The sequence below is a fragment of the Schaalia odontolytica genome, from assembly GCF_031191545.1.
GTDB lineage: Bacteria > Actinomycetota > Actinomycetes > Actinomycetales > Actinomycetaceae > Pauljensenia > Pauljensenia odontolytica.
In genome coordinates this window covers 173,015-288,357 of the sequence record NZ_CP133472.1, presented here as the reverse complement: position 1 = coordinate 288,357, position 115,343 = coordinate 173,015, and the positions used below count along the sequence as shown (strand labels likewise).

The 115,343-nt window shown below is 64.9% G+C and carries 95 protein-coding genes, 6 tRNA genes and 1 pseudogene (1 of these 102 cut by a window edge); 81 read left to right on the top strand and 21 right to left on the bottom strand.

Annotation, left to right across the window (positions count from 1 at the left end; translation table 11 throughout):
- Positions 1-154 precede the first annotated feature (154 nt).
- The 10 genes and pseudogenes from RDV55_RS01270 to RDV55_RS01225 form a co-directional block, all read left to right on the top strand.
- The gene (locus RDV55_RS01270; protein ID WP_111822902.1) at positions 155-1,642 is read left to right on the top strand and encodes an ABC transporter substrate-binding protein; all 1,488 of its coding nucleotides are present in this window, start codon (positions 155-157) and stop codon (positions 1,640-1,642) included.
- Positions 1,642-2,610: an ABC transporter permease gene (locus tag RDV55_RS01265; RefSeq protein WP_111822903.1), complete on the top strand. Its 969-nt coding sequence runs from the start codon at positions 1,642-1,644 to the stop codon at positions 2,608-2,610. Before RDV55_RS01270 ends, RDV55_RS01265 begins: the two co-directional genes overlap by 1 nt.
- Complete coding sequence (locus RDV55_RS01260; RefSeq protein ID WP_111822904.1) at positions 2,607-3,428, top strand: ABC transporter permease; 822 nt, start codon at positions 2,607-2,609, stop codon at positions 3,426-3,428. Before RDV55_RS01265 ends, RDV55_RS01260 begins: the two co-directional genes overlap by 4 nt.
- Positions 3,425-4,321 carry an ATP-binding cassette domain-containing protein gene (locus tag RDV55_RS01255; RefSeq protein WP_111822905.1) on the top strand — a complete coding sequence of 299 codons (897 nt, stop codon included), beginning with the start codon at positions 3,425-3,427 and terminating at the stop codon, positions 4,319-4,321. Before RDV55_RS01260 ends, RDV55_RS01255 begins: the two co-directional genes overlap by 4 nt.
- Entirely contained in the window at positions 4,314-5,072 is a 759-nt protein-coding gene (locus RDV55_RS01250; RefSeq protein WP_111822906.1) for an ABC transporter ATP-binding protein, read from the top strand. The genes RDV55_RS01255 and RDV55_RS01250 overlap by 8 nt, the downstream gene beginning before the upstream one ends.
- Before the next feature lie 77 nt (positions 5,073-5,149).
- Positions 5,150-5,284 carry a hypothetical protein gene (locus tag RDV55_RS01245; protein ID WP_309187977.1) on the top strand — a complete coding sequence of 45 codons (135 nt, stop codon included), beginning with the start codon at positions 5,150-5,152 and terminating at the stop codon, positions 5,282-5,284.
- A gap of 1 nt (position 5,285) precedes the next feature.
- Entirely contained in the window at positions 5,286-5,993 is a 708-nt protein-coding gene (locus RDV55_RS01240; protein WP_111822907.1) for a Pr6Pr family membrane protein, read from the top strand.
- Positions 5,994-6,137: 144 nt separating this feature from the next.
- Complete coding sequence (locus tag RDV55_RS01235; RefSeq protein WP_111822908.1) at positions 6,138-6,701, top strand: NAD(P)H-dependent oxidoreductase; 564 nt, start codon at positions 6,138-6,140, stop codon at positions 6,699-6,701.
- 58 nt (positions 6,702-6,759) lie between these two features.
- Positions 6,760-7,194 (top strand): bleomycin resistance protein, encoded by a 435-nt coding sequence (locus RDV55_RS01230; protein ID WP_111822909.1) that lies wholly within the window; start codon positions 6,760-6,762, stop codon positions 7,192-7,194.
- Between the two features lie 43 nt (positions 7,195-7,237).
- Positions 7,238-7,608, top strand: a pseudogene (locus RDV55_RS01225) (Pr6Pr family membrane protein); the annotation flags it as partial.
- 568 nt (positions 7,609-8,176) lie between these two features.
- Here RDV55_RS01225 and RDV55_RS01220 read toward each other — a convergent pair.
- Positions 8,177-10,930 (bottom strand): DEAD/DEAH box helicase, encoded by a 2,754-nt coding sequence (locus RDV55_RS01220; RefSeq protein ID WP_111822910.1) that lies wholly within the window; start codon positions 10,928-10,930, stop codon positions 8,177-8,179.
- A 253-nt stretch (positions 10,931-11,183) separates the two neighbouring features.
- Here RDV55_RS01220 and RDV55_RS01215 point away from each other — a divergent pair, with 253 nt between their 5' ends.
- The 4 genes from RDV55_RS01215 (at position 11,184) to RDV55_RS01200 (ending at position 15,949) form a co-directional block, all read left to right on the top strand.
- The gene (locus RDV55_RS01215) at positions 11,184-12,662 is read left to right on the top strand and encodes an alanine/glycine:cation symporter family protein (RefSeq protein ID WP_111822911.1); all 1,479 of its coding nucleotides are present in this window, start codon (positions 11,184-11,186) and stop codon (positions 12,660-12,662) included.
- 176 nt (positions 12,663-12,838) lie between these two features.
- Positions 12,839-13,606: a fumarylacetoacetate hydrolase family protein gene (locus tag RDV55_RS01210; protein WP_111822912.1), complete on the top strand. Its 768-nt coding sequence runs from the start codon at positions 12,839-12,841 to the stop codon at positions 13,604-13,606.
- Positions 13,607-13,709: 103 nt separating this feature from the next.
- Positions 13,710-15,155, top strand: a complete 1,446-nt coding sequence (locus tag RDV55_RS01205) for a purine-cytosine permease family protein (protein ID WP_111823132.1) — start codon at positions 13,710-13,712, stop codon at positions 15,153-15,155.
- A complete protein-coding gene (locus tag RDV55_RS01200; RefSeq protein WP_111822913.1) occupies positions 15,152-15,949 on the top strand; it encodes a purine-nucleoside phosphorylase in 798 nt (265 codons plus the stop codon). The genes RDV55_RS01205 and RDV55_RS01200 overlap by 4 nt, the downstream gene beginning before the upstream one ends.
- Before the next feature lie 82 nt (positions 15,950-16,031).
- Here the strand turns inward: RDV55_RS01200 and RDV55_RS01195 are convergent, their stop codons facing one another.
- Complete coding sequence (locus tag RDV55_RS01195) at positions 16,032-17,204, bottom strand: MalY/PatB family protein (RefSeq protein WP_111822914.1); 1,173 nt, start codon at positions 17,202-17,204, stop codon at positions 16,032-16,034.
- A 144-nt stretch (positions 17,205-17,348) separates the two neighbouring features.
- On the opposite strand from RDV55_RS01195, the gene gltX reads away from it, so the two are divergent.
- From gltX to pulA, 5 genes are all read left to right on the top strand, one after another.
- Positions 17,349-18,854: a glutamate--tRNA ligase gene (gene gltX / locus RDV55_RS01190; protein ID WP_111822915.1), complete on the top strand. Its 1,506-nt coding sequence runs from the start codon at positions 17,349-17,351 to the stop codon at positions 18,852-18,854.
- Positions 18,855-19,050: 196 nt separating this feature from the next.
- A tRNA-Gln gene (locus RDV55_RS01185) sits at positions 19,051-19,122 on the top strand.
- A gap of 27 nt (positions 19,123-19,149) precedes the next feature.
- Positions 19,150-19,222 (top strand) — tRNA-Glu (locus tag RDV55_RS01180).
- Positions 19,223-19,243: 21 nt separating this feature from the next.
- Positions 19,244-19,319: transfer RNA gene (locus RDV55_RS01175), tRNA-Glu, on the top strand.
- 157 nt (positions 19,320-19,476) lie between these two features.
- Positions 19,477-23,559, top strand: a complete 4,083-nt coding sequence (pulA, locus tag RDV55_RS01170; protein WP_111822916.1) for a pullulanase-type alpha-1,6-glucosidase — start codon at positions 19,477-19,479, stop codon at positions 23,557-23,559.
- Positions 23,560-23,637: 78 nt separating this feature from the next.
- Here pulA and RDV55_RS01165 read toward each other — a convergent pair whose 3' ends face one another.
- Positions 23,638-24,375, bottom strand: coding sequence for an IclR family transcriptional regulator (locus tag RDV55_RS01165; protein WP_111822917.1), 738 nt, complete (start codon positions 24,373-24,375; stop codon positions 23,638-23,640).
- 171 nt (positions 24,376-24,546) lie between these two features.
- Here RDV55_RS01165 and leuC point away from each other — a divergent pair, with 171 nt between their 5' ends.
- The 5 genes from leuC to RDV55_RS01140 all read left to right on the top strand — a co-directional run bounded on the left by leuC (position 24,547) and on the right by RDV55_RS01140 (position 29,823).
- Positions 24,547-25,947: a 3-isopropylmalate dehydratase large subunit gene (gene leuC / locus RDV55_RS01160; protein WP_111822918.1), complete on the top strand. Its 1,401-nt coding sequence runs from the start codon at positions 24,547-24,549 to the stop codon at positions 25,945-25,947.
- A gap of 74 nt (positions 25,948-26,021) precedes the next feature.
- A complete protein-coding gene (gene leuD, locus RDV55_RS01155) occupies positions 26,022-26,654 on the top strand; it encodes a 3-isopropylmalate dehydratase small subunit (RefSeq protein WP_111822919.1) in 633 nt (210 codons plus the stop codon).
- 68 nt (positions 26,655-26,722) lie between these two features.
- Positions 26,723-28,048: a UDP-N-acetylglucosamine 1-carboxyvinyltransferase gene (murA, locus tag RDV55_RS01150; protein ID WP_111822920.1), complete on the top strand. Its 1,326-nt coding sequence runs from the start codon at positions 26,723-26,725 to the stop codon at positions 28,046-28,048.
- A gap of 4 nt (positions 28,049-28,052) precedes the next feature.
- The gene (locus tag RDV55_RS01145; protein WP_111823133.1) at positions 28,053-28,997 is read left to right on the top strand and encodes a diacylglycerol/lipid kinase family protein; all 945 of its coding nucleotides are present in this window, start codon (positions 28,053-28,055) and stop codon (positions 28,995-28,997) included.
- A 52-nt stretch (positions 28,998-29,049) separates the two neighbouring features.
- Positions 29,050-29,823: a lysophospholipid acyltransferase family protein gene (locus RDV55_RS01140; RefSeq protein ID WP_111822921.1), complete on the top strand. Its 774-nt coding sequence runs from the start codon at positions 29,050-29,052 to the stop codon at positions 29,821-29,823.
- Here the strand turns inward: RDV55_RS01140 and RDV55_RS01135 are convergent.
- Complete coding sequence (locus RDV55_RS01135) at positions 29,820-30,473, bottom strand: AMIN-like domain-containing (lipo)protein (protein WP_245907621.1); 654 nt, start codon at positions 30,471-30,473, stop codon at positions 29,820-29,822. The genes RDV55_RS01140 and RDV55_RS01135 overlap by 4 nt on opposite strands.
- Positions 30,474-30,535: 62 nt before the next feature.
- Between RDV55_RS01135 and RDV55_RS01130 the strand changes: the two genes are divergently transcribed.
- From RDV55_RS01130 to RDV55_RS01110, 5 genes are all read left to right on the top strand, one after another.
- Positions 30,536-31,555 (top strand): NAD(P)H-dependent glycerol-3-phosphate dehydrogenase, encoded by a 1,020-nt coding sequence (locus RDV55_RS01130; RefSeq protein WP_111822922.1) that lies wholly within the window; start codon positions 30,536-30,538, stop codon positions 31,553-31,555.
- A 50-nt stretch (positions 31,556-31,605) separates the two neighbouring features.
- Positions 31,606-32,742, top strand: a complete 1,137-nt coding sequence (locus RDV55_RS01125) for a D-alanine--D-alanine ligase family protein (RefSeq protein WP_111822923.1) — start codon at positions 31,606-31,608, stop codon at positions 32,740-32,742.
- 50 nt (positions 32,743-32,792) lie between these two features.
- Positions 32,793-33,710, top strand: coding sequence for an ATP-grasp domain-containing protein (locus RDV55_RS01120; protein ID WP_111822924.1), 918 nt, complete (start codon positions 32,793-32,795; stop codon positions 33,708-33,710).
- A 91-nt stretch (positions 33,711-33,801) separates the two neighbouring features.
- Positions 33,802-33,877: transfer RNA gene (locus RDV55_RS01115), tRNA-His, on the top strand.
- A gap of 1,368 nt (positions 33,878-35,245) precedes the next feature.
- The gene (locus RDV55_RS01110; RefSeq protein WP_111822925.1) at positions 35,246-36,304 is read left to right on the top strand and encodes an NAD(P)-dependent alcohol dehydrogenase; all 1,059 of its coding nucleotides are present in this window, start codon (positions 35,246-35,248) and stop codon (positions 36,302-36,304) included.
- A 56-nt stretch (positions 36,305-36,360) separates the two neighbouring features.
- Here RDV55_RS01110 and RDV55_RS01105 read toward each other — a convergent pair.
- Positions 36,361-36,434: transfer RNA gene (locus RDV55_RS01105), tRNA-Gly, on the bottom strand.
- 98 nt (positions 36,435-36,532) lie between these two features.
- Here RDV55_RS01105 and RDV55_RS01100 point away from each other — a divergent pair.
- From RDV55_RS01100 to RDV55_RS01065, 8 genes are all read left to right on the top strand, one after another.
- A tRNA-Pro gene (locus RDV55_RS01100) sits at positions 36,533-36,609 on the top strand.
- A gap of 46 nt (positions 36,610-36,655) precedes the next feature.
- Positions 36,656-36,937 carry an FMN-dependent dehydrogenase gene (locus RDV55_RS01095; RefSeq protein ID WP_111822926.1) on the top strand — a complete coding sequence of 94 codons (282 nt, stop codon included), beginning with the start codon at positions 36,656-36,658 and terminating at the stop codon, positions 36,935-36,937.
- 217 nt (positions 36,938-37,154) lie between these two features.
- A complete protein-coding gene (gene tig / locus RDV55_RS01090; protein WP_111822927.1) occupies positions 37,155-38,474 on the top strand; it encodes a trigger factor in 1,320 nt (439 codons plus the stop codon).
- A 199-nt stretch (positions 38,475-38,673) separates the two neighbouring features.
- Positions 38,674-39,285 (top strand): ATP-dependent Clp protease proteolytic subunit, encoded by a 612-nt coding sequence (locus tag RDV55_RS01085; RefSeq protein WP_034512381.1) that lies wholly within the window; start codon positions 38,674-38,676, stop codon positions 39,283-39,285.
- Complete coding sequence (locus tag RDV55_RS01080) at positions 39,285-39,929, top strand: ATP-dependent Clp protease proteolytic subunit (RefSeq protein ID WP_003794993.1); 645 nt, start codon at positions 39,285-39,287, stop codon at positions 39,927-39,929. Before RDV55_RS01085 ends, RDV55_RS01080 begins: the two co-directional genes overlap by 1 nt.
- 239 nt (positions 39,930-40,168) lie before the next feature.
- Entirely contained in the window at positions 40,169-41,428 is a 1,260-nt protein-coding gene (clpX, locus tag RDV55_RS01075; protein ID WP_111822928.1) for an ATP-dependent Clp protease ATP-binding subunit ClpX, read from the top strand.
- 48 nt (positions 41,429-41,476) lie between these two features.
- A complete protein-coding gene (locus RDV55_RS01070; RefSeq protein ID WP_111822929.1) occupies positions 41,477-41,833 on the top strand; it encodes a chorismate mutase in 357 nt (118 codons plus the stop codon).
- A 222-nt stretch (positions 41,834-42,055) separates the two neighbouring features.
- On the top strand, positions 42,056-43,081 hold the full coding sequence (locus RDV55_RS01065; protein ID WP_111822930.1) for a LacI family DNA-binding transcriptional regulator: 1,026 nt from the start codon (positions 42,056-42,058) through the stop codon (positions 43,079-43,081).
- Positions 43,082-43,138: 57 nt separating this feature from the next.
- Here RDV55_RS01065 and lacZ read toward each other — a convergent pair whose 3' ends face one another.
- On the bottom strand, positions 43,139-46,183 hold the full coding sequence (lacZ, locus tag RDV55_RS01060; protein WP_111822931.1) for a beta-galactosidase, LacZ type: 3,045 nt from the start codon (positions 46,181-46,183) through the stop codon (positions 43,139-43,141).
- Between the two features lie 187 nt (positions 46,184-46,370).
- On the opposite strand from lacZ, the gene RDV55_RS01055 reads away from it, so the two are divergent.
- The 5 genes from RDV55_RS01055 to RDV55_RS01035 all read left to right on the top strand — a co-directional run bounded on the left by RDV55_RS01055 (position 46,371) and on the right by RDV55_RS01035 (position 51,665).
- On the top strand, positions 46,371-47,813 hold the full coding sequence (locus RDV55_RS01055) for a glycoside-pentoside-hexuronide (GPH):cation symporter (protein ID WP_111822932.1): 1,443 nt from the start codon (positions 46,371-46,373) through the stop codon (positions 47,811-47,813).
- Between the two features lie 397 nt (positions 47,814-48,210).
- Positions 48,211-48,687, top strand: coding sequence for a hypothetical protein (locus tag RDV55_RS01050; RefSeq protein WP_111822933.1), 477 nt, complete (start codon positions 48,211-48,213; stop codon positions 48,685-48,687).
- 38 nt (positions 48,688-48,725) lie between these two features.
- Positions 48,726-49,772, top strand: coding sequence for a peptidoglycan-binding protein (locus RDV55_RS01045; RefSeq protein ID WP_111822934.1), 1,047 nt, complete (start codon positions 48,726-48,728; stop codon positions 49,770-49,772).
- A complete protein-coding gene (locus RDV55_RS01040) occupies positions 49,769-50,467 on the top strand; it encodes an ABC transporter ATP-binding protein (protein WP_111822935.1) in 699 nt (232 codons plus the stop codon). The genes RDV55_RS01045 and RDV55_RS01040 overlap by 4 nt, the downstream gene beginning before the upstream one ends.
- Positions 50,457-51,665, top strand: a complete 1,209-nt coding sequence (locus tag RDV55_RS01035) for an ABC transporter permease (RefSeq protein WP_111822936.1) — start codon at positions 50,457-50,459, stop codon at positions 51,663-51,665. Before RDV55_RS01040 ends, RDV55_RS01035 begins: the two co-directional genes overlap by 11 nt.
- Before the next feature lie 102 nt (positions 51,666-51,767).
- Here the strand turns inward: RDV55_RS01035 and RDV55_RS01030 are convergent, their stop codons facing one another.
- The 5 genes from RDV55_RS01030 to valS all read right to left on the bottom strand — a co-directional run bounded on the left by RDV55_RS01030 (position 51,768) and on the right by valS (position 61,107).
- A complete protein-coding gene (locus RDV55_RS01030) occupies positions 51,768-53,651 on the bottom strand; it encodes an AMP-dependent synthetase/ligase (RefSeq protein ID WP_111822937.1) in 1,884 nt (627 codons plus the stop codon).
- Positions 53,652-53,815: 164 nt separating this feature from the next.
- A complete protein-coding gene (locus tag RDV55_RS01025) occupies positions 53,816-54,448 on the bottom strand; it encodes an iron chaperone (protein WP_111822938.1) in 633 nt (210 codons plus the stop codon).
- Positions 54,449-54,559: 111 nt separating this feature from the next.
- The gene (locus RDV55_RS01020) at positions 54,560-57,046 is read right to left on the bottom strand and encodes a tetratricopeptide repeat protein (RefSeq protein WP_218017129.1); all 2,487 of its coding nucleotides are present in this window, start codon (positions 57,044-57,046) and stop codon (positions 54,560-54,562) included.
- On the bottom strand, positions 57,043-58,197 hold the full coding sequence (locus tag RDV55_RS01015) for a hypothetical protein (protein WP_111822940.1): 1,155 nt from the start codon (positions 58,195-58,197) through the stop codon (positions 57,043-57,045). Before RDV55_RS01015 ends, RDV55_RS01020 begins: the two co-directional genes overlap by 4 nt.
- Before the next feature lie 195 nt (positions 58,198-58,392).
- Positions 58,393-61,107: a valine--tRNA ligase gene (gene valS / locus RDV55_RS01010; RefSeq protein WP_111822941.1), complete on the bottom strand. Its 2,715-nt coding sequence runs from the start codon at positions 61,105-61,107 to the stop codon at positions 58,393-58,395.
- Positions 61,108-61,329: 222 nt separating this feature from the next.
- Here valS and RDV55_RS01005 point away from each other — a divergent pair, with 222 nt between their 5' ends.
- From RDV55_RS01005 to RDV55_RS00980, 6 genes are all read left to right on the top strand, one after another.
- Positions 61,330-62,685: a M20/M25/M40 family metallo-hydrolase gene (locus RDV55_RS01005; RefSeq protein ID WP_111822942.1), complete on the top strand. Its 1,356-nt coding sequence runs from the start codon at positions 61,330-61,332 to the stop codon at positions 62,683-62,685.
- A gap of 117 nt (positions 62,686-62,802) precedes the next feature.
- Positions 62,803-64,392: an ABC transporter substrate-binding protein gene (locus RDV55_RS01000; RefSeq protein ID WP_111822943.1), complete on the top strand. Its 1,590-nt coding sequence runs from the start codon at positions 62,803-62,805 to the stop codon at positions 64,390-64,392.
- On the top strand, positions 64,393-65,343 hold the full coding sequence (locus tag RDV55_RS00995; protein ID WP_111822944.1) for an ABC transporter permease: 951 nt from the start codon (positions 64,393-64,395) through the stop codon (positions 65,341-65,343). It begins immediately after the preceding gene.
- Positions 65,343-66,200, top strand: coding sequence for an ABC transporter permease (locus tag RDV55_RS00990; RefSeq protein WP_111822945.1), 858 nt, complete (start codon positions 65,343-65,345; stop codon positions 66,198-66,200). The genes RDV55_RS00995 and RDV55_RS00990 overlap by 1 nt, the downstream gene beginning before the upstream one ends.
- Positions 66,197-67,753, top strand: a complete 1,557-nt coding sequence (locus tag RDV55_RS00985; RefSeq protein WP_111822946.1) for an ABC transporter ATP-binding protein — start codon at positions 66,197-66,199, stop codon at positions 67,751-67,753. Before RDV55_RS00990 ends, RDV55_RS00985 begins: the two co-directional genes overlap by 4 nt.
- The gene (locus RDV55_RS00980) at positions 67,750-68,850 is read left to right on the top strand and encodes a peptidase C39 family protein (RefSeq protein WP_111822947.1); all 1,101 of its coding nucleotides are present in this window, start codon (positions 67,750-67,752) and stop codon (positions 68,848-68,850) included. The genes RDV55_RS00985 and RDV55_RS00980 overlap by 4 nt, the downstream gene beginning before the upstream one ends.
- A 90-nt stretch (positions 68,851-68,940) precedes the next feature.
- On the opposite strand, the gene RDV55_RS00975 is transcribed toward RDV55_RS00980, so the two are convergent.
- The 3 genes from RDV55_RS00975 to RDV55_RS00965 form a co-directional block, all read right to left on the bottom strand.
- Entirely contained in the window at positions 68,941-70,305 is a 1,365-nt protein-coding gene (locus tag RDV55_RS00975) for a Na+/H+ antiporter family protein (RefSeq protein WP_111822948.1), read from the bottom strand.
- A 70-nt stretch (positions 70,306-70,375) separates the two neighbouring features.
- Positions 70,376-71,182: a pyrroline-5-carboxylate reductase gene (proC, locus tag RDV55_RS00970; protein ID WP_111822949.1), complete on the bottom strand. Its 807-nt coding sequence runs from the start codon at positions 71,180-71,182 to the stop codon at positions 70,376-70,378.
- Between the two features lie 150 nt (positions 71,183-71,332).
- A complete protein-coding gene (locus RDV55_RS00965) occupies positions 71,333-73,285 on the bottom strand; it encodes a helicase HerA-like domain-containing protein (RefSeq protein WP_111822950.1) in 1,953 nt (650 codons plus the stop codon).
- Positions 73,286-73,491: 206 nt separating this feature from the next.
- Here RDV55_RS00965 and RDV55_RS00960 point away from each other — a divergent pair, with 206 nt between their 5' ends.
- From RDV55_RS00960 to RDV55_RS00940, 5 genes are all read left to right on the top strand, one after another.
- Entirely contained in the window at positions 73,492-74,220 is a 729-nt protein-coding gene (locus RDV55_RS00960) for a ComEA family DNA-binding protein (protein ID WP_245907622.1), read from the top strand.
- Between the two features lie 29 nt (positions 74,221-74,249).
- The gene (locus tag RDV55_RS00955) at positions 74,250-75,773 is read left to right on the top strand and encodes a ComEC/Rec2 family competence protein (RefSeq protein WP_111822952.1); all 1,524 of its coding nucleotides are present in this window, start codon (positions 74,250-74,252) and stop codon (positions 75,771-75,773) included.
- 161 nt (positions 75,774-75,934) lie between these two features.
- Positions 75,935-76,912 carry a DNA polymerase III subunit delta gene (gene holA / locus RDV55_RS00950; RefSeq protein WP_111822953.1) on the top strand — a complete coding sequence of 326 codons (978 nt, stop codon included), beginning with the start codon at positions 75,935-75,937 and terminating at the stop codon, positions 76,910-76,912.
- 54 nt (positions 76,913-76,966) lie between these two features.
- The gene (locus RDV55_RS00945) at positions 76,967-78,715 is read left to right on the top strand and encodes an ABC transporter ATP-binding protein (RefSeq protein ID WP_111822954.1); all 1,749 of its coding nucleotides are present in this window, start codon (positions 76,967-76,969) and stop codon (positions 78,713-78,715) included.
- 1 nt (position 78,716) lies between these two features.
- A complete protein-coding gene (locus RDV55_RS00940; protein ID WP_111822955.1) occupies positions 78,717-80,648 on the top strand; it encodes an ABC transporter ATP-binding protein in 1,932 nt (643 codons plus the stop codon).
- Here RDV55_RS00940 and RDV55_RS00935 read toward each other — a convergent pair.
- From RDV55_RS00935 to RDV55_RS00925, 3 genes are all read right to left on the bottom strand, one after another.
- Entirely contained in the window at positions 80,621-80,944 is a 324-nt protein-coding gene (locus RDV55_RS00935) for an IS3 family transposase (RefSeq protein WP_245907623.1), read from the bottom strand. The genes RDV55_RS00940 and RDV55_RS00935 overlap by 28 nt on opposite strands.
- Before the next feature lie 1,073 nt (positions 80,945-82,017).
- Positions 82,018-82,284 (bottom strand): 30S ribosomal protein S20, encoded by a 267-nt coding sequence (gene rpsT / locus RDV55_RS00930; protein ID WP_111822956.1) that lies wholly within the window; start codon positions 82,282-82,284, stop codon positions 82,018-82,020.
- Between the two features lie 212 nt (positions 82,285-82,496).
- A complete protein-coding gene (locus RDV55_RS00925) occupies positions 82,497-83,138 on the bottom strand; it encodes a type II toxin-antitoxin system PemK/MazF family toxin (RefSeq protein ID WP_111822957.1) in 642 nt (213 codons plus the stop codon).
- Between the two features lie 163 nt (positions 83,139-83,301).
- On the opposite strand from RDV55_RS00925, the gene RDV55_RS00920 reads away from it, so the two are divergent.
- From RDV55_RS00920 to RDV55_RS00875, 10 genes are all read left to right on the top strand, one after another.
- Positions 83,302-84,309, top strand: a complete 1,008-nt coding sequence (locus RDV55_RS00920; RefSeq protein ID WP_111823135.1) for a tetratricopeptide repeat-containing protein — start codon at positions 83,302-83,304, stop codon at positions 84,307-84,309.
- A gap of 96 nt (positions 84,310-84,405) precedes the next feature.
- Complete coding sequence (gene lepA / locus RDV55_RS00915) at positions 84,406-86,262, top strand: translation elongation factor 4 (protein WP_111823136.1); 1,857 nt, start codon at positions 84,406-84,408, stop codon at positions 86,260-86,262.
- Positions 86,263-86,273: 11 nt separating this feature from the next.
- Entirely contained in the window at positions 86,274-87,101 is an 828-nt protein-coding gene (gene trmB, locus RDV55_RS00910; protein WP_174703791.1) for a tRNA (guanosine(46)-N7)-methyltransferase TrmB, read from the top strand.
- Between the two features lie 24 nt (positions 87,102-87,125).
- Positions 87,126-88,418, top strand: coding sequence for a radical SAM family heme chaperone HemW (gene hemW / locus RDV55_RS00905; protein ID WP_111822959.1), 1,293 nt, complete (start codon positions 87,126-87,128; stop codon positions 88,416-88,418).
- 299 nt (positions 88,419-88,717) lie between these two features.
- A complete protein-coding gene (locus RDV55_RS00900) occupies positions 88,718-89,407 on the top strand; it encodes a SatD family protein (RefSeq protein ID WP_111822960.1) in 690 nt (229 codons plus the stop codon).
- Positions 89,400-90,230 carry a hypothetical protein gene (locus tag RDV55_RS00895; RefSeq protein ID WP_111822961.1) on the top strand — a complete coding sequence of 277 codons (831 nt, stop codon included), beginning with the start codon at positions 89,400-89,402 and terminating at the stop codon, positions 90,228-90,230. Before RDV55_RS00900 ends, RDV55_RS00895 begins: the two co-directional genes overlap by 8 nt.
- A gap of 133 nt (positions 90,231-90,363) precedes the next feature.
- Positions 90,364-91,158 (top strand): DUF3097 family protein, encoded by a 795-nt coding sequence (locus tag RDV55_RS00890; RefSeq protein ID WP_245907635.1) that lies wholly within the window; start codon positions 90,364-90,366, stop codon positions 91,156-91,158.
- 131 nt (positions 91,159-91,289) lie between these two features.
- Positions 91,290-92,333 (top strand): heat-inducible transcriptional repressor HrcA, encoded by a 1,044-nt coding sequence (gene hrcA / locus RDV55_RS00885; protein ID WP_111822963.1) that lies wholly within the window; start codon positions 91,290-91,292, stop codon positions 92,331-92,333.
- A 62-nt stretch (positions 92,334-92,395) separates the two neighbouring features.
- The gene (gene dnaJ / locus RDV55_RS00880) at positions 92,396-93,514 is read left to right on the top strand and encodes a molecular chaperone DnaJ (RefSeq protein ID WP_111822964.1); all 1,119 of its coding nucleotides are present in this window, start codon (positions 92,396-92,398) and stop codon (positions 93,512-93,514) included.
- 6 nt (positions 93,515-93,520) lie between these two features.
- Positions 93,521-94,306, top strand: coding sequence for a 16S rRNA (uracil(1498)-N(3))-methyltransferase (locus RDV55_RS00875; RefSeq protein WP_111822965.1), 786 nt, complete (start codon positions 93,521-93,523; stop codon positions 94,304-94,306).
- Between the two features lie 6 nt (positions 94,307-94,312).
- Here RDV55_RS00875 and RDV55_RS00870 read toward each other — a convergent pair whose 3' ends face one another.
- On the bottom strand, positions 94,313-95,212 hold the full coding sequence (locus RDV55_RS00870) for an aldose-1-epimerase (protein ID WP_111822966.1): 900 nt from the start codon (positions 95,210-95,212) through the stop codon (positions 94,313-94,315).
- A gap of 125 nt (positions 95,213-95,337) precedes the next feature.
- Between RDV55_RS00870 and RDV55_RS00865 the strand changes: the two genes are divergently transcribed.
- The 5 genes from RDV55_RS00865 (at position 95,338) to RDV55_RS00845 (ending at position 100,079) form a co-directional block, all read left to right on the top strand.
- On the top strand, positions 95,338-96,669 hold the full coding sequence (locus tag RDV55_RS00865) for a C1 family peptidase (protein ID WP_111822967.1): 1,332 nt from the start codon (positions 95,338-95,340) through the stop codon (positions 96,667-96,669).
- Between the two features lie 133 nt (positions 96,670-96,802).
- Positions 96,803-97,819, top strand: coding sequence for an adenosine deaminase (add, locus tag RDV55_RS00860; protein WP_111822968.1), 1,017 nt, complete (start codon positions 96,803-96,805; stop codon positions 97,817-97,819).
- Positions 97,820-97,993: 174 nt separating this feature from the next.
- Positions 97,994-98,776, top strand: coding sequence for a gamma-glutamyl-gamma-aminobutyrate hydrolase family protein (locus tag RDV55_RS00855; protein ID WP_111822969.1), 783 nt, complete (start codon positions 97,994-97,996; stop codon positions 98,774-98,776).
- On the top strand, positions 98,773-99,444 hold the full coding sequence (locus tag RDV55_RS00850) for a sugar O-acetyltransferase (protein ID WP_111822970.1): 672 nt from the start codon (positions 98,773-98,775) through the stop codon (positions 99,442-99,444). Before RDV55_RS00855 ends, RDV55_RS00850 begins: the two co-directional genes overlap by 4 nt.
- On the top strand, positions 99,441-100,079 hold the full coding sequence (locus RDV55_RS00845) for a peptide deformylase (protein WP_111822971.1): 639 nt from the start codon (positions 99,441-99,443) through the stop codon (positions 100,077-100,079). Before RDV55_RS00850 ends, RDV55_RS00845 begins: the two co-directional genes overlap by 4 nt.
- A 32-nt stretch (positions 100,080-100,111) precedes the next feature.
- Here the strand turns inward: RDV55_RS00845 and pflA are convergent, their stop codons facing one another.
- The 3 genes from pflA to pflB form a co-directional block, all read right to left on the bottom strand.
- Complete coding sequence (gene pflA / locus RDV55_RS00840; protein ID WP_111822972.1) at positions 100,112-100,990, bottom strand: pyruvate formate-lyase-activating protein; 879 nt, start codon at positions 100,988-100,990, stop codon at positions 100,112-100,114.
- 137 nt (positions 100,991-101,127) lie between these two features.
- Positions 101,128-101,379, bottom strand: coding sequence for an autonomous glycyl radical cofactor GrcA2 (gene grcA2 / locus RDV55_RS00835; RefSeq protein ID WP_003792950.1), 252 nt, complete (start codon positions 101,377-101,379; stop codon positions 101,128-101,130).
- Positions 101,380-101,502: 123 nt separating this feature from the next.
- On the bottom strand, positions 101,503-103,608 hold the full coding sequence (pflB, locus tag RDV55_RS00830) for a formate C-acetyltransferase (RefSeq protein ID WP_111822973.1): 2,106 nt from the start codon (positions 103,606-103,608) through the stop codon (positions 101,503-101,505).
- A 274-nt stretch (positions 103,609-103,882) separates the two neighbouring features.
- Between pflB and RDV55_RS00825 the strand changes: the two genes are divergently transcribed.
- From RDV55_RS00825 to RDV55_RS00765, 13 genes are all read left to right on the top strand, one after another.
- Positions 103,883-105,190, top strand: coding sequence for a homoserine dehydrogenase (locus tag RDV55_RS00825; RefSeq protein WP_111822975.1), 1,308 nt, complete (start codon positions 103,883-103,885; stop codon positions 105,188-105,190).
- Position 105,191: 1 nt separating this feature from the next.
- Entirely contained in the window at positions 105,192-106,142 is a 951-nt protein-coding gene (thrB, locus tag RDV55_RS00820; protein WP_174703781.1) for a homoserine kinase, read from the top strand.
- A gap of 217 nt (positions 106,143-106,359) precedes the next feature.
- Complete coding sequence (gene rho / locus RDV55_RS00815; protein WP_373462896.1) at positions 106,360-108,063, top strand: transcription termination factor Rho; 1,704 nt, start codon at positions 106,360-106,362, stop codon at positions 108,061-108,063.
- 458 nt (positions 108,064-108,521) lie between these two features.
- Entirely contained in the window at positions 108,522-108,743 is a 222-nt protein-coding gene (rpmE, locus tag RDV55_RS00810; RefSeq protein WP_007589405.1) for a 50S ribosomal protein L31, read from the top strand.
- Between the two features lie 94 nt (positions 108,744-108,837).
- Positions 108,838-109,932: a peptide chain release factor 1 gene (prfA, locus tag RDV55_RS00805; protein ID WP_111822978.1), complete on the top strand. Its 1,095-nt coding sequence runs from the start codon at positions 108,838-108,840 to the stop codon at positions 109,930-109,932.
- Positions 109,929-110,840, top strand: a complete 912-nt coding sequence (locus RDV55_RS00800; protein ID WP_111822979.1) for a N5-glutamine methyltransferase family protein — start codon at positions 109,929-109,931, stop codon at positions 110,838-110,840. Before prfA ends, RDV55_RS00800 begins: the two co-directional genes overlap by 4 nt.
- Complete coding sequence (locus RDV55_RS00795; RefSeq protein ID WP_111822980.1) at positions 110,837-111,511, top strand: L-threonylcarbamoyladenylate synthase; 675 nt, start codon at positions 110,837-110,839, stop codon at positions 111,509-111,511. The genes RDV55_RS00800 and RDV55_RS00795 overlap by 4 nt, the downstream gene beginning before the upstream one ends.
- Entirely contained in the window at positions 111,508-112,614 is a 1,107-nt protein-coding gene (locus RDV55_RS00790) for an MraY family glycosyltransferase (RefSeq protein WP_111822981.1), read from the top strand. The genes RDV55_RS00795 and RDV55_RS00790 overlap by 4 nt, the downstream gene beginning before the upstream one ends.
- Positions 112,611-112,904, top strand: coding sequence for a hypothetical protein (locus RDV55_RS00785; RefSeq protein ID WP_111822982.1), 294 nt, complete (start codon positions 112,611-112,613; stop codon positions 112,902-112,904). Before RDV55_RS00790 ends, RDV55_RS00785 begins: the two co-directional genes overlap by 4 nt.
- A gap of 83 nt (positions 112,905-112,987) precedes the next feature.
- Entirely contained in the window at positions 112,988-113,878 is an 891-nt protein-coding gene (gene atpB / locus RDV55_RS00780; RefSeq protein WP_174703782.1) for a F0F1 ATP synthase subunit A, read from the top strand.
- A gap of 40 nt (positions 113,879-113,918) precedes the next feature.
- Positions 113,919-114,128: an ATP synthase F0 subunit C gene (gene atpE, locus RDV55_RS00775; protein ID WP_111822983.1), complete on the top strand. Its 210-nt coding sequence runs from the start codon at positions 113,919-113,921 to the stop codon at positions 114,126-114,128.
- 5 nt (positions 114,129-114,133) lie between these two features.
- The gene (gene atpF, locus RDV55_RS00770; RefSeq protein WP_111822984.1) at positions 114,134-114,694 is read left to right on the top strand and encodes a F0F1 ATP synthase subunit B; all 561 of its coding nucleotides are present in this window, start codon (positions 114,134-114,136) and stop codon (positions 114,692-114,694) included.
- Positions 114,691-115,343: the 5' portion of a F0F1 ATP synthase subunit delta gene (locus RDV55_RS00765; RefSeq protein WP_111822985.1), read on the top strand. It continues 166 nt past the right edge of the window; only the first 653 of its 819 coding nucleotides appear in the window; the start codon lies at positions 114,691-114,693; the stop codon falls past the right edge of the window. Before atpF ends, RDV55_RS00765 begins: the two co-directional genes overlap by 4 nt.

Here is a 115,343-nt window from a genome sequence, read left to right as displayed (position 1 = left end):
GTGTGCGCGGAGCCACCAGGTGGGCGAGGAATGCGGGGGTGAGCTGTCACGTTGTTTTAGTCGGTGGAAATCCGTAGGTGCCAAAATACTCCCTGCGGTAGATTCACTCGGTATCCACGGACCGCCGGCCCGTCCCGACACGAAAGTGCCCCGCATGACTGCTCACAAGCCCCTCGCCCTCACCGCCGCGACTATCGCCGCCGCCATGGCGCTCGCGGCCTGCTCGGGCGGTGCCGCCTCCAAGTCGGCTTCCGATACGATCGAGATCGGCTCGCTCTACGAACCCGTCAACCTCTCCAACATCGCGGGCGGCGGCCAGGGCGTCACCGAGGCACTGAACGGCAACGTCTACGAGGGCCTCTTCTACCTGGCTGACGACGGCACGATTCAGCCCCAGCTGGCCACCTCCTACGAGGTGAGCGAGGACGGCCTGACCTACACCTTCCACCTGCGTGAGGGCGTGACCTTCTCCGACGGCACAGCCTTCGATTCGGCCGACGCCGTGCACTCGATCAACCGCGTCCTGGCCGAGGATTCGCAGTCTGCGCGAAAGTCACAGCTCGCCGTCATCAACTCGGTCGAGGCCACCGATCCCCAGATGCTGACCGTGACGCTCTCGCAGCGTTCGATTTCGTTGCCCTACAACCTGTCCTACCTATGGATGGTTCCCGAGGGCTTCGATTCCCAGACTGAGACCGACGGCACCGGCCCCTACACGCTGGACGCGTGGACGAAGGGCTCGACTCTCGCCCTCAAGGCCCGAGAGGGGTACTGGGGCGATGCCCCCAAGAACGACGCGGTCACGTTCCACTACTACACGGACGCCACCGCGATGACGAACGCCTTGAGCGCGGGCGACATCGACATCATCACCTCCCTGCAGTCCCCGGACGCGCTGGCCACCTTCCAGGGCAACTCCGACTTCGTGGTCTCCGAGGGCACCTCCACGACGAAGGAACTGCTCGCGTTCAACGACGCGCAGGCCCCCTTCAACGATGCGCGCGTGCGACAGGCTGTCTACTCGGCCATCGACCGCGAGAAGCTGCTCGAGTCCATCTGGGGTGACGCGGGTCAGCTGATCGGATCGATGGTTCCCCCGTCGGACCCGTGGTACGAGGACCTGACCTCCGTCAACCCCTACGATCCCGAGCGCTCCAAGTCGCTGCTGGCCGAGGCGGGGGCGCAGGGACTCAGCTTCACGCTCGACACGCCGTCCTACGACCCTCACCCCACGGTCGCAGAGTTCATCAAGTCCGAGCTGGCTAAGGTGGGAGTGACCGTCACGATCAACACGATCACCGCTGACGAGTGGTACTCGAAGGTCTACAAGGAGCACGACTTCCAAGCGACCCTCCAGGAGCACGTCAATACGCGTGATGTCGTGTGGTACGGCAACCCGAAGTTCTACTGGGGCTACAGCAACGAGGCAGTGACCACCCTGATTGACGAGGCCGAGCAGGCCTCCACCGAGGATGAGCAGACCGAGAAACTGCGTGCCGCCAACGAGCAGATCGCGGCGGACGCGGCGAGCGCGTGGCTCTACCTCTACCCGCAGATCGTCGTCGCGCGTTCCAACGTGTCGGGCTACGGTGTGAACGGCCTGAATTCGCAGTTCTTCGTTTCGGGCATCTCCAAGAACTGATGACTCGTTACCTGCTGCGGCGCACGGGGCTGCTGATCCTCACCGGATCGGCAGCCCTCGTGGCGATTTTCGTTCTCCTGCGCCTGTTGCCGGGTGATCCGGCGAATGCGCTTTTGTCGGGCACGGCCACTCCCGAGCAGATCGAGGCGGCCCGCCGCCAGGTGGGTTCGGACCTGCCGTGGTGGAGCCAGTTCGGCGAGTGGGCCTCGGCGCTGATCCGTGGCGACCTGGGGACCTCGTTCACGTCGGGTTTGAGCGTGAATGATCAGATCGCCTCGCGCATGGCGGTGACGCTGCCGCTGACTCTGGCGGCGTTCGGAATCTCCTTGATCGTGGCGATTGTGCTGGGGTATGTGGCTGCACGTGCGCGCCGCTCCTGGGCGGGAACCGTGATCTCTGCTCTCGCGCAGCTGGGTATCGCCGTGCCCGTGTTCTGGATCGGGATGCTCCTGGTCCTCGCCTTCGCGGTGAATCTGCACTGGCTGCCCGCCTCGGGTTTCCCGGCGCGCGGGTGGACGAATGCCGCGCAAGCGGTGCGCGCGCTCGTGCTGCCGACGCTGACGATCGTCTTGGTGTCCACGGCCTCGTTGACGCGTTACACGCGTAGCGCCGCGCTGGACGTTCTTGACGCCCCCTTCCTGCAGTTTGCGCGCTCCCTGGGTGAGTCGCGCAGCGAGGCGATGGTGCGCCACGGCCTGCGCGTCGCCTCGATCCCGGTCATCTCCATCGCCGGCATCGAGCTGGCTACCACGTTCATCGGCGCGGTTGTTGTTGAGCAGGTGTTTGCCCTTCCGGGCCTTGGCTCGATGCTCACGACAGCGATCGCGCAGCACGACTACCCATCGATTCAGGGGGTTCTCCTCGTGTCGACGGCCCTCGTCCTCGTCATCGGGTTCGCCGCGGATGTCCTGCAGCGCGTCATTGACCCCCGCCTACGGTCCACCCTCAGCGCGGGAGGCCGCCCGTGAACGCCCGTCGCATCCCGCTGTCCCTGATCGTTGGCGTGATCCTCGTGGGCGCGCTCGTGCTCATCGCCCTCGTATCGCTTGCGTGGCTCCCGTACCCGATCGAGGACACGAGCGGTGGACGCCTTGAGGGCTTCTCGGCCGCGCACCTCCTTGGCACGGACCGCCTGGGCCACGACCTGGCGTCGCGCATGATGGTGGGCGCGCGTATTGCGCTCATCGTCGGCGTCGGAGCCGTCGCGGTCGCGGCCATCATCGGCGTGAGCGTTGGCCTGGCGATCACGCTGTCCCGCCCGTGGGTGGACGACGTGGCCTCGGCCCTCCTCGACGTGCTCATCGCCTTCCCGACCCTGCTCCTCGCGATGCTCATCGTCGCGGGCTTCGGCGCCTCCCTGGCCACGGTCACCATTGCAATCGGCGTGGCCGCCTCGGCCGTCGTCGCACGCCTGACGCGCATCCTCGCGCGGCGCGTCCTCGCCGAGCAGTACGTGCTGGCCGCGCGCACCTCCGGAGTCTCCACGTGGGGGATCCTCACCCGCCACGTCCTGCCCAACATCTGGCCGACCCTGGCCACAAACCTGGCCGTCACTATGGGCGGTGCAGTCCTCGCCGAGGCCGGCCTTTCCTACCTGGGTCTAGGTGCGCCCCCGCCGAACGCCTCCTGGGGCCGCCTCCTCCAGGATGCGCAGGCCACCTTTACGACGCAGCCCCTCGGTGCCATCGCCCCGGGCCTTGCGATCGTCGCCGTCGTCCTGGGAGCCAACCTCGCGGCCGATGGCCTGCGTTCCCTCATCGACCCCACCCAGGGAGGTGCCAAGTGAGCCTGTCCATCACCGACCTGAATGTGTGGATCGGGGACACACACATCCTGCGCGGCATCACCCTGGAGGTGCCCGACGGGCAGCACGTCGGCATCATCGGGTCCTCCGGCTCGGGTAAGTCCATGCTGTCTCTGGCGATCATGGGACTGCTGCCCGAGGGCACCCGCGTGGAGGGTTCGATCCGCTGGGACGGCCGCGAGCTTGTGGGTGCCGCCGAACGGGACCTGTGCTCGCTGAGAGGGACGCAGATCTCGATGATGTTCCAGGACCCCGCGACCTCCCTCGACCCGCTTATGCGGCTTGGCAAGCAGATCGCCCTGCCGCTGCGTCGCCACCGCGGCCTGCGAGGTGACGCCCTGCGCGAGGCCATCGACCGTGCGCTCGCCGAAGTCGCCCTGCCCGACCCCGCGCGCATCGCCCGGTCCTTCCCGTACGAGGTCTCTGGCGGCCAGCGCCAGCGCGTCGCCCTGGCCATGACGCTCGCAGCCTCACCCTCCCTGCTCATCGCTGACGAGCCCACGACCGCGCTCGACGTCACCGTCCAGCGCACCGTCCTCGACCTGCTCGACGAGGTCACCCGCGAGCGAGGCGTGAGCCTCCTGTTCATCAGCCACGATCTGCCCGTCGTGACGCGCATGGCTGACCGCGTCATCGTCGTGGACGCAGGCCGCATCACCGACGACGTGCCCGTCGAGGTCATCCGCACAGCGCCGGATACGCTCTCCGACTCGGCGCGCTCCATCGCGTCCGCCGCGCGAGCACTCGACTCCGTCTTCGAGCGCATCGGTGCCGTCCGCCCCGACTCCCAGCCCGGCCGCGCGCCCGGCGAGGCGGGAGAGCGCGAGGGGGAGCCGGCCTCGTTGACCGACAATGAAGGGAACGCCCATGAGTGAGTCGATCCTGAGCGCCCGCGGCGTCTCCTTCCGATACCCGGGCAGTGACGCTGGCCTGGACGACGTCAGCGTTGAGGTTCGCGCGGGTGAGTCGCTCGCCCTCGTCGGTGAGTCGGGCAGCGGCAAGACGACCCTCGCCCGCGTGCTTCTCGGGCTTCTTGCGCCGCGCGTAGGCGAGGTGCTGCTGGACGGCGAGACTGTCCGCTCCTCCTCGAAGTCCTCGATGCGCACGCTGCGCCGTAGCGTCCAGACCGTCTTCCAGGACCCGTTCTCATCCCTGGACCCGCGCATGAAAATCGGCGCGTCCATTGCCGAACCCCTGCACGCCCTGGGCGTCTCTCGGGGCGAAGAGGCTCGCGCTCGCGTGCGCGATGTCCTCACCGACGTCGGCATCGACCCGGCGCGCGCGGGGGAGTACCCCGGCTCGTTCTCGGGCGGCCAGCGCCAGCGCATCGCGATTGCCCGCGCACTCGCGCCCGCGCCGCGGGTCCTCATCGCCGACGAGCCGGTCTCTGCGCTCGACATGTCGACGCGCGCCTCTGTCATGGACCTGCTGGGGGCGATCACGCGGGTGCGGGGTATGGCCCTCGTGCTTGTGTCCCACGACCTGGCGACCGTCGCCTCCACGTGCGACCGTATCGCTGTCATGCAGGAGGGGTGCATCGTCGAGGCCGGGGACACTCGGCGGATCATGTCCGCCCCGCGCGAGCCCTACACGCGCGCACTGATTGAGGCCGTGCCGCGTTTGTAGAGTCAAACGCACGGGTCTTACAGTGGATAAGGAGAACACAGCTCAAGTGAGCACGGACGAATGGGGAGACTGTAATCGTGTCTGCAGATCTGCGGTGCAACGAAGAGACTGAGGCAGCCATGCGTGAGGCTCGCGAGATTGCTGCAGGGCGCATTTCCGCTGCGCGCTATGGCTCTGCGACAGAGGCGTTGAGGGAGAACGATGACAACTGACATGACTGAACTGAGCCGCCGCGGGCGCGCCGCCTACTGGGTGGTCGCCGCCCTGGCCTGGGCGGGCGTTGTCGCCACCCTCATCATTACGGCCTTTGACGGCTACGCGCCGCCAACCTACGTCGAGGAAGGCCTTTTTGCGGGAGCTGCCCACGGCTGGGCGGGAGCGCCAGAGCGTCTTATCAATTGCCTGTCCTACTTCACCGAGCTGTCCAACATGATGGTCGCCATCATCTCGACGGTCCTTGCGCGCCGAAGCCGCGTCGGGAAATGGGGGAGGGCCACGCACCTGTGTTCCCTCATGATGATCACCGTGACTGCGATCGTCTACGCCGTGCTCATTGGCCCCTACGAGGTCCTCACCGGCTTCGCGCTCGTCACGAACCCTCTGCAGCACATCGTCGTCCCGGTCGCCTTCGTGGCCACGGCCGTGCTCGCGGGCCCGCGAGGCGGCATCGCGTGGGGCACGCTGGGCCGCGCCCTACTGATCCCGCTCGCGTGGGTGGCATACACGCTGGCGCGCGGGGCCTTCACCCAACAGTACCCCTACGGCTTCGTCAACGTGTGGCGGCTCGGCTACGCGCAGGTCGCGATCAATATCGTCGCGATTCTGATCGGGGCCCTGCTCTTCATGGCCGTCTTTGCCGGTATTGACTGGATAATCCGACAAACTGGTCAAACTGGTGCAACACGCTCCAAAGGCGCGTAAAGCAACGCCAGAATTCTCCTGTAAAGAATGGTTCTGTGATAGTACGAGCGTCTCGAAGGATAGTCGAAAGTAATGATGGATCTCCCATGTGTCCAGGCATAAAGTGTATAATTAGACCGGGTGTCTAATAGTGAAGGAGCCATCATGAAGATTCTCGTTATTCAAGGAAGCCCCGACGCAGCTAGTTACTCCCAGGAGCTGGCGTCCGCGTACGCCGAGGAGGCAACCAGAGCCGGTCACGAGGTGCGTACCATCGACCTCGCTACGGAGGACTTTGATCCGAACCTGCGCTATGGGTATCGCCAGCACATGGAGGACGAAAGCGCCCCGCAGCGCTACCAGGAGCTGATCGCGTGGGCAGACCACCTGGTCTTCAGCTTCCCGATCTGGTGGTCGGCCGAACCTGCGATCCTCAAGGGATTCATCGATCGTACTTTCACCCCGCGTTTTGCGTACCGATTTGCCGACGGCAAGAGTGAACCGAAGCTGACAGGCAAGACGGCGGCGCTGATCCTCACCTGCCGCGCGCCCGCGTTCTTCTACCGGTTGTACGGAGGGCCGATCACACGCTGGAAGCGCATGGTTCTGGGCTTCGTGGGAATCCGCCTGACGGACACGTTCATTCTCGGCAAGATCGACTACCCGCAGGACACCCCGGAATACCGGGCCGAGTTTGTCGAGTCGATACGACGCTACGCCCGTCGTTGACCTACCGCGCGCCGCCCGCCGGGGCACGACCCCGCCCGGTGGCAGCTAGAGTGAGGTTATGATCAGCGAACCGGGGCTTGTCCCAGAACTTGCCGTGACCGACTACGACCTCTCCAAACGTTTCTGGTGTGATCTCGTCGGCTTCTCCCTCCGCTACGAGCGGCCCGAAGAGGGATTCGGATACCTCGTGTTGGGGAGTGCACACCTGATGCTTGACCAGATTGACCAGGGCAGGACGTGGGCGACTGGCCCCCTCGAGGCGCCGCTCGGTCGCGGGATTAACCTCGAGATTCAGGTCGCAGATCTAGACGCCGCGTGGCGGCGTGTCTCAGCGGCGCGTTGGCCGATCTTCGTCGAACCCGAAGAGAAATGGTATCGAGCGGGCGACGTCGAGATCGGTGTGCGGCAGTTCCTCATCCAGGACCCCGACGGCTACCTCGTGCGCCTCCAGCAGGAGATCGGCGAGCGGCGAGCGCCCGCCGCGAGGGCGTGACGGCCTCGGCCGGGACGCGGGAGCAACCGCTACAGTGGGGCGCGTGACCAGCACTATCTCCCCATCCCTTTCCCGGCGTGGCCGAGCCTCCTACGCGGCGGTCGCCGCCCTCGCCTGGGCGGGCGTCGCCTCGACGATCATCATCAGCACCCTCGGCGGGTACGCGCCGCCCACCTGTGCGCGCTCATGATGATCACCGTGACCGCGGTCGTCCACGCGGTTCTCATCGCCCCCACGAAGACACTGTCGGGCTTCGCGCTGGTCACTAACCCCCTCCAGCACATTGTCGTGCCGATCACTTTCGTCGGAGTCGTCGCGCTCGCGGGGCCGCGCGGCGGCATCACGTCGGGGACACTGGGCCGCGCACTGCTGATCCCGGCCGCGTGGGTTGCCTACACGCTCGTGCGCGGTGCTCTGGTCGATCATCCTTAAAGGTTTCCTCGACCGCGCTGTCACCCCGCGCTTCGGCTGCCGATTCGCCGACTCCAAGAGCCAAGCATTCTTGAAGGGTAAAATCGCTCGTCGCATGTGAGGCTGCAGGAGTGGCGGCATGTTGTGGCTGCGGGTGCCCGATACGTTGCAATGCACCTGTTGGGTCGCGGTGCACCCGTTAGGTCGCAATGCACCCGATCGGAAGGGGTGTATTGCATACCGATCGGGTGCACCGCCAACAAGAACAACCGCGCGAGAGCGCGCGACAGTACCAGCGTGTCGACCCGGTGCGTCGAGGCGCTCGCGTTTGGAGTGCGAGAGCGTCCTCAAGGAGGTGGGTCGCGCGATGCGCCCTACCTCCGCAGGGCGCGTCATGGCCGCGGGGCGAGGCGAGGTGCCGCGCGCCAGCGTTCACCCACCACATGTTCGCGTGCAGGCCGCTAGTGGCCTAGCCACGCCCGCATCCAAGACGTCGCCGGGCACCTCCCGGGCCTTGGGTGGCAGACCTACGACAGATGTGCGCGCGACCCCGGAGATTGTGGCCGCAGCCCTACCGAGGCCCGACCGTGACCGTGGCCAGGCAGACGCGGTCTGCCTCATCCGAGGCCGCCACGTCCACGAGGGCGACGATGCGCCAGTCCATGTCCTCCTCCGGGTCGAACAGGGTCTGCGTGGCCAGCCAGAACGTGCCGGCCGTAGCCTGATCGACCGCCTCCGCGATCGCCTCGATGCGCGCAGCCTGGGCGCGCTCGAAATCGGAAGAAACCGCGGCGGGGACCAGCTCGAGCACGTCCTCGCGGGTCGGGGCCTCGTTCAGGCAGCACAGCGACAGGGCGCGGGCTCGCTGATCGATGCCGATCCACTCGTGCTCCGCCCAGTAGCGCTCGAGCACCGCGTCCCACTCGTCCTCGCCCCACGGGGCGACCACCGGGGTGCGCGAGGCCTCGTCCAGGCGTGCCAAGGCCTCGACGTTGTCGCGGCTCATCGCCTCCACGCGCGCGAACAGCGCACCCCGGATCGCCGTGCGGAACGCGTGACGGTTTGCGCTGAAGGGAACGGTCCCGTCCTCCCGCGCGCCAAACGCGAGCTCCGCGCCCTCGGTACCGCCGGTATCGGCGGCGGGGGAGATCGCCTGCCCCGTGGACATGGCCTCCCACTCGTCCAGCAGCGAGGAGTCCACGGCGCGGATGAGCGCCGACAGCCACGTGATGATCTCGCGCAGCTCCTCCGTCATCAGCTCGTCGGGCACGATCTGGCGTAGCGCACGATACGCGTCCGTCAGGTAGCGCAACACGATGCCCTCGGAGCGTCCCACGTCGTAGCGGCCCACGATCCCCGTGAAGGTCAGTGCGTTCTCGATCATCTCGCGCACGACCGACTTCGGGGAAATCTCCTGATCCTCAATCCACGGGTTCGCGTGCAGGTACACCGCAAACGCGTCGCCCAGCAGGGACGCCAGTGGGCGTGGCCAGGTGACCTCCTCCAGGGCGGCCATGCGCTCGTCGTACTCCATGCCCTGCGCCTTCATCGCGGCCACGGCCTCGGCGCGCGCCGCCTTCTCCTGCGCGAACAGGAGCGGGCGCGGATCCTCCAGGACCGACTCGATGACCGAGACGACATCCAGGGCGAAGGTCGGGGACTCGGGGTCTAAGAACTCGAGCGCAGCCAGCGCGAAGGGCGAAAGCGGCTGATTGAGCGCAAAATCATCCGGCAGATCGGTCGCCGCGCGCAGGCGAGGCTCCCCCGAGGCGAAGGCCTCGCTCGACGACACGTGTTCGACCACGCCCGCCTGCTTCATCGACGTGTAGATCTCTCCCAGGCGGCGCAGGTGCGGGTTGCGATCCTGGGCAGGGTCGTCGTTGTTGCGGGCCAGCCACACCAGGTGCTCACCCGGATCGCGCCCCGCCGAGGGCGCGCCCGCCAGCACGTTGAGGACCATCGCGTGCGTCATCTCGAAACGGCTCGTGAGCTGCTCGGGAGCCGCGTCGACGAGGCGCTCGAAGGTCGAGCGCGTCCACGAAATCTCGCCCTCGCCCGGGCCCTTGCGCTTCTTCGCGGACTTCTTTGCCGCGCGCTTGGCCTCGCGGGCGTCGCGAGCCGCCTCCTGCGCGGCGCTCAGGCGTGCTCGCTCACGGGCAGCCTCGACCTCGTGTTCGGGGGCCAGGACCCGCACGAAACCGACCGTATCAAAACCGGCGCGGCCCGCGCGGCCCGCGATCTGGTGGAACTCGCGCGCGCTCACGTGACGCATGCGCCGCCCGTCATACTTCACCAAGGAGGTCATGAGCACGGTGCGGATCGGCACGTTGATGCCCACGCCCAGGGTGTCCGTGCCGCACACGATTGGCAGCAGGCCGGCCTGCGTGAGGCGCTCGACGAGGCGTCGGTAGCGTGGAAGCATGCCCGCGTGGTGCACGCCGATGCCCTGGGCGAGCAGGGACTTGAGGGTCTGACCGAAGCCCTTCGTGAAGGACACGCCCGCCAGCTGCGCGGCGATCGCCTTCTTCTGCTCGGGTGCAATGAGGGAGGAACGGTCGAAAGACTGCGCGGTGGACACCGCGTCGCGCTGGGAGAAGTGCACGATGTAGACGGGCCAGCGGCCCTCGCCCAGCAGCCGCTCAACCGTGTCGGGTAGGCGGTCCACGACATACTCAAACTCGAGGGGAACGGGGCGGGCCGCGTCGTCGATGAGGGACACGTCGCGGCCGGTGCGTTCCTTCCACGCGCGCTCGAAACGCGTCGTGTCGCCCAGGGTCGCGCTCATGGCGACCACCTGCGGGGTGCGCAGCTCCAGGAGCGGCACCTGCCACGCCCAGCCGCGCTGACGATCCCCGTAGAAGTGGAACTCGTCCATGACGATCATGTCGGCGTCCAGGCTGGGCCCCTCCCGCAGCGACTGATTCGCGAGGATTTCCGCCGTGCAACAGATGATCGGTGCGTTGGCGTTGAGGGACACATCGCCCGTCACCATGCCCACGTTGTCCGCGCCGAACAGGCCGACCAGGTCGAAGAACTTTTCCGACACGAGGGCCTTGAGCGGCGCCGTGTAGTAGGAGCGGCCACCATGGGCCATCGACGTGAAGTGCGCGGCCAGCGCGATCATCGACTTGCCCGAGCCCGTGGGAGTCGCCGCGATGATGTGGTTACCCGCGAGGATCTCGATGAGAGCCTCATCCTGGTGCGGGTAGAGCGGACGGCCGGTGCCCCGCGCCCAGGAGGTGAATGTCTCGTACAGGGCGTCGTCGTCCTCCAGACGGCCCTCGTCCTCCAGGTCGTCCAGGATCTCGTTCAAAGTCGCGCTCATGCCCCCCATTGTCCCAGACGGTGCCCCCGTCTGCGTATCTACCTCACCGTCGCATTGGCGGGATCAACGACGAGGCCGGGGCTACCTCGCGCGTTTGTGCGCGGGGCGGCGCGTGGCGAGATGACACGCGCCCTGGCCTCGGCCATGTGGCAAGATGATCGGGTCCCATACAACGTGCGGGTGTGGCCCGCTGAGCGCGCGAGGCCCCGTGACCCATCCGGAGGCCTCGCCCATAGACTCCCGGGAGGTTCTCGTGGAACAGATAGCCATGATCGAGAAGGAGATCGCCGACTGGATCACGATGCACCTGACGATCGTCATCCTGATCGGCGTGGGCCTCATCCTGACAGTCATCTCCCGCGGCGTGCAGCTGCGCCTTTTCCCTGAGATGGTGCGAACGGTCCTCGGGTCGCGCAAGGGTGCCAACGGTGGCATTTCCTCCTTCCAGGCGTTCGCGATTTCGCTAGCCGCCCGCGTGGGTATCGGCAACGTATTCGGCGTGGCTGCGGCCCTCATGTTCGGTGGCCCCGGAGCGATCTTCTGGATGTGGATCGTTGCCCTGGTCGGTATGGCAACCGCTTTCTTCGAGGCCACGCTCGCGCAAATCTTCAAGGTCAAGCACTCCGACGGTTCCTACCGCGGCGGCCCGGCCTACTACATCAAGCGCGGAATGAAGAACCGCGTGCTGGCAAACGTCTTCGCCGTCATCACCGTGGTCACCTGCGGCATCGTCATCACCTCCGTGCAGTCCAACGCCATCGCCGGAACCCTGACGAGTGCCTTTGGTGAGGCCGCGAAGCAGCCCCTTCCGGGTGCCGGCGGTTTCTCGGCCGCGCAACTCACGGTCGCCGGCCTCATCTTCGTCTTCTCCGCGATGGTGATCTTCGGCGGCATCCGCACCGTCGCCCGCGTCACCGAGTGGATGGCCCCGATCATGGCGACGATCTACGTCATCATGGTCGCGATCATCTGCCTCATGAACATCGGCCAGTTCGGCACCGTGCTCGGCCAGATCTTCACCTCCGCGTTCTCCGCGGACGCCACCGTGGGCGGCCTGGGCGGCGGCATCATCGCGGCGATGATCAACGGCACCAAGCGCGGCCTTTTCTCCAACGAGGCCGGCCAGGGTACCGCTCCCAACGCCGCCGCGACCGCAACCGTGTCCCACCCGGTACGCCAGGGCCTCATCCAGTCCCTGGGTGTCTTCATCGACACGATCGTCGTGTGTACGGCGACCGCGTTCGTCATCCTCATCGCGGGAGCCGAGGTGTGGGGCGGCGCGGACATCAACCCCTCGAACTTGACCACTCTGGCCGTGGCCAGCGAGCTAGGCGCGTGGACGATCGTCCCGATGGCGATCCTCATCTTCGTCCTGGCCTACTCCTCGGTCATCGCGGCCTACGTCTACTCCGACACCAACATGTCCTTCGTGTTCGGTGACGCCCCCTGGGCGACGTGGACGGTGCGCGTCGTGTGCGTGCTCTCGGCGACGGTCGGCGCGCTGCTGAGCCTGGATGTCGTGTGGAACGCCGTCGATATCGCGATGGCGGTCATGACGATCACGAACCTGGTGGCCCTGGTCTTCCTGGCCCGCTGGGTGCTCGGCACCCTGCGCGACTACGAGGCCCAGCGTCGTGACGGCGTCGCCGAACCCGTCTTCGTGGGTGAGAAGAATCCGCTGCTGCCCGGCGACGTTCCCGGTGGCGTGTGGAAGCGCGCAAAGAAGAAGTAACACCTGCTAACGACCTCGCTGCGTGCGCCGGGCACGATGAGTGCCTCGCGCACCCGGCGCGCGTCGGGGCCAGGCACGCACGCGCGCCTGGCCCCTCCCTTCCTCCCGCTCGCCCCGGCCTCGTTGCTTCCGGCGCTGCTCCCGCCCTGTCCGCGCTGGCGGGTTAGGCTAATGCCATGAGAATCGCACGCTTTTCCGATGGAACGAATCCGGTGTACGGTGCCCTTGAGGAGGGGTCGACGAGGATCGTGGGGCTCAAGGGTGACCCGCTGTTTTCGCCCGTGGAGCCCTCCGGCCAGATCTACGAGCTGGACGAGGTGCGCCTGCTCTCCCCGGTGATTCCGCGCTCGAAGGTCGTGGGCATCGGCGATAACTACTCGGACGCCCCGATTCCTGCGGACGAGCGCCTGGAGCCGCCGATCTTCATCAAAGCCAACACCTCAGTCGTGGGGCCCGATGACCCGATCGCGATCCCCGCGTGGTCGAACAAGGTGGCCTTCGAGGGAGAGCTAGCGATCGTCATCAAGTCCCTGGCCAAGGACGTGAGCGTCGAAGATGCGCCGCAGATGATTCTTGGCTACACGATCGCCAACGATGCGACCGCCCGCGATGCGATGACGGGCGGCCCCTGGTCGCGCGGCAAGTCCTTTGACTCGGCGTGCCCGCTGGGCCCGTGGATTACGGTCGATCCTTCTCTTGACGTCACCAACCTGGCGATCCGCTCCTACCTGAACGGCGAGATCGCTCAGGATAGCTCGACCGCGCACATGATCTGGAATCCCTTCGAGCTGGTTTCCTACGTGTCTCAGCAGATGACGCTGCTGCCCGGCGACGTGATTGCCACGGGTGCGCCCGCTGGTGCGCAGATCGTTCACGCTGGTGATCGCGTGGAGATCGAGATCGAGGGGATCGGACGCCTAACGAATCCTGTCGTGCGAGCCTAATTATGTGACCTGTGTGATAAGATTACGTCGTTCTGACAATATCTCCGTCGCATAGGAGCACACCGTGAGCGAACCCCAGTCATCGGGCGCGCTGGCCGTCGAAATGGCCGGTCTGGACGTCATTCCCGAATCCGATCGCAAGGGAAAACCCTCTGACTTGTTCATGCCGTGGTTCGCGGCGAACATCTCGGTTCTGGGTATCTCCTGGGGTTCGTGGGTCCTTGGATTCGGCCTCTCCCTCGCGCAGGCGGTCGTCGTGTCCGTCGTCGGCGTGGCCCTGTCCTTCCTGGTCTGCGGCCTCATCGCGCTCGCCGGTAAGCGCGGCTCCGCCCCGACGCTGGTCCTGTCTCGCGCGGCCTTCGGCTTCAACGGCAACCGTATCTCGGCGGCGATCTCGTGGATCCTCACGGTGGGCTGGGAGACCTTCCTGGCGATCATCGCCGTCCAGGCCACGGCCACCGTCATGGGTGCGCTCGGCTTCACGAACCACGTCGTCGCGCAGGTCATTGCGCTGATCCTCGTCGTCGTCCTGGCGGCGGGATCGGGCATCCTCGGTTTCGAGGCGATCATGAAGGTCCAGACGTGGATCACGTGGGCCACCGCAGCTCTGACAATTGTTTACCTGGTGCTCGTCGCTCCTACGATCGACTTCGCGGTCCTCTCCTCGCGTCCCTCGGCCCCCCTGACCGCTGTCCTCGGCGCGGGCTGCATGCTCCTCGTGGGCTTCGGCTTCGGTTGGATTAACGCGGCCGCCGACTACTCGCGATACCTGCCGCGCGCCGCTTCGACGCGGGGCGTGGTCGGGTGGACGACAGTGGGTGCGGCGCTGCCCACGGTTATCCTCGTCTTCTTCGGCATCCTCCTGGTCGGGTCGGCCGACGAGTCCCTCTCCGAGGCGATCGGGGCCGACCCAATCGGCGCGCTCACCACGCTGCTGCCCACCTGGTTCCTCGTGCCCTTCGCCGTCGTCGCGATTCTGGGGCTCATCGGTGGCATCGTCATGGACATCTATTCCTCGGGCCTGTCGCTGCTGGCCACCGGCGTGCCAGTCTCGCGCCCGGTCGCCACCGCCATTGATGGCACGATCATGACGGTCGGAACGATCGTCGTCGTGTTCTTCGCGGATTCCTTCCTCACCCCATTCACCGCGTTCCTGACGACCCTGGGGGTCGTCATTGCAGCGTGGGGCGGCGTCATGCTGGCGGACATCGCGCTGCGCCGAAAGGACTACGACGAACCCTCGCTCTTCACCCCCTCTGGTCGCTACGGCTCGGTCAACTGGGGCGCCGTCGCCTCCCTGATCGTCGGCTCACTGGTGGGCTGGGGCCTCGTCGTTAACGCCAGTGCCTCCTGGCTGTCCTGGCAGGGCTACCTCCTCGGACCCCTGGGTGGTCGCGAGGGCGACTGGGCGGGTGCAAACATCGGCATCCTCCTGGCGATGGTGGTCGGTTTCATCGGCTACTGGGCAACTAGCGCGGGCCGCGTGCGTGCGCAGGAGAAGCTGCCTTCGCGCACCTACGCCGAGGGCGTGGAAGGCGGCCTGCAGTGAGTGTCGATCCGCGTTTTACGGGCGCTCTCTTAGACGACGAGGCCGTGGCGGGCGCCAGGGTCCTCACCGAGCTTGTGGGGCGCCCGGACGCGCTCGTCGTGCTCGGCTCGGGCCTGGCCGACGCCCTCGACGAGGCCTGGGGCGCGCCCGCGGCCACCGTGCCCCTGGGAGCTATCCCCGGCGTCCTTGCTCCGGTGGCGGATGGGCACGGAGGCGAGTTGCGTTCCTACGAGCGAGATGGGGGAGCGGTCCTCGTGGCCACGGGCCGCACCCACCTGTATGAGGGGTTGGGCCCTCGTCCGGTCACCGCCGTGGCCCGCGCCGCCGTGGCCGCGGGGATTAGTCGTGCGGTTCTTACGAACGCGAACGGCTGTCTAAAGCCCTGGAACCTGGGTGATGTCATGGCGATCACCGACCATGTGAACCTCAGCGGCGCTTCGCCCTTCGACGGTCCGCTGTTCCTGGACGTGTCGGCTCTCTGGGATCCTGAGATGACGGAGGCTCTGCGCGGAGTCTGCCAGCGCGAAGGCGTCTACGCGATGGTGCGCGGCCCCGAGTATCAGACGAGGGCCGAGACCCGGATACTGGCCGGCCTGGGGGTGGACTGCGTGGGCATGTCGACCGTCATGGAGGCCATCTGCCTGCACGCGCTGGGCGTGCGCGTCGCTGGAATGTCGGTCGTCTCCGACCTATCCTTCGCCGACGCCCCGACGGACCCGACCGCCGTCGTCGAGGCGGCGTCCGCAGCCCGTACAACCGTCGTCGCGGGCATCGAGGCGGCCCTGGGCGCCTGAGCGCATCATCACGAGGATCGACGAGGCCGTGGCCGAGAGATGGGTACCCGCCCATCGGCCTCGTGCCCTCTGACAGGAGCGATCAGAGCAGGCCGAGCACCCGCTCCACGATCCGCGAGGCCACGTCCGGGGCGCACGCCAGGTTGATGCGCGCCCACGACGCGTAGTGTGCGCCCAGGGTGATGCCCTCGTTGGCGGCAATGTGCGCGCGTTCACGCAGCGTCGCGGCGGGGGAGAGAGGCCCCAGGTCGACGCCCTCGAAACCCCACCAGGTGAGGTACGTACCTTCGGGACGCGCGAAGTCGATCGGAGTGGGCGCGAGAGCGCGCTCGACGAGGTCGACGTTCGCACGAATCAGCTCCTTCACCTCGCGCTGCCACGCGTCGCCGCGCTCGTAGGCGGCGATCGCGCCCACCGTTCCGATCACGTTGGCGTCGTGGCGAACGTCCGCAGCAAACACGTCCCAGCGTTCGCGCAGTGCCTCGTCGGGCAGGATCACCTGCGCGGAGGGCAGACCGGCGATGTTCCAACCCTTCGACGCGGCGGTCGCTGTGACGGTGTGCGCGGCAAAGGAAGGTCCCAGGGCAGCGTAGGAGATGAAAGGCACCTGCTCGTCAAGCACCAGGGAGGAGTGGATTTCGTCGGAGAATACGAGGGCGTCGTAGCCGCAGACCACGTCGTGCAGGGCGCGCAGCTCGTCCTCGCGTAGGACTCGGCCGAGGGGGTTCCACGGGTTGCACAGGATGACGAGGCCGGCCCCGGCCTCGAGCCCGGCGCGGATGCCCTCCAGGTCGAGAGCCCAGCCGTGCCCGCCGGCGCGCGTGCCGCGCAGTGAGGGCACCTCTATGACGGGATGATCGAACTTCCCCGGGATGGTCAGGAAGGGCATGTAGGCGGGGGTGGGGACGACAATCGGGGCGCCCGGGCGCACCAGGTGGCGGATGGTCGCCTCGAGAGCTGGAAGTACCGCGGCCACGAGGCGCACCTGGGAGGCGTCCACCTCCCAGCCGAAGCGACGCTTCTGGAACTCGGCGGTCGCACCCGCGATGCGCGGCTCCAGCCATGTCGGCTGGTATCCGAGTAGGCCGTCGTCGATTGCTCCCTTCATCGCGTCGGCAACCTCCGGGGCGGTGCCGAAGTCCATCTCGGCGACCCACGCGCCGATCGTCGGCTCGCCGCTTGCGGTCGTGATGCCGGTCCACTTCAGGGAGCCGGTGCGGTAGAGATGAGAATCGGAAAAGAGACGAACGGACACGGCGTCCTCCTGGATGGGTCGTGGATGCGGTCCGGGTCGATCCCGGTCACGTGAAACAGCCTATCCCCGTGCCTCGCCCGCGTCGCAGCGCGCCCACCCATCAAGCGAATGCAACAGCCACCGCTGGAGTAGGATGGGGGAATCATGAGTGAAACAACTGCCACCGGTGCCGACGTTCGCGTCCGCTTCTGTCCCTCGCCCACAGGAACCCCTCACGTCGGCATGGTCCGCACGTGCCTGTTCAACTGGGCCTACGCCCGCCACACGGGAGGAACCTTTGTCTTCCGCATCGAAGACACGGATGCTGCCCGCGACTCCCAGGAGTCCTTCGATCAGATCATCGAGTCCCTGCAGTGGCTGGGCCTCGACTGGGACGAGGGCGTCGGCAAGGGCGGACCGCATGGCCCCTACCGGCAGAGCGAGCGCATGGACATCTACCGTGACGTGGCCGCACGCCTGCTCGAGGCCGGCTACGCCTACGAGTCCTACTCGACCCCGGAGGAGATCGAGGAGCGTCACCGCGCCAGGGGTGAGGACCCCAAGCTTGGTTACGACGGCTTCGACCGCGACCTGACGCAGGAGCAGGTTGCAGCCTTCCGCGCCGAGGGACGCCAGCCTGTCCTGCGCCTGCGCATGCCCGACGAGGACATCACGTTCACGGACCTGATCCGCGGCGAGATTACCTTCAAGGCCGGATCGGTTCCGGACTACGTCATCGTGCGCGCCAACGGTCACCCTCTCTACACGCTGGTCAACCCGATCGACGACGCGCTCATGGAGATCACTCACGTGTTGCGCGGCGAGGATCTGCTCTCCTCGACGCCCCGCCAGATCGTCCTGTACCGCGCGCTCGAGGTCATCGGCGTCGCCAAGTTCATGCCGCGCTTCGGTCACCTGCCCTACGTCATGGGCGAGGGCAACAAGAAGCTGTCCAAGCGCGACCCGGAGTCGAACCTGCTGCTGCACAAGGCCGCAGGTATGATCCCCGAGGGCCTCAACAACTACCTGGCCCTCCTGGGCTGGTCGATCGCCGCGGACCGCGACATCTTCTCCATGGAGGAAATGGCCCAGGCCTTCGACATCTCGGACGTGAACCCGAACCCGGCGCGCTTCGACCAGAAGAAGGCCGTCGCGATTAATGCCGAGCAGATTCGTCTTCTGGACGGCGAGGACTTCCGGGATCGTCTGGTGCCTTTCCTGCATCGCGACGAGGTGGTGTCGGCCGGCTCCTTCGAGGCGCTGACTGATCGCGAGCGCGAGATCCTCACCGAGGCCGCCCCGCTTATCCAGACCCGCATCCAGCTGCTCGGCGAAGCCACGGGCATGCTTGGCTTCCTCTTCGTCTCCGACGACGCCCTGGAGATGGATGAGAAGGCCGTCTCCAAGCTCAAGGACAACGCCGTTGAAGTCCTGGATGCCGCCATCGAGACCGTTGAGGGCCTCGGCGAGTTTACGACCGCGGCCCTCGAAGAATCTCTGCGCGCCCGCATCGTCGATGAGATGGGGGTCAAGCCCCGCTTGGCCTTCGGCCCGCTGCGCGTGGCCGTGACCGGACGCCAGGTCTCCCCGCCGCTGTTCGAGTCGATGGAGATCCTGGGTCGTGATTCCTCGCTGACCCGCCTGCGCGCCCTGCGCGCCTCCCTGGCCTGATCGCCTGAACGAGCCTCGGCCTCGTCTTGCTCGTGTGGGACGAGGCCGGGGTTTCGTTACGCTCGAAGGCCTCCCAATCGCGGGGAGGGGCGGTGGGTGATCGGGACCACTGGCCTTCGATTTGGCATGAGTGTTTTGGTCCGCTACAGTTATCTCCTGTCGCCAGCGACGCGAAAGCGAAGCCGGTGATACCCATTGGGGTATGGTGTAATTGGCAACACAGCTGATTCTGGTTCAGCCATTCTAGGTTCGAGTCCTGGTACCCCAGCGGTCTGAAGCGTAAGTTTCAGTCAAGGCCCCCATCGTCTAGCGGCCTAGGACGACGCCCTCTCACGGCGTTAACACCGGTTCAAATCCGGTTGGGGGTACGGATTCATCATTGAATCAAGGCCCCCATCGTCTAGCGGCCTAGGACGACGCCCTCTCACGGCGTTAACACCGGTTCAAATCCGGTTGGGGGTACCAATAACCTCGTTGCCTTCGCGGTGACGAGGTTTTTTATTGATCGGACGGTCCGCATTTTCTCTTGTGCTTTGCAGAAAAGTTTCGGAACCGTTGCAGTGTGTCTAACCTAGAGGCAGCCCCCATCGGAGGGGACCGATTATGGACGAGGGAGTCAGTCGTGACATGCCGACTCAATAGGACAACGCTGCGCCGAACGCTGGGCGTTGGTGCTGCTATCGCGCTGATGGGGGGTGTTGTCCCAGCTGCGTGGGCCGTGCCCGAGACGCACTCGTTACGCGAGGGTAACGACGCGAACGTAGCTGACGCAGGAACCACCGGAGTTGGCGATGACGTGCTGGTGACAATCCCCGGTAACCACAACAAGGCAATGGGGTGCGACGCTGACTGGGCGCCCGGCTGCGAGAAGGCTGCGCTAACGCGCGACGCGACGGGCGTGTATTCAGCGACGTTTACCCTGCCCGCAGGTGACTACGAGTACAAGGTCGCCGAAGGCGGCTCGTGGGACGTCGCGTTCGGCGTCGGGGGAGCGGCCGGTGGGGCCAACATCGCCTACACCCTGAAGGAAACGACCCAGGTGACCTTCTACTACAACCAGATGACGCACCGCGTGTGGAACACCGCCACCGACCAGATGGTGACGCTGCCCGGCTCCCTCCAGAAGGCACTGGGCTGCGCGGACAACTGGAAGCCCGAATGCCTGGCACCCCTCATGGAACCCGTGGGAGGCGGCACCTACACCTATGCGACGAGCGCCCTGCCGGAAGGCTCCTACGAGGTCAAGGTTGCCATCGGTGGATCCTGGAACGAGAATTACGGGCAAGATGGTGCCGCAGGTGGCGCCAACTACCAGTTTGCAACGAAAGCGAACAAGCTCGTGACCTTCACCTACGATTCTGCGACGCACAAGCTCGACATCGCGGCCTCCGACGCTCCAGTCGCGGGTTCGAGCGAGCAGCGCGCCTACTGGGTGAGTGCGAACGTCCTCGCCTGGCCGGCGTCCCTGCTGCCGCAGGGCGTCACTCGTTCGCAGGTGCTCGATGGATCCGCGCAGCTGTCCTACGAGCTGGTGACCTCCCCCGAGGGCGGCGCGGGTCTGTCGGACGGTGGCATCACCGGTGCGACCACGAAAGCCCTGACCGTCGCGGGCGACCTGCCCGCTGAGGTGACGACGGCTCACCCCAACCTCAACGGATACATCGCCCTGAAGGCACCCCTCGACGAGGCCGGTGCCCGCGAGGCCCTCACCGGCCAGATCGCGGTGGCACAGAAGTCGGGCGACACCGTCAATGCCTTCACCGGCGTGCAGATCGCTCCCGTCCTCGACTCCCTCTACGCGGCCAAGGCAGCCCAGGCCTCGTACGGCGTTCACTGGAACGAGGCGGGCAACCCGACCTTCGCGCTGTGGGCACCCACGGCAAAGAATGTCACCTTGCTGACCTGGAACACCTCAACTCCGCGAGGCTCCGACGCGGAGGTGAACGGCGAGGCCCTGCGCACAGACGCCAAGCGTGGTGAGGATGGCCGCTGGAGCGTGGACAACGCCGGTGGAGACATCCATGAGGGGGCCCAGTACCTGTGGGAGGTGAGCGTCTACGTTCCTGAAACGGGCCGCGTGGAAAAGAACCTTGTGACCGACCCCTACTCGGTGGGCCTGACAGCCGATTCGACACGTTCCGTGGCCGTGAACATGGATAACCCGTCGATCGCTCCCACCGTGTGGAAGGAATCCAAGGCCCCCGTCATCGAGGATGATGCCCAACGAGCGATTTACGAGCTGCACGTGCGTGACTTCTCGGCAGTGGACAATTCGGTGCCCGAAGACATGCGCGGCACCTACATGGCGTTCACGCAGTTCGAGTCCAACGGCATGCGCCACCTTGACGAGCTGGCCCGTTCCGGCATGAATACGGTTCACCTGTTGCCGACCTTCGACATTGCGACCATTCCTGAGAAACGAGCCAACCAGAAGCAGCCGGTGATCCCCGAGGAGGCCGGCCCCGCCGACGAGGCGCAGCAGGCCGCCGTGGCCGCAGTGGCCGATCAGGACGCCTACAACTGGGGCTACGACCCGCTGCACTGGATGGCCCCCGAGGGGTCCTACGCGACCTCGTCCCACCAGAACGGCGGTTCGCGTGTTCGTGAGTTCCGCTCCATGGTGGGCGGGCTGCACGCGATCGGCCTGCAGGTCGTCCTCGACCAGGTCTACAACCACACGCCCGCGGCCGGCCAGTCCGCACAGTCCGTGCTCGACCGTGTCGTCCCGGGCTACTACCAGCGCCTCAATGCCTCCGGCGGCGTGGAGACCTCGACCTGCTGCTCGAATGTCGCGACCGAAAACGTGATGAGCGAGCGCCTCATGATCGACTCGATGATCCACTGGGCGAAGTACTACCACGTTGACGGCTTCCGATTTGACCTGATGGGCCACCACCCGGCTGAACAGATGAAGCGCGCCAAGGCCGCCCTGTCGTCCCTGACGCTGGACAAGGATGGCGTGGACGGCTCGCGCCTGTACATCTATGGCGAGGGCTGGAACTTCGGCGAGGTCGCGAACAACGCCCTGTTCACCCAGGCCACCCAGGGGCAGCTGGATGGTACCGGTATCGGCGCGTTCAATGACCGCTTGCGCGACGCCGTGCACGGCGGCGGCCCCTTCGATGAGGATCATCGCGTGCTGCAGGGCTTCGGCTCGGGCGCGTTCTCGGACCTCAACGGACTGGATACTCGCTCCGAGGCGGATCGCCGCGCCGACTACCTGCACCGAGTTGACCTCGTGAAGCTTGGCCTGGCAGGCAACCTCAAGGACTACACGTTGACAACCTACGACGGTCAGACCGTGACGGGTGCGAAGCTGGACTACAACGGCCAGGGTGCCGGATTTGCTTCCGCGCCCGCGGAGAACGTCAACTACGTGGACGCCCATGACAACGAGACGCTCTTCGACCTGATCACCTACAAGATGCCCGCGGATGCTCCCATGGACAATCGCGTGCGTATGTCGCTGATCAGCCAGGCATCCGTGGCGCTGTCGCAGTCGCCGTCCTTCTGGGCCTCGGGCACGGAGATGCTGCGCTCGAAGTCACTGGACCGCGATTCCTTCAACTCCGGTGATCATTTCAATGCGATCGACTGGACGATGCGCGACAACGGCTTTGGCCGTGGCCTGCCGGTCAAGTCGAAGAATGGTTCCGCCTGGAACCACATGCGCCCGCTCCTGGAGAACCCCGATCTGAAGCCGAGCCCGGCGCAGATTGATACCTCCTCGGAGATCGCGATGGACTTCCTGCGCGTGCGCTCATCCTCGCGCCTGTTCACCCTGGGCAGCGCGGACCTGATCCGGTCGAAGGTCTCCTTCCCGAACTCGGGTGCCGGTGCCGTGGATGGCACGATCGTCATGCTCATCAATGACGAGGCCGGGGCGGGGCACGACGTTGACGCGAAGCTCGACGGTGCTCTCGTGGTCTTCAATGCGACGGGGGAGTCTGTTACGACCGCGGTCGAGGGGCTGGCGGGCCGGGTCTTCACGCTGCACGGGGCCCAGGCCAACGGCTCTGACTCGGTCGTCAAGGGTGCCTCTTTCGATGCGAAGACGGGGTCTGTCACGGTTCCGGCTCGCACGGTTGCGGTCTTCACGCAGGCGGCGGGGGATCGCGTCGACCCCAACGCCGCGCCGGATCCGGATACCGCCCAGTGGGTCGCTTCGGGTGATGGCCGTTGGTGGCTGCGTTACGCGGATGGTTCGTATCCCTCCAACGAGCGCGTTGTCCGTGGCGGCGTGACCTACTCCTTTGACGCGAACGGCTGGATGAAGTCCGGCTGGCAGGTCGAGGATGGCGCGTGGCGCTACTACGCGCCGTCCGGCGCGATGGCAACCGGCTGGACCGCTGTGGGCGGCACCTGGTACTACCTGGATCCCGACAGCGGGGCCATGGCAACCGGCTGGCTGCAGGATGGTTCGACCTGGTACTACCTGAACGCTAATGGCTCGATGGCCAGCGGTTGGGTGAACCACGGCGGCGGCTGGTACTACCTCAACGGCAACGGCTCGATGGTCACTGGCTGGGCGTCGGTCGGCGGCTCTTGGTATTACCTGACGGAATCCGGCCAGATGGCAATCGGATGGGTGAAGGACGGTAATAGCTGGTACTTCTGCCATCCGTCGGGCGTCATGGCGACCGGTCGCGTCGTTATCGGCGGCGCCGCCTACACCTTCGATGCTTCGGGCCGCTGGGTCTCCTAGCGCGTAGGTACCCAAACGGGTGGGCCGGGACGATTCATTCGTCCCGGCCCACCCGTTTGCGTTGTGCGCTCGTGCGTCTTACAGGTCCGCCGCTTCCTCAACGGTGGAGAGAAACTCGGTGAGCCTGTTGGCAGCTGCCATCACGGAGGGGCCGTGCTGGCGTCCGGGCTGGCGGCCCATGCGATCGATGGGTCCGGAGATGGACAGGGCTGCCAGGACGCGGCCCGAGGGGCCACGCACGGGAGCGGAGACCGAGGCTACGCCGGGTTCGCGCTCGCCCACGGACTGTGCCCAGCCGCGGCGACGCACCTCGGAGAGCATGGTCGCGTTGAAGGAGGCGCCGTACAGGCCGCGGTGCAGGCGATCGGGCTCTTCCCAAGCGAGCAGGACCTGGGCGGCAGAGCCTGCGCTCATGGAGAGCGTTGCGCCCACGGGGATCGAGTCGCGCAGGCCCATTTCACGTTCGGAGGCGGCCACGCACACGCGGTAATCGCCCTGGCGGCGGAAGAGCTGGGAGGATTCCTTCGTGTGGTCGCGCAGCGCCTGAAGGACCGGCATGGAGGCCTGGAGCAGGCGATCTTCGCCGGCGGCCGAGGAAAGTTCCTGCAGTCGGGGCCCCAGAATGAAACGTCCCTGCATGTCGCGGGCGACCATGCGGTGATACTCAAGGGCGACGGCCAGTCGGTGGGCGGTGGGGCGAGCGAGCCCCGTGCTGGAAACGAGTTGGGCGAGGGTGGCGGGTCCGGCTTCAAGCGCGCTGAGAACCAGCGCAGCCTTGTCGAGAACGCCGACGCCACTGGATGTTTGCTCTTCCATACAACTATTTAATATCTCAGTCTTTGAGATGGCAAGTCGTCGGATAGTGAAACCGCTCAAACCGGTGTCCGAGACGTGAGATCAGCGAGTCGCACGGCGGCTAAGGCGGTTCCATTGGGTGCGAAGCCCGACTGACACCGTGTCTCCAAAAAGGAGCCCAGAGGAGGAACAATGACTGGAACGATGGCGGAGAAAGTGTGGCGTGACCACATCGTATCCAAGGGGGTCAATGGTGCCCCCGACCTGCTATTCATTGACCTCCACCTCGTCCACGAGGTGACGAGCCCCCAGGCCTTCGAGGGGCTGCGCCTCGCTGGACGCCAGGTGCGTCGTCCCGATCTGACGATCGCCACCGAGGACCACAACACGCCCACGGTCAACATCGACCTGCCCATCGCGGACATCACGAGCCGCACTCAGATTGAGACGCTGCGCAAGAACGCCGAGGAGTTTGGCGTGCGTCTGCATTCCCTGGGTGACGCCGACCAGGGCATCGTCCACGTTGTTGGTCCCCAGCTGGGCCTCACCCAACCCGGCATGACCATCGTCTGCGGAGACTCCCACACCTCCACGCACGGTGCGTTCGGCGCGCTGGCCTTCGGCATTGGCACTAGCCAGGTCGAACACGTGCTCGCGACGCAGACACTGCCGATGGCACCGTTCAAGACCATGGCGATCACCGTCAACGGCTCCCTTCCCCAGGGATCGACTGCCAAGGACATCATCCTCGCCGTCATCGCCAAGATCGGCACCGGTGGCGGCCAGGGTTACGTCCTGGAGTACCGCGGCCAGGCGATCCGTGAGCTCTCCATGGAGGGCCGCATGACGATCTGCAACATGTCGATCGAGGCGGGTGCCCGCGCAGGCATGATCGCCCCCGACCAGACGACTTTCGATTACATCAAGGGCCGCCCCCACGCGCCCGAGGGCGAGGAATGGGATCGCGCCGTCGAATACTGGTCCTCCCTGGCCTCCGACGAGGACGCGGTCTTCGATGCCGAGGTTGTCCTCGAGGCAGCCGACATCGAGCCCTTCGTCACCTGGGGCACCAACCCCGGCCAGGGCGTCCCGCTGTCCGCAACGGTCCCCGGCCCCGAGGACTTCGCCGACGAGACGGCCCGCGCTGCCGCCGAACGCGCCCTCGAATACATGGACCTCACGGCCGGCACCCCGATGCGCGATATCGCCGTGAACACGGTCTTCATCGGCAGCTGCACGAACGGGCGCATCGAAGATCTGCGCGCCGCGGCTGGTATCTTCAAGGGCCGCCGCAAGGCCGACGGCGTGCGCGTCATGGTCGTGCCCGGCTCCGCCCGGGTGCGCCTCCAGGCCGAGGCCGAGGGCCTCGACAAGATCTTCACCGAGTTCGGCGCCGAATGGCGCAACGCCGGTTGCTCCATGTGCCTGGGCATGAACCCCGACACGATGAACGCTGGAGACCGTTCGGCCTCCACCTCCAACCGTAACTTCGAAGGCCGCCAGGGCAAGGGCAGCCGCACGCACCTGGTGTCCCCGCTCGTCGCGGCAGCCACCGCCGTGCGAGGCACCCTGTCCTCCCCGGCCGATCTCTGAGGACCGCCCTCCGACACCCGACAGCGGGGGAGGGCCCCGGCCTCGTCCCCCACGGAAGAAAAGACTGACGCACCATGGAAAAGTTCATCACCCATACCGGCATCGGCGTCCCGCTGCGCCGCTCCAACGTCGATACCGACCAGATCATCCCCGCCGTCTACCTCAAGCGCGTGACACGCACGGGCTTCGAGGACGCCCTCTTCGCCGCGTGGCGCAACGACCCGGAGTTCATCCTCAACCAGGATGCCTACAAGAACGGTTCCGTCCTCATCGCCGGACCCGACTTCGGAACGGGCTCCTCACGTGAACACGCCGTGTGGGCGCTCAAGGACTACGGCTTCCGTGTCGTGTTGGCTCCCAAGTTCGCCGATATTTTCCGTGGAAACTCCGGCAAGCAGGGCCTGGTCACCGGCATCATCTCCCAGGAGGACTGCGAGTCCCTGTGGAAGCTACTCGAGGCCGAACCCGGCACGGAGGTGACCGTCAGCCTGGAGGATAAGACCTGGCGCGTCGGTGCGATCTCCGGCACCTTCCAGATCGACGACTACGTGCGCTGGACCCTCATGGAAGGTCTGGACGACATCGCACTGACTCTGCGCCACGAGGACGAGATCGCAGCTTACGAGGCCGCGCGCCCCTCATTCAAGCCGCGCACGCTCCCGGCGAAATTCTTACCCAAGGAAGAAGTTGTGTCCGCTCGCGACTGAAAGCACTGCGCACACTGGCCCCTACCTAGCTAGAGTAGGGGCCAGTTACGTCATAGTGAGGAGCACTCATGTCATCCATCCTTCAGGTCGAGGGCGGCCATCCGCTGCGCGGTGAGATCACGGTGCGCGGCGCGAAGAACTTCGTCCCCAAGGCGATGGTTGCGTCGCTGCTCGCCGACACCCCCTCCGAGCTCTACAACGTGCCGCTCATCCGCGACACCGACGTGGTCTCGGACCTGCTGAGCTTGCACGGGGTTCAGATCGACTTCGATCAGGATCGCGGCACGCTGCGCATGGATCCCTCCAACGTCAAGATCGCGTCCCGTTCGGACATTGACACCCTCGCGGGTGCCTCGCGTATCCCGATCCTGTTCTGTGGCCCGCTATTGCACCAGCTGGGCGAGGCCTTCATTCCGGAGCTGGGTGGCTGCGCGATCGGCGGTCGTCCCATCGACTTCCACCTGGAAACGCTGCGTAAGTTCGGCGCGATCGTCGACAAGCAGCCCGACGGCGTGCACATCAAGCGCCCCGCTTCCGGCCTGCACGGCGCGATCATCGAACTGCCCTTCCCGTCCGTTGGCGCGACCGAGCAGACGCTGCTGACTGCCGTGCGCAACGAGGGCATCACGACGCTCAAGGGCGCGGCCATCGAGCCGGAGATCCTCGACCTCATCAACGTCCTGCAGAAGATGGGCGCGATCATCTCCGTGGACACCGACCGCACGATCCGCATCGAGGGCGTTGCCAAGCTGTCCGGCTACCGTCACACCGCCCTGCCGGACCGCATCGAAGCCGCCTCCTGGGCCGCGGCCGCCCTGGCCACCCAGGGCGACATCTACGTGCGCGGCGCTCACCAGCCCGATATGACGACCTTCCTCAACACCTTCCGCAAGGTGGGTGGAGCCTTCGATATCGACACCGACGGCATCCGCTTCTACCACCCGGGCGAGCCGCTGCACTCGATCGCCCTCGAGACGGCCGTGCACCCGGGTTTCATGACGGACTGGCAGCAGCCCCTCGTCGTGGCTCTCACCCAGGCTGAGGGCCTATCGATCGTTCACGAGACCGTGTACGAGAATCGTTTCGGCTTCACCGAGGCGCTGCGCAAGATGGGCGCGAACATTCAGGTCTACCGCGAGTGCCTGGGTGGAACGCCCTGCCGCTTCGGCCAGAAGAACTACTATCACTCGGCCGTCATCTCGGGTCCGACCCGACTGTACAGCGCGGACATCGTGGTTCCGGATCTGCGTGGCGGCTTCTCTCACCTGATCGCGGCCCTCGCGGCTTCGGGCACCTCCACCGTGTCCGGCATCGACGTTATTTCGCGCGGATACGAGCACTTCACGCGCAAGCTTCACCAACTGGATGCTCGCGTGCGCTACCTGGATGCCTGAGACCATGGCCGTGCCGGGCGTGCGACGCAGCATCATGCTGCTGGTCTCGTCGATGTCGGCGGGTGGTCGAAGCGTGCGTCTGGGCCCGCGCATCGTGCGCATCCTGCGCGGCGGCGGCTGGGAGGTCGCAGTTCGGCTAACGACTCCCGGCGACGACCCGGCGGCAATTGCCGGCGAGGTGGCCCCGGCCTCGTTCGTCGCCGCCCTGGGCGGGGACGGGTACCTGGGTGCGGTGGCGCGCGGATGCCACGAATCTGACGCGGTCTTTGTCCCCATGCCGGGCGGGCGCGGCAACGACCTGTGTCGAGCCCTCGGTATTGGCACAGATCCGCTGGTGCGAGCGCGATCGCTTGCTCCTCAGGGTCTTTCTTCCGCCGCTCCCCAGGCCGACTCCTCGGATTGGCTGGCCTCTCGGATCAGGCCGTTGGACGGCATGTGGGTGCGTTCGCGCGAGGGTGTGCGCCTCGCCCTCGGCGTCGTGTCGATCGGCCTGGACGCGCGCGCGAATATCCTCGCCAACGAGTCCTCCCTGACGTCTGGGCCGCTGGCCTACGGCTACGGTGCTTTCGCGGCCCTGGCCTCGCACCAGCCCACGGATGTCGTGGCCACCGTGGACGGGCATGAGCGCAACATGGGTGGCTGGATCGCCTCCGTGTCGAACTCCGGGCGCTTCGGCGGCGGCATCACCCTGGTGGAGTCCTCCGACATGAGCGACGGCGTTCTCGAAGTGTGTCACGTGGGCCCTATTCCCGTCTCTCGTGCCCTGCCGGTGCTCGCCCGCGTCGTCGCTGGCCGCGCGAAGGCGCACCCAGCGATCGAAGTGGAGAAGGCACGCGCGGTCTCCTTCGCCGCGCCGGCCGGAATAGTAGCCATGGCGGACGGAGATCACATCGCGTCTATTCCCTTCACCGTGGAGGTTGCTCCGGGAGTCGTCTCTGTCCTCGTGTGACGTCACGCTCGGGGCGTGCGCGCTCGTCGTGCGCTCCCCGTAGAATGAAACCATGAGTGCTGTCTCCGGCTTTTATTCCTTCGCGAAGGGTGTCCTGACGCCCATCATGACGCCCTGGATCAAGTTCACCGTCAGCGGTGAAGAGAACCTGCCGACCTCCGGCGGCTATCTCCTGGTGCCCAACCACCTGTCGAATGTCGACCCGCTGTGCCTGTGCTGGTACTTCATGAAGCGCGATACCGCCGTGCGATTCCTGGCGAAGAAGTCAATGTTTTCCGTGCCGCTCTTCGGCTGGATCATTAGGGGAATGGGCCTGATTCCCGTCAATCGCGACTCCAACCCGTCCGCCGTCCTGGCCCCCACCCGGGAGGCGCTAAAGGCGGGCGAGGTCGTCGGTATCTTCCCCGAAGGCACCCTCACCCGCGACCCCGACCAGTGGCCCATGGAATTCAAGTCCGGTGCCGCGCGCCTGGCTCTGGACACCGGCGTGCCCGTCATTCCCGTGTCGCAGTGGGGGCCGCAGGACATCATGGACCCCTACAACGCCAAGGGGATTGACATGCGCCCGGGGCGGCGCATCTCCTACCACTTTGGTGAACCGGTCGACCTGTCGGATCTGATGGGCCCCGCCGGCTCGCAGGACCACGAGGCCGTCAACGAAGCGACCAGGCGCATCAGTGATGCCGTGCGCGCGGGCGTGGGCAAGCTGCGTGGCCTGCCCGTCCCCGAGAAGGTGTGGGACCCCGCCACGCAGGCCGGTCCGTGGTGGGAGGGCGAACTCGCCAAGGCGGCCAAGAAAGCGAAGAAGGCCGGCAAGAAGGGCTAATCGCGGATATCGACGACCATGCGCACCGGGTCAGAGAGGAAGCCGATCTGAAACTGGCGCGCGGTCGGTGCCCCGATGATCACGTGCGTGTTGTCCTCGAAGGTGCCATCCGAGACGACATCCAGGTCGCCGACGCGCGTGTGCGTCCCGCCCGGGTAGCGGTTCTCGGAGCCCGTCATCGGCGTTCCGTTGATGATCAGCTCCAGGACCGCGCCGCCCTCGACCTGGATGGGCAGGCCTCGGCCCTGCTCGAAGGCCTCATCCGTCCACGTGGCACGCCATACTCCCGGAGTGCCCTCGCCCGCAAACTCGAGCACCACGCGAGTGAAACCCTCGTGTGACGCTGCGCGAATCCCCGTGAGTGCCAGAGCCTTAGCCGGATCATCCGATCGCACCGGTGCCAACCCCTCGACGCTCGACATCCAATTGTCGGCGTTGATCGGCCTCGTCTCGTCCAGTCCCGGCTCGGACGTGGGAGTCGTCTGCGCAGTTGCGCTCGCGCTCGTAGACGCCGTGGGGGAGTGGGAAGCGCTCGGCGAGGAAGTCGCTGAGGGAGGCGAGTCCGTGGTTCCCCCGGGCGCGCATGCGCCGAGTAGCGCGAGGCAGGCTGCCGTGCTCGCGACACGGGTGCGGACTCGACGCTGAGACACGGTTCCTCCTGGTGGGTCGGTTGTTTCAATCCTAGTAGAATGGCCTCGACAGGGAGGTCTCGATGAGTATGACAACAGCAGCGGTCCTGGGAACGGGCGCGTGGGGAACGACGTTTGCGCAGGTCCTCGCCGACGCGGGCGTGACCGTGACCATGTGGGGGCGTACCGCCGACACGATCTCGTTCATCAACGGGGGCGAGAATCCGACGTATTTGCCGGGAATTGCGCTGTCGGAGCGCATTAGCGCGACCACCGACATCGCCGAGGCCGTCAGTAGCTGCGAGCTCGTCGTCGTGGCCGTGCCCGTCAAGGCCGTGCGTGCCACCCTGAGCGCCGCACGCGGGTACTTCTCGCCCGACGTCGCACTCCTGTCCCTGGCCAAGGGCCTTGAGCTCGGATCCCTTAAGCGCGTCGATGACATCATTGCCGAGGCCTCGGGCGTGCCGAGCAGCCGCATCGCCGTGCTGTCTGGCCCGAACCTTTCGCGCGAGATCGCGGATCGCCAGCCCACGGCCACGGTCGTGGCCGCTCACGACGTCGAGCTTGCCAAAGAGATCGCGAAGGCTTGCCACAATTCCTACTTCCGCCCCTACGTGTCTACCGACGTCGTGGGCACTGAGATGGCGGGCGCCACGAAGAACGTCATAGCGGTCGCGATCGGCGCGGCTGAGGGCATGGGCCTGGGCATCAACACGCGTTCGACCCTCATCACCCGCGGTCTGGCGGAAATGACGCGCCTCGGAACTGCGCTCGGCGCGGACCCCGCGACCTTCGCGGGACTGTCCGGCATCGGCGACCTGGTGGCTACGTGTTCCTCGCGCCTGTCGCGCAACTTCTCCCTCGGCCATCGCCTGGGATCCGGCATGGGCCTCGCCGAGGCCCTGGCACTGTCCCCGGGTGTCGTCGAGGGCGTCGCATCGGCCTCCCCGATCCTCCAGGTCGCGGCCTCCGTTGGCGTCGACATGCCGATCACCGGTGCCGTTGTCGAGGTCGTCGAGGGACGCGCCAGCATCGAGGACATGGGCCGTATGCTGCTCGCCCGCCCCCAAAAGATGGACGGCTGGAAGATCGAGCTAGTCTAAACGCCGTGCACGTGGGCGTGAGGCACCTGTCGCGCGGTAGTCTTGGACCCATGACTGCATTTTCTCGCCCTCGTGTCCTCATCGTCTTCGGTGGGCGCTCTTCCGAACATGAGATCTCGTGCTCGACGGCCGCCGGCATCCTGACTGCTATCGACCGCACCAAGTGGGACGTGATCCCGCTGGGAATCACGCGCGACGGCCAGTGGGTGCGCGTCGCCGACGACCCCTCGGCGCTGGAATTCAAGGATGGGAAGGGCCAGTCCGTCACCGCTGGATCGACCCGCGTCGCCCTGACGCCGGGAGCGGGTAACCTCGTCGAACTCAGCTACGACGGCGATCCGGATGCTTCGGACTCTCGCGTCGTGGGCGTCGAAGACCTGGGTCACGTGGACATCGTCTTCCCGCTGCTGCACGGCCCCTACGGCGAGGATGGCACCATTCAGGGTCTCTTCGAGATGGCCGGCGTGCGCTACGTGGGCTGCGGCGTGACCTCCTCGGCTGTGTCCATGGACAAGCACCTGACCAAGACCGTCCTGGCCGCCGCCGGCATCGACGTGGGCCGGTGGGAGCTGGTCACCGCCCGTCAGTGGGACACCGACGCCACCGCCTGCATGGACCGTATCGAGCGCCTCGGCTTCCCCGTCTTCGTCAAGCCCTGCCGCGCCGGTTCCTCGGTCGGTATCTCGCGCGTCACCTGCCGCGAAGACCTGCCCGTGGCTATCAAGGAGGCCGCGAACCACGACCCGCGCATCATCGTCGAGGCCTCCATCTCGGGTCGCGAGGTCGAGTGCGGTGTCCTCGGCTCGCGCTCCGACTGGCGCAGCGGAACCGCGCCCCTGGGCGAGATCGTCGTCCCCGAGGGAGAGTTCTACGACTACGAGCACAAGTACGTCGACGACGTTGTTGGCCTGTCCTGCCCGGCCGACGTCGCGCCCGAGTACGCCGAACGTATCCGCGCGACCGCCTGGCGCGCCTTCGATGCCCTTGAGTGCGAGGGTCTGGCCCGCGTCGACTTTTTCCTCGACGAGGCCACCGACACCGTCATCATCAACGAAGTGAACACAATGCCCGGTTTCACCCCCATCTCGATGTACCCGCAGATGTGGGCGGCCTCGGGCCTGTCCTACCCGGACCTGCTCAACGAACTCCTCACTGAGGCCGGCGAGCGCCCGCTCGGTTTGCGCTGAGCGCACCCACGGCCTCGTCAACCCTCAAACCCCACGACAGAAGGAACACTATGACTGATCATCCCAAAGTCACCCTGGTGACCTGCAAGTCCATGCCCAACCTCTTCAAAGGCGAGGAAGGTCTGCTCGACGAGCTGGCGGCGCGCGGTTGCGACCCCCAGATCAAGGTGTGGAACGATCCCGACGTCGACTGGTCCGAGGCCGGTATGGTGGTCGTGCGCTCCGTGTCCGACTACGCCTCGGATCGACCGGCTTTCCTGGAGTGGACGAAGCAACTGCGCCGCGTCCAAAACTCTACGGACGTTTTGAACTGGAACACAGACAAGCACTACCTCAAGGAACTGGCCGCGATGGGGCTGCCCACCATCCCCACGAACTGGCTGGAGCCCGAGCAGAACCTTTCCAAGCACCAGATCCACACGCGCTTCCCGGCCTTCGGCGAGTTCGTCGTTAAGCCCGCCGTGTCTTCCGGCGTGCGCGACATCGGTCGCTACACGACCGTGGATACGCGCCAGCGCCAGGCCGCCATGCGTCAGGTCCAGGGCCTGCTCGGTGAGGGGCGTTCGGTCATGATCCAGCGCTACGTCGAGGAGATCGACCTGCACGGCGAGATCTCGCTTGTCTTCTTCAACGGCCTGGTCTCCCACGCCGTCGAGAAGCGCTCCGCCCTGCACCCGTGCTCGGTCAGCGATCCTTCGGTGCACGAGGCCGTCGTCACAGCCGAGGCGGCGGACTCGCTCGCGTGGAAGTGGGGCGAGGAGATCCGCCGCGTCCTGCACGGCTACGTGCGCTCGCGCCTGGGGCACGACGAGCAGTTCCTCTTCAACCGCGTGGACCTGGTTCCCGACGGCAAGGGCTCCTTCCTGGTCATGGAGGTCTCCCTCGTGGATGCCGACCTGTACCTGGGTGCCACCCCGGGCGCGCTCGGCAACTTCGCCGACGCGATCTCCGCTCGCGCCCACTGGTGATGCACGCCACCGCCGTGGGGATAGTGCTCGAGTTTCCAAGCTCGACCGGGTAGTGCTAAGCTCTACCCGTTGCCTTCACGGCGACGCGATGGTGGCTGTAGTTCAGTTGGTAGAGCACCTGGTTGTGGTCCAGGACGTCGCGGGTTCGAGTCCCGTCAGCCACCCCACTGCCCCGGCGTTTTTGCGCCGGGGTTTCGTTTACCCTGTCGGGTGTACAGTGCGACTCCATGCGTGGCGGCGTTAACCCCTTCGTGCGCAGCGAAACCCAAGAGGTTTGATGCATCCCGGGCATTGTGGAGGGTGTCTGAGGCCAGATTGGGGGTTTGGGCTGTCTGGTCAGCGTAAGTGTTCGATGGTGTTGCGTGAGCGTGTGACGCGTATGGCGTTGGAGGCTCGTGCTGATCCTGCTAGGCGCAATGGTGCTATCGAGCGTGTTGGCGGCCAGTTGGGGGGCAATCCTGAGGCGTTGCGTACCTGGGTGCGTGCCGAGGAGCAGGGTGGACGCAATGAGCGCGGCGACGTCACGCGGGGCGCTGCACCCGTTACGGGGCGCTGCACCCGTTATGTGGCGCTGCACCCGATCAGAACGGGTGCAATGCCTACGGATCGGGTGTACCGCGCTCGCAGACAAGAATGTGTGTGGAACCTGGAATCCCACAACGCGAAGGAAAGAGGTCTCAACGCCCCTATACACAACCCGGGACTTGGCAGGCCAATCAAGGGGCGACATGACGCGGGGCGCTGTACCCGTTGCGTGGCGCTGTACCCGTTGCGTGGTGCTGCACCCGTTACGTGGCGGTACACCCGATCAGATCGGGTGCAATGCCTACGGATTGGGTGCAATGCCTACCGATCGGGTGTACCGCGCTCCCAGACAAGAACGCGTGAGGAACCTGGAATCTCGCAACGCGAAAGAAAGCGGCCTCAATACCCCTACACGAAACCGGGGACTTGGCAGGCCAATCAAGGGACGACATCACGAGGGGCGCTGCACCCGTTGCGTGGCTCTGTACCCGTTGCGTGGCGCTGCACCCGATCAGAACGGGTGCAATGCCTACGGATCGGGTGTACCGCGCTCGCAGGCAAGAACGCGTGAGGAACAAGGAACCCCACAACACGAAGGAAAGAGGTCTCAACGCCCCTACACACAACCCGGGACTTGGCAGGCCAATCAAGGGGCGACATGACGCGGGGCGCTGCACCCGTTGCGTGGCACTGCACCCGTTGCGTGGTGCTGCACCCGTTACGTGGCGGTACACCCGATCAGATCGGGTGCAATGCCTACGGATTGGGTGCAATGCCTACCGATCGGGTGTACCGCGCTCCCAGACAAGAACGCGTGAGGAACCTGGAATCTCGCAACGCGAAAGAAAGCGGCCTCAATACCCCTACACGAAACCGGGGACTTGGCAGGCCTGCGACAGCCCGTGACGCAGGAGCCTTCGAGAAAGTAAAGGCGCTGCGACATCTTCGATCAGTCTGACGCTTGTGGAGTATGCTTGTAGCAACCCAATTGACCGGACAAAGGAGTTTCTATGCCTAACGTGATCGCCTACGGATGTGACGACGCCACCACCCAGTTCCACCCCCTCGAGATCGACATCCGCGAACCCGGCGAGGGCGAGATCTACTTCGACGTCGCATACGCGGGCATCTGCCACTCCGACATCCACGCCGCCCGCGGCGAGTGGGGGCCCGTGTCCTACCCGCTCGTGCCTGGCCACGAGTTCGTCGGCACCGTCGCCAAGGTCGGCCCCGGTGTGACAACGTTCAAGGTGGGGGACCGCGTGGGCGTGGGCTGCATGGTCGGCTCCTGCGGCACATGCGAGATGTGCGAATCCGACTACGAGCAGTGGTGCACATCGACGCCGGGCACCCTGTGGACCTACCGCGCCGACGCAGAGGGGAACCCGACGACCGGCGGCTACTCGCGCGGCTTCACCGTGCGCGAGGACTTCGCCCTCCACGTCCCAGAGTCGCTCGACTTCTCCGCTTGCGCGCCCCTCCTGTGCGCCGGCATTACCACCTACTCGCCGCTCAAGCATTATCAGGTGGGCCCCGGCTCGCGCGTCGCCATCCTCGGCATGGGCGGCCTCGGACACGTGGGCGTGCAGATCGCCAAGGCCATGGGTGCGGATGTTTCTGTCATCTCCCACGGCCGCTCCAAGGAGGCCGATGCCCGCCGCTTCGGCGCCGACCACTTCTACGCCACAAGCGAGGAGGGCGTGCTCGAGTCCCTGCGCGGCTCCTTCGACCTGATCCTGTGCACCGTGTCCGCCGAGGGCCTGGACTACGCCGGCTACATGGCTGCCCTGCGCCCCTACGGCGTCTTCGTCGACGTGGGCCTGCCCTCCGAACCCGTCTCCCTGCCGCTGCGCGCCTTCGTCAACGGTGGCAAGTCCTTCGCGGGCTCCCAGATCGGGGGCATTGCCGAAACTCAGGAGATGTTGGACTTCTGTGCCGAGCACGGCGTCATTCCGCAGGTTGAGATGATCACCGGTGATGAGATCACGCAGGCCTACGACAACATCGTTGATTCGCGCGTGCGCTACCGCTACGTCATCGACACGTCCACATTCCCAGCCACCGCGTGAGCGTGAGGGTGTAACGCGAAAGCCCCGGGCCGATCGGCCCGGGGCTTTCCCAGTGCTGGAGCGGATGACGGGAATCGAACCCGCGTGATCTGCTTGGAAGGCAGAGGCTCTACCATTGAGCTACATCCGCGTACCCCCGGAGGGGACACAAAGATCCTAACGGGTATTGTCCACGTGCGCGACATTTATTCGCCCCTCCCGTATGATGGGGCATCGGACAGTAGTCCTCGGGGTGTAGCGCAGCTTGGTAGCGCATCTGCTTTGGGAGCAGAGGGTCGCAGGTTCAAATCCTGTCACCCCGACCAACCGCGGCCGCGCAGCCGCGGTTTTTTCGTTCGACCCGGGAGTGTCATGCCGTCCTATCGCACCATTATGACGGTGACCACCCTGGCACCCGGGCGGGCCCCCGAAGAAGTCGAGGCCGCCGCCCGGTCCGCCACGTGGCTCGAGTCCTGGGATATTTCCATCGCCTCCGGTCAGCCTCGCGTCACCGCCCGATTCACCGCCGAGGGGGACGACGAAGCGAGAGAGACTCACCGCAGCATCCTCGCCGCCGTGCGCCACGTCGCCGATGTGCCACGCGCCCGGCTGGCCGCTGTCGTGGGAGGGCGCTCCCACTACCTTGTCCCCTGAGCGAGCGTGAGTGCGCGGGCGGCCCCGGCCTCGTCCGCGGGGTAGACACAGGCGCCGGCGTGTGGTGTTGAGCACTTGGTCCGACTGTCGAGGGGTGGATATGCCCACTTGCTGCCCTCGAATGAGGACATCGGCGGGGGCGTGGCGTACACTAGGCGAGTTGTTATGCGCCCGAAATGGGCGTTCCCCCGATTTGTAGACTACGGAGCGTGCGCACGTGAAGAGCACCGTTGAAACCCTTGAGCCCACCAAGGTTCGCCTGACCGTCGAGGTTCCCTTCGAGGAACTCAAGTCCGAAATGGACAAGGCGTACAAGGAGATCGCCGGACAGGTCAACATCCCCGGCTTCCGTAAGGGCCACGTGCCTCCGCGCATCATCGACCAGCGTTTTGGCCGCGCCGCCGTCATCGAGCAGGTCGTCAACCAGGTTCTGCCCGGCCACTACTCGGACGCCATCAACGAAAACGACCTGCGCCCCATGGCCCAGCCCGAGGTTGACGTCACCGAGATCCCGGCCGTGACCGGCCCCCAGGGCGGACAGCTCGTCTTCACCGCCGAGGTTGCCGTCGTCCCCGCCTTCGAGCTGCCCGAGATCGACGAGAAGCTCGTCGTCGAGGTCGAGCCCACCGAGGTTACCGACGAGGACGTGGAGAAGGAACTCGAGGATCTGCGCAGCCGCTTCGCCACCCTCAAGACCATCAACCGCAAGGCCAAGACCGGTGATTTCGCGACCATCGACCTCGTCGCCACCATCGACGGCGAGCAGGTTGACTCCGCCTCCGACGTCTCCTACGAGATCGGCTCCGGCTCGATGCTCGACGGCCAGGACACCGCCCTGCGCGGCACCAAGGCCGGCGAAGAGGTCACCTTCACCTCCAAGCTGAAGGGTGGTGAGCACGAGGGCGAAGAGGCTGAGGTGACCATCACCATCAAGGCCATGAAGACCCGCGAGCTGCCCAAGGCTGACGACGACTTCGCTCAGATGGTCTCCGAGTTCGACACCATGGAAGAGCTCACCGAGGACCTCAAGAAGCAGGCCGCCCAGTCCAAGGAGTCCCAGCAGGCTCTCGCCGCGCGCGACGCCCTCATCGACATCCTCCTGGACAAGGTCGAGATCGTTCTGCCCGAGTCCGCGGTCGACCACCAGGTCGAGCACCGCGTCGGTGAGGACGCCAAGCCCAAGGCCAAGAAGGAAGCCCGCGAGGCCGTGGAGAAGGAAATCCGCACCGAGCTGCTCTCCGAGGCCCTGGCCAAGAAGTTCGACGTGCAGGTCTCCCAGCAGGAGCTGATCGACTACGCGATCCAGATGTCGCAGAACTTCGGCATCGACATCAACCAGCTGTTCTCCTCCTCCCAGCAGATGGCCAATGTCGTGGCCGACCTGGGTCGCTCCAAGGCCCTCATTGAGGCCCTGAAGGTCGTCACCGTCAAGGACACCAACGGTGCCGACGTCGACCTGTCCAAGTTCTTCGGTACCGATCCCGCCACCGAAGAGGGCGCGGAGATCATCACCGAGCCTGCAGACGAGCAGGAGTGAGCGCGGCGGGTGCGCCCGCGCACGAGTGACTAACTCTCAACTGAGGGGGTGAGGCGTGAGCCTCGCCCCCTCAGCGCATGTGTAGAGCGCATGTGCCGACAGCGAAACGACGGCCCGGCGCGCGCACGAGCGGGCGCGCTGCGGGTACGGTTGACACCAATGGGGCCGACTGGGCCCGCGAACAGACGAGGAGGTACGCGTGAGCGTGCACAACACCGGTGCTGCTGGCGAAGGCTCGCAGCTGGGACTGGGCGACTCGGTCTACCAGCGCCTGCTCAAGGAACGCATCATTTGGCTGGGCGGCGAGGTCCGCGACGAGAATGCGAACGTGATCTGCGCGCAGCTGCTGCTCCTCGCGGCCGAGGACCCGGACCGCGACATCTACCTGTACATCAACTCGCCCGGCGGCTCGGTGACGGCCGGCATGGCCATCTACGACACGATGCAGTACATCAAGCCCGACGTCGTCACGGTCGGCATGGGCATGGCCGCGTCGATGGGCCAGTTCCTGCTCACCGCGGGAGCCCCCGGCAAGCGCTACATCACGCCCCACACCCGCGTGCTGCTGCACCAGCCCCTGGGCGGTGCGGGCGGTTCCGCGACCGAGATCCGCATCAACGCGGACCTGATCCTGGGCATGAAGAAGGAACTCGCTGCCATCACCGCGTCTCGCACGGGCAAGACCGTCGAGCAGGTCGAGGCCGACGGTGATCGTGACCACTGGTTCACTGCGCAGGAAGCCCTCGAGTACGGCTTCGTCGACCGCGTGATCGACAGCCCGCAGGAGATCGGAACGCGAGGAGAGAACTGATGAGCACCCAGCCCTACTTTGAGGCGGTCGCCCGCCAGATGCCGCAGGCTCGCTACGTCTTGCCGGACTTTGAGGAGCGCACGGCCTACGGTTTCCGCCGCCAGAACCCATACACGAAGCTCTTTGAGGACCGTATCGTGTTCCTTGGCGTTCAGGTGGATGACGCCAGCGCCGATGACGTCATGGCGCAGCTGCTGGTCCTGGAGTCCCAGGATCCGGATTCGCTGATCACCATGTACATCAACTCGCCCGGCGGTTCCTTCACGGCGCTGACCGCCATCTACGACACGATGCAGTACATCAAGCCGCAGATCCAGACGGTGTGCCTGGGTCAGGCTGCCTCGGCGGCGGCCGTCCTGCTGGCAGCGGGTTCGCCCGGCAAGCGCCTGGCGCTGCCCAACGCCCGCGTCCTCATCCACCAGCCTGCGATGGAGGGTATGCAGGGGCAGGCCTCGGACATCCAGATCGTTGCCGACGAGATCGATCGCATGCGCGCATGGCTCGAGGACACTATCTCGAAGCACTCGGGCAAGCCGGTGGAGCAGGTGCGCCGCGACATCGAGCGCGACAAGATCCTGACCGCCCCGCAGGCCGCCGAGTACGGTCTGATCGACCAGGTGCTCGAGTCTCGTAAGGCTCTGTGACCCTTTCGTCATCGACGAGGCCGTGGTCTCCCCGCGCTTGTGAGTGCGGTGGATCCACGGCCTCGTTGCTGCCCGAGTGTGCGCATGGGTACCCCTGGCAGTCGTCGGCCGCGGGTGAATATTTCATAACATTAAGCGTGGCTAAGCGGAAAACTGCCCCGCGTGCACTAGGTTGTTTGCTAGTAAATGCGAAAGCGTATCCGATCGAACGGCAAAACGTTCAACACCTTGGAGGTCTCGTGGCTCGTCTGACTGATGGTGCGGAACTGCTCAAGTGCTCTTTCTGTGGGAAGAGCCAGAAGCAGGTGCGTAAGCTCATCGGCGGCTCCGGCGCGTATATCTGCGACGAGTGCATTGAGCTGTGTAACGAGATCATCGAAGAGGAGCTGGGTGCTCAGCAGTCATCCTCCTCAGCGACTCCGCTGCCCAAACCGCGTGAAATCAACGAGTTCTTGAACACGTGGGTGATCGGCCAGGATCGCGCTAAGCGCGCACTGTCGGTCGCCGTATATAACCACTACAAGCGTGTGCGCTCGCGCGAGTCCGGCAACAGCGAGGACATGCTGGGTACAAAGTCCAACATCCTGCTGCTCGGCCCCACGGGCACGGGCAAAACCCACCTGGCGCGTTGCCTGGCGCGCCTCCTCGACGTGCCTTTCGCGATCGTGGACGCGACCGCCCTGACCGAGGCCGGCTACGTGGGCGAGGACGTGGAGAATATTCTCCTGCGCCTCATCCAGGAGGCCGACGGCGACATCAAGAAGGCGGAGAAGGGCATCATCTACGTCGACGAGATCGACAAGATCGGCCGTAAGGCTGAGAACGCCTCGATCACCCGCGACGTGTCGGGTGAGGGCGTGCAGCAGGCGCTCCTGAAGATCATCGAGGGCACGGTTGCCTCCGTTCCTCCCACGGGCGGACGCAAGCACCCCCACCAGCAGTTCCTCGAGATCGACACCTCCGGCATCCTCTTTATTGCGGCCGGTGCCTTCGCGGGCATCGAGGACATCGTCAAGGGCCGCCTGGGCCGCCGGTCGACGGGCTTCGGTTCGGAGCTGAAGAGCACCTCCGAGATGGGTGACCTCTACGAGGCCGTCTCAGCCGAGGATCTGCACAAGTTCGGCATGATCCCGGAGTTCATCGGCAGACTCCCCATCCTGACCTCCACCAAGGAGCTGACGGAGGAGGACCTCGTCCGTGTCCTCACCGAGCCGTCGAACTCGCTCGTGCGCCAGTACCAGCACCTCTTCGAGCTGGACAACATGGACCTGGAGTTCACGCACGAGGCACTCCTTGCGATCGCCGCTCGCGCGAACGAGCGAAAGACGGGTGCCCGTGGCCTGTCGTCGATCATGGAGCAGACCCTGTCGGATCTCATGTTCGACCTGCCCAGCCGCGACGACGTCGCACGCGTGGTTATCACCCGCGACCTCGTCGAGGGCGTGGGGCCCGCGGAGCTCTACCCGGAGCGCTCCTCGGAAGGTAAACGCAGCGCCTGAGTTCTCCCGCTAGACTTGAGGTCTATCGAGACCCACCGGGAGGAATCTATGGCACATGGTAACGAGGCCGTGGTCGCCGCTTCGGCCGACCTGGGAGTGAGCGGTATCCCCGTCGAGCTGGCGGATGCGCGCGCCACGATCGACAATATCGATGCCGCGCTCGTACACATCCTCGCTGAGCGTTTCCGCTGCACGCAGCGCGTCGGGCACATCAAGGCCCGACTGGACCTGCCTCCTGCCGATCCTGCCCGCGAGGCTCGCCAGGTTGAGCGCCTGCGCACCCTGGCAGCATCCTCCGGCCTCGACCCTGATTTCGCCGAGAAGTTCCTGGGCTTCATGGTCCGTGAGGTCATCCGCCACCACGAGGACATCAAGGCCGAGTACAACGAGGGGCCGCGTCTGTAGCGTCCTGGCTCATTAGTTCCGCAGGCGATTCTCCTGCTTCGCGTTCAGGTGTCGACATTGGATCGGTGATATTCTGCGGTCTGCGGGATATGGGGAGATACGCTTGTGAGGCATTGCATGCGACTGTGGTGGCTGGCGATGAGGGGCGGTGGTGTCAGCCTTTTCTCTGCCTCTCGACTAGACTGTACGAGCTGAACACGTGGCGTTTCAGGATGGGGATTGATGGTCAATCTAGGTGATATAGCGAAGGCGACAGGGTACTCGAAGGCGACTGTGTCCCGTGTGCTCTCGGGGGATCCCAGCTTCACCGCGAAAGAATCGACCCGACATCGCGTTATTCAGGTGGCCAATGAGCTCGGCTACGCGCTGCGCTCCTCGCGTTCCGGAATTCCGCAGATGATGGCGGTGCTGGAGAATTTCGACGCGACGCACGGACCCCAGGACACTTACTTCGCGGACGTGCGCGACGCACTGCGCGAACGCGCGGTCGAAAATATGATGAGCCTGTCCTTCTTCTCCGACGTAGACTCGCTGGTCGAAGCCGGTGATGACTTCGCTGGCTTCGTCTCCCTGGGGCCCGCTCCGATCGCGAGGGAGGATCTTCAGAGGCTGCATGAGGCGCTGGCACACGGCGTGTTCATCGATATCAATCCCGCACCCACCCTCTTTCATTCGGTGCGCCCCGACCTGCAGCAAACCGTCATCGAAGCCATCTACGCGCTGCGCGAGCAGGGGCGCGAGCGTATCGCTTTTATCGGTGGAGAAGGGCACATGATGGGGTCGCACGTCTTCGCCCGGGATCCTCGCACCTTTGCTTTCGATGAGTGGGCGCGTCTGCTGGGGATGCCGACCGACGGGCACGTGTATGCGTCCGGCCCATTCACGGTTGATAACGGGCGTGACCAGGCCGAGGCTCTGCTGGATGCCCATGCCGAGGCGATGCCCGACGCGATCCTCGTGGCTGCAGATCCGTTGGCAGTCGGCGTCATCCAGGCGCTGGTGGCCCGTGGGGTGAGGATTCCCGACGAGGTCGCGGTCCTGTCGATCGATAATCTCGAAGTGTGTCAGTACACGGCTCCCACGCTCAGCTCCTACGCGATTGAGCGTTCAGAGCTCGCCGAGACAGCCCTCATGCTTCTTTCCGACGCGATTGTCGGCCGGTTCCGGCACAAGCATCACGTGCTCCTCTCCACGCACCTGGTGCCTCGGCAGAGCTTTATTCCCCTCGAGGACACGCCCCGGTACTGATCGTCTGACGCGCAACGCGGCGGCGAGTACTTCTCACCCCGCCGCCGCGTTGCCTCGTCACAGGAGAGACAGCGTCACGTCCACGATCTGCTCGTGCGACGCGTCGATCTGGAACTCGTCGTGGACCGGTGAACCCCACGAATCATCGCCGCCCACGCCCATCTGTGCGCTGAGCAGACGCAGGTACGTCGCGGTACGCTGCGAAGGCTCGGGAAGTTCCCACCAGTGGCGGGCGTTCTCGATTTGCGCGGACGAATAGGGTAGGAGAGAGATGCCTAGGTTGGAGCGGGCCTGTACGCGCAGCCCGTGGCCGTTGGCGTCGGTCACATCGCACCAGCGCACACCGGGGTGGAAGCCACACTCCTGCGGCACCGCGTAGTGGGCCAGGCCCTGAGCGGCGCTGAGTTCCCACACACCCAGGTTTGCGCCGGCTAGACGGTCTGCGTAGGCCTCGACGGGGCCGAGGCCGTAGAAACGCAGCCGGTCAATCGAGGAAGGGAGAGCCCACTCGAGGCCGAAACAGGGCATCGTCGGCAGGTTCTGGGCACCCGGGTAGGTTGCCGTCAGGCGGATCGTTCCATCGGTACGCAGCTCGTAGCGCACGGGAACGATGACGTTGTCCAGGCTGGCCAACTGGTAGTCGTAGGTGACGACGACGCAGCCTTCACGGGGCTCAACCCGTGTGTCCACGCAGCGGGCGTAGGCACCGGCGGTCGTCCAGCATGCACGCTCGAAACCGTGGCCGGCCCCGCGGTCATTGTCTGTGAGGGGACGGAACGTCGTTAGGCGAGGCGGAAAGAGCACCATGGCCTCCTCCCCGCGTTGCCACTGCACAATGCCGCCAGCGGTGCGAGACAGCAGAGCCTCGCTCTCGCCGTGGCGGACGCCGACGTTCCAGCGTCCCAGCGTGAAGTCAGCCTCGCCCTCGATCTCCTCCGTTGGCGGCTCCGGGCGCGCGTGGATCGATTGACCCACCGCCACCACGTGCCCCGCCTCGCACCACGCGGTAGGCGCGGCGAGAAATAGCGTCCCCTCCAGGACAATTTCTCGTGCTGTCTCGCCCAACAGCTCGCTGGGCCAACGTACCTCGACCAAGCCCTCCGGGCCGCTCGCCGACGCCGCCTCGTACTCGGCCTCCCATGCGACCTCGCCGTCCGCGAGCACGCGGGCGCGCACTCTCAGGTGCTCGAGCGGAGCGGTAAGGGTGAGTATGTCCAGACGTATGCCCTGCGCGCTCGGGGTGAGTGTCACCGGGGCGTAGAGAGCCTTGACCGCCTGCGCCTGAGGCTTGGGCGTACGATCCGCGAAAACGATGCCGTCGCACGAGAACTCCCAGTCGCAAGGACGATCACCGAAGTCGCCGCCGTAGGCCAGGAACTCACCGCCCGATCCGGCGGTCGGCTCATGGTACAGAGCCTGATCGATGAAGTCCCAGATGAAGCCGCCGCCGTACTCGGGGTAACGCTCTAGGTCCGTGTACAGTTGCAAGCCTCCCACTGAGTTACCCATTGAGTGCATGTACTCGCACGACAGGTAGGGCTTTGCCGGCTCACAGCGCAGGTACTCCTCAATAGCGTCGGGATGGGCGTACATGCGCGACTCGATATCCGAGGCATCGTCGAACTCGCGATCCCACGTCACGCCCTCGTAGTGAACTGGACGGGCCTCGTCCAGCTCGTGACAGCGTCGGTACATGCTGCGGAACACCTCGCCGCCGTAGGACTCGTTACCCAGTGACCAGATGAGCACACTCGCGTGGTTGCGGTCCTGGCGCACCATCGACTCCACGCGATCCACGCATGCGTTCTCCCACTCCATCTTCGAGCCCGGGATGGCCGTCTCGGGTGTGGGAATATCGCCTGGTGTGCACCATGAGCCGTGCGTCTCCAGGTTCGCCTCGTCGATGACGTACAGGCCGTATTCGTCACACAGATCGAGGAATCGCGTGTCGTTAGGGTAGTGGCTCGTGCGAATGGCGTTGATGTTGAGCTGTTTGCACAGTCGTACATCCGTGACCATGTCCTCCATCGCCATCGTGCGGCCCGTGTATGGGCTGAACTCGTGACGGTTCACTCCTCGGAAAATCAGGCGCTGATCGTTGAGAGTGAATACGCCGTCGACGATCTCAAAACGGCGGAAGCCCACGCGCTGGCTCACGACCTCGTGCGTGTGTCCGTCCGCATCGAGAAGAGCCACGCTCAGCGTGTAGAGCGCCGGGTCCTCCGCCGTCCATGGGCAAATCTTGGACAGAACACCGCTCAACTCAATGACGGGCTCCCTCGTGGGGCTGCGGTGGCTCCACACCACGGTCGCCGAGCGGTCCGTAAGTTCGGCGCTGATGGTGACGTCAGCATCGATGCCGCAGATGTCGGCCTTGATGTCCAGGGCGCCCATGCCCGTCGCTGCGTCGTAGTCCGCGTCCACCCTTAGGTTTTCGATGTGGCACACCGGCAGCGCGATCAGGTAGACGGAGCGGAACAGGCCGTGGAAACGCCACGAATCCTGTCCTTCAAGCCAGGAAGCGCTCGAGTGCTCGTAGCACGCGACCACGAGCTCGTGTTCCTCCGTGCCGCTATCGCTATTGAGAGCCTGCATCACGTCGAATTCGCTCGCTGTGTAGCCATCCTCGCAGTATCCGACGAACGTGCCGTCGACCCACACGTAGAGCGCGGTCGCGAAGCCTTCAAAACGCAGGCGTACGCTGCCGCGTGCCTTGAGACTCTCCAGCACGGCCTCGTCAAGGCGGAATCGGCGACGGTAGACGGCGACTCGGCAGTCCTCGGGAAAGTTGGGAGCCGTCGGATTAGCGTGTCCGTCCCACGGCATCTGGATGTTGACGTAGGCCGGTGGCCACAGTCCCTCCGCTTCGAGCGTCGAGGGGATGGGCAGGTCGCACGCTTCCTCGGTTGAGAAGCAGTCGGTGGGGGAGACGAGGCAGATGCGCGATGCGGTGGTGAGTACTACCTCCCAGGTTCCATCGAGGCTCTGGCGGTGCGTGTCTGAGTCATGGGAAGAGCGAGCGGGAAGTCGATTGACAGCAAAGGTCTGTGGATCGCTGAGCCAAGCAGATGTAGGGGTGGAAATATGGGGCGTGTGGAACATGGTGACCTCCGAATGTGCGACGTTGCGGTGGAGCGATCGTGCTCTGAGGACAGAGTAACCTGATGTGTAGAATAACGCAATTAGGTTACCTGCCAATGCCAGTGTGATCTAAATGATCTTGGATCCACAAGGTAAATACGTTAAGTTATGAGTGTCCATGCAAGTGTTGCTTCAAAGGAGAGGGACAATGGCACACGAACAAGGAACGAACAAGAGCTGGGTGTCGCGAATCTGCTACGCGATCGGCAACCTCGGGCAGGCCGCGTATTACAACGCGCTGTCGACCTTCTTTGTCACCTACTACGCGGCACAGACCCTGTTCCGTGACTACGAGGACTCCGAGGCCAAGGCGATGATTGCGATCATCACGGCTCTCGTCTTCATCATCAGGATTGTTGAGATCTTCATCGATCCGCTCCTGGGTAACCTCGTGGACAACACGAACTCGCGTTTTGGGCGCTTCAAGCCCTGGCAGGTCATCGGCGGTGTTGGATCCTCGATCCTACTCTTCGCAATCTTCACCGGACTCTTCGGCCTCGTCAACGTCAACAAGGGCGTGTTCATCGTCGTCTTCGTGATCGTCTTCGTGGTCCTCGACGTTTTGTACTCCCTACGTGACATCTCCTACTGGGGAATGATCCCCGCCCTGTCCTCGTCTTCGCAGGAACGTAGCGTGTACACCGCCCTCGGTACCTTCACGGGCTCGATCGGCTACAACGGCGTGACTGCGATTGTCGTTCCCGTCGTCGCGTTCTTCGGTGCCCTCGCAGGTGCAGGCTCCGAGAGTCAGACGGGCTGGAGCGGCTTCGGTGCCGTCATCGCGATCCTCGGCATCGTCACCTGCCTGGCCGTCGCCTTTGGAACGCGCGAAGAGGAGAGCGTGCTGCGCGATCCCGCCGACAAGTCCAACCCCCTGCAGGCCTTCCAGGCGATCGGACGCAATGACCAGCTCCTCTGGGTCTCCCTGTCCTACGTCCTGTACTCGATCGCGAACGTCGCGACGACCGGATTCATGATCTATCTGTTCAAGTTCGTCCTCCAAAAGCCGGACATCTACTCCGTGGTCGGTATCATCGCCTTCCTCATCGGCCTTGTGGTGACTCCTCTGTACCCGGTGATAAACCGGCGCGTCCCGCGCCGCTACCTCTACCTCGGTGGCATGGCGTTCATGGCCTGCGCCTACATCCTGTTCATCTTCTTCTCGTCCAACCTCATCGTCGTCTTCGTTGCCCTGGTGCTCTTCTACCTGCCCGCCACCTGCATCCAGATGACGGCGATCCTGACGATCACCGACTCCGTCGAATACGGCCAGTGGAAGACCGGCAAGCGCAACGAGGCAGTAACGCTGTCCGTGCGTCCTATGCTCGACAAGATCGCAGGCGCGCTGTCGAACTCGATCGTCGGTTTCGTCGCCATCGTGGCCGCCATGACCAACGACGTCGATCCTTCGCTTCTGACGAGCAGCAACATCGAGACATTCAAGGCGGCTGCGTTCTACGTGCCGCTGGCGGTTATAGTCCTGGCGTTCATCGTCTTCGCCCGCAAGGTGACTCTCACCGAGGCCAAGCACGGCGAGATCGTGTCCATCCTTGAAGAAAACATGGCGAGCGCTTCTGACAAGGAGGGTTAAGACTTCCACAGTCGCAGCATCTTCGGGGCAACTCGTGAGATGCTCCGGGCGACGCGTGGGAGAGTTGAGGCGGGGGACGCCTTCGTCGTCCCCCGCCTGTTTCTCTGCCTCCTGATCCGTCTGCAATTCCACAGGCAACTCTCCTGCATTGCGTTCGGGTGTCGACATCAGATGATCGGTATTCCAAGGTCCTTGGGGTGTGAGTGAGATATGCTCGCGAGGAGTTGGACATGACAGTGGTTTCTGTCGGTGTGTGGCTGTGAGGACCTCTCAGGGTTGTCTGATGAAACTCTGCGCGCGCTCCCGGATAGTTTTCAGGTACCTTTCAGGCTTGTGATCTCTAATATATCCAGGCAGTGAGAACCACAGCCCGACAGTAGTCCACAAGGAGTTTTCGATGAAGAATCGTGCACAGACGCGCGCCCTCGCCGTCATTGCCATCACCCTGGCGGCGGCCCTCAGCGCATGCGGATCGACCGGATCGTCCAGCTCGTCCGCATCCGGTACGAAGAGCCCCAGCTCGTCGGCCAGCAACGCGGCCAGCAACGACCCCAACCTGGTGTTCGCCCAGTGCATGCGTGAGAAGGGCTTCGATGTGCCCGACACTGGCCTGACGCCCGAACAGGCCAACGACCACTCCCCGGCGTTCGACTCGGCGGTTAACGAGTGCATGACGAAGGTCGGGCCCCTGACCGGTGAAGACAGCGTAGCCAACGATCCGGCTGCGCGCGAGACGATGGTCAAGGCCGCGCAGTGTCTGCGCGAGGCCGGCTACGACGTGAAGGACCCGAAGCCGGGCGAGGGCATCAACGTGAAGGACATCCCCGAAGACACGCTCAACAAGTGCTTCCAGCAGAACGGGAGTGGAAAGTGACCCGATCGCGGACCCCACGCCTCGCGGCAGCACTAGCGATGCTGGCGGTTGCGGGAATGAGCCTGTCGGCCTGCTCGAACACTAGCGCCGAGGCCGATGCCCCTCAGTCCTTTGACGGTGCCACCGCGACCGTCACCCGCGGAGACCTGGTGGGGGAGACCACCGTTCAAGGATCCCTCCACTACGCGGACTCCTACACGCTCAAGAGCGCCTTCGACGGCGTCGTCACCGCCCTTCCGACTCCCGGCACGACCCTCACGCAGGGCTCGCACGTGTACACGGTTGCCGGGAACAACACCTACCTGCTCCACGGCGCCACCCCCGCCTGGCGCTCGTTCGAGGAAGGCATGAGTGACGGCGAGGACGTGTTGCAGCTGGAAACGGCTTTGGCTCAGCTCGGATACTTCGAGGCCACGCCCAACGCCCACTTCGACTGGAACACGATCGCCGCGATCAAGAAGTGGCAGAAGGCCCTGACGCTTCCGCAGAACGGCACGCTGCCGCTGGGCACCGTGCTCTTCGCTCCCGAGGACCTGCGCATCGGTGCCCTCAAGGCCCGCGTTGGCGACAGCGCCACGATGGAGACGGAACTGTTCACGGCCTCGTCCTCGCGTCAGGTGATCTCCGCGAACCTGAAGCTGTCCGACCAGGCGCTCGGCGTCGTTGGTAACTCCGTGACCGTGCGCCTGCCCGGCTCGGCCACCACGACGACCGGAACGATCACCTCCGTGGAACCGCCCCGTGAGAAGGCGACCGAAGAAGGCAGCAAGGAAACCAGCAAGGAAGCCAACAAGGAACGGATCATTCCGATCACCGTCACCCCGGATGACCCCTCTGCCCTCGAGGGGCTTCAGGAGGCCTCCGTCTCCCTGGGCCTCACCTCCGAGACACGCAAGGGTGTCCTGTCCGTGCCCCTGGGCGCACTCATCGCCCTGAGCGCGGATCAGTTCGGCCTCGAGGTCGTGGACGAGAAGGGTGAGATTCGTCGGGTCCCCGTCACCGTCGGCCTGTTCGCGGGTGACCGCGTCGAAGTGAGTGGCGACGAAATCGCCGAAGGCCAGCGCGTGGTGGTGCCCAACCGATGAGCCACATCCTGCAACTGACCGACGTGCACCGGTCGTTTGGCTCACCGCCCGTGCACGCCTGTAATGGAGTATCCCTGAGCGTTGACGAAGGCGAATTTGTCGCCATCGTCGGCCCCTCGGGCTCCGGTAAATCCACCCTGCTAAACCTGATTGGAACGCTGGATCGGCCCACCTCGGGCAGCGTGTGCATCAACGGCAACGACGTGTCCTCCCTGCGAGACACCGAGCTGTCTGGTGTGCGCTCCTCGCTGATCGGCTTCGTGTTCCAGCAGTTCCACCTGACGGCCGGCGTCTCCGCCATCGACAACGTCGCGGACGGTTTGCTCTACCGGGGCGTGCCGCGCTCCAAGCGCCGCGAGGCGGCCCGCGAGGCTCTGACCCGCGTGGGGCTCGGGCACCGCATGGACCACAAGCCCCACCAGATGTCGGGCGGCGAGCGCCAGCGCGTCGCGATCGCGAGGGCAATCATCGGTCATCCGGCCCTCCTCCTCGCTGACGAACCCACCGGTAACCTGGACTCCCGTTCGGGCGCGTCCATCGTCGAGCTCCTGCGTGAGCTCAACGATGCCGGCACCACCATCATCGTGATTACCCACGACAACGAACTGGCAGCGTCGCTGCCTCGCCAAATCGCCATCCGTGATGGCGAGATCGTCTCCGACTCTGCGCACCCGGGAGGTGGCCATGACGAATAGGAAGAATTCGGGCGCGGGCCGCTCCGCCCTGCGTGCTTCGGATGTTGCCCGCCTGGGCCTGACCGGCCTGCGGTCTCGGCCCATGCGTGCCGTCCTGTCGGCTCTGGGCATCGCGATCGGTATCGCCGCAATGGTTGGCGTCGTCGGTGTGTCCGCATCCTCGCAGGCTCGCCTGCAGGAGCAGCTGCGCGCGCTGGGCACGAACATGCTGACTGCGCGCAGCGGCGCCGACCTGTCCGGCCAGGACCTGATCCTGCCCGAGGACTCCGTGGGACGTGTCCGTATGATCCCGGGTGTCACCGATGCCGCCTCAACCTCAACGCTCGAGGGCATCTCCGTGTACCGGTCGCGCCTGTCCGACCCGAACGCGACCGGCGGCACCATCACGATGGCAGCCGACACGAACCTGCTCAAGGTTGTCTCCGGCACCATGAAGAGCGGGGCCTGGCTCAATGAGGCCACCGCGAAGTACCCGGGCGTCGTCCTGGGGTCGAAGGCCGCCGCCCTGCTCGGCGTCGTCGAACCGGGCACCCAGGTGTGGTTGGGGGGCCGTTCCTTCACGGTCCTGGGCATCATGGAACCCGCGCCGCTGGCCGAGGAGCTCGATAATGCCGCGCTGATCGGCGTGTCCGCAGCGTCGACCTACTTCGGCACCGGAAAGACGCCGACAACCATCTACGAGCGCTCCACCGAGGACCAGGTCGAAACAGTCCGTGAGCTTCTCGGCCCGACCCTGGCCCCGCAGGGTGCAACAGGTCTGAAGGTCTCGCGCCCCTCCGACGCGCTGGCCGCCCAGAATGCGGCCGACCAGACCCTGACGACCCTCCTCGCGGGCGTCGGATCGATCGCCCTCCTGGTGGGCGGCATCGGCGTGGCAAACACGATGATCATCTCGGTTCTGGAACGCCGCAAGGAGATCGGCCTGCGCCGCTCGCTGGGCGCCAAGCGCGGGCACATCACCGTGCAGTTCCTGGCCGAAGCCCTGCTCCTGTCCTTCCTCGGAGGACTCGCCGGATGCCTGATCGGCGCGGGCGTCACGTGGGGCATGTGTTATGTCTACGGTTGGCCTCCCACCCTGCACTGGTGGGTGATCGCCGCAGGCCTGGGCGCCACTCTCCTCATCGGCGCCGTCGCCGGGCTCTACCCCGCGATCCGAGCGGCCCGCACGCCGCCCACAGCGGCGCTCGCCTCGCAGTAGGAAAGCCCACCCGATAAAGCCGTGGCCGGCTCGCCAACCCCTCTGTGTGGGGGAGCGCGAGCCGGCCACGGCCTCGTCTATGGGCGAGCAACCTTGCGGGGTTCAGCTCTGGACGGGTCCTCCGTAGATCTCGTCAATGATGGAGGCAAGGCGGCGCGTGGCCTCCAGGCGCTTAACCTTCAGGGAGGGCGTCAGCAGGCCGTTGGCCTCCGTGAAGTCGGTGGACAGGACCTTGATCTTTCGGATCGATTCGGCGCGCGAGACGTGCTCGTTCGCCGAGGCCACGGCCTTTTCCAAGGAGGCGAGGACCTCGACGTTCGACGCGGCCTCGGCCACGCTCATCGGTGGCAGGGAGTGGGCGGCGAGCCAGTCGGGTAGCATCTCCGCGTCCAGGGTAATGAGCGCGGCGACGAAGGGACGCTGGTCGCCGACGACCAGGACCTGGGAGATGAGCGGGTGGGAGCGCATCGGGTTTTCCAGCGCTGCCGGCGCGACGTTCTTGCCGCCGGCCGTTACGATGATCTCCTTCGCGCGCCCCGTGATCGACACGTAGCCGTCGCGGTCCAGGGAACCCAGGTCGCCCGTGCGGAACCAGCCGTCTTCGGTGAAGCAGGCGGCCGTGGTGCCCGGGTCGTTGTGGTAGCGCTGGAAGACGCTGGGGCCCTTGAGGAGGATCTCGCCCTCGTCGCTGATCTTGAAGGACATGGGAGGCAGGGCCGGGCCCACGGTGCCGATCTTGGACAGGCGAGGAGTATTCACCGAGACCGGGCCGACCGTTTCGGTGAGGCCGTAGCCTTCCAGGACGGGGATGCCGACGCCGCGGTAGAAGTGGGCGAGCCAGGTCGCCAGGGGCGCGCCGCCGGAGACGATGTAATCCGCGTTGCCGCCCACCAGGCGGATGATCTGCTGGTAGACGAGCCTGTCGGCGAGCGCGTGTTGGGCCTTGAGGGAGGCGCTGGGGCCTTCCTCGGTGTCGAGGGCGCGCGAGTATGCGATCGCTACCTTCGCTGCCCAGCGGAAGATCTTGCGCTTGGGGCCCGAAGCCTTCGTGTCCGCCGAGTTGTAGATCTTCTCCAGGACGCGTGGGACCACCAGGAGGTAGCTGGGCTTGAAGGAGGCGAGGTCGTTGAGAAGGTTCTTGATGTTGGAGGCGTGGCCGAGCACGCCGTTTCCGCTGATCTGGAAGACCTGCAGGAAGCGCGCGAACACGTGGGCGAGGGGCAGAAATAGGAGCAGGCGCGAGTCCTTGCCCGCCGCGATCTCCGGCATCCATGCGTGGGCGTTGAGGCACAGGTTCGTGAAGTTCTCGTGGGACAGGACCGTTCCCTTGGGGGTCCCGGTCGTGCCCGAGGTGTAGACGATGGTCGCGATGTCGTCCTTCGTGAGGGCGTCTGCTCGTGCGGCGACGCGGTCGCGGGGCGTGGCCGCGCCTTCCGCGATGAGGGTCTCGATGGCCTCGGAGTCCAGGGAGAGCACGTCCGTGTTCGTCCTGTGTTCGCGCTGTGCGGCCGCGCGCACGATCTCCGCCATGGACACGGTCTCGGTGATGATGAGGGTGACGTCCGCGTCGTTGAGGACGTGGGCGACCTGGTCGATGGAGCTGGTCTCGTAGATGGGCACGGGGACAAGCGCCGCCGCCCAGCACGCGAAGTCTAGGAGTGTCCACTCGTAGCGGGTGCGGCTCATGATCGCGACGCGGTCCCCGGGCTCCAGGCCCCGCGCGATGAGGCCGGCGGCCACCGACTGGACCTCGTCGTAGAACTCGCGCGCCGTGATGGAACGCCACGTGTCGCCGATGCCGATCTTGCGCAGGATGAGGGGGCGGGTGGCGCCGCGTTGGACGCGCTCTTTGAGCAGGTGGGGGATCGTCGTGTGCTCGTCGATGCGCACCATGACGGGGGCGTGCCATTCGAGGGCCTCGGTGGTTGTCTGCGCCTGCGTCGTCTCGTCGTCGTTGGACGAGGCCGGGGTTTCTTCGGCGGTCATGTGTGCTCCCTGGTCGCTGGGCGGGTGGCGCCGCGAGAGGGGATTCAGCGCGGCGCAACTGCTGTTACTCGATATCTTACGCTCGCGTAGGGTGGGAGAGGAGCCGTCTTTAGGGGTGGTTGCTTGTTTTCGCTGTGGCCGGGGAGAGCACAGCCGCGTGGGTGCTAGTCGAGGCCGAGCTCGGCCTTCACCTCGTCGAGCGTGTAGACCTCGTCGGGGTGCTCCGCGTAGTCCTGAACGGCCTGCTTGATCTGCTCGTGGAGCTGCTCGAACGGATGCCCAGGAGTAGGGCTGTCGGCGTAGCGCCGAAACTCATTAAGGAATGAATCGGCTAGCTGACGATCGTCTGCTGCGCGCGTGCGGACGGTGGGCTGCTGCGCGCCGGATGCGACGGCCTCGATGCCTTGCCGTTCGTGCTCCTTGGGGCGCCAGAACGACGTGATGTCCTGCTTCTCGGTGAGCTGGTGCTCGATGAAGGCGGTGGCGAGCTCGTAGTCGAAGGGTTTGTCCCACGGCTGGCGCGCGAACATTTTGCCGAAGTCTGTGCCGCGCTCACGTATGACCGGTTCGAAGTGGAACATAGTGGCGCGCTCGGGCACCATTGCCATGTGCTTGGAAGCTGCCGAGAACCCAATGATGTAGGTCCCGTGGTGGGTGAATATTGGCTGGTTCCACGCGATGCGCAGCTCCAGCTCCGGGTAGGAGAGCCCCACTGACACCAGCACGTCGACCATCCGCGCGCGATTGTCGTCGTTCGGGATGGTCGCGAGGTACTCGTCAAGCGTTGAGATGGCCATGTGATGACTCCATCCGATGATGCGTGCGTCATGATGCTTGAAATGACTTGTGGATGCATGAGTTTCATGCTCGTGTTTTAGCCCTGGTGGGCGGTGTCTCACCTTACAGAGTTACACCTGTAGTTCCTCTGAACCGTCAAGTCCTTCTAGGAGATTATCGGCCTCCTCAATCCTTCCGGCCAATCGGTATGCGTGGGAAAGCGTCAATCTAAAGAAAATGGTTAATGGGTGTCGACCACCTAAAACTCGTAGGCTATCCGAGAATGTACGTTCGGATAACGGAATAGCTTGGTCAAGTCTGCCTGCTACTTGGTAGGCGTGAGAAAGACTGTTGCGTGTTGACAGTGTTTGAGGATGATCAACGCCCATAACCCGCATGCGGTTAGCCAGATTCTGCTCATACAGTGCAATAGCGTCATCGAGTCTATCGGTCAGTACGTTCGCATATGCGAGGTTGTTGCGCGAGGCTAGGGTGTTGGGGTGGTCGTCGCCCAGGATGCGTCTATTGTCAGCGAGGACCTGCTCGTATAGGCTGATGGCTTCGCTGAGGCAACCAGCATCCTGGTAAGTGTATGCGAGGTTGTTGCGCACGATTAGGGTGTTGGGGTGGTCGTCGCCCAGGATGCGGCTACTGTCAGCGAGGACCTGCTCGTATAGGCTGATGGCTTCGCTGAGGCGACCATCGGACTTGTATGCTCCTGCGAGGTTGTTGCGCGAGGCTAGGGTGTTGGGGTGGTTCTCGCCCAGGATACGGGTGCTATCCGCGAGAGTCTGCTCGTATAGGGTAATAGCTTCGTTGAGGCGACCAGTTTCCTGGTACGCTTCTGCGAGATTGTCGCGTGACGTCAAGGTATCGGGGTGGTCCTTCCCCTGGATACGGATGCGGTCGGTGAGGATCTGTTCGAACAGGGGTATGGCCTCGCTCAGGCGTCCTGCGGACACGTACCCGCTTGCGATGACGTCGGCACCTTGCGTGTGTTCAAGACCGGGGGTGATCGTGCTCAGTGCAGCTTCCGCGTTATCAAAGTGCCACGATGCAGCAAACCAGCGCACCAGCATGAGTCTGCTTTCTGGCGACTGAGCATCAATGTCTAAGCGTTCGGCGCGGTCAATCCATGCTGCATTTGTGCCATCGCGTGGAACATTGCCTACCTCTCGCAAAGCATCGCTGAGGAGTGACAAGCGCACAGGAATAAGACCCGCCTCATCCTGTGCTCTGAGCTCGATCGCCTGGCGAAGTGAACTGGGTAGAGCCATGACAAGCTCTGCGTCACCGGCAGCAACTGCAGCGAGGGCATCCTCAACCTGTCCTAAGAGATCGAGAGACTTGACTCGTGAAGCAGGAAGGCTAGTCAGACGCCGTGCAAGAGTACCGACGTCATCACTTTCCATCCTCGACAAAGCCACCATGCAGTAGTCGTTTTCGGAGAAGGTCTGAAGCTGTTCCACATCAAACCAGTTGGTGAGAAAATCGACGATCAGTGGTAGTGGCTCACCTCTAGAATCCTTGATCTGAAATGCGAGCCGGGCAAGGGGTTCGGCAAGATCGTAGTAGGTCCGGCGACGATCAAGGAGAGCAGTAAAAATGGTCGAGGTGGGCTTGAGCCAGCCGCGTTCGGTCAGGTCGCTGACAGCCTTGGCCGTACTGCGCTGATCATAACCGATTCGTTCGGCAAGATCTTTAACTGGGAGGGGGCGGTCGGCCGAGGCGAGTTCTGCAACGATGAGGCGCTGCATGGGCGACAGCCGCGCCAACTGCTCCTGATAATATGGGGTCAGGTCGTCGAAGCGGTTGAGGAGTAATGTCGTAAGGTCGCGCAGGTCCTCAACCGTGAGCGCGCTGCCGAGCAGCGCCCACAGTCGCGGCTGCCCTCCAGCCAAATGCGCGATCGTATGAATCCGTGCCAGTGATTCATTGTCCGACAGGCGTTTAGCAAGCTCGCTGTTGTTCGCTTCTCGCGCCAGTTTTATGAGCATCTCGCGTGCTTCTTCGGGGGAAAACCGATCGAGACGAATCGTGTCGAAGAAGCCGAAGAATGGGGCAGCATGAGACGAGAGGCTGCGATCTAGTCTAGTCGTGCTGGCGATGATCAAGATACCCGGCTCGGTCTGCAGCAGGTTGCGAAGCTTCTGCTGGCCGGCCTCTCCGAGAGCATCGAGAATATGGTCAAGATTCTCCGCGAGAACCAAAATTGGACCGTCCTCATGACTGGTATGTCGAATATGCGCGTCAAGTTCGTATTCATCGGTTTTCTGCGTGGGCAAATCTGGTGCCACACGCTCAAGAATTGCAGCGAGAAGCCGTCCGTAGGACACGAGCGTCCATGGGTCCTCGGGTAGCCAGGCAATTCGTAAAGGCTTGCCTACATTCGTGTCAGCAAGGTTCTTGGATCGGTGATAAACCAATGAAATGAGGTGTGTTTTTCCTGCGCCTCGTGGCCCGACAAGGAGCGTATGATGAGGACTAGGCGTATGCCCCAGGGCTTTGACGCGCTTCATGAGTGCCTTGAGGATTGGCTGGCGCACTACAAGGAGGCGCTCAAGCATTTCCTCAGGCATAGTCGATGGGGTAAAACGAGAAATAGAGACGGTGCTCATCGACGGTCCCACACTCCCTTCTTGCGTGCCCAAATGTACTGGAGCGCGGGGTAGCGCCAGCGCGCGGAGAGGCCTCGGCGTTCCAAATAATGGTCCTTGACAAGATCGTCAAGAGTAGCGGCTGCTTCTTTGTTGGGGGCCAGAGAATCTATGGAGACCCACACGTTGGTCTCCGATAGTGCCTTCCGTAGAATGTCATCAGCGATGCGTGCACGACCGTCGTAGTTGGAGGGCACCCTGGTCAGAAAATGCTCAAGGCTGTAAAATTGATCAGGGTCATCAATAAAATCCTCAAAACAATCGTGAACATCGCACGGTCGGGTGACGTTCCTAGGTCCTTCACCGAGCATCTTCACGACATTATGTAGCAGGAAAGGGACTCCGCCAGCTACTTTCACAAGCTCGTTGATGACTGCGTCGATTAGCGGTTGTTCAATTCCTAGCAAGAGGCGGGAGGCGAGCTCTTCGGCCTCTTTGTCGGCTAGGGGGCCAAGGGGTACGGGATTGAGGTCGTTCAAGACGCCCTGCGTTGTGTTGATTTTACGCAAGACATGGTGAAAGCCGATGGACCCGGTGACAATCCATCGAATCCGTGATGTGTCTTGCCGTAGTGCCCTGAGGGTCTGGAGTACTTTTTCGGCTGAGCTAGTTCCCTCACGAACGGCGATATTGTTAATAGCCATGGGCACTTCATCCATCATCACGATTGGAATCGTCTTGCTGTCTTCGTTTTCAAGGGCAGAAAGGACTCGAGTCAGTAGGTGGTGTGGAGATGTCCGTTGAAAATAACCCTTGATTGCAAGTGGGCCCTTTGAGAGGGAAATTTCACTATTGTCAAAGATAGTTTCTAGTTGCTTGCGTGCCCTTAGTGGAAGGGATCTATCTCTAATTAGTGCCTCAGCTGTTTTGATAAGAAAGCCATCAACTGTTTCTGTTCCTTCGTAGTCGATGAAGTATGAGTGGAACGACTGTTCTCGCGCGGCGAAGGTGCGCATCCAGAAGGTCTTGCCCATGCGCCTTGGATCGGTGAGAAGGAGGTTTGAACCGGCTAGTAGACGATCACGGGCTCGTGTGGTCATCTCGACGCGGCCGACGAAGTTAGCGGGATTGCGATCGTTGCCGGGCTGTGGGGTGATCGGTTGAAGTTCCATGACGGCCTCCTAGTACGTGAAACCCTCCGTATATATGTACGTGAGAACGTACGTATAAGTATACGTGAAGATTGCCGTACGTCAACAGGTGGTGGGGTGGAGGATTTGCTGGCTTAGTTCAAATCCGATAAAGACTCTGAAAAGGTGGGGGGCCGCCCGTGGTTTCCCACGGGCGGCCCCCAAACAGCTAGGCGATCAGCCCTTGCGCTTCGCCGGTGCTTCGCCCAGCTCGAAGGACTCGACAACGGCCTCGGTGGCCTCAGCGTCGTCGGAGGCAGCCACGGTCAGGGCACCCACCGCCTTCGACGCGGCCTCCAGGTCACCCTTCACGGACTCCAGAGCCTCCACCTGAGCCTGCGGAGCGCGCACCGTCACCGCCAGGAACGGGGTGCGCGGCGACACCTTCGCCTCAGACTTCACGCGGCGCAGCGCGATCAGCGCAGAAGACGCGGCCTCCAGCACCGACGGATCGCCCTGTGCGCCGGCCAGATCCGAGGAAACCGGCCACGTCGCAACGTGCACGCTGCCCTCGCGGTACCAGCTCCACACCTCCTCCGTCACGAACGGCAGGTAGGGGGCCAGCAGGCGCACAACGTTGTCGATCACGATCGCCAGAGCCGCACGGGCAGACGCGGCCGAGGCCTCGTCCCACGCGCCGTCACGGTTGTAGGCGCGCTCCTTGACCAGCTCCAGGTAGTCGTCGCAGAACGTCCAGAAGAACGACTCCGTGACCTCGAGCGCGCGCGAATGCTCGTAAGCCGCCAACGCAGCCGACGCCTCGTCGATGACGGAGGCCAGCGCCGCCAGCACCGAACGATCCAGCGGCACCGTCACCAGCGCCGGATCCAGATCGATCGCCGCGCCCTCGCCGCCCATCGTCAGGGCGAACTTCGAGGCGTTGAGAACCTTGATCGCCAGCCGGCGCCCAATCTTCATCTGCTGCTCGTCGAACGCCGCATCCAGGCCCAGGCGAGCCGACGCCGCCCAGTAACGCACGGCGTCCGAGCCGTACTTCTCCAGGATGCCCATCGGAGTCACGACGTTGCCCTTGGACTTCGACATCTTCTTGTGGTCCGAATCCAGGATCCAGCCCGACAGACCCGCGTGCTTCCACGGCAGCGCGCCGAACTCCAGGTTGGCGCGCACCACAGTGGAGAACAGCCACGTGCGGATGATGTCCTGGCCCTGCGGGCGCAGATCCATCGGGTACGTGCGAGCGAACAGGTCCTCGTCGTCCAGCCAACCGCACGCCAGCTGCGGGGACAGGGACGACGTCGCCCAGGTGTCCATGATGTCCAGCTCGCCCACGAAGCCACCGGCCACGCCGCGCTGATCCTCCGTGAAGCCCTCCGGCACGTCCGTCGACGGATCCACCGGCAGGGCGGCCTCGGTGGGGGTGATGATGTCGTCGTAGTTCACCTGGCCGTCCGCGTCCACGCGGTACCACAGCGGGAAGGGCACGCCGAAGAAGCGCTGACGCGACACCAACCAGTCGCCCTTGAGGCCCTTCACCCAGTTCTCGTAGCGCACGCGCATGAAGTCGGGGTGGAACTCCAGCTCGCGGCCGCGGCCGATCAGCTCCTCGTTCAGGTCCGCGCCCGAGGCCGGGTTCGTCCACGCGCGGCCACCGTTTCGGATGTACCACTGGCGCGAGGTGACGATCTCCAGGGGCTTGTCGCCCTTCTCGAAGAAGTTGGTCTGACGCATCGTCTTGGTCGGCTCGCCCTTCAGCTCGCCCGACTCACGCAGGGCCGCCACCACGGCCTCGCGCGCCGAGAACGTCGTCTTGCCGGTGATCTCCTCGAAGGCCGCGCGGCCCGCATCGGTCGTGATCCACTCGGGGGTCTCGGTGATGATGCGGCCGTCCTTACGCAGGATCGCGCGCAGCGGCAGATCCAGGTCACGCCACCAGTCGATGTCCGTCGTGTCGCCGAAGGTACAGCACATGGCGATGCCCGCGCCCTTGTCCATCTCGGCGTCCGGGTGAGCCAGGATCGGCACCTCGACGCCGTAGACGGGGGAGGCGACCGTCGTGCCGAACAGCGGCTTGTAGCGCTCGTCGTCCGGGTGGGCGATCAGCGCCACGCAGGCGGCCAGCAGCTCGGGACGCGTCGTCTCGATGCACACGTCCACGCCGTCCTCCACGGGCGCGCCAGCAGCAGCGGCCTTCGCGGCGGCCTCGGCATCCGTGATGTGGAAGGCCAGGCGGTGGTAGAAGCCCGGGTACTCGCGGCTCTCCAGCTCAGCCTGGGCGACCGCCGTCTGGAAGGTGACGTCCCACAGGCCCGGGGCCTCGGCCTGGTAGGCCTCGCCGCGCGCCAGATTACGCAAGAAAGCGGCCTGGGCGACCTTGCGAGCACGCGCTCCGATCGTCTGGTAGTTCTGCTTCCAGTCCACGCTCAGGCCCAGGTAGCGCCACAGCGCCTCGAACTGGGCCTCGTCCTCGACCGTGAGGCGCTCGCACAGCTCCACGAAGTTCTTGCGCGAAATCGGCTTCTGGTCGCGAGCCTTGATCGACTTGCCGTCGCCGCCCACGTGCGGGGGCTCGAAGTCGGGGTCGTAGGGTGCGGTCGCGTCCACGCGCACGCCGAAGTAGTTCTGCACGCGGCGCTCGGTCGGCAGCCCGTTGTCGTCCCACCCCATCGGGTAGAACACGGACTTGCCGGTCATGCGCTGGTAGCGGGCCACGACGTCGGTGTGCGTGTAGGAGAAAACATGGCCGATGTGTAGGGAACCGGACACCGTCGGCGGGGGAGTGTCGATCGAGTACACCTGCTCGCGTGTGGCGCTGCGGTCAAAAGCGTAGGTGCCCTGATCTTCCCAGGCCTCACCCCACTTGGCTTCGAGGCCTTCGGGGGCGGCGCGGTCGGGCACGCGAGGCGCCTGCGCACGGGTGTTCATGGCCGTCATTGAGTTATCTCCATCCGAGTCGTGGACTGTTTGCCCCACTAGGGTACTTTTCCCCGGCCATTGCGGTCCAACGCAGCGCCGAGGCGCGGGGCACCGGTTGCTCACACGCGCCGTTACAAAAGCTCCTCTAGTGGCGAGCTCGGGTGAACGCGAGCGCGTGGGGATACCGTGGTGTCAGGCAGGGGAGCCGGGACGAGGCCCCCCCGCGCGGAAGGGGAGAACATGAGCGCGCAATCGCTGGGTGAGCAGACCGTCGACCTGTTGGGGTGCCTGGTGCGCCTCGGCTGCGTCAACGACCTGACCGCCGATTCGGGCGGAGAGGAGCGCGCCGCCGACCTCCTCGAGGAGTTCTTCGAGGGCCTGCCCGTGTCGATCGAGCGGATCACCCCGCACCCGGGGCGCACCTCCCTCGTGGTCACGGTCGAGGGCGCGGATCCGCGCAGCGCCGGCACGCCACTGACCCTCCTCGGTCACACGGATGTTGTGCCCGTGGACGAGAGCAAGTGGACGCGCGAGCCTTTCGGCGCGCAGATCGAGGACGACGTCATGTGGGGACGCGGCACGGTCGACATGCTCCACCTGACCGCCGCGATGGCCGTCGTGACCCGCGAGGTCGCGCGCTGCGCCCAGAACGGTCATCCGCCCGCGCGCTCCCTGGTGTTCGTGGCCGCTGCAGACGAGGAAGCCCGAGGAGGTCTCGGCGTCCCGTGGATCGGCGAGCACAGGCCGGACGCCGTCCCGTGGGACGCGGCCCTGTCCGAAATGGGAGGGGCGCACATTCGCGGGCGCCGCGGAGGCGACAACGTCGTCGTGGTCGTCGGCGAAAAGGGGGCCGCCCAGCGCCGCCTGCACATCCGCGGCGACGCGGGCCACGGCTCGGTCCCGTTGGGGCGCACGAGCGCCGTCGAGCGGCTCGCCCAGGTGAGCGCGGCCCTGTCCGGTGCCCGCTGGCCCGCCGCGAAGGACGAAGCCTGGGCATCCTTTGTGCGCGCCTTCGAGTTCGATGAAACGACCGAAAACAGGCTCATCAACGGCACCTACGAGGGCGACTACTCGGAGTTCGGTGACCTGGCTGCCTTCGCACACGCGATCTCCCACGTGACCGTCGCCCAGACGGTCGCCCGCTCGGGTGGGCCCATCAACGTCATGCCCTCCCACGCCATTCTTGAGCTGGACATCCGCACGCTGCCGGGCGTCGATGACGACGACGTGGATGCCGCCATCACGGCGGCCCTCGGCGATCTCGCCGAGCACGTGAGTATCGAGCGGCTCCTGAGTGAGGCAGCCACGGCCTCGTCGATCGACACCGACCTGTACCGGGCGATCGAAGCGGCTCTGGCAAAGCGTTACCCGCGGGTGGCAGTCGTTCCCATCCTCTTCCCCGGCGGATCCGACCTGCGCGTTGCCCGCAGGCGCGGGGGCATCGGGTACGGCTTTGGAGCCGTGGACAGCGGGGCAAGCCTGGGACAGGTTTACTCCCAGCTGCACGCGCACGACGAACACATCGCCCTGGCCGACGTGCGTGCGACCGCGGAGGTCCTGCACGAGGTCGTGACCACCTACCTGACACATGTGTGACACATAATCAACCGGTGTTACAAATGACCGCCTGACGATGATCCTTCTCGACCCGTTTCTCCTGTACATACCGTAGATGTCGGCACTACCGCCACTACCCAAAGCAAGGAGACACCGATGCACATCGCACGCATCCCACGAACAGCAGCCACCCTCGCCTCCGTCGCTGCCATGATGTGTGCGACCCTGGCGTCCTGCGCCCCATCCGCTGGAGGCGCGGCCAAGTCGGCGTCCCGCGAGGGAACGATCGCGGTGGGTCTGCCGGGCTCCCTGTCCACGCTGGACACCGCCCACGAAACCGGCATCATCAACTACTATGTCGCGCAGGTCGTCTCCGAAGGCCTCCTCGCCGTGGGCAAGGACGGTCAGCTGATCCCCGCGATTGCGTCCGCTTATCACACCGACGACGCCCAGACCTGGGTGTTCGACATCCGCCCCGACGCCCTGTTCCAGGACGGGAACCCCGTCACTATCGACGATGTCCTTTTCTCGATCGACATCGCCAAGGATCCCGACAAGTCCCCGTCCTCCGCGGTCTACTGGCCCGCGGGCGTCCAGGCCGAGCAAAGCGGCGACAACCAGATCACGATTACGCTGCCCGCACCCGCCGTCAACTTCGGTTGGACCGTGACCGCGAACGGCGGACTGTGGATCACCGAAAAGTCCTTCTACGAGGCGGCCGCCTCCTACGGGTCCTCCGCGGACCTCATCATGGGAACAGGCCCCTACAAGGCCGTGTCCTTCCAGCCCGACTCCAAGGCCGTCTTCGAAAAGAGTGGCACATGGTGGGGCGGGGACACGCCCGCTCAGACCATCGAGTTCGACTTCTTTTCTGACGAGAACGCGCGCTTCCTCGCGCAAAAGAACGGGACGATCGATGTCGCCACCCAGCTGCCCATCGACCAGGTGTCGCAGTTCCAGGGCATAGGCGGCGTGAGTGTCCTGACCGAGTCGGACCGCTCCTACGTGGGCCTCACGTTCGATCAAAACGTCGAGCCCTTCGACGATATCCACGTGCGCAAGGCTGTTGCCCACGCGGTCGACCGCTCCACCATCGTCTCCTCGATCCTCAAGGGACAGGCAACGGCAGCGATGGGCATCGAGCCGCCAGACCAGCTGGGCAGCGAGATCGGCGAGCTGGCAGCTGCGGACACCCAGGCGGGCCTGCCCATCGACTCCTTCGACCTGGACGCCGCGCGCGCCGAACTCGCCCAGTCCAAGGTCCCCGGTGGCTTCGACGCCGAGCTGACCTATCCCTCGTCGATCCCGGACCTGGGATCCGCCGCCCTCGCGATCGCCGACAACCTCAAGCAGATCGGCATCAACCTCACCGTCACCTCCAAGCCCATCGAAGAGTGGATCTCCGAGGTTGGCAGCGGCACCTACGGCCTGTCCTACATGAGCTACACTTCCACGACCGGCGACCCGGGCGAGGTGGCCGGGTGGCTCCTCGGCCCCGATAATCCCGCGCGCTACGACAACGCGCAGGTCCACGGACTGATCGCCTCCCAGGCCGCCCAGACCGACCCGAGCAAACGCGTCGCTGACATCGTCGAGGCGGAGCGCATCGCTCAGGAGAATACGATCTACTCGCCGCTGTGGTGGGGCAAGACCTCGACTGCCTTCTCCTCGCGCGTCACCCCGACGGAGTACACGCCCTACTTCTTCATGACCCCATGGGCCTCCTCCCTGGAGCTGGCCAAGTAGATGCTGCGCTACATACTCCGTCGCCTCGCCGGCGCGGCAGCGGTGCTCACCCTCCTGTCCTTCGTGGTCTTCTCACTCCTGTATCTCGTACCCGGAGACCCCGTGAAGATTCTGGTGGGCACGAGGCGACTGACCCCCGAGGTGCGCCAGGCCGTGACCGCGCGTTACGGTCTGGATGAACCCCTGGTTGTGCGCTACTGGCACTGGCTGACTCGCGCCGTTACCGGCGACTTCGGGGACTCGGTACGTTCCGCAACGCCCGTGACCGACGTGCTCGCCTCGCGCGTGTCACTCACCGCCTGGCTCACTATCGGCGCATTCATCCTCGCCGTCGCCGTCGGTGTCCCCTTGGGGATCGCTGCCGCACGGCGCAGAGGAACGTGGGTCGACCGCACGATCGTCGGATGGTCGGTTGTCGGTGTGTCCGCACCCGGATTCGCTCTCGGCCTCGTGCTGCTGTACGTCTTCGGGCTCATGCTCGGATGGTTCCCCGTCTTTGGCGAAGGCGCGGGCCTCGCCGACACCCTGTGGCACCTCACCCTGCCCTCCATCGCCCTCGCGACCGGAATCGGTGCGATGCTCGTACGCATCACCCGCGCGGCCGTCGGCGCCGAGCTTGGCCAGGACTACGTGACCTTCGCGCGCTCGCGCGGAGTGCCGAGCAGACGCGTCACGGCGATGTACGTGCGGGGAGCGGCCCTACCGATCATCACATCCGCTGGCCTGATCCTCGGGACGCTCTTTGGGTCCACGGTGCTCGTCGAAGAGGCATTCTCCCTGCCCGGCCTCGGACAGCTCCTCGCGGACTCCATCACCTACAAGGACGTTCCCGTTGTGCAGGCCATCGCGCTGCTCGTCGCTTTCGTCATCATCGTCGTTACCTTGATCGTCGATGTCGTCGCCTTCGCTGTCGATCCGCGTCAGACGATTGGCGCGGGGAGGGGAGCCTGATGGCGTTGTCGTTTTCTCCGCGCGCCCTGGGACGAGGCATAGGCTCCTCCACGCGCAAGATCCCCGGCTCGGTGGTCCTGTCCGTGGCGGTGCTTGTCGTGGTCGCGATCTGCGTCGTCTTCCCGTCGGTGCTGGTTCCCGGCGCGCTGGACCAGAACCTGGCGCTCGGCGTGAGCCCGGCGGGCACCGCCGGACACCTTCTGGGCACGGACAAGGTCGGACGTGATGTTCTCGCCTTGACGGTCGCCGGCGCGCGCTCAGCGATCGTTGGCCCGATTGTCATCGCCGTCGGGTCAATGGTCGCCGGTCTGATCTTTGGGATGAGCGCGGCCTGGCGCGGCGGGCTGTGGGACGCTTGCGTGTCTCGCTCCTGTGAGGTGCTCCTGTCGCTTCCCGTCACGCTCCTCGCGATCGTCGTCGCCGGTGTGATCGGAGGTAGCTACTGGGTGACGGTCGGGGTCCTCATCGTGCTGTTTGCTCCCTCCGACGTCCGTATGATCCGTTCGGCCACGCTCGCGCAAAAGCCCCAGCCTTACATCGAGGCCACGCGCGTCCTGGGCCTATCGGGTCCGCGCATCCTCGCGGTGCATATCCTGCCGAACATCACGCCGATCGTGTGGGCGAACCTCTTTGTCAACATCGCGTTCGCGCTCGTGTCCCTGTCCGGCCTGTCCTACCTGGGCCTCGGCGTCGGGGCGCAGGATGCCGACTGGGGGCGCCAGCTCGCTGACGGACGAGTCCTCCTCTCTCAAAACCCCGCCGCGTCTGTGACCGCAGGCCTCGCCATCATCGTCACGGCCACAGCGATCAACATTGCGGGTGACTGGTTTGCCGACCACAAGGAGCGTGACCTATGAGTACCGCGACGATACGTGACAGCGGCGACGGCCTCGTGGCCTCGCATGTGAGCGTCACCGACCGCTGTGGGCGAGTGATCGTCGACGACGTAAGCGTGAACGCCCGCTCCGGGCGCACCCTCGTCATCGTGGGTGAGTCCGGTGCGGGAAAGTCGATGCTCGCGCGCACGCTCTGCGCTCTCACACCTTCGGCCCTCTCTCCCAGCGGCACGGTGTCGCTGGGCGGGGAAGCCTACGACCTGGTGGCGGACCAGGGGCGTTTGAAGAAGCAACGTGGTGGTGGCATCGTCTGGCTCCCGCAGGATCCCTTCACCTCGCTGGCACCGACGCTGCCGTGCGGTGAGCAAATCACCGCTGCGCGCACCGGCAGGCGCTTAGAGCGAGCCCAGCGCGCACGCTCACTTCTCGATGACGTCGGCCTGGACGCACGTGTCGCTCGCTCGTACCCCCACGAACTGTCGGGCGGAATGCGCCAGCGCGTCGCCATCGCGGCAGCCCTCGACTCTGAGCCGCGCGTCCTCATCGCCGACGAACCGACGACGGCCCTGGATGTTACCACCCAGCGCGACATCCTGACGCTGCTGACGCGCCTGCGCAATGAGCATGACATGGCGCTCGTGCTCGTCACCCACGACCTGGCGCTCGCGCGTCAGTTTGGCGACGACGTCATCGTCATGAAAGACGGTCAGATCGTCGAAGAAGGACCGGTCAATGAGGTCTTGACCTCGCCTGTGCACGAGTACACGAAACGCCTGGCGGACGCCGAACCCCGGATCGATGGTCCCAACCCGCGCGAAGGCAAGTCCACGTCCGACGGCGTAGAAACGATCGTCGAGGTTCGCGACCTCACGAAGGTATTTCGATCTCGTAAGGACTCGCACATTGCCCTCATGGATGTGTCCCTGGACATCGCGCGGGGAGAATCCATCGGCATCGTCGGAGAATCCGGGTCTGGTAAGACGACACTCGCGCGCATCATCATCGGGCTGGAACACGCCGACTCTGGAACGGTCCGCGTCAACGCGCAAGCCGATCGGGGACCGGCCGTCGGCATCGTCTTCCAGAACCCGTATTCGGCCCTCAACCCTGCGCGAACCATCGGGCAGACGCTCGCCGAAGCAGCCTCCGTCGCGGGTCGCCCGGCCAGTGACGTCACCGACCTGCTCACCGCAGTCGAACTCCCGGCAGAGTACGCGAAGCATCGCCCCTCCCGCCTCTCTGGTGGCGAGCGCCAGCGGGTGGCGATTGCGCGTGCGCTGGCAACACTTCCGAGCGTCCTCATCGCGGACGAGGCAGTCTCGGCCCTCGACGTGTCCGTTCAGGCATCCATCCTCGACCTGCTGATGCGCCTGCAGGCGGAGCGGGGATTCGCTCTCGTGTTCATCACCCACGACCTGGTGGTGGCGCGCGCGATGTGCGACCGCCTGGTCATCATGAAAGACGGCCTCGTCGTGGAGGAAGGCCCGACTGAAGAGATCCTGCACAGTCCTTCCGAGGAATACACGGTTCAGCTCCTGAGCGCCGTGCCCGGTCGAGACATGGAGGCCGTATGAGCACCACCCCGACGTCAACCCCGATCCGGCCCGGCGATAACGTGCGCGAGCAGCTGAAGGCTCTTCGTGTTCCCGACGCGCAGGCCGAGCGATGGGCAGCGATGGGTCCGGCGATGTCCGCGACCCTGTGGACGTTCAACGGGCACGCACTCCTGGAAGCCCACCGGGCGACCTCGGCCCACCGAACGATCGTGGATGCGTGTCTGCTGGACGGTGGCGACGCCGGGGCACGGGCCATCGAGTCTGCTCAATCGTGGGAGGTTCTCATCCAGGCCGTCCTCGATGCTGCTCCGGGTGCCCCGCTTGCGAAGGCTGCGACGCGCGATGAGGGCTCCGTCTTCGAGAAGGCGCTTGGCTCCCGAGGCTTTACTGCCGCAGGGGTGGTCGGCTCGCCGCTGTCCATCGAGGAAGACCCCGACCACGGGCACGCCAGCGTGCGCGGATGGGTTCGGTGGAACGCTCGTCCCGAGGCGATTCCCGCGTATGTGCGGCAGAAAACCGACTTCACGTGCGGCCCGGCCAGTGCGCTCATGGCCCTCGCACACGCCAGCGGAGGTGCCCCTCATGAGGTCAGCCACGGCCTGCGTGACGAGATGGAGCTGTGGCGCGAATCGACGTACTCGCTCGGGGTTGGGCCCTACGGCTTGGCGGCGGCTCTGGCCAGGCGCGGACAGAGCGTCGAGGTAGTCGTCACCCATGAGGGGCCGATCGTTGGGCTGACGCGCGCGCACGCGGCGTCCCCCGCGGTCAGGCGCGCCATCCACCACCAGCACGTGGACGAGGCCAGGGCACTCGGGGTTTGGGACCGGATCGCCGCGTTGGGCCTCGAGGATCTGCGTTTCGCTGTTCAGCGGGGAAATGGCGTCATCGTGCTCGTTGACCTTGCGGATCTCAACGGGGAGCAAACACCCCACTGGGTCTACGTGTGGGGGATCGTCGGCGAGCACGCACTGATTCACGATCCATGGAACGACGAGCAGTTCGGCGAGACCTGGGTCGAAACGTGGTCGGAGGCAATCACGCTCGAGCAGCTCTGGGAATCGGCTCAATGGGAGGAAGAAGAACGCGCCAGAGCCTGCATCATCGTGCACCTGTGAGCGTCGCGCTCGCGGGTGTATAACGATGCCGGGGCCGGGTCACGTGTTCGTGCACCCCAGCCCCGGCCTCGTGAATGACGAGCGAGCCCCTTACAGGACCATCGCGGCGATCCACCCGCCGACCAACAGCGGGATGTTGTAGTGGATGAATTCCGGGATGACCGTGTCGCGCATGTGGTCGTGCTGACCGTCCACGCTCAGACCGGCTGTCGGGCCAAGCGTGGAGTCGGATGCGGGCGAACCTGCGTCGCCCAGAGCACCAGCGGTACCGATGATTGCGACGGTAGCGACGGGGGAGAAGCCCAGCGCCACGCACAGAGGCACGTAGATCGCCGAAATGATCGGCAGGGTCGAGAAGGACGAGCCGATGCCCATCGTGATGATCAGGCCGACAACAAGCATGATCATGGCGGCCAGCGCCTTCGAACCGTTAAACATCGCGGAGGTCTGCTGGACGAGAGGCTCGATCTGACCCGAGGCCTTCAGGACGGAGGCGTAACCCTGCGCGGTGATCATGATGAGGCCGATGAGGCTCATCATCTTCATGCCGCCGCTGAACACGTCGTCGGCCTGCTGCCACGGGACGACACGCATGGCGAGCATGAGGCACAGACCCACGAGAGCACCCACGAGCAGCGGGTCGGCATCGGAGTCCATCTTGGTCAGGACCGCCTGGATCACGAAGCAGGCGATGAGGGCGACGACGGCCGCCCACACCTTCACCATGCTGATCGGCTTATCATCGCCCGTGCTGAACTCGGTCTCGCGCTGCTCGTACTCGCGCGGCTTGCGGTAGGAGACGAACAGGGCGATGAAGCAACCCACCGCCATCGACAGGGCGGGGATCGCCATGGCGGCCATCGGATTGACGACGCCCTCGACGGGCAGACCCGCATCCTCAATGTTCTTGTAGAGAATGTCGTGCAGGAAGATACGACCGAAACCGATCGGTACGAACATGTAGGTCGTGACGATGCCGAAAGTGATCGCACAGGCAACCATGCGTCGGTCCATCTTCAGCTCGTTCATGACGCCGATGAGCGGGGGAACCAGCAGCGGGATGAAGGCGATGTGAATCGGAATGAGGTTCTGGCTCATCACGCCCATGACGAGGACACCGCCGAGGATGCCCCACTTGGCGGAACGGGCGACGCGCGCCGAATTCGAATCATCGGCGTTGCGTAGCCTATTGATGATCCAGTTCGCCAGGAGGCGAGGCAAACCCGAGTGGGCGACCGACATGGCGAACGCGCCGAGCAGGGCATAGGACAGAGCGATCTTCGCGCCTCCGGCCAGGCCGTCCTGAAATGCGACCATGGTGCCGGAAATGCCCATTCCGGCCACGAGTCCGCCCACGAGGGAGGCGACGAAGAGTGAGATGACGACGTGCACGCGAGCGATGCTGAGGACCAGCATGACGATCACGGAAAGCACGACTGCGTTGAAAAGCAACATGAGTGTTCCTGTGTTGAGGGTGCGCGACAGCGCAAAAATAGGAAGGTAAGCCGCGTCGCGGCAGGTGGAATCAGCCGAGATGGGAGTCGGCGTGGATGGAGGCGTCGACGGCACTAACCAGTGCGGTCGACAAACCGCCTTCCTCGGCGGCCAGCAATCCTGCGATTGTGGTGCCGCCGGGGCTTGTCACGCGATCAATGAGTTGCGCGGGGATGGTTCCATTCTCGCGCTCGGCAAGGAGCAGCGTGGCGGCCCCCGCCATCGCCTGCGCTGCGATCTCGACGGCGCTGTCCTTGGACAGCCCGTACTTCAGGCCCGCGCGGGCGAAAGAATCAACAATCTGGAAATACCAGGCCGGAGAGCACGAGGCCAGGGCCTGGAACACGGGGAAATAGTCCTCGTCGATGAGGATGGTGCGGCCGACCGAATCCATGAGGGATCGAACGGCCTCGACCTGGGCGTCGGTGGCGCGCGTGGCCGTCAAGGCGGTCATGGACTGTCCGACGGTGGCTGCGACGTTCGGCATGACGCGTACGAGCGGGATGCCCGCGCCGAAGTCAGTGGTGATCTGGTCGAGCGTGCGTCCAGCCGCCAAAGAGACGACGCAGATGTCGGGGCGACCGACCACGATGGGGGAGATCTCCTTGATGATCGCGCGCTGATCCTTGGGCTTGACAGCCAGGATGACGATGTCGACCTGACGGGCCAAGGAAGCGTTCGAGGACGCGGCGTTCCCGCCGAGTTCGTCGGCGAGATCGCAGGCCTTGGTGGCCGTGCGGTTGGAGAAGACCAGTGTCGCGGGATCGACGCCGGACGCGACGGCACCGCGAGCGATGGCCTGGGCCATGGCTCCCGTTCCGATGAATCCGATACGCATCAGGGTCTCCCGTGACAGTTGGTCGATTGGGATGCAGCCTACCCCGTTTTGCAATTTCTTGGCACAGTGGCCGAAGTGTGAGACGAGGCCGGGGCCCGAGATCCTCAATGTGAGTCCCTAGCCCCGGCCTCGCGCCATATAGTGGCGATGTCAGCGCTTGCGCGTGCCGAAGATGGAACGCGTGATCTCGCGGCCGGCTGTACGCAGGACCGACCCGAGGACGTTTTCGACCTGGCGGGTGCGCCGTTCGGCGGCGCGCTGGCGAGCGGCCTCCTCCTTCTCCTGCTGCTTTTCGACCTGGCGACGCAGCCGCTCCATTTCCTTCTGGCGTGCGGCCTCTTCCTTGGCGGCGGCCTTCTCGGCTTCCTTGGCGGCGCGCTCGGCTTCCTTCTCGGCCTCCTTGGCGGCGCGCTCGGCTTCCTTCTCGGCCTCCTTGCGCTCGCGTTCTGCTTCCTTGGCGGCCTCCTCCTGAGCGATGGCTTCCTCGCGAGCGGCCTGGGCCTCTGCGCTGCGACGCTCGAGCTTCTCCTCGGCCGAATCCGGGTTCACGGCGTCGCGGTAGCGGCCCATGATGACGCTGGACTGATTGATGCGCCCGATCGTGTCCGTAGAGGCGGGACCCATGACGGAGGCGGGTGCCCAAATGCCCACGGGGGTGACCGGCGTGGGGTTACCCTTCGGATCAAGGACGGTCACGACCGCCTCGCCCGTACCCAGGGTCGTGAGGACCTCGTCGAGCTCCAGGGAGGTCTTCGGGAAAGTCTGGACCGTCGCCTTGAGCTTCTTGAAGTCATCCGGCGTCGATGCGCGCAGGCCATGCTGGATGCGCGAACCGAGCTGGGCCAGGACATCGGAGGGGATATCCTTGGGAGTCTGCGTCACGAAGACGACGCCCACGCCCTTGGAGCGGATGAGGCGCACGGTCTGGACGACCTGACGCTCGAACTCCTTGGTGGCGTCCGCGAAGAGCAGGTGTGCCTCGTCGAAGAAGAACACGAGCTTGGGGCGCTCGACGTCGCCGACCTCGGGCAGGGTGGAAAAGAGGTTGGCGAGCAGGAACATGATGACCGCGCTGACCAGCGCCGGGCGCGAGGAAATGTCACCGACGCCGAGCAGGGAAATGATGCCGCGGCCCGTCGAATCCATGCGCATGAGGTCGGCCGTGTCGAACCCGGGAGCGCCGAAGAACTGGCCGCCGCCCTGGGACTCGAGCGCGGTCAGGGCGCGCAGGATGACGCCGGCAGTGGCCTTGGAAACGCCACCGATCGTCGCCAGCTCGTCCTTGCCCTCGTCGGAGGTGAGGAAGGAGATGACGGAACGTAGGTCGGGCAGATCCACGAGCTCGAGTCCCTGGCCGTCCGCCCACGCGAAGATCAACTGGAGGGCCTGTTCCTGCGTCGTGTTCAGTGAGAGCGCGCGGGCCAGCAGGATCGGGCCGAAATCGGAGACCTGGGCGCGCACGGGCACACCCGGGAACTGCGCATCCGCGCCGCCCAGGCTCAGCAGCTCGATCGGGAACTGGGACGAGGCCCAGTCCTGCCCGTTGGCGGCCGTGCGGCTCAAGAGCTTCTCGGAGCTCACGCCCGCCTCGGCCAGGCCCGTCAGGTCGCCCTTGACGTCGCACAGGAGCACGGAGGATCCGTTAGCGGACAGTCCCTCGGCTAGGAGCTGGAGGGTACGGGTCTTGCCTGTGCCCGTCGCGCCGGCGACCAGGAGGTGGCGGTTGAACATGGGCAGCGGCATCTTGGCGCTCACGCCGGGCACGCGCGCGCCACCGTCGATGAGGGTGCCGATCGTGACCGCCGGGATGTCCCAGGAGTAGGCACCCTGGATCTGGGTGGCGAAAGCCGACAGGTCCCCGCTGGGGGCAGGGGACGAGGCCGGGGCGGCCTCGGGTGCCTGCTCGGCCTGTGCCTCGCCAACGGAGGTCGGTGCCTCGGGGGCAGGTTGCGTGCCCTGGTCCTGTGCGGCCTGGCCGCCGGAAGCTTCGAGCTGTGCGCGCAGAGCCTCTGCCTTCGCGCGGGCGGCCTCAGCTTCGGCCGCCTTCGCAGCGGCTTCCGCCGCAGCGAGCTGCGCCTTCAGTTCCTCGATATTCTCGCTCATAGTGTTGCCTTTCGGCTGCGGGCGCGGGGCGCCACTGTACTTCGACGTCTCCGCAACAGTATCCCTTGGGACCGCGGTCCCATGCGAGTTGTGCGGTGTGGGTTGGGTGTGGGATTCGTCCACAAGCCCACCGCGCGCATCGCAGTTATCCACAGGGGGTCGTTCTCGTGTGTTCCCCGGGTGTTTACGGGGGCTAGCGTGGGGTCATGAACGTGCCACGATGGATGGCTCGTCGGCGCATGGCCGCGCTGACGAAAGCCGTATACGACAGCGCCCTGACGGAGGACGACGAACCCGCCGAGCCGAGTGTCGCCCGTCTCTTGCCCGGCGGTGCGACCGTAGCAGCGCTCATCGTCGTGGTCGTCATGATCGCGGCCGTCGGCGTGTGGAGGCACGCCGCGAGGGTGGAACGCGCTCCGTCCCTCGCTCAATCCGCGTCGCAGCAAAGCGGCGATGTCACACCCTCAACGGGTGAGCCGCCACAACCCGCAGCCTCGCCCAGCAACGGCGGAGGAGACGTCGTCGTCTACGTCTCCGGTGCCGTCGCCGCGCCCGGCGTCCTCACCCTGCCGGCCACCTCCCGAGTCCTCGACGCGATCACCGCGGCTGGAGGCGCGCTACCCGAGGCCGACCTGGAATCGATCAACCTCGCCCGCGTCCTCGTCGACGGAGAACAGATACGGGTCGGCGTTGTCGGAGAGACACCACCACCCGCCTCAGCCGAAGCGGGCACAGCCGCTCGGTCCTGCGTTCGCCTGGGCACCGCGACCGAGGCCGAGCTGCAGACCCTGCCCGGCATTGGCCCAGCACTCGCCCAGCGCATCATTTCCTATCGATCCACACATCCGCGCCTGAACTCCGTCGAAGAGCTTGACGATGTCCCGGGTATCGGACCATCACTCATCGAGAGGATCCGACCCGGGGTGTGCCCATGAGCAACACGCAGCCACGATGCGCTCCCCGCATGATCGATCTACGCCTCGCCCCAGCAGCCGCCGCGACCTGGGCGGCCACCTGGTGGGCGACAGGACACCCGGCTCCCAACGCCACGATCTATGGGTGCGTCCTCGCGGCGCTGTGCTGCGCCGCCTCCTACGCCCGCACACGCCAAGGACGCACGAGCCCGAAGCACGCTCTCACGCCACCCAGATCCTTGCGCCTCGGCCTCGCGCTCATCCTCGCGTGCGCGGCCTGCGCGCTCGCGGTTGGCTCCACCGCCCGCCGGGACTACGACGACGACCCCGCCCAACGTGACTCCGGATCCATCCACGCGCGCGTCGTACTCCGAAGCGACCCCGCCCCCGCATCGTCCGTCTTCTCCGACAGGCGACGTGCTCGCGTGCACGTCGAGGCGATCTCTGAAGGGGAGGAATGGCTCCCCTCGAACGCGACCGCGCTCGTCACCGCACCCGGATGGGACGGCGGCGCGCGCGGCGACGTCTACGAGGTCTGGGGGAGCCTGGACACGACCTTCGCGGCTGACGCGCCATCGGTAGGCGCAATACGCGCCAGGCGCGCACGCCTCATCGAGCGGCCCGGCGGCCTGGCCGCCTGGAGACGCGCCACTCACCAAGCTTTCGGCCAGGCCTGTCGCTCCCTGCCCGCAGACGCGCGCGCCCTCGTCCCCGGCATGGCGATCGGGGACGACCGAGGACTGCCCGCAGACCTCTCCCAGGCGATGAAGACAACCTCCCTCACCCACCTCACCGCCGTCTCCGGCTCCCACATCGTCATCATCCTGGCCACCGTCACCCTCGTCCTGCCCGCGCGAAGACTCCTGCGCGTCGCGGCAACCCTCCTCGTCCTCGGGACGATCCTCACCCTCGTCGGCCCCGACGCTTCCGTCGTGCGCTCCGTCTGCGTCGCATCCGTCGCCGCTCTTGGCCTCATCCTTGGGCGCGACGGCCAACCAATCGCGGCACTGTGCGCCGTCGTGATCGCCACCCTCCTCATCGATCCCTGGGCGTCCCGTTCCTACGGATTCGCCCTGTCGGCGCTCGCCGCGCTCGCGGTCGTCGGTCCCTCGGCGGCGCTGATTCGTCGATCGCGCCGGTATCTTCGTGGAGACACGCGCGTGGGAAAGGTACTGCGCCGCCTGACGGAGTTGGTGTGCGTGCCCGCCCTCGCCGAGCTTGCGACTGCGCCCCTCATCGTCTCCCTGTCCGGGAACGTTCCCATCTGGGGGATCGCGGCCAATGTTATCGCCGAGCCCGCCGTTCCGGTCGCGACGGTTGCGGGACTTGCGGGGGCTCTTCTCGCCCCGCTGAGCATCCGCGCGGCCTCAGGGTGCGCTGTCGTCGCCTCGTGGGCGACCACGTGGATTGCCGGAACTGCGCGCTGGGCCGCTTCCCTGCCCGGCAACGGGGTGCGCGTGCCGGGTGGTTCTTCCACCGTTCTGAGCGTGTATGCGTGCTGCGGCGTCGGATGGATCGCGTGGCAGGCGTGGGCGCGCTGGGGTGCGCCGCTCGCGGGAGAGCAGGCAGCGTGAGAGGAGAACAGACACCCACGCACGGGTGTGATCGCCGAGCGCCCGAGAAAGCTGGTGACACCTGCCACGACTCGTGTCCGCCCATGGCAAAGATGGACGCAGATGGGGCCGCTGGGTGGCAGACTTAGACAGTTAGCGGTTCAGCGGAAAGGCAGGAAGACGTGGCAGCACGCGGTTCGCGCCCGGCGGCACCCGCCCAGATCACGCTGGCACCCATCGTGTTGATCAAAGGCCCCGAGGGCCTCCTCGTCGACCGCGCCCTCGATCAGTTGCGGGCCCTCGCCCACGAGGCCGACCCCAACCTTGAGCGCACCGACATCAACGCGGCCACCTACCAGGCCGGGCAGCTCGACGTCATCGCCTCGCCCTCACTCTTCGGCGAATCCCGCATGGTGATCATCCGGGACCTGGAGACCATGAGCGATGCCCTCGCCAACGACCTCATCGCCTACGCCGCGGCCCCTGCCCCCGACGTGTGGATGTTCCTGGCCCACCCCGGGGGCAACGCCCGCGGCAGGAAGGTCATCGACGCGATCACGAAGGCAAAATGGCCAGTGATCCCCGCCGATCCGCTGAAAAATGACCGTGATAAGCTGGCGCTGATCGCCTCCGACGTGCGCGCCGCACACCGACAGATGGACACCGAGGCCCAGCAGGCCCTCGTGGATGCTCTCGGCAACGACCCTCGCTCGATGGCCGGTGCCCTGGCCCAGCTTCTCTCCGATGTCAGCGGTCGCATCACCCTGGAGGACGTGCGCCGCTACCAGGCCGGACGCGTCGAGGCCACGGGCTACGACGTCGCCGACGCGGCCGTCGCGGGCAACTCCGCGAAAGCCCTGACGCTTGCCCGTCACGCCTTCGCGACCGGCATCGCCCCCCAGCTGCTCGTCACCGCCCTGGCCATGAAGTTCCGTGCCATGGCGAAGGTATCCATCGGAGGATCGGCATCGGCCCTCAAAATGGCTCCCTGGCAGGTGGACCGAGCCCGACGAGAACTGCGCGGCTGGTCCGACGCCTCACTGGCGGGGGCCTTCGGTGCCATCGCAACGGCGGACGCCGAAACAAAGGGCGCGTCGCGGGACCCGCAACGCGCCATCGAAAAAGCAATTATCACCATTTGCAGGCTGCGCGGGCGCTAAGAACCCGCCCCGGCCTCGTCTATTGGACCTACGTAGGGAACGAAGAGGAGCGGAATGAGAACCATTCGAACGCTGGTGGGGAGGCTGCGCGAGTTTAAGAAACCCGCGATCCTGACCCCGCTGTTCATCATCGGGGAGGTCATCCTCGAGTGCTTGATCCCGCTGACCATGGTCACGCTCGTGGACGCGCTCGACGGAGTATCCCTCAGCCCCGTCCTGAGACTGGGGCTGATCCTCATAGGCCTGGCCTTCGCCTCGCTCACGTGCGGCATTCTCGCCGCCCGCTTCTCGGCGACCGCATCGGTGGGCCTGGCCAAGAATCTGCGTCACGATCTGTTCTTCAAGGTGCAGGATTTCTCCTTCGCCGATATCGACCGTTTCTCCACGTCCTCGCTGGTCACCCGCATGACAACGGACGTGACGAACGTTCAGAACGCCTTCGGTATGCTGATCCGCATCGCAGTGCGCGTGCCGCTCATGATCGTTTTCTCCATCGTCATGGCCTGGCGGATCAACTCCCAGATGGCGCTGATCTTCCTCGGCATGGTGCCGCTGCTCGCAATCATCCTGGCCGTCATTGTGCTGGTTGCCTTCCCGATTTTCCGCCGTATTTTCAAGAAGTACGATGCGCTGAACAACTCGGTGCAGGAGAACGTCGCCGCTATCCGCGTGGTGAAGTCCTTCGTCACCGAGGAGCACGAGACGACCAAGTTCCGTGCCGCCTCGCAGGACGTGCGCAAGGACTTCACGAACGCCGAGAAGCTCATCGCACTCAACAGTCCCGTCATGATGCTCTTCATCTTTGCGGCCATCGTCGCCGTCGACTACATTGGTGCCTCGATCATCGTGAATTCGGGTGGCACAGAGCTGACGAAGGGTGGCCTGACCGCGCTCATCACCTACGGCATCCAGATTCTCGTGCATATGCTCATGCTCGCCTTCATCTTCGTCATGACGACGATGGCCGCCGAGTCCGCGAACCGTATTGCCGAGGTCCTTACCCACCAGCCGTCGTTGACATCCCCGGCCAACGGCGTGACGACCGTTGCGGACGGCTCCGTGGCCTTCGAGGGGGTGTCGTTCAAGTACTCCGAGAGGGCCGAAGAGAACGCGCTGTCCGACATCGACCTGCGCATCGACTCCGGCTCAACCCTTGGCATCGTCGGCGGCACCGGTTCGTCCAAGACCTCGCTCATCCAGCTGATCTGCCGACTCTACGACGTCTCCGAGGGAACCGTGAAGGTCGGAGGGCGCGACGTGCGCGATTACGACCTCTGCTCGCTGCGCGACGCGGTGTCGGTCGTCCTGCAGAAGAACGTCCTCTTCTCGGGCACGATTAAGGACAATATGCGCTGGGGCAATCCGGATGCGACCGACGCGCAGATCGAGCGCGCCTGTCAGCTCGCTCAGGCCGACGAGTTCATCCGACAGCTGCCCGGCGGCTACGACTATGTGATCTCTCGGGGCGGCACCAACGTGTCGGGCGGCCAGAAGCAGCGCCTGTGCATCGCCCGCGCACTGCTGAAGAACCCGAAGATTCTCATCCTGGACGACTCGACCTCCGCCGTGGACACGAAGACCGACTCGCTGATCCGCGACGCTTTTGAGACCGAGATCCCGGGCACGACGACCATCATCATCGCCCAGCGCCTGTCCTCGGTGATTCACGCCGACCAGATCATCGTGCTCGACGATGGACGCATCAAGGAACGTGGCACCCACGAGGAACTGCTGGCGGCGGGTGGGGAGTATCGCGCGATCTACGACTCCCAGAACGCGGCGAGCGAAAGCGAGGTGGCCTGACATGGCACGCATGAATGGTCGTCGCATAGACGACGAGGAAAAGCTCGATGGTATCGAGCGCCCCTTCGGCCGCCTCATGTCTTACGTATTCCGTCACTACCCGGTGCGTATCAGCCTCACGGTCGTGTGCATCATCACGGCCGCAGTGGCCTCGGCAGTCGGCGCTATCTTTATGCAGCAGATCGTCGACAACGTCGTGACACCTGGCCTGGAGAGCGGTTTCGACGCTGTGCGAGGCACCCTGGTGCGCCTCGTCGTCACGATGGGCATTATCTTCAGCGCCGGCGTCATCGGCAGCTTCATCTACACCCGAGCCATGGCGATCGTGACGCAGGGTACGCTCAAGCACATGCGAGACGACATGTTCGACTCGATGGAGCGCCTGCCCCTGCGATTCTTCGACACGCACCCGCACGGCGCGATCATGTCGACCTTCACCAACGACACGGACGCGATCCGCCAGCTGATCGGCCAGTCGATCCCGACGCTCATCCAGTCGGGCCTGACGATCATCGTCCTGATCGGCACGATGCTCTACTACTCCGTGTGGCTCTTCCTCGTCGTCTTAGTGGTGGGCGTACTCATGGCCTTCCTGACCGGAAAGCTCGGTGGGCTGTCGGGGCGCTTCATGAAGGCGCAGCAGGCTGCCCTCGCGGACGAAGAAGGCTTCATCGAAGAGATGATGGACGGTCAGAAGGTCGTCCAGGTCTTCAATCATGAGCAGGACGCCAAGGACGAGTTCGTCGAGTTCAACCAGAAGCTGTTCGACTCCTCACAGAAGGCGAACATCTACGGCAACGTGCTGATGCCGGCCCTTGGCAACATCGGCAACATCATGTATGTCGTGATCGCGATCGTTGGCGGCATCATGATCCTGGAGCAGACGCCGAACATTCACCTCTTCGGTGTCGACGTCATCACCGTCGGTGTGGTCGTGTCCTTCCTGGGCATGGTCCGTAACTTCTCGCAGACGATCGGCCAGATGTCCATGCAGGTCCCCATGATTGCCATGGGTATGGCGGGTGCCGGCCGCGTGTTCGCGCTCATTGATCAGGTGCCCGAGGAGGACGAGGGGTACGTGACCCTCGTGCGTGCGCGCGAGCTGCCCGATGGTTCGGTCGAGCCGACGGAGGAACGTACAGGAGTGTGGGCGTGGCGACACCCCCACAAGGCTGACGGCACCGTCACCTACACGCGACTGCGCGGCGAGCTGGTCATGGAGGGGGTCGACTTCTCCTACGACGGCGAGAAGCAGATCCTGCACGACATATCCCTGTGGGCCAAGCCCGGCCAGAAGATCGCCTTCGTGGGAGCCACGGGTGCCGGCAAGACGACGATCACCAACCTGATCAACCGCTTCTACGACATCGCCGATGGCAAGATCCGCTACGACGGCATCAACATCAACAAGATCCACAAGCCGGACCTGCGCCGCTCCCTCGGCGTCGTCCTACAGGACGTCAAGCTCTTTTCGGGAACTGTCATGGAAAACATCCGTTACGGCCGCCTGGACGCAACGGACGAGGAATGCATCGCTGCTGCAAAGCTCACGAACGCGGACTCGTTCATCCGACGTCTGCCCGAGGGCTACGACACGATGCTGACCGGCAACGGCTCTAATCTCTCACAGGGGCAGGCTCAGCTCCTGTCGATCGCACGTGCGGCCGTCGCCGACCCGCCCGCGATGATCCTCGACGAGGCGACTTCCTCGATTGACACGCGCACCGAGGCCCTCGTGCAGCAGGGAATGGACAACCTCATGGAGGGGCGCACGGTCTTCGTGATCGCCCACCGCCTCTCGACGGTGCGAAACTCGGACGCGATCATGGTCCTTGACCAGGGGCGGATCATCGAGCGTGGTAGCCACGACGACCTGATCGACCAGAAGGGCGTGTACTACCAGCTCTACACGGGTGCCTTTGAACTCGAGTAAGCGCTGACGGATTGCAACGCCTCGGCCGCGTCGTGAACTGTGCCCCGAAACTTGGATGCTTTAGATGGTAGCCGTTGCGCTGCTTTCTGTAGGGCCTGATCCCGGTATTTTGCCGGGGTCAGGCCCTTGAGCTTTACTTGGCGTCGTGTTGTGTTCCAGTGCGTGACGTAGGCGTCGAGGTCGGCTTTGAAGCTCTCGAAGGTCTGCCCGTCTTGGCTTCGGAAAACTTTGGCCTTGAGGTGTCCGAAGACCTGTTCGGTGGCACCATTGTCGACGTAGTTGCCTGTGCGTGACATGCTCTGGATGAAATCGTTATCGACGAACGTGCGTTGAAGGGCGCGCGTTCGGCGTGGGTTGTGTGCTCGGGTTGTGACCGATATTGTTCGCGCCCGGTGTGGTCGAGGCAAATGGGGATGTGTTGTGTGCTTGGGTGCAACTGTGTTTGTGGGGTGCGACCGTTATTGTTCGCGCCCGGTGTGGTCGAGGCGCGTGCGGATAGGTTGTGCGCATGTGGATAGGTCATTAACCTATCCGCGTCTTCATAACGTATCCGCGTCTTAATAACCTATCCGCAAGCGATGGGTTGAACCTAGACGAACCGCCGCCGGGCGCTTTTCGCACGTGAACCCGATGACATGAGCGTGGGCCCGATAATGCGCACGTGAACCCGATGATGTGCGTGTGGGCCCGATAATGCGCACGTCAACCCGATGATATGAGCGTGGGCAGCCCCGCCCACATTCCGATTAAAGGGTTTACGCGCGCGTCAAAGGGTTTGCGTGCGCATCAAGTCGATCTCAATGCTCACGCATGGAGATGTTCGGCGAGAGGGCTTAGTCCGTGCCTGTGAAGGACCGTCAATTGGAGTGTCGTGTCACGAACCGCCGAAGCAGAGCATGTGCTTTAGACCGAAACGGCTCATGTGTGACGGACCGAAGCGGCGCATGTGCTTTAGACCGAAACGGCGTATGCGTGGCAGACCGAAACGGTGCATGTGTAACGGACCGAAGCGGCGTTTGTGTAACGGACCGAAGCGGTGCTCGCGTGTTACACCGAAGAAGCGTATCCGTGGCAGACCGAAGCAACGTATGCCAGGAAAGAGGAGTCGGCGTGTACCGGGCCTGGGAAAACCCGGCCGGCGCGTTCTAGGAAAAAACTGAAGCACCGTGCGCAGGGCGGCGTACTCGTCTCACGCGCCCTCGCGCAGACAGGGGAAGCCCAGGGTGGTACACGCGCACGTGCCTGGCAGTCCTCGACTGAAAGATGATCGCCTCGTCTACGTGGGGGGCCACGCGCGCGTGCCTGGGAGCAGGTATACGAAAGCGGGCCGCCCACCGGGCGGCCCGCTTCAGGTCAAACGTGCGTTTGATCAGTCAGCGATCGAGGCGACGCGACGGGCAAGCTTGGACTTGCGGTTCGCGGCCTGGTTCTTGTGGATGACGCCCTTGGAGACGGCGACGTCCAGCTTGCGCGAAGCAACACGCAGAGCGGCGAGAGCCTTGTCCTTTTCGCCGGCCTCAACGGCCTCGCGGGTCTGACGGACCAGGGTCTTCAGCTCGGACTTCACGGACTGGTTACGAACGCGGCGCTTCTCGTTGGTGAGAATGCGCTTCTTCTGGGACTTAATGTTTGCCACAGTCGGATTTCTCCTTGATGTATGTCTGACAGGGTCGGTGAGGGCTGTGTCAAGACCGGGACTTAGGCGTGGGGACACCCGCAAACGGTCTTAACCAGACCCCCTGCCCGACCAGGCCGGGAGTCCAACGTCCGATCATACCAGCAGCGGGGCTTTTCGTCATTCCCCTTGGCCTTCGTGGGCCTCGTAAGGTCGGTCACGTGTCTCTCGGGTCAGTCACCGTGGGTGCGGTAGTGCTCCTCAAGAGCGTCGACGACGAGCTGCCAGGTCTTCTTCGGCAAGATCGCGCCCTCACGGCGAACATCGGTAGCTTTGACCCACAGGGCACGGTCGAGACGCACCTCGGATGGGCGGCCCTTCGAGTCCCAGTCGCCAGCGCCAATGTCGAGCCAGTAGCGGCCAGCGGCGGCCTCCTGGGCGGCGTCGCGCGTGTGGTCCTTGCTGGTCAGCTGGAGGATGTACACGCCGTCATCCTGCGCGCCGATGACGACGGCCGGACGATCCTTGCCGACCGACGCGTCCTCCTGGTAGGGAACCCAGGTCCAGACGACCTCGCCGGGATCAGCGTCGCCGTCCATGATGGGCGTGTACGAGGCGTGGGCGAGTGCGTCTGCGATGCTCGCTTCGTGGATCGACGTCTTGGGGCGATTGGAGGTTGCCGGGTCCTCGTAGTGATGGTGGGAACCGGAGTGCGTCCCTGAGGTCGAAGATGAGCGAGGTTTTGGCGTCGAAGACTTCGGCTTACTGTTCGACTCACGCTGGCGCGGCTTGGAGGAGTTCGTCTGCGATTCCTCTGTGGTGCCGGAGATAACGCTGATGAGGAAGTTGATGAGGCCCCTGACGAATGAGTTCATGGGACCAGCATACGGCAGCGGCTGGTCCGTCTGTTTTATCCACAGGGGCATTCTGTGTCGATGGGTTATACACAGGCTCCGTCTTCGTGAATGACAGGGTGCCGTCGTCGGTTCCATTCTGGATGTGTTCGTAGAAGAACGACCACAATGAAAGGCGACGATGATGTCCACTGCAACGATTCACGGTCCGATGGTCTGTCTCGATACTTTCGGGGCCTGTGCATCCGCGTCCGGTTCGGCCGACGAATCCGGTCGTTGTGCCCTGGCAGACGCGATGCGCTGTGCCGCCGGCGGACGGCTGGACAGGGCCATCGAACACGCAGAGAAGGTATATGAAGACTCCGAAGTCGCGATTGAGCTTCGCCTCGAAGCCGCCAAACTCCGCATTGATTGGTACGCCGCGCAGGGCTCGTATGATCGCTGTCGCAGCGTGGCGGGAGAGGCTGCGCGGCTCGGAGCCGCAGCGTTGGATCGTAATCACCCACTCGTCCTCATGCTGCGTAACTCGGAGGCCTACTGGCTGTCGGTCCTCGGCTTCAACGACATGGCGGCTCGCCGCTTCTCCGCGCTGGTGGCTGACGTGAAAGCCTGCGCGGACCTCGATCCTCACATCGCATTTGCCGTCCGTAACAATTCGGCGATGCCCTGGAAGAACACGGGGAAGTGGAAGAAGGCAGCTCGCGTCTACCGGGAGCTCCTTGCCGATATGGAAGGAGCCCGGGATGAGGCCGATATGACGCTTCTGACTGTTCGTGACAATCTCGCCGAGGTGCTCTCCGCCGACCGCGAGTACGAGGAGGCGATCCAACTCTACGAGCACAACATGGACGTATTGCTCACGGTTGCCGAGCACGGTGATTGGCGGGTGCTGCGCCTGCGCAATGAGATCGCACGCAATACGTGGATGGGAGGGGACCGGGCGGCAGGCGAGGATCTGTGGACTGTGCTGGCGGAGGACTGCCGGCGATACCTGGGAGATCGTGACCCGCTGACGGCGCGCATCCGCGCCATCTTGCTCACCCTGGCCACCATGCGTGGGGACGACGAGCGCGCACAGACCATCGCACGCAAACTCCGCGACGATCATCCCGACGACTGGGATGACTGTGACTTCACGGAGGCTGTCGCCATCGTTGCGCAGGTCGAGATGGGCGATGGTGAAGGGGTGTGACACGCCGCCACTGTGCGCGACTTCCCGCGCCTGAACTGGCACAAATGGCCGCGACAATGGGACGATAAGGAGGTTAACGACTTCACGGAGGTTCACGTGCCCATCCCCACGCCCGCGCAGCAGGCGCAGATTCGCCCGGCCCATACCCCGCAGGGGCAGATCCGTAACTTCTGCATCATCGCCCACATCGATCATGGGAAGTCGACGCTCGCGGACCGCATGCTCCAGCTGACCGGAGTCGTCGAGGCGCGCGAGATGCGCGACCAGTACCTCGATCGTATGGACATTGAGCGCGAGCGCGGCATCACGATCAAGAGCCAGGCCGTGCGCATGCCGTGGGCGCACGAGGGGACGCCCTACGCGCTCAACATGATCGACACGCCCGGTCACGTGGACTTCACGTATGAGGTCTCCCGCTCGCTGGCTGCATGCGAGGGGGCAGTCCTACTCATCGACGCTGCGCAGGGCATCGAAGCGCAGACGCTCGCGAATCTGTACTTGGCCCTCGAGAACGATCTCGCGATCATCCCAGTTCTCAACAAGATCGACCTGCCGGGCGCCCAGCCCGAGAAGTATGCGCACGAGGTTGCCCAGCTGATCGGCTGTGACGAGAGCGAGGTCCTCAAGGTTTCCGGCAAGACCGGCGAAGGCGTCGAGGACCTGCTCGACCGCATCGTCGATGTCGTTCCCGCGCCCGAAGGTGCCCCCGACGCTCCGACCCGCGCGATGATCTTCGACTCCGTGTACGACACCTACCGTGGCGTCGTCACCTACGTGCGTGTCGTCGACGGCGTTCTCTCCACCCGTCAGCGCGTGCGGATGATGTCCACGGGCGCCACCCACGAGCTCCTCGAGCTGGGTGTCATCTCGCCTGAGCCGAAGCCCGAAGAGGGCATTGGTGCCGGTGAGGTGGGCTACCTGATCACAGGCGTGAAGGACGTGCGCCAGTCCCGCGTTGGCGATACCGTCACCAGCCAGGTGCGTGGAGCGACAGAGGCTCTTGAGGGCTACCGCGATCCCAACCCGATGGTGTTCTCCGGCATCTACCCGGTCGACGGCTCCGACTTCCCGGATCTGCGAGACGCCCTCGAGCGCCTCCAGCTCAACGACGCGGCGCTCACCTTCGAGCCTGAATCCTCGGCGGCCCTCGGCTTCGGTTTTCGATGCGGCTTCCTGGGGCTGCTGCACCTGGAGATTATCCGCGAACGTCTGGAGCGCGAGTTTAACCTTGACCTCATCGCGACCGCTCCGAACGTCGTCTACCGCGTCGTGACGGAGGACGGCACCGAGGTGCGTGTTGATAACCCGAGCGAATTCCCCGAAGGAAAGATTTCCGAGGTGCGCGAACCGGTCGTCAACGCGACGATCCTGACGCCCACCGAGTTCACCGGCACCATCATGGAGCTGTGCCAGGAGCGTCGCGGCTCGATGCAGGGCATGGACTACCTGAGCGAGGAACGCGTGGAGCTGCACTACCAGCTGCCCCTCGCCGAGATCGTTTTCGACTTCTTCGATCAGCTCAAGTCCCGCACGCGCGGTTACGCTTCCCTGGACTACCAGGAGAGTGGTGAGCAGAGCGCCGACCTCGTCAAGGTCGACATTCTGCTCAACGGTGATCGCGTCGATGCCTTCAGCGCGATCGTTCACCGCGACGGTGCCTATAACTACGGCCAGCGCATGACGAAGCGCCTCAAGGAACTCATTCCTCGCCAGCAGTTCGAGATCCCGGTCCAGGCCGCAGTCGGCGCGCGCGTCATTGCCCGCGAGACCATCAAGGCCCTGCGTAAGGACATGCTCGCTAAGTGCTACGGCGGCGACATCAGCCGCAAGCGCAAGCTGCTCGAGAAGCAGAAGGAAGGCAAGAAGCGCATGAAGTCCATCGGCCGCGTTGACGTGCCGCAGGAAGCTTTCATCGCCGCCCTGACCTCCGACGTTCCGACGGGTAAGAAGTGAGCGGGGACCAGATGAACGAGGCCGTGGAGGGCCCCGCTCCAGGCGAGCAGCCTGCGGAGCGACGTCCGGGCGAGGCCCCCGAGGGCACGGTTTTCATGAGCCGCACGAAGTCCTTCACGCGGCGCACTCGCGAGCTGCCCGCGAACCTTGCGCGCACGTGGGAGGCGCACGCGCATCGCTTCGTGGTCGAGCCGCGTCGCGGGATCGGATATACGACTGTCGCGCAGGACTTTGCGCTCGATCTGACTGACCTCTTCGGGGGCAGCGCCCCCGTGACTCTCGAGATTGGTTCGGGCACAGGTGAGCAGATCGTCGCGGCTGCGGCCGCCCATCCTGAGCGCAACTTTCTGGCCCTTGAGGTGTGGGTGCCCGGTATCGCCAAGCTCGTCTCCAAGGCGGTCGAGGCCGACGTGGGCAATATCCGCGTCATTGAGGCCGACGCTGCGCAGGCCCTCCCGATCATGCTCGGGGATGCCTGCGTAGATGAGGTCTGGACTTTCTTCCCTGACCCGTGGCGCAAAGCCCGGCACCGCAAGCGTCGCCTCGTCTCCGATTCCTTCGCTCTCGAGGTCGCGCGCCTGCTGCGCGACGGGGGAGCATGGCGCCTGGCCACGGATTGGGATGACTACGCCTGGCAGATGCGCGACGTGATCGAGGCCTGCGAACTCTTTGATAACCCGCACGCGGGAGAGCGCCCGGATCCGGCGGATCCGCAGCCGCAGCGCGGTGGTTTCGCCCCGCGCTTCGAAGGGCGCGTTGTCACCCACTTCGAGACTCGCGGTATCGATGCGGGCCGTCGCGCCCACGATGTCGTTGGCATTCGTTGCCCGCGTGGCTGATGCCGTGACGGTTGGAACACGCTCGTGAGCCCGGCCCAGCCCGAGGGTCAGCGCTGGTCACCTGACGGCTCGCTGGACCCCGGCCTCGTTGAGGCCGATCGTGGTCGTCCGCTGTCCGTGTATGTGCACGTGCCGTTCTGTCGTGTGCGCTGCGGCTACTGCGATTTCAATACCTACACTGTCGGCTTTGGGCCGGGCGCGCGGGTGGGGGATTATGCTCCCTCCGTTCTCGCCGAGGCCCAGCTGGCCTCACGCGTCATGTCCGAGGCCGGGCTGCCCACCCGGCAGGCTCGTACGTTGTTTTTTGGCGGCGGCACGCCGACGATGCTGGACACTGCGGAGCTGATCGAGATCCTCGCCGGTCTGCGCGAACGTATCGGGATTGCTCCCGAAGCGGAAGTGACCCTCGAGGCCAATCCTGACACGGTGACGCGCCAGGGGCTCGCGGAGCTGGCCGCCGCCGGTTTCACGCGAGTGTCATTCGGTATGCAGTCAGCCGTGCCCGCGATCCTGGCGACCCTGGATCGTACTCATACGCCCGAGCGAGTGCCCCTCGTTGTCGAGTGGGCAAAGGAGGCGGGCCTGTCGACCTCGGTGGATCTCATCTATGGAACGCCGGGGGAGAGTCTCAAGGACTGGGAAACCTCCCTGCGTGCGGCTCTGTCCTACGAGCCTGACCATGTCAGCGCATACGCTCTGGTCGTCGAGGAGGGGACGAAGATGGGCGCTCAGGTGGCGAGGGGAGAGTTGCCGACACCGGACCCGGACGACGAAGCCGCCAAATACGAGCTTGCCGATGCCCTCCTTGGTGAGGCCGGGTATGCGTGGTACGAGATCTCAAACTTCGCGCGCGTGACTGAGGCTGATCACTCCTCGGGGCGGTCGTCGACCCACTTTGAACATGCTTCCGCGCATAATTTGGCCTACTGGCGAGACTGGGACTGGTGGGGTTTTGGGCCGGGCGCGCACTCCCACATGGGGCGCGCGCGCTGGTGGAACGTGAAGAACCCGGGGGCCTATGCGGGGCGTCTGAGAGCGGGGCATTCTCCCGCCTACGGCGGCGAGATTCTCGACGCGGATGCGCGCGAACTGGAGCGCGTCATGCTGGGCGTGCGCACCTCTGAGGGGGTCGCTATTCAGGGGCTGCCGGGTCTGTCAGTGCCCGACGGGTCGGGCACGCCGTCCGGTGGCCGTATCGCTGCGCTCATCGCCGATGGTCTCATTGACGGGGCTTCAGCTCTGTCTGGACGCGTTGTTTTGACGCTGCGTGGGCGCCTTCTTGCGGACTATGTCACCCGCGAAATCATGGGCTACTGACGATGAATTGCTGCCTTTGCAGCGGAATACTCATATAGTGGTAAACATTCGTCGGAGGCGTCAATCGCCGCAATATAGCTTGTAATGTGCGAAATACAAGCACATGTGTGGGCATGGTTGTTAGCTGTTTGACATGCGATGAGAGTGTGCGATGTGACAAGCTGGTATAGCGTCCCGATAGTGTTGACATCATGGTTGAAATATGTTTGCCTAGATGCGTCATGTGAAGCCGAGTAATTTGCAGGGTTCCTTTATGGGGGAGCTTGTGAAGAGCTGTATACAAGGAAAAGTGTGGTATTGTGACTCTTCGATATGCTGTCATTGCCGACATCGTGGGCTCTCGTACGCTGACCAATCGTACAGAGGCCCAGGGAGTCTTTGAAGCCGCTCTTGGGGACGCGAGCGAAGGTCTCGCGCTGCTGCAGGCTCCGTACCCGACGGTCGGCGACGAATTCCAGGCGGTGGCTTACACGCTTGAGGATGCGCTTCTTCTTACCCTGCGTGCGCAGCTTCTTCTTCCTGCGCCGCTCCAGCTACGTTTTGGAATCGGTGCGGGGCAGATTGAAGAGTTCTCCTCGGGAGTGCAGCGGCTGGCTCCCGAACGTTCGCGCGGGTCTGAGTCTGCTCAACTTCAGGATGGGTCCGCTTGGTGGGCGGCTCGGGCAGCAATTAATCGCGCACATGACGTTCAGGATTCTTCGAATCCTTTCATCCGCACCTGGTTCATGGCGCACGCCTCGGTCGAGTCGGCGTTCTCGAGTCATTGCCAGACGTGCATCAACGCCCTGCTGAGCCTGCGCGATCACGCGATCCTCAAGCTTTCCGCGCGTCATCGTCGCATTACAGCTGAGCTTCTTCTTGGTAAGACGCAGGTGGAAATCGCTCGAGCCGAGAAGCTGTCGCAGCAGGCCATTTCCGACTTCGCCCGGGGCACGGGGGCGGGGTTGATCCAGTCGTCTCTCATTATTGCGGAGGCTGCACGTGCATGAAGTCCTTCTCCTGGGAATCGCCGCCTCGGAGCTTACCGTTCTTCTCACATCTGATCCGCGACGGTGGTCACGACGCCTCTCGATCTTCCTAACGCTTCTTCTCGCGGTGATCTGCTACTCGTGGTTCATCCTGGGGGTGAGCTCCGTCGCGAACGCGATTGGCGCGGTCCTGGCGGTCGCGTGGTTCGCCTGGGACCTCGCCGATCCGTCGGCGCGCGGAGTTTTGGGGCGGTGGGCTTTGGCATCCGTCGGCTTCGTCGCCCTCATGAGCCTGAATCCGGCGAAGTATCCGCTGCTCTCGCTGCTGTCGGGGCGTTCGATCGATCTGATTATTACGGTCCTCTTCCTGGTGACGGGGCCCGTCAATCACCTGATCACGGCGATCCTCCAGTGCGCGCGTGGACGCGCTTCCGATCCCGTTCCCGGTTGGATCAATGCGCCCGTCCTCCCGGCGATGCCGGCGGCGGTGTCTGAGGATCGGGACGAGGATGAGGCTGACTCCGAGGTCGTGGATCCTCCGGTGATCTCCGGGGCGCTGTCCATTGTTTCCGCGCCCGCAGCGGACGAAGAGGAAGAAGTGACGGCGCTGCGCGGTGGTCGTTGGATCGGGCCTCTAGAAAGGCTCCTTATCATCGTTCTGGCCGGTACCGGCGCGGAAGTGGCCATCGCTGCCGTCGTCGCGGCCAAGGGGGTCATTCGATTCCCGGAGATCTCGCAGGACTCCACGGGGGAAAAGGCCGAGGAGTTCCTCATCGGTTCCGTGTCGTCGTGGATCCTGGCAGCCCTCGTGTCGATGTTCATTCGTGCCGTGATCCTGCACTGACGCGGGCACCGCTAAAGTATGCCAGGTGAATAGCTCAGATCCGTACGGCCGCAACATCTTCGACCACGACCCGCATCGCGACGGGCCGGGGGCAAGGCGTCCGCGTTCGCAGGCCGTCCACGTTGAGATCGGCATGGTCCTGGAGGACGTCGCCTCCGGCTGGGTCGGTGCCGTCACACGGGTCGAAAAGTCCGGCGGCGTTCACCTTGTCGAACTTGAGAATCGCCGAGGCGTTCGTCGTTCCTTCCCTCTCGGTCCCGGCTTTTGGCTGGAAGGGCGTCCCATCGCGGCGCTGCCTCCCCGCCCGGCTCCCACCCAGGCCTCGTCGAGTGTGCAGGTCAGTGCGTCGGGGCGACGCATTACGAACTCCGGTTCCTTCGCCCCTGCTTCGAGCGGTCCCAAGGTTGCCAAGCGCTCGCGCATTTGGGTGGAGGGGCGTCACGACGCAGAACTTGTTCAGCACGTCTGGGGAGAGGACCTGGCCGAGGCCGGTATTGCCGTTCAGCTGCTTGAGGGTGTCGACAACTTAGAGGCGGTTCTGGAGGTGTTTGAGCCGACCGATACGGCGCGTGCGGGGGTCCTCGTCGACCACATGGTCCCCGGATCGAAGGAGTCTCGTATTGCGCGGGCCGTCTCCGAGCGGTGGCCGGATGCCGTCCTCGTCCTCGGGCATCCCTTCGTTGACATCTGGCAGGCCGTCAAGCCTGCTCGCCTGGGCCTATCGCAATGGCCGGATATTCCTCGCGATATCGACATCAAGCACGGGACGCTTGATGCGCTTGGATGGCCCCACGCTGACCAGCGCGACATTGCGATGGGGTGGAAGAAGATTCTGTCCACCGTGCGTACGTACCGCGATCTTGAACCCGCGCTACTCGGCCGGGTTGAGCAACTCATCGACTTCGTGACCGTTCCCTGGGCACAGTAGGTCGGGTGCGGCCCGCGAGTGACGTTCGCGCAGGGCGCATGCGTCGACGGGGTCTCCTGTCGCTCCCGGTTGGTTGCCAGGAGTAGCATTGGCACTCAGGAAGTAGGAGTGCCAGGCAGGGAGGAGATGGCATGACGCGCAACAGCGCACAGAACCGCAGGCTTGACGTCCTGCGGGCCATCGTCACCCAGTATGTGGCCACTCGTGAGCCTGTCGGCTCAAAGGCCATCGCGGCGGGCGGACTCGGCGTCTCCTCCGCGACGATCCGCAACGACATGGCGGTGCTGGAGGAAGCCGGACTCATCTACCAGCCCCACACCTCCGCCGGTCGCGTCCCCACGGACCGCGGCTACCGGGTCTTTGTCGACCGGCTCGCCGAACTCAAGCCCATGAGCGGCCCCGAGCGCGCCGCCCTCGAGACTTTCCTCTCCGAATCAGTTGACATCGACGACGTCGTGGAACGCTCGGTGCGCCTCCTGGCACAGGTGACGCATCAGGTGGCCCTCGTCCAGTACCCGGTCGCGCGCGCGCGCCTGCTGAAGCACCTTGAGGTCATTGACCTCGCGCCGGGCCGCCTCCTCGTCGTCGTTGTCACCGCGGACGGCGAGGTCGGGGAGCGCACCCTCAGTTTCAACGCACCCCTCGGCGACGGGCAATTGCGCGAGGCGCGCGAGCTCCTGCGACGCCATTGTGACGGTGCCACCTGTGCAACCGCGCAGGCCTGCGTCGACGCGGCCACGGCCTCGGCCCGCCCCGAACTCGTCGGAACTGTCGCCGCGATCGGCACCGCCCTGACCGATGTGCTGAGTGGCCAGAGCGAGTCGAAGATAGTCGTAGCCGGTGCCGCGAACCTGGCGCGCGGGGCCCTTGACTTCCACGACATCGCCCCCGTTTTGGACGCACTCGAAGAGCAAGTCGTTCTCATGCGCCTCTTCGCCGAGGCCGATCAGGGCGACGACCTGCACGTCAGTATCGGCACCGAGAACCCCCACGATGGCCTGTCTGAGACGGCCGTCGTCACCGGCACCTATCGGGCGGGCTCCGACGAGAGCGACGGCTCCGCCCACCTGGGCATCGTCGGCCCCATGAGGATGGACTACGCGCGCACCATGAGTTCGGTGCGGGCGGTGGCCGCCTACCTGTCCCGATACCTCGCTCAGCAAGCACATAGCTAACTCGGTCCTGTGCCGAGACCTAAGACGATGAACGAACGACCCCACGAGAAGGAATAGCAAGCGTGAGAGACTACTACGAGGTCCTCGGCGTCGCCCGTGACGCCAGCCAGGACGAGATCAAGAAGGCCTACCGCAAGCTCGCGCGTAAGCTGCATCCCGACTACGCGGGAGCTGACTCGGAAGAGGCCTTCAAGGAGCTGTCCGTGGCCTACGAGACCCTCTCGGATCCGGACAAGCGCCAGATGTATGACATCGGTGGCCCGGACGCGTTGCGCGGTGGCGGAGCAGGAGCGGGCGCTGGATTCGGTGGATTCTCCGACATCTTCGAGGCCATGTTCAGCGGTGGCTTCGGTGCCTCGTCTGCGGGTCCCGCATCGCGCGTGCGCCGGGGCAAGGATCGTCAGGTGGTCGTCGATATCACGCTGGAGGACGCTGCTTTTGGCGCTGCGAAGGAAGTGGCCTTCGATACCCACGTCCTGTGCGACTCCTGCCACGGCTCGATGTGTCAGCCGGGCACCTCGCCCACGCAGTGCTCGACCTGTCACGGTTCCGGCTTCGTTACCCAGATCCAGAACTCGCTCTTCGGGCGCATGCAGACGCAGACACCGTGTCCGTCCTGCCAAGGCTACGGTGACACGATCGCCACGCCCTGTGTGGAATGCTCGGGCGCGGGCCGAGTGCGCACGCGCCGCACCCTCAACATCAACATTCCCGCGGGTGCCAGCGAGGGCACGCAGATCCGCGTGAGCGGCGAGGCCGAGGTCGGACAGGGCGGCGGCCCCAACGGCGACCTCTACCTCTCGATCCGCGAGAAGAAGCACCCGGTCTTCGATCGTCGCGGGGATGACCTGCACACGTGGATCACGATCCCGATGACGACGGCGGCCCTGGGTACCGAATTCGAGCTCGAGACCCTCGACGGCAAGAAGACCGTCACGATTAATCCGGGCACCCAGCCCAACGACGACATCGTCCTGGAAGGCCTGGGCGTCGGGCACCTGCAGCGGTCGGGTCGCGGCTCCATGCATGTGCATGTCGATGTGCAGATTCCTAAGAAGCTCGACGACAAGTCGCGCGAGCTGCTTGAGGAGCTCGCGAAGGTGCGCGGAGAGGTGCGTGTGGAGCCGCATCGCCAGCAGTCCTCGTTTTTTGACAAGCTCCGCGACACCTTCATGGGGTGATGCGCCGTGACGTTGCCCGTTTTCCTTTCCGAGGACCTGACCCCGTCGATTGACACCCTGTCCGTGGGAGAAACGGTGACACTTGCCGGAGCGGAGGGACGCCATGCCGCCTCAGTGCGCAGAATCGGTGCGGGTGAGTGGGTCGATGTTGTCGACGGGTTCGGTCTGCGCGCGACGTGTGAGGTGAGCGGCAGTGACAAGTCGTCACTGTCCCTCGTCGTGCGCGAGCTCGTGCAGGAGGAGGCTCCCCGTCCCGAGATCGTGCTCGTTCAGGCACTGGCCAAGGGCGGACGCGACGAAGCCGCCGTCGAGATCTGCACCGAGATCGGTATCGACCGGGTGATCCCGTGGGCGTCGCAGCGGGCGATCGTCCAATGGAAGGGCCCGAAGGCCGACAAGGGGCGCGCGAAATGGGAGGGCGTTGCGCGCGCCGCCGCCAAGCAGTCGCGCCGCGCGTTCGTACCCGTCGTCGAGGAGGTCAAGGATAGTAGCGATCTGGCTACCTGGATTTGCGATCTCACTGACGAGGCCGGGGTGGCCTTCGTCTGCCACGAGGAGGCCACGGTCTCGCTGGGGGTCGCGCTGGCGCGCATTCAGCAAGCCTGTGGTGGTGCGCTGCCCGCGCGCATCGCGCTCATCGTGGGACCGGAGGGCGGTATCGGAGAACACGAGACCGCGCGGCTGGTGGACGCCGGCGCTTCCACGATCGGGCTGGGTGACAACGTCCTGCGTTCCTCCACGGCCGGCGCGGTCGCACTCACGCTGATTCGCGCCGCCGCGGGAAAATACTAGGAGGCGTCAGCTCTCCGAGCCGGCGATCCGCGCGCTCAGCGTGTGCGTCTGGCCCGAGGCCAGGGCAACCACGTCCGTGCCCGAGTTGAAGGCGTTGGGCGGGCAGCTCATCGGTTCGACGGCCACGCCGACTCGGCCGATGTAGTCGGCGGAGTAGACCTGCAGCCAGCGTGCGTCTGAGGAGAGGGAAACGGCCACGCCCGAGGCGGGGTTGCGCAGCGTGACGGTCCACGATCCTTGCGGCAGACCCGCGAACGCATGGTCGAGCGCGGCCTTGTTGATGAGGGTGGGGGAGCGGAAATCCAGGCCAAACGAGGCGACGTCGTGGGCGGCCACCGGGATCATGGAGGCATCGGCCTCGTAGACGATCGTCGCGGGATTGCTCAGCTCCAGAACGTCCGCCTTCGCGCCGTCGATAGCCAGGTACGGGTGGAATCCGACGCCGTAGGGGGCGGTGCCCTCGCCGATGTTCGTCGCGGACAGCTCGACGCTCAGGCCGGCGTCAGGGTCCAGGCTGTAGCGCGCGGACACGGCCAGCGTCCACGGGTACGAATAGCGCGCTGCGATGAGGGTGCGCAGGAGGACCGAGGAGGCGTCGGCTTCGGCAATCTCCCATTCCTGGAAGGCCACGAATCCGTGCAGGGAGGTGCCCAAGGCGGGTTCGTCGACGGGGAGATCGTAGGAGACGCCCTCCCACGAGTAGGAGCCGCCGGCGACGCGGTTCGGCCACGGCATGAGCACCTTGCCGAGATAGCCGGGAGGACATTCATTCACGCCGTGGGGGACCGCGAGATCATGCCCGCGGTAGCGCAGGCCGGCCAAGCCCGCGCCGACGGTGACGATCCGAGCCTCGTAGTCTCCGGCCTCTAGAGTGATTTCGCGCCCCGACGCGCAACGATTGAACATTGATGCTCCTACGCATTCACTGAACATGAATAACACTCATTCTAAACGGAGCTGAGTCGTCTGGGGCTTTGCGAACGCGTATCCTTATAGAGAATGACTCTCGATTGAAAGGAGTGCCTCGGCCAATGGCACACGAGATCACCGACGAATTCGTCGCCGCTATGCACGCATCCTCGGACTCCGCCCGCGCGGTCGCCCGCAACGCAGTTACCCACGCAGGCGTGGAGGCGGTTGCCTTCGACCGCGCCAAGGTGGTCGCCACCCCCACGGTCGTGTCCCACAAGGTGGACGACTGGAAGGTAACGGCTCAGAAGAAGTCCGGCCGCTGCTGGCTCTTTTCCTCCCTCAACCTCCTGCGCTCGACCGCGCGCACGCGCATGGGCCTCAAGGACTTTGAGTTCTCACAGAACTACGTCCTCTTCTGGGACAAGTTCGAGCGCGCCAACTTCTTCCTCACCGACGTCATCGCCACCGCGAAGACGGAGGCGCTCGACGGCCGCCTGCTGCAGTTCCTGCTCGGCGACGTTCTGTCCGACGGCGGCCAGTGGGACATGGCGGTGTCCCTGTACTTGAAGCACGGCCTCGTCCCCAAGATCGCGATGCCCGAAACGGAGTCCTCCGGCCACACCGCCCCCATGAATGACCGCCTCAAGGTCGTCCTGCGTCGCACAGCGCTTGAGCTACGTTCCCTCGTCGAAGCGGGCGCCACCGAGAAGGAAATCTGTGAAGTCAAGGAGGCCGCTCTGGCCGACGTGTGGCGCATCCTCGTGATCTGCCTGGGCGAGCCCCCGGCCTCCTTCGAATGGGAGTGGCGCGACGACAAGGGCGAGTTCCACCGCGACGGTGTCCTCACACCGCGCGAGTTTTACTCGCGCTACGTGGATGTGGACCTCACCCAGTACGTGTGCCTTGTCGACGACCCGCGCGCCGAGCACCCCAAGGGCCATACCCTCACGGTCGACCACATGGGTAACGTCGTCGGCGGCCGCCCGATCCTCTACGTGAACGCCCCCGTCGAGCAGATCCGCGAGATCACGGCCTCCATCCTGGCCTCGGGCCGCGCAGTCTGGTTCGGTGCCGACTGCGGCCAGCAATCCGACCGCGCCTCCGGCCTGTTCGTCGACGGCCTCTACGACTTCGACAACCTCTTCGGCGTGGACTTCTCTACCTCCAAGGAGCAGCGCGTCAACACCGGCGAGTCCGCGATGAACCACGCGATGCTCTTCACGGGCGTCGACATCGACGAGGAGGGCCAGTCCCGCCGATTCCGCGTGGAGAACTCATGGGGCGATGAACCCGGTGAGAAGGGCTTCTTCACGATGGATGCCGCGTGGTTCGACGCCAACGTCTTCGAGGTTGCCGTGCACGTGGATGACCTGCCCGCCGAGCTGCGTGCGGTCATCAACGAGGAGCCGCTGCACCTGCCCGCCTGGGATCCGATGGGTGCTCTGGCCTGAGGCAACGGCCGTGGCGTGCCGATCGTAGGGCGGAGGAGTCGACGCCGAATCGGTGCGAAAAGTCCCTGAAAAAGGGGCGGGTGGAGTGGGACAATTGTTCCGCGACACCCGCCCCGTTATCTGTGGAGGACACATGAGCACCGACGTGACCCGCGACTTCGCTTTCGGCCTGCCTAAGGCCGAGCTGCACCTGCATCTGGAAGGTACCCTTGAGCCCGACCTCAAGCTGGCCCTCGCCCGCAAGAACGGCATCGACATCGGGCAAAGCACCGTCGAAGAGGTGCGGGCGACCTACCAGTTCAACGACCTCACATCATTCCTGGCGGTCTACTACCCGGCCATGAACGTCCTCCAGGACGAGGACGACTTCCACGATCTGGCCGCCGCCTACTTCGAGCGCGCCCGTGCCAATGGCGTTGTGCGCGCCGAGTGCTTCTTCGACCCGCAGGCACACACCTCCCGTGGGGTATCCATCGAGGCGGTCATCCGCGGCTACCATCGCGCCGTCGTCGAGGCTCGCGAGGCCGGCCTGTCCGCCGACCTCATCCTGTGCTTCCTGCGTGACTTGAGCGCGCAGTCCGCGCTCGAGACGCTCCAGACGGCCCTGCCCTACAAGGACATGTTCATCGGCGTCGGGCTTGACTCCGACGAACGCGACAACCCGCCCACGAAGTTCGCCGAGGTCTTTGCTTTGGCGCGTGAGGCCGGCCTGCACGTGACGATGCACTGCGATATCGACCAGGTCGGCTCGATCGACAACATTCGAGCGGCCCTGACCGAGCTGGGCGCCGAGCGCCTCGACCACGGCACGAACATCGTCGAAGACCCCGCGCTGGTCGCCTATGCGCGGGACCACGGCATCGGCCTGACCTCGTGCCCGCTGTCCAACTCCTTTGTCACCGAGGAGATGAAGGGCAAGGAAATCGTCGAGCTCACCGCCGCGGGCGTGAAGGTCAGCGTCAACTCCGACGACCCCGCCTACTTCGGCGGGTACGTCGCAGACAACTACCTGGCACTGGCTGAGCGCTTCGACCTCAGCCGCGCGGACCTGGAGCGCATCGCCCGTAACTCCATCGAGATCGCGTGGATCTCGGAGGAGGAGAAGGCTCACCTGCTTGGGCGCATCGACGCCTTCGTCGCCCAGAATTGACAGTCCACCAACGAGGCTGGGGCCGAAGCCGTGATCTCGCCTTCGTGCCCCGGCCTCGTCGTGCGCGGAGCAACCCTATGCCCATACGTCCGACATGCGGACAAGCGCTGTCACAATCGGCCACAGCGTGAACGCATCGCGCGCACCGGGGAGCGGGCTGACATGATAGGGACCATGACGAACCACACGAAGCCGACGTTGTTGATTTCCAACGTCCTGCCGGCACGCCCGGGGGACGAGGCATACAACAACATCTGCATGCGCCTGTGGGATCGTCTTCTTCAGGCTGCGGTGCCGAACTGGAACATCATCCGCGAATACGCGCAGGAAGACGGCGCCGAGGGAGCGACACTGCGAGCGCGCCACGCCGACGCGATCATCATCATGGGCGGTGAGGACGTCCACCCCAGCCTGTACGGCTCTTCACAGGGGTACGAGGCCGAGGGACGCCACTGGTACCGCGCCGACCGCGGGCAGATCGCCCTGGTCGAGTACGCCGTGCGCACGGGGACGCCGCTCCTGGGGATTTGCCGTGGCATGCAGATCATCAACACGGCGCTGGGGGGCACGCTCGAGCAGCACATTGAGGGAGCGAACGGCACTCACACGAACGACGGGATCCTGTCCGATCACCGCTTCATCCGCCACAGCGTGCGCGTCGGTGAGGGCACGAACCTCGAGCGAGCCCTCGCTCCCGTCCTGACCGACTCCGAACTGGTCATCTCTTCCGCCCACCACCAGCGTGTCGCCCGCCTCGCGCGCGGCCTGCAGGTCAGTGCCTACGCGCCCGACGGCACCATCGAAGCCATCGAATCCTTCGCCGCGCCCGTCATCGGAGTCCAGTGGCACCCCGAGGACCCCGCCGCCGACATCTCCCAGCTCCGCGCGCTCCTCGGCCACCTGGATGGGCGCCGCGCCCCCCGCCTCGAGAGGGCCTCGACTACACTGGTCGCATGACCATCTTTCCGGGAACGAACTTCGACGACCCGCGATTCCGCGACGACGAGCGTCCCCCCGCGCAGCGCATGCACGACGGCGACTACTACGTCGCGGACGATGAACTCGCGGCCCTCGCGAAGCGCGCGGTTCGCCTCCTGAGCCTCTACGAGCAGGCGCATCCCACCGACCCGGACATCGCCCGCTACCTGCTCGCCCAGACACTCGGCCAGGTGGGGGAGGGCGTCGACATTCGACCGCCCCTGCGCGTTGACTACGGGTACAACATCTCCATCGGTGGCGGTTCCTGGGTCAACTACGGCCTGACCGTGCTCGACGTCGCCCCGGTGCTCATCGGCACCGACGTCCTCATCGGCCCCAACTGCTCGCTCTACACGGCGATCCACCCGACCGAACCCGGGCCTCGTCGCGCGAAATGGGAGTCCGCCGCCCCGATCACTCTCGAGGACAATGTGTGGCTAGGCGGCTCCGTCGTCGTTTGCCCCGGTGTCACCATCGGGGAAAACTCGATCGTCGGAGCGGGCGCCGTCGTCACCCGAGATATCCCCGCGAACTGCATCGCGGTCGGCAACCCCGCCCGCGTCATCAAAGCCCTCGATCCCGCCACCCCGCGCGCGGTTGAAGCGGCTGGCGTCGGAGTCATCGCACAGGCGTCAGATCGCGCATGAGTATCCTGCCTATCTGCATCACGGGCGAGCCGGTCCTGCACCGGCAGGCCGCACCCGTGGAATCTTTCGACTCTGCTCTGACGGATCTCGTCGCCGACATGATCGAGACCATGCACGCGGCCCCCGGCGTGGGCCTGGCCGCCCCGCAGGTGGGCGTCGGCTCCCAAGTCTTCGTGTGGCGCTACGCCGGCGGCGGTGCCTTCGACCGCCACTTCCGTAATGTCCTCCAGCTCGACGACGGTCCCTCGCACGGCTTCAACACGGCGATGGACGGCGTCGTCGTCAACCCAAGCCTCGATCTCATCTGGGACGAGGAAGGACCGGGGGCCATCTTGCCCGCAGACCCCGATATCGTGCGCGAATCCGAGGGCTGCCTGTCCGTGCCCGGCTACGGATACCCCCTGCGCCGCGCGCTCGGCGCGATCCTGCGCGGATACGACGCCCACGGTGACGCCATCGAGGTGCGCGCCCGCGGCTGGCTCGCGCGTATCTTCCAGCACGAATACGACCACCTGCAGGGCACCCTTTATGTCGACCGCCTCGAGGTGCCCTATGCCGACGAGGCCCAGCGGGTCATCGCCGAGCGCGGCTGGCGCACTGCCGGAAACACGTGGACCCCGCAGGAGCGAGCCTGACTCGCGTCCTCTCGGGGCCCAGGTGACAACGCTCAGTGGACCTGGAAGCCCAACGAACGGAAGTAGTTGCGGACGTCCTCCGTGGCCTCGGGCGTGGGTGCCTTCGTGTCCTCCAGGTGGTATTCCAGGCCAAGCGAATGCCACTTGTCCTTGCCCAGCTGGTGGAAGGGCAACACCTCGATGCGATCGATGACGTCCTTCCAACGCGAGACGATCTCGCCGACCTGACGCACGTTCTCGGGATCGTCGGTCAGACCCGGGACGAGCACGAAACGAATCCAGATCCGGGTAGCTCCGCCGCGCGCGGCGATGCGGTCGCCGAACTCTATCGTGGGTGCCAGGTCTCGGCCCGTCGCCTTCTTATAAGTCTCGGGATCGCCGCTCTTGACGTCGAGCAAGACCAGATCGATGGCGTCGAGCATCTCGTCGTCGCAGTTCGCGCCCAGGTATCCGGAGGTGTCGATGCACGTGTGCACGCCCATCTCCTTGGCACCCATGAGGATGCGCTTTGCGAACTGGGGCTGCATGAGGACTTCGCCGCCCGATAGCGTGATGCCGCCCTTCGTCGTGCGGAAGATGCGACGGTATCGGGCGATGCGCGAGAGCAACTCCGTGTCGGAGACGGGAGCGCCGTCCTTCATGAGGAAGGTGTCGGGATTGTGGCAGTACAGGCAGCGCAGCGGGCAACCGTTGAGGAAGACCGTCATTCGCGTGCCCGGGCCGTCAACGGCCGTGACGAGTTCCCACGAATGAATGGAACCCAGCGTTCCCTCACGCATACGACGCAGGCGCTCAGAGCGCTCGAGATCGCTCAGCTCCTCAAGGCCGTCGATGCCGGCACCGACGGTACGAACTTGGGGAGCTTGGAAGTCCTGCTCGCGGAACGTGGGAAGTGCGAGGGGCTGCGACATGATTCCTTCTTCGAGGTGTAGTGGGCGCGGTGGCCGTGGTGGGAACGAGACCGGGGATTGTCAGCGGTGCACGCCGATGTGGGCAGACATAGTAGTGGGGCGCCGAGCGTTGCCCGACGCCCCACTCCAATCAGCTATCAGGCCGAGTGGTGGAAGGTACGGGACAGGACGTCCAGCTGCTGCTCACGGGTGAGCTTGACGAAGTTAACGGCGTAGCCGGAAACGCGAACGGTCAGGTTCGGGTACTTCTCGGGGTGCTCCATGGCGTCCTTCAGCGTGGACTCCTCGAGAACGTTAATGTTCGCGTGGTACAGGCCTTCCTTGTCGCCGCGCTCTTCACGGGCGGCCTTCATGTCGGCGAGGCGCTCTTCGTAGGTCTTGGTTGCCATAACATTTCTCCTTTTGTGAGACTCCGGCGGTGCCGGCTTGGGTAGGTCGCGGCGCGACTCACCCACGTGTGTGGGGTGGCGGGGATCAACACGGGTGGCGCATCGATCCCCGCCGATGGTGGATCAGTAGCCCGCGGTGCCGTCGTAGGCGCAGGAATCATCGGGAACGAAGCCGGCGTCGAGGATGCCAACCAGGTTCTGGATCTGCTCTTCCTTGGAGCGGCCAAGGCCCTGCGGGGTGATCGTGTTCGTCAGCGAGATGCCGTCGAGTGCGTCGTTGTAGTCCAGCTTGCCGACCGACAGCATGGAGGCGACCATGCCGTGCGTGTCGATGCCGTTCTCCGGGTTCGCGCCGGGGGCGAAGGGGGTGCCCTTCTCGTGACCCGACGGGAAGGAGCCGGTGGCCTTGCCGTACACGACGTTCGAGGTGATCGTCAGGACCGACTGGGTCGGGATCGCGTCGCGGTACATGGGGATGCGGCGGATCTTGTCCATGATGGTGTGGACGACGGTCGCGGCGATGTCGTCGGCGCGGTCATCGTCGTTGCCGTAGGTCGGGAAGTCGCCCTCGGTACGGTAATCGACGACCAGGCCGGTTTCGTCGCGGATCGGGTAGACCTTCGCGAACTTGATGGCGGCCAGCGAGTCGGCAACGATGGACAGGCCGGCGATGCCACAGCCCATGGTGCGAATGATCTCGGAGTCGTGCAGCGCCATCTCGATGGACTCGTAGGCGTAACGATCGTGGCAGTAGTGGATGATGTTGAGGGCCTCGACGTAGGTGCCAACGACCCAGTCCAGCATCTCCTCGTAGCGCTTCCACACGTCATCGAAGTCGAGCGGGCCGTCACCCTGGACGGGCTCGTAGCCTTCCATGACCTGCTTGCCGGTCATCTCGTCGCGGCCACCGTTGATGGCGTAGAGCAGGGCCTTGGCGGCATTCACGCGCGCGCCGAAGAACTGCATCTGCTTGCCGACCTTCATGGGGGAGACGCAGCACGCGATGGCGGCGTCGTCGCCCCAGTGGGCGCGGATCTGCGGATCGGACTCGTACTGGATCGACGAGGTGTCGATCGAGATAAGGGCGCAGAACTCCTTGTAGCCGCGGGGCAGGTTCTCGTCCCAGAAGATCGTGATGTTCGGCTCGGGAGCCGGGCCGAGGTTGACCAGGGTCTGGAGCAGACGGAACGAGGTCTTGGTGACCAGGGTGCGGCCGTCGTCGCCGAAGCCGGCGTCCGACCAGGTGGCCCAGTAGGGGTCGCCCGAGAAGATCTGGTCGTAGGCGATGGTGCGCAGGAAGCGGGTGATGCGCAGCTTGATAACCAGGGCGTCGATGATCTCCTGGGCACCGGACTCGTCCAGCGTGCCGTTCTTCAGATCGCGCTCAAAGTAGATGTCGAAGAAGCCGGACAGACGGCCAATCGACATGGCGGCACCATCCTGAGACTTCACGGAGGCCAGGTAGCCGAAGTAGGTCCACTGCACGGCCTCGTGCGCGTTGGTGGCAGGGCCGGAGATGTCGTAGCCGTAGGAGACGGCCAGGTTCTTCAGCTTCTTGAGGGCCTTGATCTGCTCGGAGTGTTCCTCGCGGTAGCGTGCCCAGTGCTCGGAGAAGGGCTGGTCGGTGTAGCGATCCTTGTCCTTTTCCTTCTCGGCGATGAGGTGGTCGACGCCGTAGAGGGCCACGCGGCGGTAGTCGCCGATGATGCGGCCGCGGCCGTAGGCGTCAGGCAGGCCGGTGATGATGTGGGAGGAACGAGCGGCGCGAATACGAGGCGTGTAGATATCGAAGACCGCGTCATTGTGGGTCTTGCGGTACTGCGTGAAGATCTTCTTCACGTCGGGGTTGTATTCCTTGCCGGCCTCGTGGATGGCGGTCTCGACCATGCGCCAGCCGCCGTTGGGCATCATTGCACGCTTCAGGGGGGCATCGGTCTGCAGGCCGACGATCACGTTGTCGTCCTCGCAGATGTAGCCGGGCTTGAACGCGTCGATGTCGGCGGGGGTGTCCGTGTCGATGTCAAGGATGCGCACCTTGCGCTCTTCGGAGAGGTACTTCTCTTCGAGAGTTTTCCACACGTTCAGGGTCTTCTCGGTCGGTCCTGCCAGGAACGAGGCGTCTCCCTCGTACGGGGTGTAGTTCAGCTGGATGAAGTCACGCACGTCGACCTCATCGCACCAGTTACCCTTTACGAAACCTTCCCAGGCCTTCTGGTCTGCTGTCGTCATTCTTCCTCTTCTCGGATTTCCGTATCCCGTTGTGGGGACGGTATGTCAGGAGCAGCGCTCCATGTGCGTCGGATTCCAACGCTTAGGCCCATTGTCCTACGGCACCCTGGGTCCCGACAAGCCATAGCGCCATGCAACCTATGTTCTGCGTCTCAGGATATGGGCCTAAAGTCTCTGTTGGCTAAATTGTGGGACCAAGGTCCTCAGCAGAAGAGAGGGACCCTGACCGCCTACACTGGTAGCAGTGCCCGTCCCACAAAGGAGAGAAAGTCCTATGTCTGCACCCCGTCCCGTCCTCGGAGTTGGCGTTCTTGGAGCTGGAACCGTCGGTAGCCAGGTCATTCGCATCCTGCAGTCCAGCCGTGAGGATTTCGCCGCTCGCTCGGGCGCTGAAATGGAAGTGCGGCGCGTCCTCGTCCGCAATGTGGATGCCCCGCGCGACGCCCCGATCGACCGCGAGCTGCTGACCACCGACCCGGCCGAGGCCATCGATAGCATGGACCTCGTCGTCGAACTGATCGGCGGCATCGAACCCGCGCGCACCCTGGTCCTGCGCGCGCTCAACCAGGGTATTTCGGTCGTCACCGGCAACAAGGCTCTGCTGGCCGCCCATGGCCCCGAGCTCTACGAGGCCGCCGCTTCCAACGGTGCCGATCTCTACTACGAGGCTGCCGTCGCGGGCGCTGTCCCCGTCGTCTACGGTCTTCGCGAGTCCCTCGCCGGTGACCGCATCACGACCGTCATGGGCATCGTCAACGGCACGACGAACTTCATCCTGGATGCGATGAGCACCAAGGGCCTGAGCTACGAGGAGGCCCTCAAGCAGGCGCAGGACCTCGGTTTCGCAGAGGCCGATCCGACCGCGGACGTCGAGGGCCTCGATGCCGCCGCCAAGTGCTCCATCCTGGCTTCGCTCGCATTCCATACGCGCGTCGGTATCGACGATGTGGCCGTCGAAGGCATCTCGAGCATCACGAAGGAAGACATGGAAGAGGCCGCGCGCGTCGGGCATACGATCAAGCTTCTGGCGATCGCCGAGCGCCGCATCGGCGAAGATGGCCGCGAGGGTGTCGCCATGCGCGTCCATCCCGCCCAGGTGCCCTCCGATCACCCGCTGGCCTCTGTTGACGGTGCCTTCAACGCGATCCTCCTCGAGGGCGAAGCCGCCGGTCGCCTGATGTTCTACGGGCAGGGCGCGGGTGGCGCTCCCACGGCCTCGGCCGTCCTGTCGGACCTCGTTGCTGCCGCTCACCATCGCGCCTTCGGCGGTCACGCCCCGCGGGAGTCGGTGTACGCGCACCTGCCGATTCTCGATCCCGGCTCGACGCAGACCCGCTACCAGATCCGCCTGCAGGTCGAGGATCGTCTCGGTGTTCTGTCAGACGTTGCTGGCATCTTCGCCCGCCACGGGGTCTCGATTCAGTCTGTGCACCAGCGCAACGACGACGTGCCCGGTGCCTGCGTCATCGTCGTGACTAGTCACCGTGCCCGCGAGGCCGACCTGCGCGCCGTCGCCCGCGCGCTGTCCGTGTCCGACGCTGTGCGCGAAGTGACCTCTACGATTCGTGTCGAGGGTGAGTGACGTGCGCTTGCGTGATGATTTCGTCGCGGTGAAGGTTCCCGCGACCAGCGCCAACCTCGGGCCTGGTTTCGATTCGATGGGACTCGCTCTGGACCTGTGGGACGAGGTGTCGGTCCACGCGACCACGGGAGTTACCTCGGTCGTCGTCGAGGGAGAGGGTGCCGGAAATGTCGAGCTGGGCGAGGATCACCTCGTTGTTCGCGCCCTGCGTCTCGCGCTCGACCGCGTCGGTGCGCCCCAGGTGGGTGTGCGCATGCGCTGCACGAATCGCATCCCTCATTCGCGAGGCCTGGGATCCTCAGCGAGTGCGATCGTCGCAGGCGTGACGCTGGCGCGGGCCCTCATTGGCGACGCCAACGTACTCGGCCGTCAAGAGATCCTTGAGATCGGCTCGCAGATGGAGGGACATCCCGACAACGTCGCTCCCGCAGTCTTCGGAGGCGCGACGGTTTCCTGGATGAACGAGGAGACCAGCGAGGTGGGCAGCGTGCGCCTGACCCCGCCCGACGACATTAGCCCGGTCGCCTTCATTCCCGACTTTGAGCTGCGTACCGCCGCCGCACGTGCCGCCCTGCCCGCGACAGTGCCGCACGGCGACGCGAGTTTCAACGTCGCCCGCGGCGCTCTGCTGGCAGCCGTTCTGTCGGGCAACGCCCAGGCGAGCGGGGGAGCGGACCTGCACTGCCTCCTCATGGAGGCCACACGCGATCGCCTGCACCAGGAGCAGCGTCGGGCTGCGATGGAACCCTCGCTTGCCCTCGTCGACTGGCTGCGCGGTGCCGGGTTCGCCGCAGTTGTTTCCGGCGCTGGTCCCACGGTGCTCTCCCTGGAACCCGTGGGTGCGGATATCCGCCGGGATGCTGGTGCCGCCGGGTGGCGAGTGGTCCCGATGGGCGTGGCCCCCCAGGGCGTACAGATCACCCGTGGAAGCCTCTCGAAGGTGGAGTTCTGAGCTTTATCGCGCTGTGAGTTTCTGCGCAAGCCCCGCCAGCCGCGCGGTCTGATCGACAGCGGGCTGGCGGTCTTGCTATATTCTTCTCAGGTCGAGACGATCGTTCGACTTCGGCCTTCGCGATGCGCCGCTTTTGCGCGTCTTCCTGATCAAGCTTTTTCGTGTGCTTGAGCAATCACCTCGCCCGCTGTGGGCGCATTCCAGTAAGGATCACTTCGTGAGTAACGAAACCTCCGTCGAGACGACCCCGTCGCTGTCGGCAATGAAGCTGCCTGAGCTGAAGGCTCTGGCCGCCTCCCGCGGCCTGAAGGGCATCTCCCAGCTTCGTAAGTCCCAGCTGATCGAGCTGCTGAGCAACGGTGCCGGTGCCTCGACCCCCCAGGACAAGGCTCCCCGTGAGGAAGCCTCCGCCTCGTCCAAAAAGAAGGCCAACAAGGCCGAGAAGCCGACTGCTGAGGCTCCTATCGCCGATAAGCCCGCCGATGAGGCTCCCGGCGAGGCGCCGCGTCGCTCTCGCCGCCGCCGCGCGGTGAGCCAGGGTGCCGTCGAGCCCGCGCACGTCACGCTTGACCTGCCCCTGCCCGCCGCAGAGCGCACCGAGCCTACCTCGGAGCCCGACACGGCAGTCGTTGAGAGCGTTCTGAACATTGAACTGCCCGACGGAGATGACGCCGAGGGGCGTCGTCCCCGCCGTGAACGCGGTCGCCGTGGTCGTCGCGATCGCGAGAATCGCGGCGAAGGCCGCGAGGGACGCGAAAACCGAGAGGCCCGCCCCGCGCGCGGTGCCGAGGACAACCTTGCGCCGATCGCGGGCATCCTCGACATTCAGGAGAACCACGCCTTCGTGCGTACCTCCGGATACCTGCCCGGCCCGAACGACGTCTACGTGACGCTCGGTAACGTGCGCCGCTGGGGTCTGCGCGCCGGTGATGCGGTCGCCGGTGCCGTGCGCCTACCCCGTGAGGGCGAGCGTCAGCGCCAGAAGTACAACGCGCTCGTGCGCGTCGACTCCGTCAACGGCATGACGATCGAGCAGGCTCAGGCGCGCCGCGAGTTCGGCAAGCTGACCCCGATCTACCCTTCCGAGCAGCTGCGCATGGAGACCTCGCCGAAGGCGTTCACGCCTCGCGTCATCGACCTGGTTGCTCCCGTCGGTAAGGGACAGCGTGGCCTCATCGTCTCTCCGCCTAAGGCCGGTAAGACCATGGTCATCCAGCAGATGGCCAAGGCTATCGAGTTGAACAACCCCGAGGTGCACCTCATGGTCGTCCTGGTGGACGAGCGCCCCGAAGAGGTCACGGACATGCGCTCGATCGTCAAGGGTGAAGTCATCGCCTCCACCTTCGACCGTCCCGCCTCCGACCACACGACCGTCGCCGAGCTCGCGATCGAGCGCGCCAAGCGCCTCGTTGAGCTGGGCCAGGATGTCGTTGTCCTCCTCGACTCGCTCACGCGCCTGTCGCGCGCCTACAACCTGGCTGCACCCGCCTCGGGCCGTATCCTCTCCGGTGGCGTCGACGCGTCCGCCCTGTACCCGCCCAAGAAGTTCTTCGGCGCGGCCCGCAACATCTCCGAGGGCGGCTCGCTGACCATCATCGCATCCGCGCTGGTGGAGACCGGTTCGAAGATGGACGAGGTCATCTTCGAGGAGTTCAAGGGCACCGGCAATATGGAGCTGCGCCTGTCGCGTCAGCTCGCCGAACGCCGCATCTTCCCCGCGATCGACCTCAACGCGTCGGGCACCCGTCGCGAGGAGCTGCTCTTCAAGCCCGAGGAGCTGCGCATCATGTGGAGGCTTCGCCGCGTCCTGGGTACCCTCGACCAGCAGCAGGGCCTCGAGCTGGTCCTTGACAAGCTCAAGGAAACCCAGTCCAACGCTGAGTTCCTCATGCTCATTCAGAAGACGACGCCCTCCGAGTGAGAGGGGGAGACGCGGGGCGAGTGGCGAAAGCCGCTCGCCCCGTTATCTCATTCTGAGAAGGGATGCCCCGGCCTGTGTGAAATCGACCATCGTGTCACGGTGAATGAATAACGTGTTTGACGAGCCTCGCGACGAACACTCCTTCCGAGGCCGAGCACCACCGCAATGCGAGGACGAGTGAGCGTGGACGAGGCGACTCATGTACGCGCGTGGAGCATTCGGAGGGGCCCACGAAACGGGTATGAGTGAGCTCCCAATTCGCCCATAGCCGATATCACGCCTGAGACGGCTTCTCGTCGTTGAAGGGGCTGTGTGCGTGTGCGATAATGTCGTGTCGGCTTACCGGTTCACCGGCATGCCCCAGACGCCGCTCGGTGTGCTGGAGGGTGATCCCCCGTCAGATGCGGGAGACGCTGCATGTCCGGACCCGGGGCACCAAACGATCCAGGAGAAACTCCATGAAGCAGGGTATTCACCCCGAGTACGTGGACACCGTCGTGACCTGCACGTGCGGCAACTCGTTCCACACCCGTTCCACCATCACCTCCGGTGAGATGCGCGTGGACGTGTGCTCGGCTTGCCACCCGTTCTACACGGGTAAGCAGAAGATCCTCGACACCGGCGGCCGCGTCGCCAAGTTCGAGGCTCGCTACGGCAAGCGCGTGCGCCCCTCCAAGTGAGGGTGAGCGGCTAGCTCAACGGCGGTGTCGTTGGCCTGACGGCCGACGGCGCCGCCGCTTTGTCAACTGTATGGATCAAAGGATGTGGTGAATAGTGGCCGCGACGGATGAGCTCGGCGCCCTGGGCCCGCTGCTCGAGGAATACGAGCAGGTCGAGGCGCAGATGGCGGACCCTCAGACGCTGGCGGACCCGCAGCTGATGCGCCGCGTGGGACGTCGCTACGCTGAGCTCGGCCGCGTGAAGGCAGCCGCCGATCGACTCTCGTCCGCCTCGGGTGACCTGGAGGCGGCCCGCGAGCTGGCCGTGGAGGACCGATCCTTCGCCGATGAGATTCCCTCCCTCGAAGAGGAGGAAGCGGCGGCCCACGAGGCCCTCGTCAAGATCCTGGCTCCCCGCGACCCCGAGGACGCGATGGACGTCATTCTTGAGATCAAGGCCGGCGAGGGGGGAGAAGAATCCGCGTTGTTTGCATCCGACCTGGCGCGCATGTACGGCCGCTACGCCGAGGCCCATGGGTGGAGTGTGACCGAGATGAGCGCGACGCACACCGAGCTGGGCGGCTATAAAGACATCACCCTCGCGATCCGCGCGAAGGGCACTCCTGCCCCCGACGAGGGCGTGTGGGCTCACCTGAAGTATGAGGGCGGCGTACATCGCGTGCAGCGCGTGCCCGTCACCGAATCACAGGGACGCATCCACACCAGCGCCGCCGGTGTCTTCGTCATGCCGGAGATCGAGGACGACGAGGAAATAGTCATCGATCAGAACGATCTGCGCATCGACGTTTATCGTTCGAGCGGCCCCGGCGGCCAGTCGGTCAATACGACGGACTCCGCCGTGCGCATCACGCACATCCCGTCGGGGATCGTCGTGTCGATGCAGAACGAGAAGTCGCAGCTTCAAAACAAGGAGGCCGCGCTGCGTGTCCTCGCTTCGCGCCTGGCCGCGGAGGCCCGAGCGAAGAAGGAAGCCGAGGCCTCGGCCCAGCGGCTCTCCCAGGTGCGTACCGTGGATCGCTCGGAACGCATTCGTACCTACAACTTCCCGGAGAATCGCATCGCGGATCACCGCACCGGCTTCAAGGCTCACAACCTGGATGCTGTCCTGTCGGGCGCGCTCGACGCCGTCATCGCTTCGTTGCAGGAAGCCGATGAGGCCGAGCGCCTGGCCGCCGCCGCGCAGTCATGACGGGCAGCGAGATGGGTGCGTGGACGTTGAATGAGGCGCGATCCTGGGTGCGCGAGCGCCTGGGCGACGCGGGGACCGAATCCGTCGAAGCGGATATGCGCGAGCTACTTGAGTGGGCATGCGATGTCTCCTCCCAGTGGGAGCTTCCCGCGGAATTAACGGAGGAACAGGCCCAGAAGCTGCGCTCGGCGGTAGGGGAGAGAGCCCTGCGAATCCCGCTGCAACATGTGACTGGACGCATGTTCTTTCGTTCTTTGACCCTTCAGTCGATGCCCGGCGTGTTCGTCGTTCGCCCCGAAACCGAAGTCCTTGCGGGACTGGCCATCGACGAGGCCGGTGCCGTCGTTCGTGAGCGAGGAGAGGCGCGCGTGGTTGACCTGTGCACCGGGTCGGGTGCTATCGCCCTTTCTGTCGCCCTCGAGTCGGTGTCCACAGAGGTGTGGGCCGTCGAGAAGGAAGCGGATCCTTTCGCTCTGGCCTGTCGCAACCGCGACCTACTAGCTGCACGTGGAGTTCATTTGGAGCGCGCGGACGCCACACGGGACGCCACCTTGTCGCACCTTGATGGCATGGTCGACATCATCGTCACGAATCCCCCTTACGTTCCCCTGGACGAAATGCCCACGCAACCCGAGGCGAGCGCCGACCCCCACGTTGCCCTGTACGGAGGTAGCCCCGACGGTACCGAGATTCCGGTGCGGATCATGCGCCGTGCCCTCACGCTGCTGCGTCCCGGCGGCACCCTCCTCATGGAGCACTCTCCGAGCCAGGAATCACTCCTGCGCGACCACGCCAGTGCGGCCGGTTTCGTCGACGTGTCGACTCTTCCCGACCTGACGGGTCGCCCGCGCTTCCTGCGAGCCCGAGCACCCCAATCGACGAAGCCCACGACATCCGTGACACAATGACACCGATGAGCACTGAAACGATTCTGAGCGCTGCTCCCGCTCTCGGGCGTCGCGACCTCGAGCGCGCGGTCGACGAGCTGCGCGACGGCGGAATACTGGTTGTGCCCACGGATACGGTCTACGGAATCGGCTGCGACGCAGCCAATCCGGCTGCTGTGGCCGCCGTCCTCGCCGCCAAGGGACGAGGCCGACAGATGCCTCCTCCCGTGCTCGTCGCTTCCGTCGATTCGATCGATTCCCTGTGCGTTGGCGTCCCCGAGGCCGCCCGCGCTCTCGCACGCACCTTCTGGCCCGGCGGACTGACCCTCATTCTCCGCGCCCGTCCCGACCTCGGGTGGGATCTGGGTGAGACCGGCGGAACGATCGGCGTGCGCATGCCCGACCAGGATGCCCTCCTGTCCCTCCTGAACTCCTTCGGCCCGATGGCCGTCACCTCGGCGAACCTGACCGGGCAGCCTCCGGCCACCTCGGTTCGCCAGGCCATCGGCTACTTCGGCACTCGCGTCTCCGCCTACCTGGACGGTGGCCCCACTGCGGGATCCACGGCCTCGTCCATCGTGGACTTCGCTCACGACGAGCCCCGCGCGCTGCGCCTGGGAACGATCTCCCTCGCCGACCTTAGGGAAGCGGCCGCGGTGCCGATTGCACCCGTGGAGGGCAGCGCGCCGTGAAGGTCTACCTGCTGCTGGCCGCCATCGCGATGGCCCTGACGATTCTGCTGACGCCGGCGGTGCGCTGGGCGTGCCTGCGCTTTAAGATTCTGCCGCCAGTGCGTGGACGCGACATTCAAAAGACGCCGATTCCGCGCCTCGGTGGCGTAGCGATGACAATTGCGCTGATCGTGACGATGCTCGTCGCCTCGCGCATCCCCTACATGGCACCGCTGTTCACGACGACGGTTCCATGGGCCGTCATGGCCGGCACCGGTGCGATGTGCCTGCTGGGCATCGTCGACGACATTATCGAGCTGGATTGGATGGCCAAGCTCGGCGGGCAAGTTCTGATTGCGGGCGGCATGGCCTTCGGTGGCGTCCAGCTCGCCTCGTTCCCCATCTTCGGCATCACGCTGGGCTCGTCGCGCCTGTGGCTCTTCGTCTCCGTCTTCTTTATTGTCGGGATCATGAACGCCGTCAATTTCATCGACGGACTCGACGGGCTGGCCTCCGGCATGATCGCGATCGGTGCGGGATCCTTCTTCGTCTACTCCTATATCATCACCCGACTCATGGGCTCCGCCTCCTACGCGACGACCGCCAGCCTCATCGTTATCGCGCTGCTCGGAGTGTGCGCGGGATTCCTGTGGTTCAACTTCCACCCCTCCTCGATTATGATGGGCGGGGGAGCGGAGACCATGGGCCTCGTCCTGGCGTCGGCAGGCATCATCGTCACCGGAAAGATCGACCCGACGCTGCTCGGACGCCAGCAGATGATCGTGTCCGCGCTGCCGCTCATCCTGCCGCTGTCCGTTATTTTCATGCCCGTGCTCGACCTAGTTGTCACCTCAATTCGACGCATGAGTCGAGGCAAGAGCCCCTTCGTCGCGGACCGCTCACACTTCCACGATCGTCTGCTCGTCGCGGGCCATTCCCACCGGGGCGTCGTTGCGATTCTGTGGATGTGGACCGCGATCGTGTGCATCCCCGCGGTCGGCCTCCTTGTGTTCGAGTGGTGGCGGGTCGCGCTTGTTGCCATCATCGCATCTGCCTGTGGCGTGGCCGTTACCACCCGTGAGTTCCCCAAGGAAGACGCCGCCCACGAGGAGAATTACGCATGAGCTACCTACTCGCCGTCGTCATGATCATCATCATCTGTGCCGCACAGTGGTTCTTCACGTCGCGTGCTCTGCGCTCGCCCTCTCATTTTATCGGGTGGGTCAGCGGCGGATACGCCGCGAAGATCGGGTTGCTCGCCCTCGGGCTCTACCTTCCGCGCGCCTTCGGTGTCGACGTTCGCATTGCTGCAATTGCAACGATCGTGGCGATCATCGTGTCCTCGAGCGTTGAGATGGTGGTCATGATGCGCAAGCGCACGATGAACGTAGACGCGCCCGCCGACACCGAGTAACCCTTGCGCGCGCTCGACAGCCCCATCTCTGTATAGAATGGTCCGAGTTGCTCGCGCAGCAGATGATAACCAATGGAGTTGAGATGAAGGAGGCACATTCCGTGTCCGATCACGCGCCTGCTCGCCGGACCGCGTCCAAGCCACGTTGGTATTGGGTGAGCCTCGCGATCCTTCTTATCATCATCGCGCTGACCGCATACCCCGCGTTCACTCAGCATCCCCACCAGCCTGCGCTTGAGGACTTTTTCCCGACCGTTATTTTCGGCGACGGTACCTTCTTCGAGTTCAACCGACTGACGCTCGCCCGCGTCATCATGGGCCTGCTCGTCTCGCTCATTCTCGTGGCCGTGGCACGCAAGCCGAAGCTGGTGCCCACTCGTGGTCAGATGGTCATCGAGGGGCTTGCCGGCTACGTGCGTGACAACGTTGCCCTCGACATGCTCGGCCCCAAGACCGGACGTAAGTTCTCCGGTTTCATCGGCTTCCTGTTCTTCGGCGTGCTCGCGATGAACATCGCAGGCATCATCCCCGGCATCAACATCGCGGCTTCCTCCGTCGTGGCCGTCCCGATGGTCTTCGCGCTCATCACCTACGTGACCTTTATCGGTGCGGGCATCGCCAAGCAGGGTGTCGGCGGTTTCTTCGCCGCCCAACTGTTTCCCTCCGGCCTGCCGATCCCGATGTACGTGCTCATCACGCCCATCGAGTTCCTGTCGAACTTCGTCGTTCGCCCGGTCACGCTGACCCTGCGTCTTTTGTGCAATATGATCTCGGGTCACCTCCTTCTGGGTATGACCTATTTCGGTACCGCCGTCATGCTTCACGAGCTCTCTGTCCTGTCCGCGGCAGCCAGCCTCACCGGCATCGCCATGTTCGTGATGACTGGCTTCGAGGTCTTCGTCGCCCTGCTCCAGGCCTACATTTTCACGATCCTTTCGACCGTCTACATCAAGCTTTCCGTCGAACATCACTGACCCCAACGCCATCCGGCGTTACTAACAGAAGGAAACCACTATGGGAACCGCAGCATTCGCCTACATCGGCTACGGCCTCGCCACCCTGGGCCCCGCCCTCGGCATCGGCATGGTTGTCGGCAAGACCCAGGAAGCGACCGCCCGTCAGCCCGAGGTTGCCGGCCGTCTCTTCACCAACATGATCATCGGTGCCGGCATGGTCGAGGCCCTCGGCCTCATCGGCTTCGTTCTGCCGCTCATCGTTAAGTGATCGCCATGCACCAGATTGTCGCCGCTGCGGACCAGGAGGTCGGCGGCCTCGCCGTCATCCTGCCGCCGCTGTACGAGATTTTCTGGTCGGCTCTCGTTCTGCTTATCGTCCTCCTCCTCGTTGGACGCTACGCTCTGCCTCGCATCTATAAGACGATGGACGAGCGCGCCGCCGCGATCGAGGAGGGCCTCGGTGCCGCCGAGCAAGCGAAGGCCGATCAGGCCGCCGCTGCACGCGAGCGCGAGGAGATTATCCGCGAGGCTCACGCCGAAGCTCACACCATTCGTGAACGCGCCAACGACGAAGCGAAGGCCATCGTCGCCGCCGCCCGTCACGAGGCCACCAGCGAGGCTAACCGGATCCTTGAGGCCTCCGAGCGTCAGATCCTCGCCGAGAAGCAGGCTGCGCAGATCTCCCTGCGTTCCGAGGTGGGGCTGCTCGCCTCCGAGCTGGCAGAGAAGATCATCGGTGAGCAGCTCACCGATACGGCTCTGACTTCGCGAGTGGTTGATCGTTTCCTAGATGAGCTCGAGGCCGACAGCGCGCTGGTCGAGGAGAAGCGATGACACAGATGCGCACGATCGAGTCCGTCCCCTTTGCGAAGGACCTGGCGGCGGTGCTAGCTTCGCCCGGTACCGATGCAATGCGGGTCGCCGAGGATTTTTTCGGCCTGGCCGACCTGTTCAAGGAGAACACTCGTCTCGCGCGTGCAGCGACCGACCCGGCGCGGTCGGTCGCAGATAAGCAGGGTTTGCTGTCCGGCGCCTTCGGCTCCCACGTCACGGCAGCGACGATGTCCGTCGCGAATGCCGTCGTTGCCGACCACTGGAGTCACCCGGCGGACGTCGCAGATGCTCTTGAGGTGCTCGGCATTCTGGGCGTGCTCAACGCTGCGGGTGCTCACGACAGCCTCGATCAGGTCCGCGAGGAGCTGTTCCAGGTCCGCTACTTCCTGGCACACAACCGCGAGGTTCGTGTGCGCCTGTCGGATAAGTCGAAGGGCAACTCTCACGAGCGCGGGGATCTCGCAACCAAGCTTTTTGGGGAGCGCATCAGCGTCTGGACGATGCGCCTTGTGCGTCGTGCTGTCGGCCGATCGAATCACGGTCGCCTGCTGCACAACCTGCGTCGCTACGCCCAGTGGGCCGCAACCATGCAGGACCGCCTCTTCGTTACGGTCGCCACGGCCTCGCCGATGAGTGACGCGCAGGTCGA

Bases quoted from the DNA above. Each gene is read 5' to 3' on its own strand.
- RDV55_RS01270 (WP_111822902.1), top strand. From the start codon at position 155: ATGACTGCTCACAAGCCCCTCGCCCTCACCGCCGCGACTATCGCCGCC.
- RDV55_RS01265 (WP_111822903.1), top strand. From the start codon at position 1,642: ATGACTCGTTACCTGCTGCGGCGCACGGGGCTGCTGATCCTCACCGGA.
- RDV55_RS01250 (WP_111822906.1), top strand. From the start codon at position 4,314: ATGAGTGAGTCGATCCTGAGCGCCCGCGGCGTCTCCTTCCGATACCCG.
- RDV55_RS01240 (WP_111822907.1), top strand. From the start codon at position 5,286: ATGACTGAACTGAGCCGCCGCGGGCGCGCCGCCTACTGGGTGGTCGCC.
- RDV55_RS01235 (WP_111822908.1), top strand. From the start codon at position 6,138: ATGAAGATTCTCGTTATTCAAGGAAGCCCCGACGCAGCTAGTTACTCC.
- RDV55_RS01230 (WP_111822909.1), top strand. From the start codon at position 6,760: ATGATCAGCGAACCGGGGCTTGTCCCAGAACTTGCCGTGACCGACTAC.
- RDV55_RS01220 (WP_111822910.1), bottom strand. From the start codon at position 10,930: ATGAGCGCGACTTTGAACGAGATCCTGGACGACCTGGAGGACGAGGGC.
- RDV55_RS01210 (WP_111822912.1), top strand. From the start codon at position 12,839: ATGAGAATCGCACGCTTTTCCGATGGAACGAATCCGGTGTACGGTGCC.
- RDV55_RS01205 (WP_111823132.1), top strand. From the start codon at position 13,710: ATGGCCGGTCTGGACGTCATTCCCGAATCCGATCGCAAGGGAAAACCC.
- gltX (WP_111822915.1), top strand. From the start codon at position 17,349: ATGAGTGAAACAACTGCCACCGGTGCCGACGTTCGCGTCCGCTTCTGT.
- RDV55_RS01165 (WP_111822917.1), bottom strand. From the start codon at position 24,375: ATGGAAGAGCAAACATCCAGTGGCGTCGGCGTTCTCGACAAGGCTGCG.
- leuC (WP_111822918.1), top strand. From the start codon at position 24,547: ATGACTGGAACGATGGCGGAGAAAGTGTGGCGTGACCACATCGTATCC.
- leuD (WP_111822919.1), top strand. From the start codon at position 26,022: ATGGAAAAGTTCATCACCCATACCGGCATCGGCGTCCCGCTGCGCCGC.
- murA (WP_111822920.1), top strand. From the start codon at position 26,723: ATGTCATCCATCCTTCAGGTCGAGGGCGGCCATCCGCTGCGCGGTGAG.
- RDV55_RS01145 (WP_111823133.1), top strand. From the start codon at position 28,053: ATGGCCGTGCCGGGCGTGCGACGCAGCATCATGCTGCTGGTCTCGTCG.
- RDV55_RS01140 (WP_111822921.1), top strand. From the start codon at position 29,050: ATGAGTGCTGTCTCCGGCTTTTATTCCTTCGCGAAGGGTGTCCTGACG.
- RDV55_RS01130 (WP_111822922.1), top strand. From the start codon at position 30,536: ATGAGTATGACAACAGCAGCGGTCCTGGGAACGGGCGCGTGGGGAACG.
- RDV55_RS01125 (WP_111822923.1), top strand. From the start codon at position 31,606: ATGACTGCATTTTCTCGCCCTCGTGTCCTCATCGTCTTCGGTGGGCGC.
- RDV55_RS01120 (WP_111822924.1), top strand. From the start codon at position 32,793: ATGACTGATCATCCCAAAGTCACCCTGGTGACCTGCAAGTCCATGCCC.
- RDV55_RS01110 (WP_111822925.1), top strand. From the start codon at position 35,246: ATGCCTAACGTGATCGCCTACGGATGTGACGACGCCACCACCCAGTTC.
- RDV55_RS01095 (WP_111822926.1), top strand. From the start codon at position 36,656: ATGCCGTCCTATCGCACCATTATGACGGTGACCACCCTGGCACCCGGG.
- RDV55_RS01080 (WP_003794993.1), top strand. From the start codon at position 39,285: ATGAGCACCCAGCCCTACTTTGAGGCGGTCGCCCGCCAGATGCCGCAG.
- RDV55_RS01070 (WP_111822929.1), top strand. From the start codon at position 41,477: ATGGCACATGGTAACGAGGCCGTGGTCGCCGCTTCGGCCGACCTGGGA.
- RDV55_RS01065 (WP_111822930.1), top strand. From the start codon at position 42,056: ATGGTCAATCTAGGTGATATAGCGAAGGCGACAGGGTACTCGAAGGCG.
- lacZ (WP_111822931.1), bottom strand. From the start codon at position 46,183: ATGTTCCACACGCCCCATATTTCCACCCCTACATCTGCTTGGCTCAGC.
- RDV55_RS01055 (WP_111822932.1), top strand. From the start codon at position 46,371: ATGGCACACGAACAAGGAACGAACAAGAGCTGGGTGTCGCGAATCTGC.
- RDV55_RS01050 (WP_111822933.1), top strand. From the start codon at position 48,211: ATGAAGAATCGTGCACAGACGCGCGCCCTCGCCGTCATTGCCATCACC.
- RDV55_RS01045 (WP_111822934.1), top strand. From the start codon at position 48,726: ATGCTGGCGGTTGCGGGAATGAGCCTGTCGGCCTGCTCGAACACTAGC.
- RDV55_RS01040 (WP_111822935.1), top strand. From the start codon at position 49,769: ATGAGCCACATCCTGCAACTGACCGACGTGCACCGGTCGTTTGGCTCA.
- RDV55_RS01035 (WP_111822936.1), top strand. From the start codon at position 50,457: ATGACGAATAGGAAGAATTCGGGCGCGGGCCGCTCCGCCCTGCGTGCT.
- RDV55_RS01030 (WP_111822937.1), bottom strand. From the start codon at position 53,651: ATGACCGCCGAAGAAACCCCGGCCTCGTCCAACGACGACGAGACGACG.
- RDV55_RS01025 (WP_111822938.1), bottom strand. From the start codon at position 54,448: ATGGCCATCTCAACGCTTGACGAGTACCTCGCGACCATCCCGAACGAC.
- RDV55_RS01020 (WP_218017129.1), bottom strand. From the start codon at position 57,046: ATGAGCACCGTCTCTATTTCTCGTTTTACCCCATCGACTATGCCTGAG.
- RDV55_RS01015 (WP_111822940.1), bottom strand. From the start codon at position 58,197: ATGGAACTTCAACCGATCACCCCACAGCCCGGCAACGATCGCAATCCC.
- valS (WP_111822941.1), bottom strand. From the start codon at position 61,107: ATGACGGCCATGAACACCCGTGCGCAGGCGCCTCGCGTGCCCGACCGC.
- RDV55_RS01005 (WP_111822942.1), top strand. From the start codon at position 61,330: ATGAGCGCGCAATCGCTGGGTGAGCAGACCGTCGACCTGTTGGGGTGC.
- RDV55_RS01000 (WP_111822943.1), top strand. From the start codon at position 62,803: ATGCACATCGCACGCATCCCACGAACAGCAGCCACCCTCGCCTCCGTC.
- RDV55_RS00995 (WP_111822944.1), top strand. From the start codon at position 64,393: ATGCTGCGCTACATACTCCGTCGCCTCGCCGGCGCGGCAGCGGTGCTC.
- RDV55_RS00990 (WP_111822945.1), top strand. From the start codon at position 65,343: ATGGCGTTGTCGTTTTCTCCGCGCGCCCTGGGACGAGGCATAGGCTCC.
- RDV55_RS00985 (WP_111822946.1), top strand. From the start codon at position 66,197: ATGAGTACCGCGACGATACGTGACAGCGGCGACGGCCTCGTGGCCTCG.
- RDV55_RS00980 (WP_111822947.1), top strand. From the start codon at position 67,750: ATGAGCACCACCCCGACGTCAACCCCGATCCGGCCCGGCGATAACGTG.
- RDV55_RS00975 (WP_111822948.1), bottom strand. From the start codon at position 70,305: ATGTTGCTTTTCAACGCAGTCGTGCTTTCCGTGATCGTCATGCTGGTC.
- proC (WP_111822949.1), bottom strand. From the start codon at position 71,182: ATGCGTATCGGATTCATCGGAACGGGAGCCATGGCCCAGGCCATCGCT.
- RDV55_RS00965 (WP_111822950.1), bottom strand. From the start codon at position 73,285: ATGAGCGAGAATATCGAGGAACTGAAGGCGCAGCTCGCTGCGGCGGAA.
- RDV55_RS00960 (WP_245907622.1), top strand. From the start codon at position 73,492: ATGAACGTGCCACGATGGATGGCTCGTCGGCGCATGGCCGCGCTGACG.
- RDV55_RS00955 (WP_111822952.1), top strand. From the start codon at position 74,250: ATGATCGATCTACGCCTCGCCCCAGCAGCCGCCGCGACCTGGGCGGCC.
- RDV55_RS00945 (WP_111822954.1), top strand. From the start codon at position 76,967: ATGAGAACCATTCGAACGCTGGTGGGGAGGCTGCGCGAGTTTAAGAAA.
- RDV55_RS00940 (WP_111822955.1), top strand. From the start codon at position 78,717: ATGGCACGCATGAATGGTCGTCGCATAGACGACGAGGAAAAGCTCGAT.
- RDV55_RS00935 (WP_245907623.1), bottom strand. From the start codon at position 80,944: ATGTCACGCACAGGCAACTACGTCGACAATGGTGCCACCGAACAGGTC.
- RDV55_RS00925 (WP_111822957.1), bottom strand. From the start codon at position 83,138: ATGAACTCATTCGTCAGGGGCCTCATCAACTTCCTCATCAGCGTTATC.
- RDV55_RS00920 (WP_111823135.1), top strand. From the start codon at position 83,302: ATGTCCACTGCAACGATTCACGGTCCGATGGTCTGTCTCGATACTTTC.
- trmB (WP_174703791.1), top strand. From the start codon at position 86,274: ATGAACGAGGCCGTGGAGGGCCCCGCTCCAGGCGAGCAGCCTGCGGAG.
- RDV55_RS00890 (WP_245907635.1), top strand. From the start codon at position 90,364: ATGGTCCTGGAGGACGTCGCCTCCGGCTGGGTCGGTGCCGTCACACGG.
- hrcA (WP_111822963.1), top strand. From the start codon at position 91,290: ATGACGCGCAACAGCGCACAGAACCGCAGGCTTGACGTCCTGCGGGCC.
- RDV55_RS00870 (WP_111822966.1), bottom strand. From the start codon at position 95,212: ATGTTCAATCGTTGCGCGTCGGGGCGCGAAATCACTCTAGAGGCCGGA.
- RDV55_RS00865 (WP_111822967.1), top strand. From the start codon at position 95,338: ATGGCACACGAGATCACCGACGAATTCGTCGCCGCTATGCACGCATCC.
- add (WP_111822968.1), top strand. From the start codon at position 96,803: ATGAGCACCGACGTGACCCGCGACTTCGCTTTCGGCCTGCCTAAGGCC.
- RDV55_RS00855 (WP_111822969.1), top strand. From the start codon at position 97,994: ATGACGAACCACACGAAGCCGACGTTGTTGATTTCCAACGTCCTGCCG.
- RDV55_RS00850 (WP_111822970.1), top strand. From the start codon at position 98,773: ATGACCATCTTTCCGGGAACGAACTTCGACGACCCGCGATTCCGCGAC.
- RDV55_RS00845 (WP_111822971.1), top strand. From the start codon at position 99,441: ATGAGTATCCTGCCTATCTGCATCACGGGCGAGCCGGTCCTGCACCGG.
- pflA (WP_111822972.1), bottom strand. From the start codon at position 100,990: ATGTCGCAGCCCCTCGCACTTCCCACGTTCCGCGAGCAGGACTTCCAA.
- grcA2 (WP_003792950.1), bottom strand. From the start codon at position 101,379: ATGGCAACCAAGACCTACGAAGAGCGCCTCGCCGACATGAAGGCCGCC.
- pflB (WP_111822973.1), bottom strand. From the start codon at position 103,608: ATGACGACAGCAGACCAGAAGGCCTGGGAAGGTTTCGTAAAGGGTAAC.
- RDV55_RS00825 (WP_111822975.1), top strand. From the start codon at position 103,883: ATGTCTGCACCCCGTCCCGTCCTCGGAGTTGGCGTTCTTGGAGCTGGA.
- rpmE (WP_007589405.1), top strand. From the start codon at position 108,522: ATGAAGCAGGGTATTCACCCCGAGTACGTGGACACCGTCGTGACCTGC.
- RDV55_RS00800 (WP_111822979.1), top strand. From the start codon at position 109,929: ATGACGGGCAGCGAGATGGGTGCGTGGACGTTGAATGAGGCGCGATCC.
- RDV55_RS00795 (WP_111822980.1), top strand. From the start codon at position 110,837: ATGACACCGATGAGCACTGAAACGATTCTGAGCGCTGCTCCCGCTCTC.
- RDV55_RS00785 (WP_111822982.1), top strand. From the start codon at position 112,611: ATGAGCTACCTACTCGCCGTCGTCATGATCATCATCATCTGTGCCGCA.
- atpB (WP_174703782.1), top strand. From the start codon at position 112,988: ATGAAGGAGGCACATTCCGTGTCCGATCACGCGCCTGCTCGCCGGACC.
- atpE (WP_111822983.1), top strand. From the start codon at position 113,919: ATGGGAACCGCAGCATTCGCCTACATCGGCTACGGCCTCGCCACCCTG.
- atpF (WP_111822984.1), top strand. From the start codon at position 114,134: ATGCACCAGATTGTCGCCGCTGCGGACCAGGAGGTCGGCGGCCTCGCC.